Source organism: Altererythrobacter sp. Z27 (assembly GCF_052683155.1).
Map to the genome: position 1 here is coordinate 333,071 of NZ_JBQYMC010000001.1, position 112,512 is coordinate 445,582.

Annotated in this window: 112 protein-coding genes and 2 tRNA genes (2 of these 114 only partly in view); 73 read left to right on the forward strand and 41 right to left on the reverse strand. The window is 62.0% G+C overall.

The window, feature by feature from the left end; all coding sequences use genetic code 11:
- From tsf to rpmE, 13 genes are all read left to right on the forward strand, one after another.
- Positions 1-381, forward strand: the 3' portion of a protein-coding gene (gene tsf, locus ACUJ47_RS01685) for a translation elongation factor Ts (protein WP_445536734.1). The gene continues 546 nt to the left of window position 1, outside the view; the window shows 381 of its 927 coding nt (coding positions 547-927); its start codon lies off the left edge, out of view; it ends in the stop codon at positions 379-381.
- Between the two features lie 113 nt (positions 382-494).
- Positions 495-1,424, forward strand: coding sequence for an alpha/beta hydrolase (locus tag ACUJ47_RS01690; protein WP_445536735.1), 930 nt, complete (start codon positions 495-497; stop codon positions 1,422-1,424).
- A 94-nt stretch (positions 1,425-1,518) separates the two neighbouring features.
- A complete protein-coding gene (pyrH, locus tag ACUJ47_RS01695) occupies positions 1,519-2,238 on the forward strand; it encodes a UMP kinase (RefSeq protein WP_445536736.1) in 720 nt (239 codons plus the stop codon).
- A 27-nt stretch (positions 2,239-2,265) separates the two neighbouring features.
- Positions 2,266-2,823: a ribosome recycling factor gene (frr, locus tag ACUJ47_RS01700; protein WP_445536737.1), complete on the forward strand. Its 558-nt coding sequence runs from the start codon at positions 2,266-2,268 to the stop codon at positions 2,821-2,823.
- A 25-nt stretch (positions 2,824-2,848) separates the two neighbouring features.
- Positions 2,849-3,544 (forward strand): polyprenyl diphosphate synthase, encoded by a 696-nt coding sequence (gene uppS / locus ACUJ47_RS01705; protein WP_445536738.1) that lies wholly within the window; start codon positions 2,849-2,851, stop codon positions 3,542-3,544.
- Positions 3,531-4,211 (forward strand): phosphatidate cytidylyltransferase, encoded by a 681-nt coding sequence (locus tag ACUJ47_RS01710; protein ID WP_445536739.1) that lies wholly within the window; start codon positions 3,531-3,533, stop codon positions 4,209-4,211. The genes uppS and ACUJ47_RS01710 overlap by 14 nt, the downstream gene beginning before the upstream one ends.
- Positions 4,211-5,365, forward strand: a complete 1,155-nt coding sequence (gene dxr, locus ACUJ47_RS01715) for a 1-deoxy-D-xylulose-5-phosphate reductoisomerase (protein WP_445536740.1) — start codon at positions 4,211-4,213, stop codon at positions 5,363-5,365. The genes ACUJ47_RS01710 and dxr overlap by 1 nt, the downstream gene beginning before the upstream one ends.
- A gap of 24 nt (positions 5,366-5,389) precedes the next feature.
- On the forward strand, positions 5,390-6,466 hold the full coding sequence (gene rseP, locus ACUJ47_RS01720; RefSeq protein ID WP_445536741.1) for an RIP metalloprotease RseP: 1,077 nt from the start codon (positions 5,390-5,392) through the stop codon (positions 6,464-6,466).
- Between the two features lie 159 nt (positions 6,467-6,625).
- On the forward strand, positions 6,626-9,319 hold the full coding sequence (gene bamA, locus ACUJ47_RS01725; RefSeq protein WP_445536742.1) for an outer membrane protein assembly factor BamA: 2,694 nt from the start codon (positions 6,626-6,628) through the stop codon (positions 9,317-9,319).
- Positions 9,319-10,002, forward strand: coding sequence for an OmpH family outer membrane protein (locus tag ACUJ47_RS01730; protein WP_445536743.1), 684 nt, complete (start codon positions 9,319-9,321; stop codon positions 10,000-10,002). Before bamA ends, ACUJ47_RS01730 begins: the two co-directional genes overlap by 1 nt.
- Positions 10,003-10,026: 24 nt before the next feature.
- Positions 10,027-10,494: a 3-hydroxyacyl-ACP dehydratase FabZ gene (gene fabZ / locus ACUJ47_RS01735; protein ID WP_445536744.1), complete on the forward strand. Its 468-nt coding sequence runs from the start codon at positions 10,027-10,029 to the stop codon at positions 10,492-10,494.
- A 35-nt stretch (positions 10,495-10,529) separates the two neighbouring features.
- Complete coding sequence (locus ACUJ47_RS01740; protein WP_445536745.1) at positions 10,530-11,129, forward strand: hypothetical protein; 600 nt, start codon at positions 10,530-10,532, stop codon at positions 11,127-11,129.
- A 108-nt stretch (positions 11,130-11,237) separates the two neighbouring features.
- Entirely contained in the window at positions 11,238-11,462 is a 225-nt protein-coding gene (rpmE, locus tag ACUJ47_RS01745; RefSeq protein WP_354144613.1) for a 50S ribosomal protein L31, read from the forward strand.
- Between the two features lie 102 nt (positions 11,463-11,564).
- Here the strand turns inward: rpmE and ACUJ47_RS01750 are convergent, their stop codons facing one another.
- Positions 11,565-11,879 carry a TraR/DksA family transcriptional regulator gene (locus ACUJ47_RS01750; protein ID WP_445536746.1) on the reverse strand — a complete coding sequence of 105 codons (315 nt, stop codon included), beginning with the start codon at positions 11,877-11,879 and terminating at the stop codon, positions 11,565-11,567.
- Positions 11,876-12,514, reverse strand: a complete 639-nt coding sequence (locus ACUJ47_RS01755) for a prolyl hydroxylase family protein (protein WP_445536747.1) — start codon at positions 12,512-12,514, stop codon at positions 11,876-11,878. Before ACUJ47_RS01755 ends, ACUJ47_RS01750 begins: the two co-directional genes overlap by 4 nt.
- A gap of 205 nt (positions 12,515-12,719) precedes the next feature.
- On the opposite strand from ACUJ47_RS01755, the gene ACUJ47_RS01760 reads away from it, so the two are divergent.
- From ACUJ47_RS01760 to ACUJ47_RS01805, 10 genes are all read left to right on the forward strand, one after another.
- A tRNA-His gene (locus tag ACUJ47_RS01760) sits at positions 12,720-12,796 on the forward strand.
- Between the two features lie 50 nt (positions 12,797-12,846).
- Positions 12,847-13,881, forward strand: coding sequence for a Leu/Phe/Val dehydrogenase (locus tag ACUJ47_RS01765; RefSeq protein WP_445536748.1), 1,035 nt, complete (start codon positions 12,847-12,849; stop codon positions 13,879-13,881).
- 83 nt (positions 13,882-13,964) lie between these two features.
- On the forward strand, positions 13,965-14,687 hold the full coding sequence (gene ccmC / locus ACUJ47_RS01770; protein WP_445536749.1) for a heme ABC transporter permease CcmC: 723 nt from the start codon (positions 13,965-13,967) through the stop codon (positions 14,685-14,687).
- Positions 14,687-14,827, forward strand: a complete 141-nt coding sequence (locus ACUJ47_RS01775) for a hypothetical protein (RefSeq protein ID WP_445536750.1) — start codon at positions 14,687-14,689, stop codon at positions 14,825-14,827. Before ccmC ends, ACUJ47_RS01775 begins: the two co-directional genes overlap by 1 nt.
- Positions 14,824-15,294, forward strand: coding sequence for a cytochrome c maturation protein CcmE (gene ccmE, locus ACUJ47_RS01780; RefSeq protein WP_445536751.1), 471 nt, complete (start codon positions 14,824-14,826; stop codon positions 15,292-15,294). Before ACUJ47_RS01775 ends, ccmE begins: the two co-directional genes overlap by 4 nt.
- Entirely contained in the window at positions 15,291-17,285 is a 1,995-nt protein-coding gene (locus ACUJ47_RS01785; RefSeq protein WP_445536752.1) for a heme lyase CcmF/NrfE family subunit, read from the forward strand. The genes ccmE and ACUJ47_RS01785 overlap by 4 nt, the downstream gene beginning before the upstream one ends.
- Positions 17,285-17,812: a DsbE family thiol:disulfide interchange protein gene (locus ACUJ47_RS01790; protein ID WP_445536753.1), complete on the forward strand. Its 528-nt coding sequence runs from the start codon at positions 17,285-17,287 to the stop codon at positions 17,810-17,812. Before ACUJ47_RS01785 ends, ACUJ47_RS01790 begins: the two co-directional genes overlap by 1 nt.
- Positions 17,809-18,252: a cytochrome c-type biogenesis protein gene (locus tag ACUJ47_RS01795; protein ID WP_445536754.1), complete on the forward strand. Its 444-nt coding sequence runs from the start codon at positions 17,809-17,811 to the stop codon at positions 18,250-18,252. Before ACUJ47_RS01790 ends, ACUJ47_RS01795 begins: the two co-directional genes overlap by 4 nt.
- Positions 18,252-18,944 (forward strand): tetratricopeptide repeat protein, encoded by a 693-nt coding sequence (locus tag ACUJ47_RS01800; RefSeq protein ID WP_445536755.1) that lies wholly within the window; start codon positions 18,252-18,254, stop codon positions 18,942-18,944. The genes ACUJ47_RS01795 and ACUJ47_RS01800 overlap by 1 nt, the downstream gene beginning before the upstream one ends.
- 136 nt (positions 18,945-19,080) lie before the next feature.
- Entirely contained in the window at positions 19,081-21,006 is a 1,926-nt protein-coding gene (locus ACUJ47_RS01805; RefSeq protein WP_445536756.1) for a potassium transporter Kup, read from the forward strand.
- Positions 21,007-21,359: 353 nt separating this feature from the next.
- Here the strand turns inward: ACUJ47_RS01805 and ACUJ47_RS01810 are convergent, their stop codons facing one another.
- From ACUJ47_RS01810 to ACUJ47_RS01835, 6 genes are all read right to left on the reverse strand, one after another.
- Complete coding sequence (locus ACUJ47_RS01810; RefSeq protein WP_445536757.1) at positions 21,360-21,932, reverse strand: urate hydroxylase PuuD; 573 nt, start codon at positions 21,930-21,932, stop codon at positions 21,360-21,362.
- A 103-nt stretch (positions 21,933-22,035) separates the two neighbouring features.
- Entirely contained in the window at positions 22,036-22,680 is a 645-nt protein-coding gene (locus tag ACUJ47_RS01815; protein WP_445536758.1) for an inner membrane-spanning protein YciB, read from the reverse strand.
- 96 nt (positions 22,681-22,776) lie between these two features.
- Positions 22,777-23,715: a signal recognition particle-docking protein FtsY gene (ftsY, locus tag ACUJ47_RS01820; protein ID WP_445536759.1), complete on the reverse strand. Its 939-nt coding sequence runs from the start codon at positions 23,713-23,715 to the stop codon at positions 22,777-22,779.
- Positions 23,712-24,887, reverse strand: a complete 1,176-nt coding sequence (locus ACUJ47_RS01825; protein ID WP_445536760.1) for a MiaB/RimO family radical SAM methylthiotransferase — start codon at positions 24,885-24,887, stop codon at positions 23,712-23,714. The genes ftsY and ACUJ47_RS01825 overlap by 4 nt, the downstream gene beginning before the upstream one ends.
- Positions 24,884-25,714, reverse strand: a complete 831-nt coding sequence (gene dapF / locus ACUJ47_RS01830) for a diaminopimelate epimerase (RefSeq protein WP_445536761.1) — start codon at positions 25,712-25,714, stop codon at positions 24,884-24,886. Before dapF ends, ACUJ47_RS01825 begins: the two co-directional genes overlap by 4 nt.
- An 80-nt stretch (positions 25,715-25,794) precedes the next feature.
- Positions 25,795-27,438, reverse strand: coding sequence for a putative bifunctional diguanylate cyclase/phosphodiesterase (locus ACUJ47_RS01835; RefSeq protein WP_445536762.1), 1,644 nt, complete (start codon positions 27,436-27,438; stop codon positions 25,795-25,797).
- Positions 27,439-27,627: 189 nt separating this feature from the next.
- Here ACUJ47_RS01835 and ACUJ47_RS01840 point away from each other — a divergent pair, with 189 nt between their 5' ends.
- Positions 27,628-28,032 (forward strand): EVE domain-containing protein, encoded by a 405-nt coding sequence (locus tag ACUJ47_RS01840; protein ID WP_445536763.1) that lies wholly within the window; start codon positions 27,628-27,630, stop codon positions 28,030-28,032.
- On the opposite strand, the gene ACUJ47_RS01845 is transcribed toward ACUJ47_RS01840, so the two are convergent.
- The gene (locus tag ACUJ47_RS01845; RefSeq protein WP_445536764.1) at positions 28,033-29,694 is read right to left on the reverse strand and encodes a thiamine pyrophosphate-binding protein; all 1,662 of its coding nucleotides are present in this window, start codon (positions 29,692-29,694) and stop codon (positions 28,033-28,035) included.
- A gap of 137 nt (positions 29,695-29,831) precedes the next feature.
- Here ACUJ47_RS01845 and ACUJ47_RS01850 point away from each other — a divergent pair, with 137 nt between their 5' ends.
- Positions 29,832-30,023 (forward strand): hypothetical protein, encoded by a 192-nt coding sequence (locus tag ACUJ47_RS01850; protein ID WP_445536765.1) that lies wholly within the window; start codon positions 29,832-29,834, stop codon positions 30,021-30,023.
- Here the strand turns inward: ACUJ47_RS01850 and ACUJ47_RS01855 are convergent.
- Entirely contained in the window at positions 30,020-31,330 is a 1,311-nt protein-coding gene (locus tag ACUJ47_RS01855) for an MFS transporter (protein WP_445536766.1), read from the reverse strand. The two genes, ACUJ47_RS01850 and ACUJ47_RS01855, sit on opposite strands and share 4 nt — an antisense overlap.
- Positions 31,331-31,444: 114 nt before the next feature.
- On the opposite strand from ACUJ47_RS01855, the gene pgsA reads away from it, so the two are divergent.
- Both pgsA and ACUJ47_RS01865 read left to right on the forward strand, forming a co-directional pair.
- Positions 31,445-32,038, forward strand: coding sequence for a CDP-diacylglycerol--glycerol-3-phosphate 3-phosphatidyltransferase (gene pgsA / locus ACUJ47_RS01860; RefSeq protein ID WP_445536767.1), 594 nt, complete (start codon positions 31,445-31,447; stop codon positions 32,036-32,038).
- Positions 32,039-32,167: 129 nt separating this feature from the next.
- The gene (locus tag ACUJ47_RS01865) at positions 32,168-32,422 is read left to right on the forward strand and encodes a hypothetical protein (RefSeq protein WP_445536768.1); all 255 of its coding nucleotides are present in this window, start codon (positions 32,168-32,170) and stop codon (positions 32,420-32,422) included.
- Between the two features lie 35 nt (positions 32,423-32,457).
- Here ACUJ47_RS01865 and ACUJ47_RS01870 read toward each other — a convergent pair whose 3' ends face one another.
- Together ACUJ47_RS01870 and rnd are read right to left on the reverse strand one after the other, a co-directional pair.
- Positions 32,458-33,354, reverse strand: a complete 897-nt coding sequence (locus ACUJ47_RS01870) for a hydrogen peroxide-inducible genes activator (RefSeq protein WP_445536769.1) — start codon at positions 33,352-33,354, stop codon at positions 32,458-32,460.
- A gap of 10 nt (positions 33,355-33,364) precedes the next feature.
- Positions 33,365-34,567 (reverse strand): ribonuclease D, encoded by a 1,203-nt coding sequence (gene rnd / locus ACUJ47_RS01875; protein ID WP_445536770.1) that lies wholly within the window; start codon positions 34,565-34,567, stop codon positions 33,365-33,367.
- A 182-nt stretch (positions 34,568-34,749) separates the two neighbouring features.
- On the opposite strand from rnd, the gene aspS reads away from it, so the two are divergent.
- The 4 genes from aspS to mltG all read left to right on the forward strand — a co-directional run bounded on the left by aspS (position 34,750) and on the right by mltG (position 39,214).
- Positions 34,750-36,546, forward strand: a complete 1,797-nt coding sequence (aspS, locus tag ACUJ47_RS01880; protein WP_445536771.1) for an aspartate--tRNA ligase — start codon at positions 34,750-34,752, stop codon at positions 36,544-36,546.
- A gap of 106 nt (positions 36,547-36,652) precedes the next feature.
- Positions 36,653-36,889 (forward strand): acyl carrier protein, encoded by a 237-nt coding sequence (locus ACUJ47_RS01885; protein ID WP_354144587.1) that lies wholly within the window; start codon positions 36,653-36,655, stop codon positions 36,887-36,889.
- A 98-nt stretch (positions 36,890-36,987) separates the two neighbouring features.
- On the forward strand, positions 36,988-38,247 hold the full coding sequence (gene fabF, locus ACUJ47_RS01890; RefSeq protein WP_445536772.1) for a beta-ketoacyl-ACP synthase II: 1,260 nt from the start codon (positions 36,988-36,990) through the stop codon (positions 38,245-38,247).
- 1 nt (position 38,248) lies between these two features.
- Positions 38,249-39,214: an endolytic transglycosylase MltG gene (gene mltG / locus ACUJ47_RS01895; protein WP_445536773.1), complete on the forward strand. Its 966-nt coding sequence runs from the start codon at positions 38,249-38,251 to the stop codon at positions 39,212-39,214.
- A 15-nt stretch (positions 39,215-39,229) separates the two neighbouring features.
- On the opposite strand, the gene ACUJ47_RS01900 is transcribed toward mltG, so the two are convergent.
- Complete coding sequence (locus ACUJ47_RS01900) at positions 39,230-41,179, reverse strand: alkyl/aryl-sulfatase (protein ID WP_445536774.1); 1,950 nt, start codon at positions 41,177-41,179, stop codon at positions 39,230-39,232.
- 77 nt (positions 41,180-41,256) lie between these two features.
- On the opposite strand from ACUJ47_RS01900, the gene ACUJ47_RS01905 reads away from it, so the two are divergent.
- Both ACUJ47_RS01905 and ACUJ47_RS01910 read left to right on the forward strand, forming a co-directional pair.
- A complete protein-coding gene (locus tag ACUJ47_RS01905; RefSeq protein WP_445536775.1) occupies positions 41,257-41,769 on the forward strand; it encodes a 2'-5' RNA ligase family protein in 513 nt (170 codons plus the stop codon).
- 74 nt (positions 41,770-41,843) lie between these two features.
- Positions 41,844-41,920: transfer RNA gene (locus tag ACUJ47_RS01910), tRNA-Met, on the forward strand.
- Between the two features lie 58 nt (positions 41,921-41,978).
- On the opposite strand, the gene ACUJ47_RS01915 is transcribed toward ACUJ47_RS01910, so the two are convergent.
- The 3 genes from ACUJ47_RS01915 to ACUJ47_RS01925 form a co-directional block, all read right to left on the reverse strand.
- Complete coding sequence (locus tag ACUJ47_RS01915) at positions 41,979-42,491, reverse strand: VOC family protein (RefSeq protein WP_445536776.1); 513 nt, start codon at positions 42,489-42,491, stop codon at positions 41,979-41,981.
- A gap of 221 nt (positions 42,492-42,712) precedes the next feature.
- Positions 42,713-43,210, reverse strand: coding sequence for a Cu(I)-responsive transcriptional regulator (gene cueR, locus ACUJ47_RS01920; RefSeq protein WP_445536777.1), 498 nt, complete (start codon positions 43,208-43,210; stop codon positions 42,713-42,715).
- Positions 43,211-43,256: 46 nt separating this feature from the next.
- A complete protein-coding gene (locus ACUJ47_RS01925) occupies positions 43,257-45,602 on the reverse strand; it encodes a heavy metal translocating P-type ATPase (protein WP_445536778.1) in 2,346 nt (781 codons plus the stop codon).
- 274 nt (positions 45,603-45,876) lie between these two features.
- Between ACUJ47_RS01925 and ACUJ47_RS01930 the strand changes: the two genes are divergently transcribed.
- Positions 45,877-46,074 carry a heavy-metal-associated domain-containing protein gene (locus tag ACUJ47_RS01930; protein ID WP_445536779.1) on the forward strand — a complete coding sequence of 66 codons (198 nt, stop codon included), beginning with the start codon at positions 45,877-45,879 and terminating at the stop codon, positions 46,072-46,074.
- Between the two features lie 75 nt (positions 46,075-46,149).
- Here the strand turns inward: ACUJ47_RS01930 and ACUJ47_RS01935 are convergent, their stop codons facing one another.
- Complete coding sequence (locus ACUJ47_RS01935) at positions 46,150-46,455, reverse strand: hypothetical protein (protein ID WP_445536780.1); 306 nt, start codon at positions 46,453-46,455, stop codon at positions 46,150-46,152.
- A gap of 369 nt (positions 46,456-46,824) precedes the next feature.
- Between ACUJ47_RS01935 and ACUJ47_RS01940 the strand changes: the two genes are divergently transcribed.
- Both ACUJ47_RS01940 and ACUJ47_RS01945 read left to right on the forward strand, forming a co-directional pair.
- Positions 46,825-47,838, forward strand: a complete 1,014-nt coding sequence (locus ACUJ47_RS01940; RefSeq protein ID WP_445536781.1) for a DUF1176 domain-containing protein — start codon at positions 46,825-46,827, stop codon at positions 47,836-47,838.
- 538 nt (positions 47,839-48,376) lie between these two features.
- Positions 48,377-48,859, forward strand: coding sequence for a hypothetical protein (locus tag ACUJ47_RS01945; protein WP_445536782.1), 483 nt, complete (start codon positions 48,377-48,379; stop codon positions 48,857-48,859).
- Here the strand turns inward: ACUJ47_RS01945 and ACUJ47_RS01950 are convergent.
- Together ACUJ47_RS01950 and ACUJ47_RS01955 are read right to left on the reverse strand one after the other, a co-directional pair.
- A complete protein-coding gene (locus ACUJ47_RS01950; protein ID WP_445536783.1) occupies positions 48,835-49,506 on the reverse strand; it encodes a hypothetical protein in 672 nt (223 codons plus the stop codon). The genes ACUJ47_RS01945 and ACUJ47_RS01950 overlap by 25 nt on opposite strands.
- Before the next feature lie 162 nt (positions 49,507-49,668).
- A complete protein-coding gene (locus ACUJ47_RS01955) occupies positions 49,669-50,196 on the reverse strand; it encodes a hypothetical protein (RefSeq protein ID WP_445536784.1) in 528 nt (175 codons plus the stop codon).
- A gap of 402 nt (positions 50,197-50,598) precedes the next feature.
- On the opposite strand from ACUJ47_RS01955, the gene ACUJ47_RS01960 reads away from it, so the two are divergent.
- From ACUJ47_RS01960 to ACUJ47_RS01975, 4 genes are all read left to right on the forward strand, one after another.
- Positions 50,599-51,390 carry a hypothetical protein gene (locus tag ACUJ47_RS01960; RefSeq protein WP_445536785.1) on the forward strand — a complete coding sequence of 264 codons (792 nt, stop codon included), beginning with the start codon at positions 50,599-50,601 and terminating at the stop codon, positions 51,388-51,390.
- A 159-nt stretch (positions 51,391-51,549) separates the two neighbouring features.
- Positions 51,550-52,479 carry an NAD(P)-dependent alcohol dehydrogenase gene (locus tag ACUJ47_RS01965; RefSeq protein ID WP_445536786.1) on the forward strand — a complete coding sequence of 310 codons (930 nt, stop codon included), beginning with the start codon at positions 51,550-51,552 and terminating at the stop codon, positions 52,477-52,479.
- A 225-nt stretch (positions 52,480-52,704) separates the two neighbouring features.
- Positions 52,705-53,601, forward strand: coding sequence for a DUF4189 domain-containing protein (locus ACUJ47_RS01970; RefSeq protein ID WP_445536787.1), 897 nt, complete (start codon positions 52,705-52,707; stop codon positions 53,599-53,601).
- Positions 53,598-54,560 (forward strand): DUF4189 domain-containing protein, encoded by a 963-nt coding sequence (locus ACUJ47_RS01975; protein WP_445536788.1) that lies wholly within the window; start codon positions 53,598-53,600, stop codon positions 54,558-54,560. Before ACUJ47_RS01970 ends, ACUJ47_RS01975 begins: the two co-directional genes overlap by 4 nt.
- A 129-nt stretch (positions 54,561-54,689) precedes the next feature.
- Here ACUJ47_RS01975 and ACUJ47_RS01980 read toward each other — a convergent pair whose 3' ends face one another.
- Positions 54,690-55,646 carry a DUF4189 domain-containing protein gene (locus tag ACUJ47_RS01980; protein WP_445536789.1) on the reverse strand — a complete coding sequence of 319 codons (957 nt, stop codon included), beginning with the start codon at positions 55,644-55,646 and terminating at the stop codon, positions 54,690-54,692.
- 118 nt (positions 55,647-55,764) lie between these two features.
- A complete protein-coding gene (locus ACUJ47_RS01985) occupies positions 55,765-56,631 on the reverse strand; it encodes a hypothetical protein (protein WP_445536790.1) in 867 nt (288 codons plus the stop codon).
- Positions 56,632-57,124: 493 nt separating this feature from the next.
- On the opposite strand from ACUJ47_RS01985, the gene ACUJ47_RS01990 reads away from it, so the two are divergent.
- The 6 genes from ACUJ47_RS01990 to ACUJ47_RS02015 all read left to right on the forward strand — a co-directional run bounded on the left by ACUJ47_RS01990 (position 57,125) and on the right by ACUJ47_RS02015 (position 64,235).
- Entirely contained in the window at positions 57,125-58,639 is a 1,515-nt protein-coding gene (locus ACUJ47_RS01990; protein WP_445536791.1) for a M20/M25/M40 family metallo-hydrolase, read from the forward strand.
- Between the two features lie 74 nt (positions 58,640-58,713).
- Positions 58,714-59,838: a DUF3500 domain-containing protein gene (locus ACUJ47_RS01995; RefSeq protein ID WP_445536792.1), complete on the forward strand. Its 1,125-nt coding sequence runs from the start codon at positions 58,714-58,716 to the stop codon at positions 59,836-59,838.
- A gap of 131 nt (positions 59,839-59,969) precedes the next feature.
- Positions 59,970-61,772, forward strand: coding sequence for a flavin-containing monooxygenase (locus ACUJ47_RS02000; protein ID WP_445536793.1), 1,803 nt, complete (start codon positions 59,970-59,972; stop codon positions 61,770-61,772).
- Positions 61,773-61,851: 79 nt separating this feature from the next.
- Positions 61,852-62,631: a tyrosine-protein phosphatase gene (locus ACUJ47_RS02005; RefSeq protein ID WP_445536794.1), complete on the forward strand. Its 780-nt coding sequence runs from the start codon at positions 61,852-61,854 to the stop codon at positions 62,629-62,631.
- Between the two features lie 77 nt (positions 62,632-62,708).
- A complete protein-coding gene (trxB, locus tag ACUJ47_RS02010; protein ID WP_445536795.1) occupies positions 62,709-63,680 on the forward strand; it encodes a thioredoxin-disulfide reductase in 972 nt (323 codons plus the stop codon).
- 60 nt (positions 63,681-63,740) lie between these two features.
- On the forward strand, positions 63,741-64,235 hold the full coding sequence (locus ACUJ47_RS02015) for a YybH family protein (protein ID WP_445536796.1): 495 nt from the start codon (positions 63,741-63,743) through the stop codon (positions 64,233-64,235).
- A gap of 32 nt (positions 64,236-64,267) precedes the next feature.
- On the opposite strand, the gene ACUJ47_RS02020 is transcribed toward ACUJ47_RS02015, so the two are convergent.
- The 3 genes from ACUJ47_RS02020 to ACUJ47_RS02030 all read right to left on the reverse strand — a co-directional run bounded on the left by ACUJ47_RS02020 (position 64,268) and on the right by ACUJ47_RS02030 (position 66,194).
- Entirely contained in the window at positions 64,268-64,708 is a 441-nt protein-coding gene (locus ACUJ47_RS02020; RefSeq protein ID WP_445536797.1) for an MAPEG family protein, read from the reverse strand.
- Positions 64,705-65,154 (reverse strand): MAPEG family protein, encoded by a 450-nt coding sequence (locus tag ACUJ47_RS02025; protein WP_445536798.1) that lies wholly within the window; start codon positions 65,152-65,154, stop codon positions 64,705-64,707. Before ACUJ47_RS02025 ends, ACUJ47_RS02020 begins: the two co-directional genes overlap by 4 nt.
- 77 nt (positions 65,155-65,231) lie before the next feature.
- Positions 65,232-66,194 carry a threonine ammonia-lyase gene (locus ACUJ47_RS02030; RefSeq protein ID WP_445536799.1) on the reverse strand — a complete coding sequence of 321 codons (963 nt, stop codon included), beginning with the start codon at positions 66,192-66,194 and terminating at the stop codon, positions 65,232-65,234.
- Positions 66,195-66,257: 63 nt separating this feature from the next.
- On the opposite strand from ACUJ47_RS02030, the gene ACUJ47_RS02035 reads away from it, so the two are divergent.
- The 5 genes from ACUJ47_RS02035 (at position 66,258) to ACUJ47_RS02055 (ending at position 71,613) form a co-directional block, all read left to right on the forward strand.
- The gene (locus ACUJ47_RS02035) at positions 66,258-67,469 is read left to right on the forward strand and encodes a saccharopine dehydrogenase family protein (protein WP_445536800.1); all 1,212 of its coding nucleotides are present in this window, start codon (positions 66,258-66,260) and stop codon (positions 67,467-67,469) included.
- A 4-nt stretch (positions 67,470-67,473) separates the two neighbouring features.
- Positions 67,474-68,235, forward strand: coding sequence for an alpha/beta fold hydrolase (locus tag ACUJ47_RS02040; protein WP_445536801.1), 762 nt, complete (start codon positions 67,474-67,476; stop codon positions 68,233-68,235).
- A gap of 90 nt (positions 68,236-68,325) precedes the next feature.
- Positions 68,326-69,672 (forward strand): oxygenase MpaB family protein, encoded by a 1,347-nt coding sequence (locus tag ACUJ47_RS02045; RefSeq protein ID WP_445536802.1) that lies wholly within the window; start codon positions 68,326-68,328, stop codon positions 69,670-69,672.
- A 65-nt stretch (positions 69,673-69,737) separates the two neighbouring features.
- Positions 69,738-70,430, forward strand: coding sequence for a CerR family C-terminal domain-containing protein (locus tag ACUJ47_RS02050; protein ID WP_445536803.1), 693 nt, complete (start codon positions 69,738-69,740; stop codon positions 70,428-70,430).
- 4 nt (positions 70,431-70,434) lie between these two features.
- Positions 70,435-71,613 (forward strand): carboxynorspermidine decarboxylase, encoded by a 1,179-nt coding sequence (locus ACUJ47_RS02055; RefSeq protein ID WP_445536804.1) that lies wholly within the window; start codon positions 70,435-70,437, stop codon positions 71,611-71,613.
- On the opposite strand, the gene ACUJ47_RS02060 is transcribed toward ACUJ47_RS02055, so the two are convergent.
- Positions 71,610-72,215 (reverse strand): hypothetical protein, encoded by a 606-nt coding sequence (locus ACUJ47_RS02060; RefSeq protein WP_445536805.1) that lies wholly within the window; start codon positions 72,213-72,215, stop codon positions 71,610-71,612. The genes ACUJ47_RS02055 and ACUJ47_RS02060 overlap by 4 nt on opposite strands.
- Positions 72,216-72,363: 148 nt before the next feature.
- Here ACUJ47_RS02060 and ACUJ47_RS02065 point away from each other — a divergent pair, with 148 nt between their 5' ends.
- From ACUJ47_RS02065 to ACUJ47_RS02075, 3 genes are all read left to right on the forward strand, one after another.
- On the forward strand, positions 72,364-73,254 hold the full coding sequence (locus tag ACUJ47_RS02065) for a hypothetical protein (protein ID WP_445536806.1): 891 nt from the start codon (positions 72,364-72,366) through the stop codon (positions 73,252-73,254).
- A gap of 236 nt (positions 73,255-73,490) precedes the next feature.
- Entirely contained in the window at positions 73,491-74,696 is a 1,206-nt protein-coding gene (locus tag ACUJ47_RS02070; protein WP_354145290.1) for a type III PLP-dependent enzyme, read from the forward strand.
- A gap of 95 nt (positions 74,697-74,791) precedes the next feature.
- Positions 74,792-75,409: a 2-hydroxychromene-2-carboxylate isomerase gene (locus tag ACUJ47_RS02075; protein WP_445536807.1), complete on the forward strand. Its 618-nt coding sequence runs from the start codon at positions 74,792-74,794 to the stop codon at positions 75,407-75,409.
- On the opposite strand, the gene ACUJ47_RS02080 is transcribed toward ACUJ47_RS02075, so the two are convergent.
- The 5 genes from ACUJ47_RS02080 to murI all read right to left on the reverse strand — a co-directional run bounded on the left by ACUJ47_RS02080 (position 75,406) and on the right by murI (position 79,622).
- A complete protein-coding gene (locus ACUJ47_RS02080) occupies positions 75,406-76,083 on the reverse strand; it encodes a nitroreductase (protein ID WP_445536808.1) in 678 nt (225 codons plus the stop codon). The two genes, ACUJ47_RS02075 and ACUJ47_RS02080, sit on opposite strands and share 4 nt — an antisense overlap.
- 14 nt (positions 76,084-76,097) lie before the next feature.
- Entirely contained in the window at positions 76,098-76,955 is an 858-nt protein-coding gene (locus ACUJ47_RS02085) for a TauD/TfdA dioxygenase family protein (protein WP_445536809.1), read from the reverse strand.
- Between the two features lie 45 nt (positions 76,956-77,000).
- The gene (hemA, locus tag ACUJ47_RS02090) at positions 77,001-78,221 is read right to left on the reverse strand and encodes a 5-aminolevulinate synthase (protein ID WP_445536810.1); all 1,221 of its coding nucleotides are present in this window, start codon (positions 78,219-78,221) and stop codon (positions 77,001-77,003) included.
- Positions 78,222-78,344: 123 nt separating this feature from the next.
- The gene (locus ACUJ47_RS02095; RefSeq protein WP_445536811.1) at positions 78,345-78,827 is read right to left on the reverse strand and encodes a hypothetical protein; all 483 of its coding nucleotides are present in this window, start codon (positions 78,825-78,827) and stop codon (positions 78,345-78,347) included.
- Positions 78,828-79,622 carry a glutamate racemase gene (gene murI / locus ACUJ47_RS02100; protein ID WP_445536812.1) on the reverse strand — a complete coding sequence of 265 codons (795 nt, stop codon included), beginning with the start codon at positions 79,620-79,622 and terminating at the stop codon, positions 78,828-78,830.
- A 111-nt stretch (positions 79,623-79,733) separates the two neighbouring features.
- Here murI and plsY point away from each other — a divergent pair, with 111 nt between their 5' ends.
- The 6 genes from plsY (at position 79,734) to ACUJ47_RS02130 (ending at position 85,354) form a co-directional block, all read left to right on the forward strand.
- Entirely contained in the window at positions 79,734-80,321 is a 588-nt protein-coding gene (gene plsY / locus ACUJ47_RS02105; RefSeq protein WP_445536813.1) for a glycerol-3-phosphate 1-O-acyltransferase PlsY, read from the forward strand.
- Positions 80,322-80,337: 16 nt separating this feature from the next.
- A complete protein-coding gene (gene dprA / locus ACUJ47_RS02110; RefSeq protein ID WP_445536814.1) occupies positions 80,338-81,450 on the forward strand; it encodes a DNA-processing protein DprA in 1,113 nt (370 codons plus the stop codon).
- Entirely contained in the window at positions 81,440-81,799 is a 360-nt protein-coding gene (locus ACUJ47_RS02115; protein ID WP_445536815.1) for a hypothetical protein, read from the forward strand. The genes dprA and ACUJ47_RS02115 overlap by 11 nt, the downstream gene beginning before the upstream one ends.
- 71 nt (positions 81,800-81,870) lie before the next feature.
- Positions 81,871-84,408, forward strand: coding sequence for a type I DNA topoisomerase (gene topA / locus ACUJ47_RS02120; protein ID WP_445536816.1), 2,538 nt, complete (start codon positions 81,871-81,873; stop codon positions 84,406-84,408).
- Between the two features lie 98 nt (positions 84,409-84,506).
- Positions 84,507-84,779 carry a hypothetical protein gene (locus ACUJ47_RS02125; protein WP_445536817.1) on the forward strand — a complete coding sequence of 91 codons (273 nt, stop codon included), beginning with the start codon at positions 84,507-84,509 and terminating at the stop codon, positions 84,777-84,779.
- A 26-nt stretch (positions 84,780-84,805) separates the two neighbouring features.
- A complete protein-coding gene (locus ACUJ47_RS02130; RefSeq protein WP_445536818.1) occupies positions 84,806-85,354 on the forward strand; it encodes a response regulator in 549 nt (182 codons plus the stop codon).
- Between the two features lie 9 nt (positions 85,355-85,363).
- Here ACUJ47_RS02130 and ACUJ47_RS02135 read toward each other — a convergent pair whose 3' ends face one another.
- The 4 genes from ACUJ47_RS02135 to lepB are packed head-to-tail and all read right to left on the reverse strand — an operon-like array spanning position 85,364 to position 89,044.
- On the reverse strand, positions 85,364-86,617 hold the full coding sequence (locus ACUJ47_RS02135; protein ID WP_445536819.1) for an MgtC/SapB family protein: 1,254 nt from the start codon (positions 86,615-86,617) through the stop codon (positions 85,364-85,366).
- A 26-nt stretch (positions 86,618-86,643) separates the two neighbouring features.
- Entirely contained in the window at positions 86,644-87,549 is a 906-nt protein-coding gene (gene era, locus ACUJ47_RS02140) for a GTPase Era (protein ID WP_445536820.1), read from the reverse strand.
- Positions 87,546-88,217 (reverse strand): ribonuclease III, encoded by a 672-nt coding sequence (gene rnc, locus ACUJ47_RS02145; protein WP_445536821.1) that lies wholly within the window; start codon positions 88,215-88,217, stop codon positions 87,546-87,548. Before rnc ends, era begins: the two co-directional genes overlap by 4 nt.
- Positions 88,214-89,044 carry a signal peptidase I gene (gene lepB / locus ACUJ47_RS02150; protein ID WP_445536822.1) on the reverse strand — a complete coding sequence of 277 codons (831 nt, stop codon included), beginning with the start codon at positions 89,042-89,044 and terminating at the stop codon, positions 88,214-88,216. Before lepB ends, rnc begins: the two co-directional genes overlap by 4 nt.
- Before the next feature lie 48 nt (positions 89,045-89,092).
- Between lepB and pgi the strand changes: the two genes are divergently transcribed.
- The gene (pgi, locus tag ACUJ47_RS02155) at positions 89,093-90,634 is read left to right on the forward strand and encodes a glucose-6-phosphate isomerase (protein ID WP_445536823.1); all 1,542 of its coding nucleotides are present in this window, start codon (positions 89,093-89,095) and stop codon (positions 90,632-90,634) included.
- 256 nt (positions 90,635-90,890) lie between these two features.
- On the opposite strand, the gene ACUJ47_RS02160 is transcribed toward pgi, so the two are convergent.
- From ACUJ47_RS02160 to ACUJ47_RS02170, 3 genes are read right to left on the reverse strand one after another with little or no spacing between them, the layout of a single operon-like run.
- On the reverse strand, positions 90,891-91,763 hold the full coding sequence (locus ACUJ47_RS02160) for an aldo/keto reductase (protein WP_445536824.1): 873 nt from the start codon (positions 91,761-91,763) through the stop codon (positions 90,891-90,893).
- Positions 91,764-91,793: 30 nt separating this feature from the next.
- Positions 91,794-92,033, reverse strand: coding sequence for a tautomerase family protein (locus ACUJ47_RS02165; RefSeq protein WP_445536825.1), 240 nt, complete (start codon positions 92,031-92,033; stop codon positions 91,794-91,796).
- Between the two features lie 2 nt (positions 92,034-92,035).
- Positions 92,036-92,443, reverse strand: a complete 408-nt coding sequence (locus ACUJ47_RS02170) for a (R)-mandelonitrile lyase (RefSeq protein WP_445536826.1) — start codon at positions 92,441-92,443, stop codon at positions 92,036-92,038.
- A 229-nt stretch (positions 92,444-92,672) separates the two neighbouring features.
- Between ACUJ47_RS02170 and ACUJ47_RS02175 the strand changes: the two genes are divergently transcribed.
- The gene (locus tag ACUJ47_RS02175) at positions 92,673-93,581 is read left to right on the forward strand and encodes a LysR family transcriptional regulator (protein ID WP_445536827.1); all 909 of its coding nucleotides are present in this window, start codon (positions 92,673-92,675) and stop codon (positions 93,579-93,581) included.
- A gap of 47 nt (positions 93,582-93,628) precedes the next feature.
- On the opposite strand, the gene ygiD is transcribed toward ACUJ47_RS02175, so the two are convergent.
- Positions 93,629-94,432, reverse strand: a complete 804-nt coding sequence (gene ygiD / locus ACUJ47_RS02180; protein WP_445536828.1) for a 4,5-DOPA-extradiol-dioxygenase — start codon at positions 94,430-94,432, stop codon at positions 93,629-93,631.
- Between the two features lie 238 nt (positions 94,433-94,670).
- On the opposite strand from ygiD, the gene ACUJ47_RS02185 reads away from it, so the two are divergent.
- The 3 genes from ACUJ47_RS02185 to ACUJ47_RS02195 all read left to right on the forward strand — a co-directional run bounded on the left by ACUJ47_RS02185 (position 94,671) and on the right by ACUJ47_RS02195 (position 99,538).
- The gene (locus ACUJ47_RS02185; RefSeq protein ID WP_445536829.1) at positions 94,671-97,463 is read left to right on the forward strand and encodes a TonB-dependent receptor; all 2,793 of its coding nucleotides are present in this window, start codon (positions 94,671-94,673) and stop codon (positions 97,461-97,463) included.
- A gap of 234 nt (positions 97,464-97,697) precedes the next feature.
- Positions 97,698-98,516, forward strand: coding sequence for an amidohydrolase family protein (locus tag ACUJ47_RS02190; RefSeq protein ID WP_445536830.1), 819 nt, complete (start codon positions 97,698-97,700; stop codon positions 98,514-98,516).
- Positions 98,517-98,545: 29 nt separating this feature from the next.
- Positions 98,546-99,538, forward strand: coding sequence for an MBL fold metallo-hydrolase (locus tag ACUJ47_RS02195; protein WP_445536831.1), 993 nt, complete (start codon positions 98,546-98,548; stop codon positions 99,536-99,538).
- Positions 99,539-99,542: 4 nt separating this feature from the next.
- Here the strand turns inward: ACUJ47_RS02195 and ACUJ47_RS02200 are convergent, their stop codons facing one another.
- Positions 99,543-101,432 (reverse strand): MBL fold metallo-hydrolase, encoded by a 1,890-nt coding sequence (locus ACUJ47_RS02200; RefSeq protein ID WP_445536832.1) that lies wholly within the window; start codon positions 101,430-101,432, stop codon positions 99,543-99,545.
- Positions 101,433-101,784: 352 nt separating this feature from the next.
- Between ACUJ47_RS02200 and ACUJ47_RS02205 the strand changes: the two genes are divergently transcribed.
- Both ACUJ47_RS02205 and ACUJ47_RS02210 read left to right on the forward strand, forming a co-directional pair.
- Positions 101,785-102,474: an RraA family protein gene (locus ACUJ47_RS02205; protein ID WP_445536833.1), complete on the forward strand. Its 690-nt coding sequence runs from the start codon at positions 101,785-101,787 to the stop codon at positions 102,472-102,474.
- Positions 102,471-103,475 carry a hydroxyacid dehydrogenase gene (locus ACUJ47_RS02210; protein WP_445536834.1) on the forward strand — a complete coding sequence of 335 codons (1,005 nt, stop codon included), beginning with the start codon at positions 102,471-102,473 and terminating at the stop codon, positions 103,473-103,475. Before ACUJ47_RS02205 ends, ACUJ47_RS02210 begins: the two co-directional genes overlap by 4 nt.
- On the opposite strand, the gene ACUJ47_RS02215 is transcribed toward ACUJ47_RS02210, so the two are convergent.
- Positions 103,472-104,209, reverse strand: a complete 738-nt coding sequence (locus tag ACUJ47_RS02215) for an IclR family transcriptional regulator (protein WP_445536835.1) — start codon at positions 104,207-104,209, stop codon at positions 103,472-103,474. The genes ACUJ47_RS02210 and ACUJ47_RS02215 overlap by 4 nt on opposite strands.
- Positions 104,210-104,539: 330 nt before the next feature.
- Here ACUJ47_RS02215 and ACUJ47_RS02220 point away from each other — a divergent pair, with 330 nt between their 5' ends.
- The 5 genes from ACUJ47_RS02220 (at position 104,540) to gorA (ending at position 110,524) form a co-directional block, all read left to right on the forward strand.
- Positions 104,540-105,868: a TRAP transporter large permease subunit gene (locus ACUJ47_RS02220; protein ID WP_445536836.1), complete on the forward strand. Its 1,329-nt coding sequence runs from the start codon at positions 104,540-104,542 to the stop codon at positions 105,866-105,868.
- A gap of 79 nt (positions 105,869-105,947) precedes the next feature.
- The gene (locus ACUJ47_RS02225) at positions 105,948-106,127 is read left to right on the forward strand and encodes a hypothetical protein (RefSeq protein ID WP_445536837.1); all 180 of its coding nucleotides are present in this window, start codon (positions 105,948-105,950) and stop codon (positions 106,125-106,127) included.
- Between the two features lie 804 nt (positions 106,128-106,931).
- Complete coding sequence (locus ACUJ47_RS02230; protein WP_445536838.1) at positions 106,932-108,290, forward strand: DEAD/DEAH box helicase; 1,359 nt, start codon at positions 106,932-106,934, stop codon at positions 108,288-108,290.
- 106 nt (positions 108,291-108,396) lie between these two features.
- A complete protein-coding gene (locus tag ACUJ47_RS02235) occupies positions 108,397-109,104 on the forward strand; it encodes a hypothetical protein (protein WP_445536839.1) in 708 nt (235 codons plus the stop codon).
- A 73-nt stretch (positions 109,105-109,177) separates the two neighbouring features.
- Positions 109,178-110,524 (forward strand): glutathione-disulfide reductase, encoded by a 1,347-nt coding sequence (gene gorA / locus ACUJ47_RS02240; protein ID WP_445536840.1) that lies wholly within the window; start codon positions 109,178-109,180, stop codon positions 110,522-110,524.
- A gap of 9 nt (positions 110,525-110,533) precedes the next feature.
- Here the strand turns inward: gorA and ACUJ47_RS02245 are convergent, their stop codons facing one another.
- Complete coding sequence (locus tag ACUJ47_RS02245) at positions 110,534-111,643, reverse strand: NAD(P)/FAD-dependent oxidoreductase (protein WP_445536841.1); 1,110 nt, start codon at positions 111,641-111,643, stop codon at positions 110,534-110,536.
- Between the two features lie 73 nt (positions 111,644-111,716).
- Between ACUJ47_RS02245 and ACUJ47_RS02250 the strand changes: the two genes are divergently transcribed.
- Positions 111,717-112,512 carry the 5' portion of an NAD-dependent epimerase/dehydratase family protein gene (locus ACUJ47_RS02250; protein ID WP_445536842.1) on the forward strand. 224 nt of this gene lie beyond the right edge of the window, so only the first 796 of its 1,020 coding nucleotides appear in the window; the start codon lies at positions 111,717-111,719; its stop codon lies off the right edge, out of view.

The window sequence follows — 112,512 nt, forward strand, 5'->3', positions numbered from 1 at the left end:
GAGCCGCTTGGCAAGCAGCTGGCCATGCATATCGCTTCGATGTTCCCGCAAGCGCTCGACGCCGACGGCCTTGATCCCGAAGTGATCGATCGCGAGCGCAAGATCGCCGCCGAAAAGGCTGCCGAAAGCGGCAAGCCTGCCGACGTGCAGGAAAAGATGGTTGAAGGCGCGGTGAAGAAGTTCGCCAAAGAAAACGCGCTGCTCAGCCAGGCTTTCGTGATGGACAACAAGCTGACGGTTGCTGATGCGGTCGCCAAGGCGGGCAAGGATGCCGGTAGCGTGATCGTGCTGAAGGACTATGTCCGCTTCCAGCTCGGCGAAGGCATCGAAAAGGAAGTCAGCGACTTCGCGGCCGAAGTGGCTGCTGCCGTCGCCGGCTAAGCTTTTCGAATCATCGGAAAAACGGCACGGGCCGGGTGGCATTCGCCATCCGGCCCGTTGTTTTTCGTAGGTGCTTCGCGCATCGGCCGATCAAATCCGGGTCGGAGGAAATTATGCGTTTTTCAAAGGTGTTACTGGCTGGTGCCGTAATGTTAGCTGCCTGTTCGGCTGCACCATCGACACAGGCCGGCAGCAATCCGGCGGCCAATGTCGCCAACCAACGGGGCGAGGGTCAGCCCTATGAGATATTGGGGACGCAGGTGTTCGATCTGCCGGACCCCGCCAGCGACATTGTCTATCAGGTCTTTATAAACCTGCCGCCAAGCTATGGCACGGATACTGCTCGCACCTATCCAGTCGTCTATGTGACAGACGCCGATTACGGCTTCCCTATGCTGCGCCTGATTGGGCGACGGATGAACAATGCGACCCCCAAAGTCGAAGAGTTCATCCTGGTCGGCCTTTCATACGAAAAGGGGCAGGACTCGATGGTGAGCCGCCGACGCGATTACACCCCGACGCCCAACGGGGCCTCGGATGCCCCGAAGGATGCCCGCCATGGCGAATCCCTGCGCTATCGCGACTATCTGCGCGATACTGTGATGCCCTTTGTCGAGGCCCGCTTCCGTGCGGAACCGAGCCGGCGCGTCTATGTCGGCCATTCCTATGGCGGCCTGCTGGGTGCGCAAATCCTGATGACCGACCCCAAGATGTTCAGCGGATATGTGCTGGGAAGCCCGTCATTCTGGTTCGATAAGCAATATTTGCTGAAGCAGGCGCCGCAATTGCTTGATCGGCTCGGGAGGATCGATGCCGACGTTTACATGTATGTCGGCGAATACGAAGCGCTCCGCGTTGGCGATCGGCGATACATGCAGGAAGTGGACATGGTGGCTGACAACCGCGCCTTTGCCGAACTGCTTCGCTCCAAAGGCTATCCAGGCCTGAAGCTGCAATCGGATGTCCTCATGGATGAAGACCATATGTCGGTCGCGCCTCGCGGTTTCACCAAGGGCTTGCTGCATACCTTGCCGGCGCGATAGCCGCGCGGAAATCGCGGCCTTTCCCTTTGCGCGCAGCGGACTAGGTGGCTAAGGACTCAGCCCAGTTCCCAACCCGCAAGGATTCTGATCGCCAATGTCCGCTCCCCGTTACAAACGCATCCTGCTGAAGCTCTCGGGCGAGGTGCTGATGGGAGACCAGCAATTCGGCATCGATCCGGCTTTCGTGGCCGAACTGGCCAAGGAAGTGAAAGCGGCAAAGGATACCGGGCTCGAAATCTGCCTGGTGATCGGCGGCGGCAATATCTTCCGCGGCATGGCCGGTGCTGCGCAGGGCATGGACCGGGCGCAGGCCGATTACATGGGAATGCTCGCGACCGTGATGAACGCGCTGGCGATGCAGAACGCGCTCGAACAACTGGGCGTCCACACCCGCGTGCAGAGCGCGATCCAGATGGACCAGGTTTGCGAGCCGGTGATCCGCCGCCGGGCCGAACGCCACCTTGAAAAAGGGCGCGTGGTGATCTTCGCCGCCGGAGTCGGCAGCCCCTATTTCACTACCGACAGCGGAGCGGCGCTGCGCGCGGCGGAAATGAAGTGTGACGCGCTGCTCAAGGGTACCAGCGTCGATGGCGTCTATGATAGCGATCCCAAGCGCAATCCTGATGCAACACGTTTTGAAACAGTCACTTATGACAAGGTTCTCGCAGACAATCTGAAGATGATGGACGCTTCCGCCGTGGCGCTTTGCCGCGACAATGAGATCCCGATCGTGGTCTTCTCGATCCGCGAAAAGGGCAACCTTGCCCGCGTACTGTCGGGCGAAGGCGTCCAGACTATCGTGCAAGACAAGTAATTGAAGAGACAAGAGGAAGCCTGACCCATGGCCAAATACGACAAAGCCGATATCGAGCGCCGTATGAAGGGCGCCGTGGAGAGCCTGAAGGGCGATCTTTCGGGCTTGCGCACCGGCCGCGCCAACACCAGCCTGCTCGATCCCGTGGTGGTCGAGGTCTACGGCGCGATGATGCCGCTCAACCAGGTCGCAACCGTGTCCGCGCCCGAGCCGCGCATGCTCAGCGTGCAGGTGTGGGACAAGTCAAACCTGATCGCCGTGGAAAAGGGCATTGCCAAGGCCAACCTTGGCCTCAACCCGATGATCGACGGCCAGACCTTGCGCTTGCCCTTGCCGGACCTGACCGAAGAGCGCCGCAAGGATCTTGCCAAGCTGGCCGGCGAATATGGCGAGAAGGCAAAGATTGCGATCCGCAACGTGCGCCGCGACGGTATGGAAGCGCTGAAGGAAGACGAGAAGAAGAAGGAAATCTCCGAAGACGATCGCAAGCGGTCCGAGGATGAAGTCCAGAAACTGACCGATTCCCATGTCGCCGAAACGGACGCTGCAGTGGCGGCGAAGGTGAAGGAAATCCTGACCCAGTGATGGGCGGGGTCGCTGGAGAGGGCTGATGGGCGGCCAAAGCGCCAAGGATTCTGCGCGCGCCCGGCATGTCGCCATCATCATGGATGGCAACGGTCGTTGGGCCAAAAGGCGCGGCTTGCCGCGGTCGCTCGGTCACCAGCGCGGGGTCGAAGCGGTCCGGCGGCTGGTGCGCAGCCTTGAGCCGATGGGGCTCGAATGCCTGACGCTCTACGCCTTTTCGTCGGAGAACTGGAAACGGTCCGAGGATGAAGTCGATGATTTGATGAATTTGATGCGCAAGTTCATCAAGTCGGACCTGCCCGAATTCGTGGCGAACAACGTGCGCCTCAAGATCATCGGCGACTGGCAAGGGCTGGCGCCCGATATCGTCGGCATGCTCGAAGACGCGCTGGCGCAAACCGCCAATGGCAAGCAGACACTGGCCGTGGCGCTGAACTATGGCTCGCAGCAAGAGATTGCGCGCGCTGCCGCCAAGGCAGCGGCAATCGGTGAAATCACTACGGAGAGCATCGCCGCGCAGCTCGACACTGCCGACTTGCCACCGCTCGACCTGCTGATCCGCACCAGCGGCGAGATCCGCCTGTCGAATTTCCTGCTGTGGCAGTCGGCCTATGCGGAAATGCTATTCGTTGACACGCTGTGGCCCGATTTCACACCGGAGATGCTTGAGCAGGCGCTCGACGATTTTGCACAGAGGGAGCGGCGCTTTGGTGGACGGTGAGGCCCCGGTGAAGAAGAATTCCGACCTGCCGGTTCGGGTCGTTTCCGCAATCGTGATGCTGGCGATTGCCGGCACGGCGCTATGGCTGGGCGGCTGGTGGTGGCGCGGCTTTGCCATCCTGGTTGGGGCGCTGTGCCTGGCCGAATTCGTGCGGCTGGTGCTGCGCGCGACCGAGCAACCGCTCAACCGGATCGCCGGGACCGTTTTTGGCACCGCCTATGTAGCGATTGCAGTGATCTCGCTCGCGTCCCTGCCATTGGGAGTGGTGTTGGGGATCGTGGCCATCGTCGTCGCAACTGACACTGGAGCCTATTTCAGCGGGCGCGCGATTGGCGGGCCGAAGATCGCCCCGAAGATCAGCCCGTCCAAGACCTGGGCGGGGCTTGGCGGCGGCATGCTCGCTGCCGGAATCGTGTCTGCAGGGACGTTTGCCTGGAACACAGGCGAACTGGTGATGCGCCCAATGCTGTTCATCGCCTTTGCTATCGGGGCCATGTTGGCCGTGGTCGCGCAAACGGGCGATTTCTTCGAGAGCTGGCTTAAGCGCAGCGCAGGGATGAAGGACAGTTCGCAGCTCATCCCGGGCCATGGGGGCGTGTTCGACCGGGTTGACGGGTTGCTGCCTGTGGCGATCATCGGCGCATTGCTTTGGGGGATGCATCCCTGATGCCGCGCAGCATTTCGATTCTTGGCGCGACCGGATCGGTGGGCGAGCGCACGCTCGACCTGATCCGCCGCAACCGCGACGCATGGCGGGTCGAAGTGCTTACGGCAAACGGCAGCGCGGCGAAGCTGGCCGAGTTTGCGCGTGAATTCGATGCCAGACTTGCGGTCCTAAGCGACGAGAGCCGACTGCCTGAACTGCGTGAGGCGCTGGCAGGCAGCGGGGTCGAGGCCGCCGGTGGCCGCGCGGCCCTGTGCGAGGCTGCTGCGCGCCCTGTCGATATCACTGTGGCGGCTATCGTTGGCTGCGCCGGGCTTGCGCCCGTGATGGCGGCGATCGAGCGCGGCGGCACCGTCGCGCTCGCCAACAAGGAAGCGCTGGTTTCCGCTGGCGAAGTGATGACTGCGGCCGTCGCACGGCATGGTGCCACGCTGCTTCCGGTCGACAGCGAGCACAATGCCATCTTCCAATGCCTGCAAGGCAACAGGATCGAGGACGTGGCGCGGATCACGCTCACCGCGAGCGGCGGGCCGTTCCGCACATGGACGCAGGAACAGCTTGAGGCCGCAACCCCCGAGCAGGCTGTTGCGCATCCCAATTGGGATATGGGCGCCAAGATCAGCGTCGACAGCGCGACGATGATGAACAAGGGCCTCGAATATATCGAGGCGCATCATTTGTTCCCGGTCGGGCTGGATCGTCTGAAGATCGTGGTGCACCCGCAGAGCGTGATCCACTCGATGGTGGAATATCGCGACCGTTCGACCTTGGCGCAGTTGGGTCCCTCGGACATGCGCGTCCCTATTGCGTCGTGCCTTGCCTGGCCGCAGCGCATGGATACGCCGATGGCGCCGCTTGACCTCGCGGCCATCGGCGAGCTCAGCTTCTTCCCGCCGGACGAGCAGCGCTTTCCCGCGACGCGCTTGGCGCGCCAGGCGATCGAAGCCGGGGCAGGGGCGCCCGCGACGCTTAATGCCGCCAACGAGGTGGCCGTAGCGGCATTCCTGGCCGGTCAGATCGGGTTCACACGTATTGCGGCAGTGGTCGAAAGCACATTGAGCCGCTATAGCGCGCCGACACCTGCCAGCCTCGACGATGTCCTTGGCGTCGATCGCGAGGCGAGAGTATTTGCGAGCGAAATGCTGGAGCATGCATAATTGATTGAAACACCGCCTGTTTGGATGTGGATCGTCGGCTTCCTGCTGGTGCTGGGGCCGTTGGTGACGGTGCATGAGCTGGGGCATTACCTGGTCGGGCGCTGGTTCGGCGTGAAGGCCGATGCATTTTCGATCGGTTTCGGCAAGGAGCTGACCGGCTGGACCGACCGGCGCGGCACGCGCTGGAAGCTCGCCACCATTCCCCTCGGCGGCTACGTCCAGTTCAAGGGGGACATGAACCCCGCGAGCATGCCCAACCCCGATGCACCGATCGAATTCGACACGTTCCAGTGCAAGCCGTTGTGGCAGCGTGCGCTGATCGTCCTTGCCGGCCCGATGACCAATCTGCTGGTGGCTGTGGCGATTTTCGCGTCCTTCAATTTCGCATACGGCAAGGTTGAGGCGCATAACGAGATCGGCAGTTTCGCCGAAGTTTCTGCAGCACGCGATGCAGGCTTGCGCGAAGGCGATTTGATCAAGGCAATCGATAGCGAGAAGATCGAGGATTTTGCCGACATCGGCCCGATGGTGATGATGTATCCGGGGCGTGAGGTCGAAATCACCTTCGAGCGTGGCGGCGTTGAGCAAGTGCTCCCCGTGGTGATTGGCGAAAGCATCGAAAGCGACCGCTTCGGCAATGAATCGCGGATCGGGCGCCTCGGCGTCTATTCGCAGGAGCCCGAATTCGTTCCGGTCGGGCCGGTTGAATCGGTCACGCTGGCGTTCGACCAGAGTATCGGCCTGATGGAAATGATGGTCACCGGGATCAAGCAGATCATCATTGGCGACCGTTCGATCAAGGAGCTTGGCGGGCCGATCAAGATCGCGAAATATTCAGGCGAGCAGATGAGCCTGGGGCCGCTGGCGCTGGTCAGCTTCGCTGCGCTGATTTCAATTAACTTGGCATTCATCAACCTCTTGCCAATCCCCGCACTCGACGGCGGGCACCTGGCTTTCTACGCGGCAGAAGCAGTCCGCCGGAAGCCGGTCGGCCCGCGCGGCCAGGAATGGGCGTACCGTACCGGCGTGGCTCTCGTGCTGATGCTGATGGTCGTCGTTACGGTGAACGACATCGTCTCGCTGCCGATTTTCGGGAGTTAGTCGGGGAAAGCACACCGTTGGGCGGCGATTGGCGGCAGGCGCCGCTTGATTGCCAACCCGGCATCGGGCACAGGCGGCTGGAATGCTGCCAGTCCCGCGTCTTGCCGGGTCCCGGGGGCGGCACTTGAAGAGTTAAAGTTGGACGGGAAGCTTGCAAATATGAGTGGAAGTATCAGGGCGCGTGCTGGCGAAGCTGTTCCCGCCGGTCGACTGGCCGCATTGCTGCTGGGGACCACCATGCTGGCCGGCTTGCCCGCGCCCGTTTTCGCGCAGAGTGCCGAAGAAGGCGATGCGCAGCAGCAAGCGCAGCCTCAGCCGCCTGCCGCCGCCGAAACGATCCGCTCGATCACTGTGGTTGGTGCCGAGCGGCTCGAGGCGCAGACGATCCTCAGCTACATTCGCCTGCGCGTTGGCGAGGAATATACTTCGACCGCAGCGGACGCCGCGCTGAAGGACCTTGGCGCGACCGAGCTATTCTCCAACTTCTCGATCCGCAACGATGCCGGGAGCGTCGTGATCAATGTCACCGAGAATCCGGTGATCAACCGTATCATCCTGGAAGGCAACAAGCGGCTCAAGAACGACAAGATCGTGCCCGAAATCAAGCTTTCGGCGCGCCAGATCTTTACCCGTTCCAAGGTGCGCGCCGACGTTGCCCGCATCATCGAGCTCTACAAACGCCAGGGCCGTTTCGCCGCTACGGTTGAGCCCAAGATGGTGCAGCTGCCGCAGAACCGCGTCGATATCGTTTTCGAGATCAACGAAGGGCCCAAGTCCAAGGTCCGCCAGATCAATATCATCGGGAACGAAGAATTCTCCGATGGCGAACTGCGCAGCGAAATGGTGACCAAGCAGGCACGCTGGCACCGTTTCTTCAGCTCGAACACCAGCTACGATCCCGATCGCCTGGCCTTCGACCAGCAGAAGCTGCGCCAGTTCTACCTCACCGAGGGCTATGCCGACTTCCGCGTCGTTTCGGCGGTGGCCGAACTCACTCCGGACAAGCGCGACTTCATCATCACCTATGTGGTGGAAGAAGGCGATCGCTACAAATTTGGCGACGTGTCGGTCGAAAGCCAGCTGCGCGATTTCGACAGCGACCGGATGACCGCCAACCTGCCGATGAAGGCGGGCGACTGGTACGACGCCAAGATGGTCGAAGACACCGTCGAACAGATGACCGAGCTCGCGGGAACTTTCGGCTATGCCTTCGCAGAGGTGCAGCCGCGCTTCGATCGCAGCCGCGAAGACCTGACCATGAAGGTCAATTTCGTGATCCGCGATGCACCGCGCGTCTATGTCGAGCGCGTTGATGTCAACGGCAACACGCTGACACAGGACAAGGTGGTCCGCCGCGAATTCCGCATTGCAGAAGGCGACGCGTTCAACTCGCTGCAGGTCAAGCGCACCACGGCACGCATCAACTCGCTGGGTTACTTCCAGGAGAACTTCGAAGTTGCCCAGGCGGAAGGCAGCCAGCCTGACCGGATCGTTCTTGAAGCCAATGTGGAAGAACAGCCGACCGGCGAACTCCAGCTTTCGGCGGGCTTCTCGTCGCTCGAGCGGTTCATCCTTTCGGCCTCGATCCGCCAGCGCAACTTCCGCGGTCGCGGCCAAACGGTTGGCTTCAGCGTCAACTGGTCGCGCTACAGCCGCGCGGCGTCGGTCAGCTTCACCGAGCCATACCTGTTCGACAAGAACATTTCCGCGGGCGTCGACATTTACCGTCGCGACTTCAACAGCTTCAATTACTACAGCAGCAACCGCAACCGCACCTTCGAGCAATCGACAACCGGTTTCTCGCTGCGCGCAGGTGTGCCGCTCACCGAATATATCTCGCTGATCGGCAGCTACACGCTGAACTTCGACGACATTAGCCTCGATCCGAACGTCTATTTCTCGGATTTCGACGGCGACGGCATCCGCACTTGCGAACCGCTCTATGCCGGGCGCTATTTGTGCGAAGCAGTGGGCAAGCGTACGAGCTCGATCCTCGGGGTCAGCCTCGTGTACAACTCGCTCGACAGCCGCCTGCGCCCGACTCGCGGCAGCAATATGTCGCTGACCACCGAATTCGCCGGCCTGGGCGGTTCGGTGAAATATGCGCGTGTTCGCGGCAAGGCTGCCAGATATTGGCCGATGGGCAGCGGGTTCATCTTCTCGGTCGCCGCAGAAGGCGGCGCCATCCATTCGCTTGGCGGCAATGAGGAGCCCGGCACCGACGGTGTGATCCTGACCGATCGTTTCCAGCTTGGCGAGCCGCAGATTCGCGGCTTCGACATTCGCGGCGTGGGCCCGCGCGTGCTGCGCCAGCAGTATGTCGATGATGAGAATGGCGATCCCGTGTTGATCACCGATCGCAAGCGTGTGATCGACGATGCGCTGGGTGGCCGCATGTATTATCTCGGACGCGCAGAGCTCGAGATTCCGCTCGGCACCGGAGCCCGCGAAATGGGCCTGCGGCCGTCGATCTTCGTCGATGCCGGCGCGCTCTTCTCCGTCACCAGGCCTCAGTTGCAGGATAACCCCAATGGGCTCCAGCAGCGCGACACGGATGGAAACCTGCTGTATATCGAGCGGGTTGCGAATACCGATGGCACGTTCTCGAACGTCATCACAACCAATCCGCTGGCTGCCGATGGCATCACCGCCAATACGGCTTCGATCATCCCGAACAGCCGCTTCAAGGAAATCTTCCTGGGCGACTCGGCAATGCCGCGCGTTTCGATCGGCATCGGGGTCAACTGGAATTCGCCATTCGGTCCCTTCCGGATCGACTTCTCCCGCGTGCTCCGCAAGGAGCCGGGCGATGACACCAAAAGCTTCTCGTTCAACGTAGGAACTCAATTCTGATGAAACTTATCTCGTCCTTGCTCGCAGCAGCGAGCCTTTCGACGGCGGCTCTGGTTGCCGTTCCCGCAGCAGCCCAGGTGCAGGGCAACATTGCGACGGTGAATGCGCCGGCCGTAGTCATCAATTCGAATGCTTTCACCACCGCTTACCAGCAGATCGCGACGACCTATAAGCCGCAGCTCGACGCGATCCAGGCACGCCAGCAGGAAAGCCAGACGCTGCTGCAGCAGCTTGATACCAACAAGGACAACCAGCTTGACGAGGCCGAGCAGCAGGCCGCGCAGAATTCGCCGCAGGCGACGCGCCTGCAGGCGATCGAGCAGGAGGTCGCCCAGCTGACCGACCAGGTCGAAGCGGCCCGCGTCTATGCGATCGAACAGATCCTGGCGCAGTACCGCCCGGCGCTTGAGGAAGTGGTGCAGCAGCTGCGCATCCAGGTCGTGCTGACGCCCGACGTTGTGGTCTATGCGCCGCAGCAAGCCAATATCACGCAACAGGTTACCGCTGCGGTCAATGCGAAGGTGCCTTCGGTGGCGATCGTCCCGCCGCAGAACTGGCGCCCGACCCGCAATGCGGTCGCGATCTATCAGCAGATCCAGCAGACACTGATGGCGGCGCAGGCTATCCAGGCGCAGCAACAGGCGGCGCAGCAGCCGAACCCGCAGGCGCCGAGCGGCCGCTAAGAACGGAAAAAAGGAGGCAGGGCCATGAGTGAAGCGACGGGCGCAGGCGCCTATGACATCCAGCGAATCCTCAAAGCCCTGCCGCACCGCTATCCGTTGCTGCTGGTCGATCGGGTCAGGTCGATCGAACTGGGCGAACGTATCCATGCGGTGAAAGCGGTCTCCTTCAACGAAGACTTCTTCCAGGGGCATTTTCCCGGGGCACCGATCATGCCGGGTGTGCTGCAGATCGAGGCGCTGGCGCAGGCTGCGGCGATCCTGGGCATCGAGACGCTCGAACTCGCGGGCACCGGCAAGCTGGTGTTCTTCATGGGTATCGACGGCGCCAAGTTCCGCTCGCCCGTAACGCCGGGCTGCCTGCTCGATCTGGAAGTAGAATTCCTCCAGAAGCGCAGCCGGGTCTATAAATTCAAGGGCCGCGCCAGCGTGGATGGCAAGACGACCACCGAGTGCGAATTCACGGCGATGATCGCGGATCCGCCATCCGATTGAGCGCCTATCGGCTGTTTGAAAATTAGGGTCGCACTATGAAACGCCACTTTGGCTCTGTCATCGCGCTGGCATTGGCACTGGCACTGGCAATGGCTGCCCCTGCGACTGCGCAGGAAGTGCTGCAGGACAATGCCGAAGTGGCGGCCATGTTCGCGGCGGACCAGTCGCAGCGCATGGCAGATACCGATGATCACGAGGCAGCAGCGCGCGCCGACGAACAGCGGCGCATTCGTACGCGCGAGCTGTTCGAGGCAGGCGAGTTGAAGACCGGCACCGATTACTTCGGTGCTGCTTTTATCTTCCAGCACGGCAACGAACCGCGCGACTATCTGCTGGCGCATGTGCTGGCTGTGCGTGCTGCTGCCCTTGGGCATAAGGATGCGGAATGGATCGCGGCGGCCACGCTGGATCGCTATCTCCAGAGCATCGGCCAGCCCCAGATTTACGGCACGCAGTATCGCTTCCCGAATGAGGGTGGCGTAACCATGGAACCCTATGACCGGGCCTTGCTGGTTGATGCGCTGCGCAAGGCATCGAGCGCAGGCGACCTTGCCGTCCAGGAACGCAAGCTGGCCGAATATGCCAAGCTGGTGCCGCCGGCCGAGGCTGGCGGCGACGAGGCCGGGAGCAACTGAGCCACCGAGAGTGGTTGCATTGCCTGGCGTTTGCCGCTAGTGGCGCCGCTTTCCGAGATCACAGCACCGCCGGTCGGAACCGGCGCAACGCTACAAAGGATATTTGACATGAAAGCCGAAGGGCATCCCGACTACCACATGATCACGGTCAAGATGACCGATGGCACCGAATTCCAGACCCGCTCGACCTGGGGCAGCGAAGGCGACGTCCTGGCGCTCGAAATCGACCCCACCAGCCACCCGGCATGGACCGGCGGCCGTCAGCAGGTTTCCGAAGGTGGTCGCGTTGCCGCCTTCAACAAGCGCTTCGGCGGTCTTACGCTCAAGAAGTAAGCGCTTTTGCAAGCTAAGCGGTCGCAAGGCCGCGAAGGGAAGGGCGGTCCGACGGGGCCGCCTTTTTCGTTTCAGCCCCGTCTTCGCATCAGGCAGCGACGCTTATGCGCATTTGATGCAGCGCGTGGCGATCGGGCGCGCCTTGAGCCGTTCCAGCGAGATCGGCTCACCACAGATCGCGCAAGTGCCATAGGTTCCGTTCTCGATCCGCAGCAAGGCGAGCCTAATCTGCTGGATCTCCGAACGCAACACATCGTCTACGCCTTCGAGCGCCTCGTCATCGGCAAGATCGACCGCTTGTTCCTCCCAGTCGGCATCGAGCGGATGGCGCAAATCGTCCTCGATCACTTCGGTGCGCTCAAGCAAGTCCGCAAGCCGCACCTTGAGTTGGGTCGCGATGTCGCTGTAGTCGGTCATTCGTATCCCCATTCCTTTTCACGATACCATTTGGTTATCACATATTTCAGGCCTTTGCGCACCTTCATCCCGTGATGAAGCGTGCTCGGGTTGACGCTTCCGTCCGGCCGCCGGTTGTTCCAGCTAAGCAACTTGCCGGCTTCGGGTTGGAAGGTCTTTCCGATCACTTTGAACCTTGTCGCACCGCCTGCCTCGACGTCATTGAGATAGATCATGAAAGTCCAGGTCCGCTGGCCTGCGACAGAGCAGAACTTCGCGAAATCCGCCCCCTCGGGCGCGAAATAGTCAGTGTGCGGTTTGAACTCCTGCCCCATTTCGTATCGTTGGCCCTGGATCGGTTCGCCATATGCGGGATCGATGCCGGACAAATCGGCCAGCATCGCCTCCAGCCGCTGGACCGCAGGCTCGCCGGCATTGAGATCGCAGGTCTCGCTTGTGCGAAAATAGCGATCACCATTGTCATCAGCGATGGTGCTGGGGCGACGGTTGGTTTCGATCAGTGCGGTCAGTTCCTGCCGCAAATCGTCAGGCAGGAAATCGCGGCATTGGAACAATTCGAGCCGGGGACTCGGGACGCGTTGCATTCCAGCATGTCGGAGCAGACGTTCAGCCGAAGATTCGCCGGGTCGGGACATCGGGCTCACGATAAGCAGTCTGGTGCATTCGGCAAAGCGCGAAATAATCTTGCGTGGCGCTTGCGATTGCGAAGTTTTCGCTTCCAAAACGGGCCAAGCTATGCAACAGGCTCGCGCCCGTTGCGGCTGGCCTTGACCACGCCGCGGCAGCGCGTATCAGCCCCGCTTGCGCGGCTCGACTTGCGGATGCGGGACGGGGCATGTGGCGATCGTAGCTCAGTTGGTTAGAGCGCCGGTTTGTGGTACCGGAGGTCGCGGGTTCGAACCCCGTCGATCGCCCCATTTTCTCCCTGTCAGCGCTGTCGAAAAGGCCGCCCAACAAAGGATGGGCAATGACGGCTTTCTGGAACCAACCCGATTTTGACGATCACGAACAGGTGGTGTTCGTGCGCGACGCCGCCTCGGGGCTTTCCGCGATTATCGCCATTCATTCGACCCACCTTGGCCCGGCCGCGGGTGGCACCCGTTTCTGGCACTATGTCGAACCGTCGGCGGGCATGCGCGATGCGCTGCGCCTGAGCCGCGGAATGAGCTACAAGAACGCCATGGCCGGCCTCCCGGCTGGCGGCGGCAAGGCCGTGATCCTGGCCGATTCGAACCGCACCAAGACGCCCGAGATGCTGGCTGCTTTCGCGCGGGCCGTGGACGGGCTGGGCGGCAAATACATCACCGCGCAGGACGTGGGGATGAGCGAAGCCGACATGGTCAGCCTGTCGCAGCGCACCGCACACGTCGCAGGCCTGCCCGGGCAGGGCGGGGGTGACCCTGGGCCCTTCACCGCGCGCGGCGTCTATCTTGGCGTCAAGGCAGCGGCCAAGCGCGCGCTCGGCACCGATGACATGAAGGGCGTCCGTGTGGCGATCCAGGGCGTCGGCAGCGTCGGCGGCGGCCTTGCGCGTTATCTCGCTGAAGCGGGCGCCGAACTGATCCTGGCCGATATCGACGCAGCGCGCGCTGCGGCGCTGGCCGAAGAGCTGGGCGGTATCTCGGTCAGCACCGAAGCAGTCCTTTCCGCCGATGCCGATATCGTCAGCCCCTGCGCGCTGGGCGCGATCCTGACCGAGGAATCGATCGCTTCGATCAAGGCGAAGGCGGTGGCAGGCGGTGCCAACAACCAGCTCGCAACCGGCAGCGAAGGCCGCATGCTGGTCGATCGCGGCATTCTCTATGCGCCTGACTATGTCATCAACGCGGGCGGCATCATCAGTGTGCTGCGCCATATCGACAAAGCTGGCGATGACGAGATCAATGCACGGATCGATCGCATTCCCGACCGGCTCGAAGCGGTGTGGCAGGAAAGCGAAGCCAGCGGCGCAACTCCGGCCGAAGTTGCCGACCGCATGGCGCAGCGCCTGATCGGGCGTTGAACGCAACCGACGCTTGAGATTTTTGCAGTCTTGCAGGGAGCGGGGGGCGCTGTAATACCCTCCCGAAAAGGACCTGTTCTTTCATGCATGGCTTTGCCAATCCCACGCGTTTCCTGAAGCTTGCGAACTGGCTGACACCGCTGTTGCTGGTGTCGGGGCTGCTGCTGGTCGCCGGTAGCTTGTGGTGGGGCCTGTTCAAGGTTCCGCCCGACCGGTTGATGGGTGACACGGTACGCATCCTGTTCATCCATGTTCCCGCCGCATGGCTGGGCATGGGCGGGTGGAGCGCGATCGCGATTTCGAGCCTGGCATATCTCGTGTGGAAGCACCCTCTGGCGGCAATCGCTGCCCGCGCGGCGGCAGTGCCGGGAATGGTGTTCACCGCGATCTGCCTTGCCACAGGATCGATCTGGGGCCGCCCGACCTGGGGCACATGGTGGGAATGGGACGGACGCCTCACCAGCATGTTGGTGCTGCTGTTCCTCTATTTCGGCTATATCGCCTTGTCGCAGGCTGTGGCGCGCGAAGGTGTTTCGCCCCGCATCGCGGCCATTTTCGGGCTGGTTGGCGCGATCAACATCCCCATCATCAACCGTTCGGTCGTGTGGTGGAATTCGCTGCACCAGCCGCCCAGCATCACCATGGGCAAGAGTGCGATCGATCCGGCGTTCCTTGTCCCCTTGATGGTGGCCGTGCTCGGTTTCTCATTGCTGTTCGGCGGGGTGGTATTGGCGCGGATGCGCGCGTTACTGGCCGAAGTGCAGGCCGAGGCGCGCTTGCGCCGCATGGCGCTGGAGGCTGCGTGATGCGCGAAGCACTCGATCAGTGGGACTTCGTGGTCGCGGCCTATGCCGTGGGAATGTTCGGGACTATCGCGATGGTCGCATGGGCATGGTGGGACATGCGCCGGGCGGAAGCGCGCCGAGACAAGGTGAAAAGAAAATGAGTTCGATCAAGCCCAAGCACCAGCGACTGGTGCTGGTGAGCCTGGCGCTGGTGGCGATCATCGCTGCCGGGCTGCTGGCGGCATGGGCACTGCGCAACCAGGCGAACTATTTCTACCTGCCCGACCAGATGATGGCGGATCCGCCGGCTGTGGGGCAGGCAGTGCGGCTTGGCGGCATGGTCGCGGAGGGATCGATCGAGACGCTGGCAGACGGCGTGACGGTCGCTTTCGTCGTGACCGACAAGGCGGATGCCCGGGTACCCGTGCGCTATACCGGCATCCTGCCTGACCTGTTCGTCGAAGGCTCGGGTGTGGTTGCAGAGGGCAGTCTCGGCCCCGACGGGGTATTCATCGCCGATCACCTGCTCGCCAAGCATGACGAGAATTACGTGCCGCGCGAATTGCAGGATATGGCCGAGCATCAGGGTGAACCCGGCCCGCAGGACACCGTGGTCGATAGCGAATGAGCGCTGAACTAGGCCTTGCCGCGCTGTGGATGGCCGCAGCGCTCGCGGTGCTCCAGCTCGCAGGTGGCGCAATCGCCCAGCGCGATCCGGAAGCTCCTCTGGCTGCGCTGGTTCGACCTGCGGCGATGCTGCAAGGCTTCCTGGCGCTGTTCAGCTTCGGAATGCTGCTGTGGGTCTTCGCGATCACCGATCTTTCGGTGAAGCTGGTCGCTGCCAATTCGCATTCGATGAAGCCGATGATCTTCAAGCTCTCGGGTGCGTGGGGCAACCACGAAGGTTCGATGCTGCTGTGGGTCACGGTGATGGCGCTGGCGGGTGCCCTCATCGCCTGGATCGAGAAGCGCCTGCCCGAAAAGACCATGCAGGCGACATTGGCGGCGCAGGGCTTTGTCGCACTGGGCTTCTACGCCTTCCTGCTGCTCAGCTCGAACCCGTTCGAGCGGCTGCCTGTGCCCGTGCCGGAGGGCAACGGCCTCAACCCGCTGTTGCAGGACATCGGCTTGGCCTTCCACCCGCCCACGCTCTACATGGGATATGTCGGGCTGTCGGTCGCGTTCAGCTTTGCCGTGGGCGCGCTGGTGACACGGCAAGTGACGCCCGAATTCGCGCGCGTGATGCGTCCCTGGGTGCTGGGCGCCTGGGTGTTCCTGACGATGGGCATCACCGCCGGTTCCTATTGGGCCTATTACGAGCTCGGCTGGGGTGGCTGGTGGTTCTGGGACCCGGTCGAGAACGCATCGCTCATGCCGTGGCTGGCGGCGACCGCGCTGCTCCATTCGGCCAGCGTGCTGGCAGCGCGCGATGCCTTGCGCGCCTGGACAATCATGCTGGGTGTCGTGGCCTTCTCGATGAGCATGCTCGGCACCTTCCTGGTGCGTTCGGGCATCCTCACTAGCGTCCATGCCTTTGCGGTCGATCCCGAACGCGGTTCGTTCATCCTCGCGCTGCTGACAATCTACATCGGCGGTGCGCTTTTGCTCTTCGCCTTGCGCGCCAGCACGGTTTCGGAAGGACAGCGTTTCGCCGCGACGAGCCGCGAAGGCGCGCTGGTGTTCAACAATGTGATGCTCTCGGCCATTCTCGGAATCGTGCTGCTCGGCACGCTCTATCCCTTGCTGACCGAAGCGTTCGATGTGCGCGTTTCGGTCGGCCCGCCCTATTTCAACCCGGTCGGAGCGATCTTCACGATTCCCATGCTGCTGGTGATGGCGGTGGGGCCGCTGCTGCGCTGGCGCGAAGACAATATCGAGCGGGTGCGCGCGCCAATCGCGACCTTCATTGCGCTGATCGTCACTACGGCGCTGTTCACTGTGCTGGCGAAGAATGACATCGGCATATTGCCGCTGCTTGGCCTCGCCGTGGCGGTGGGGCTGGGCGTCGCGAGTTTCATGCCGCTGCGGGGGCGCAACATCCTGCGCGTTCCATTGGCGACATGGGGCATGGTGCTCGCCCATTTCGGCGTAGCTGTTTCGCTGTTGGGCATGGCGAGCGAAAGCGCCTTTACGCAGGAGAAGCTGGTCGCGGTTGCACCGGGCGGAATTACCGAGCTTGGCGGATTCCGGATCACGCTTGAAGGCGTGGAACCCGTTGCCGGGCCCAATTGGACTGCGATGGAAGCGCGCATCAGCGCCCAGCGCGGTGAGGGCAAGCTGCATGTGCTTACCCCGCAATCGCGCAGCTTCTGGGCACCAGCGCAGGAAACGACCGAGAGCGCCTTGCTCACTCGCTGGGACGGCCAGCTTTACGCTGTGGTGGGCAATCAGGCCGACGATGGCCGCTGGCAGCTGAGGCTGTGGTGGAAGCCGCTGGTCACACTGATCTGGTTCGGCGGTCTGTTGATCTGCCTTGGCGGCACATTGGCGATCATCGGGCGGCTGGTCGGCGACCTGCGCCGTCGCCACGCCGACCGGCGCGAAGCCGAGGAACGCGAAGAAATGGCGGCGCTTCGGGCTGATACCTCCACTCCAGCCGCAACCGGGGAGACCGCGTGATGCGCTGGACGCTGTGGGTTCCTCTGCTGTTGTTCGCTTTCTTCGTCGGGCTGGCCGGTTACCAGCTTAGCCAGCCGAAGGACGAGTTCATCCATTCGACGATGATCGGCAAGCCATTGCCCGAGTTCGAACTGAAACCGGCGAGCAGCGCGCTTCCGGGCGTGTCGACCGCCGACTTCCGTGACGGCAAGCCGAAGCTACTCAACATCTGGGCAAGCTGGTGCCTGCCTTGCATCGCCGAAGCGCCGCATCTCGAAGCGCTGCGCGAAGCCGGAGTCGAGATTGTCGGCGTCGCGATCCGCGACAAGCAGGAGGATGTCGACCGGTTCCTTGAAGCTCATGGCAATCCCTATTCGCGCATCGGGGCTGATGACATCTCCGCGATCCAGCTCGAGATCGGTTCGTCGGGCGTGCCCGAAACCTTCTTGATCGACGGGCAGGGGATCATCCGCCACCAGCATATCGGCGATGTGCGCGCGGAGAACGTGCCCGAACTGATCGAGAAGCTTCGCGAGGCGGGGCAATGAGAGTGCTGGCGCTGTTCCTGGCCGCCTTGCTGGCACTGCCGCTGGCGGCGCAGGATTCGCTCCCTCCCGCGCCCTATGCCTACCAACAACTCGAGGATCCGGCGCAGGAAGCCAAGGCGATGGCGCTGATGCACACGCTGCGTTGCCTCAAGTGCCAGAGCCAGTCGATTGCCGACAGCGATGCCCCGATGGCGGGTGACATGCGCCACCAGGTCCGCACCCGCATCGCCGCTGGCGAAGATCCGGAGGCGATCCGCCAGTGGCTGGTCGACCGCTATGGCGACTATGTCAGCTACGAGCCTCGCATGACTGCCTCGACCTGGCCGCTGTTTGCAATCCCGCTTTTGTTTCTGTTGGTCGCCGGAATAATCTTGTGGAGGCGCATCGGCCGGCGTCCGGAAGGCGGGTCTGGCGAAGTATACGATGAGGCGGACCTCTGATGGTGTGGGTGCCGATCCTGTTGTTGGGCCTGTTCGCCATGCTCACGGCGATCCTGGTGCTGCGCCTGCCGCGGCAGGGGTGGATGCTGTTCGGCGCGGTGCTGATGTTCGGCCTGGCGGGCTATGGGGTGCAAGGGTCCCCGGGCCTTCCGGCTGCTCCCAAGCAGGCCATCGAACGGGCAACCCAATCGGGCGAAGCGCTGGTCGCGGCGCGTCGCGGCCTGTTCGACGATGGAACGCCTCCGCCGCATTACCTTGTGATGTCCGACGGATTTGCGCGGCAGGGCCGCTATTCCGAAGCTACGGCGCTGCTGCGGCAGGGCGTCGATGCCAACCCTGGCGATGCCGAAGGGTGGCTGGCGCTGGCGATCGCGCTGGTAGAGCATGCCGACGGGCAACTCACACCACCCGCGCTCTATGCTTTCGAGCGGGCGCAAGAGGCGTTTCCGGCCCATCCGGGCGCGGGCTATTTTCTCGGCATGGCCTACCTTCGCGCGGGCAAGCCGGTTGAGGCGCGCAAGGTGTGGGCGGAGCTGCTTGAGCGCTCGCCTGCGGACGCGCCCTGGCGCGAGGATTTGGCGTTTCGCATTGCAGGGCTCGACGAATTGATTGCCCAGATGGAAGGCATGCGGCAAATGATGGAAACACAGCGCACTGCGCCCGCTTCACCCGCGATGGAGGAGCGCCCCTGAGGCGCGACTTGCAGCGGGCATATGGCGGTGCTAAGCGCGCCGGCGTTTTGCTGTCGGGACGTTTGCGGCAGCCATTTGGAGCAGCGCTTTTCGGGCGCTCGGGCAGTACCGGGGACAATCGGGAAATCCTTTGACTATGAGCGAAGCATCAACCCCAGTGCACCAGCCTCACGGCGTCCCCGGCAAGGGGCACAGCGCGTCGAAGGCTGCGTTGGCGGTCGGTGCGATCGGCATCGTTTTCGGCGATATCGGCACCAGCCCGCTCTATGCGTTCCGTGAAACCTTTCGCGGCGCGCACCACCTGCCGATCGACGATTTGCATGTGTTGGGCGTCGTCAGCCTGATCTTCTGGTCGATGACGCTGGTCGTCGCGATCCAGTATGTCACGATCCTGATGCGGGCCGACAACAAGGGGCAGGGCGGCAGCCTTGCCCTGGTGGCGCTGATTTCGCGCAGCATCGGCAAGACGAAATATAGTTGGGTGGCGGTGCTGCTCGGCGTGTTTGCGACATCGCTGTTCTATGGCGACAGCATGATCACGCCAGCGATCTCCGTGCTGTCCGCGGTCGAGGGCCTCACGGTGGTCGATCACCGGATGGATCCCTTCGTCATCCCGATCGCGCTGGGCCTGCTGGTATTCCTGTTCATCCTGCAGAAGCGCGGTACGGCCAAGGTCGGGGCGCTATTCGCTCCCGTGATGATCGTCTATTTCACCGTCATCGCGGGGATGGGCATTTGGCAGATCGTGCAGACGCCGGAAATCCTGTGGGCGCTCAACCCCTGGTACGCGATCAATTTCTTCATTCTCGACGGCTGGTTCGCCTTCCTCGCGCTCGGCTCGGTGGTGCTCGCGGTAACCGGTGCAGAGGCGCTCTATTCGGACATGGGGCACTTCGGGCGCGGACCGATGCGGCTTTCGTGGTTCGGCTTCGTCATGCCCTGCCTCCTGCTCAACTATTTCGGGCAAGGCGCGATGATCGTCGGCTTGCCCGAGGAAATCGCAGAAGAAGCTATTCGCAATCCGTTCTTCTTCCTCGCGGCCGAGGAATGGCGCCTGCCGCTGGTGTTCCTCGCCACGGCGGCCACTTTCATCGCCAGCCAGGCGGTGATCTCCGGCGCCTTCTCGATCACCCACCAGGCGATCCAGATGGGCTATATTCCGCGCCTTTCGATCCGCCATACCAGCGAGACCGAAGGCGGACAGATCTACATTCCGATCGTCAATTGGGCGCTGATGATCGCGGTCATCGTGCTGGTGCTGACGTTCCAGAACTCGTCCAACCTCGCTTCGGCCTATGGCATCGCGGTGACAGGCGCGGTCACGATCGACACGCTGCTGATGGCGGTGCTGCTCGTCGGCGTGTGGAAGTGGAAGTGGTGGTATGCCGCGCCGCTCGTGCTGCTGTTCCTGATCGTCGACGGCGCCTATTTCGCGGCCAACCTCACCAAGGTGCCCGATGGCGGCTGGTTCCCGCTGGTGGTGGGCCTCATCGCCTTCACGCTGCTCACCACATGGGCGCGCGGGCGCAAGCTGATGCGCGACCGGATGAGCGAAGTGGCGCTGCCGATGGAGATTTTCGCCAAGTCCGCGAAGAATTCGGCGCTGCGCGTGCCAGGCACGGCGATCTTCATGGCTTCGAGCACGGCCGGGGTGCCCTCGGCGCTGCTGCACAACATCAAGCACAACAAAGTGCTGCACGAACGCGTGGTGATCCTGACGGTCGACATCGCCGAAGTGCCCTATGTCGATCCGGGCGAGCGGTGCGAATATCACGATCTGGGTGACGGCTTCTATCGCGCGATCCTGCATTACGGCTTCATGGAAGCGACCGATGTGCCTGCGGGCCTCAAGCAGATGAGGAAATGCGGCGGCGAATTCGACATGATGCAGACCAGCTTCTTCTTGAGCCGACAGACGCTGCTGCCATCCGAAAAGCCCGGCATGGCGATCTGGCGCGAGAAGGTCTTCGCATGGATGCTGCGCAATTCGGCGACCGCGATGGACTTCTTCAAGCTGCCGACCAATCGCGTGGTCGAGCTGGGGAGCCAGGTCGAGATCTGACCTCTGCTTGCGGCGCAAAGCCGCGCATCCCTGCGCATCGCTTCGCTATCCGATGCGACACATGCGACACTGTCTAAGAAGAAAACTCTCGGCTCGTCATTGCGAGCGTAGCGAAGCAATCCATGCAAACGCGACCCAGCGTGGATTGCCACGTCGGCTGCGCCTCCTCGCAATGGCGATACGAGGGATGGAGCGTCGGGATGATACGACAATGGCAAAGAGCGGGATGCTGTTGCCAGAACGCGGCCATGTAGGAAAATCGGAATGGTTTCGGACCATCACGGCCCGCCAAAAAAAGGGCGCCCCGGTTGCCCGGAGCGCCCCTTTCTTTGGCGTAAGCCGATCCGGGCCGGTCAGCCCAAATTCGCGCTCACCATCGCATACATCATCGGGATCGAGAGCAGCGTGTTGAGGCGGCTCGCGATCAACGCGCGCGGTGCAGCGGCGGCCTTTTCCTCGGCGCTCGCTTCCACGATGCCCAGCACCTTCTTCTGCGCGGGCCAGATGATGAACCACACGTTGAAGGCCATCACCAGCGCCATCCACATGCCTGCGCCGATCAGATCGACCGCGCCTTCGCCGCGGAAGGTCAAGGCGTCGACCATGTAGCCGCTCACCATCGAGATCCACAGGCCGGTCACTACCGTGAGCAGCGCGGCCCAGCGGAAGAAGAACAGCACCTTGGGTGCGATATGCCCGGTGATCGCCCCTTTTTGCTCCGCCGGGATGGCGGGCATGGTGGGGACCTGGACGAAGTTCAGGTAATAGAGCAGGCCGATCCACAGCACCCCGAAGAAGAGGTGCAGCCAGCGTGCGACAGAGTTGGAATCGACCGACGCATAAGCGTCAAAGCCGAACATCAGCGCGAGCGCGGCGACCAGGCCGATCGCCAGCACGAGATGAAGGTTTCCGAAGAGTTTTGCCATCGTTATCCCCCTTTGAAGGCCCTGCGGAGCGCAAGGCGGTTCGCCCCCGTCCGCTCCGCGCGGACACTGGTCACAATTGAAGGGGTTGGCAAGCCCGGATTATTCAGGCCGGTGGAGGATTGCGCGTTTCCTCGTCCACGCCTTCGATGGTGAGGCCGTGCTTCAGCAGCATCGGAATCTGGCTGAAGGTGAACAGGAAAGTCAGCGGCAGGAAGACCCACAGCTTGGCCCACAGCCAGCCTTCGAAGGTCATGTTCGCGCGCATCCCCTCGTTGAGCAGCGCGAGCAGCAGGAAGAACACGCCCCAATTGCGCGAGAGCTTGAGCCAACCTTCCTGCGACAGCCCCTCGAATGCCGCTTCGAGCAGGATCTGCAGCAGCGCGCGCTTGCGCCATACGCCTGCCAGCAGGGCCACGCCGAACACGGTGTAAATGATGGTGGGCTTGAGCTGGACGAACACCGGGTCGCCGAAGAACACCGTCAGCGCGCCGAAGCCCACAATCAGCGCGGTCGAGAACCACAACATGGGCGAGACCTTGCCCAGCCGCCATTTGGATACCGCCAGCGCAACCACAGCGGCGACCATGAAGGCCATCGTGCCCTTGATCACTGCGGCGAGTTCGCCGATCGGTTCGGCCTGTTCGGGCGCGAACCAGCGATAGACGCCAAGGAACACCAGCAGCGGGCCGTAGTCGACCGCCACGTTGATCCAGCTGCTGCCGGCTTTCTTGGTTTCCTTTTCAGTCATTATCAATCCGTTCGTCCTGAGCCTGTCGAAGGGCGAAGCTTGCGCGACATTCGTGGTTCGACAGGCTCACCAAGAACGGAAATGCTGTGCAGGTGGTCAAGCCACACCTGCAATCACGCGCGCGACCAGATCCGGGTCAAACGGGCGCAAGTCGTCAATTTTCTCGCCCACGCCGATGGCGTGGATCGGAAGGCCATATTGCTCGGCGGCCGCCACTAGCGCGCCGCCGCGCGCCGTGCCGTCGAGCTTGGTCATGATCAGGCCGGTAACGCCCGCCACTTCCTTGAACACGTCGATCTGGCTCAGCGCGTTCTGGCCATTGGTGGCGTCGAGCACCAGCACCACGTCATGCGGCGCTTCCGGATTGAGGCGGCCCAGCACGCGGCGGATCTTGGCCAGCTCGTCCATCAGTTCGCGCTTGTTCTGGAGCCTGCCGGCGGTGTCGACGATCAGCGCGTCGATCCCCTTGTCGGTCGCCGCTTTCACTGCATCGAACACGATGCTGGCGGGATCGCCGCCTTCGGGGCCGCGCACGATCGGCACGTTGATGCGTTCGGCCCATGTCGCCAGCTGGCCGATAGCCGCAGCGCGGAAAGTGTCGCCCGCGGCCAGCATCACGCCGTAATCGTCTTCCTGGAACAGATGCGCGAGCTTGGCGATGGTGGTCGTCTTGCCGCTTCCATTGACGCCGATCACCAGGATCACTTGCGGGCGCGGGAAAGCGGTGATCTCGAGCGGTTTGGCCACTGGGCGCAGGATTTCGGCGATCTCTTCGGCGACGGCTTCCTTGAGCTCGCGCTCGCTGATTTCGAGCCCGAAGCGCTTTTCCTTCAGCCGCTCGCGAATGCGCGCGGCAGCCGATGGGCCGAGATCGGACATGATCAGCGCATCTTCGACGCCATCGAGCGTCGCATCGTCCAGCTTGGCCGTGCTGACCACGCTGGTGAGGTTCTCGCTCAACCGTTCGGAGGTCTTGCGGAACCCGCCGAACAGCCGATCGGCCCAGGATTTCTTGGGCGCATCCGCCTCGCTCATACGAGCAGTCCTTCCTTGATCTGCGTGGGCCGGACCCGAACGATTCGGCCGGCAGGCGTGCCTTCGGGCACCGCCACACGCGCGAAATCGGGTGCATAGCCGGTCCCGTCGGCTTCGGCGAGCACCGAAAGCTCCAATCCCACATGCGCCCGCACCCATGCGCGCCGCACTTCGCTCACCTTTTCGCGCAGTTCGGCGGCGCGCTGGCGGATTACTGCCGGGTCATGCTGCGGCATGCGCGCCGCGGGCGTGCCGGGGCGCGGCGAATAGGGGAAGACGTGGCCGTGGACGATATCGAGTTCGCGGATGATCGAAAGGTTCGCCTGATGGTTCTCGTCGCTCTCGGTCGGGAAGCCTGCGATGAGGTCAGCGCCGACCGCGAGATCGGGGCGAGTTTGCTTCAAGCGCGCGACCAGGTCGATCGCGTGATGGCGCAGGTGCCGCCGCTTCATGCGCTTGAGGATCAGGTCGTGGCCGTGCTGCAACGACAGGTGCAGATGCGGCATCAGGCGTTGTTCGCTCGCGAAGAGTTCGACCAATTCTTCATCGACTTCAATGCCATCGAGCGAAGACATGCGAAGTCGCGCGAGCTCGGGAAAGCGCCCCAATATGGCCGCGACGAGGCTGCCCAGCGGCGGCTTTTCGAGCAGGTCGTGGCCCCAGCTGGTGACATCGATCCCGGTCAGCACCACTTCGGATGCGCCCTGCGCCAGATGCGCCTCAACTTCGCGCAGCACCTGTTCGATGGTGAGCGAACGGCTCGGCCCGCGACCCTGCGGGATCACGCAGAAGGTGCAGGCATGGTCGCAGCCATTCTGCACCGCGATGAAGGCGCGAGTGCGGCTGCGGGCGACCGGCGGGGCTTCGGCCGGCAGGTTCCATGCGCGCGGATCGAGCTTGGCATGGTTGGCGATCAGCCCGTCCACTTCGGGCATTGCAGTGAGCTGGTCGCGCTCGACCTCGGCTGCGCAGCCGGTCACCAGCAAGCGCGCGTCAGGCCGCGCGCGGCGAGCCCGGCGGATCGCCTGCCGCGTCTGGCGGACGGCTTCGGCAGTTACCGCGCAGCTGTTGACCACGACGATTTCGTCGGAATCGCCCAGCATCCCGCGGATGCGTTCGCTTTCGGCAAGGTTGAGCCGACAGCCGAGCGATATCACTTCGGGCCCGCTCATGCGGCTTCGCCCCCGGCGTAGTCCTCCCACTCGAAGCTGCCGCGAAAGCTCTCGGTGGCGGGGCCGGTCATCACTAAGCTGCCGTCTTCGCGCCACGAGATATCGAGCGGGCCGCCGGGCAGGGTAACTGTCACATCGCGGCCGGTCAGGCCACGGCGGGCTGCGGCGACGGCGGTGGCGCAAGCGCCGGTGCCGCAAGCGCGGGTCAGCCCGGCGCCGCGTTCCCACACGCGCAGGCGAATGCGACCGGGCGCTTCGATCGTCGCGACGTTCACATTGACCCGCTGAGGGAACAGCGGGTCGCGCTCGATCTCGGGCCCGAGCCGGTCGAGTTCCACCGTGTCGCAATCTTCGACGAAGAAGACCACATGCGGATTGCCGACATTGACGGCGGAGGGGTTCTCAAGCTCTTCCCAGCCGACCGGCATGGCGAGCGTATCCATCGCATAGGCGAGCGGGATCTCGTCCCAGCCGAAGCGGGGCACGCCCATGTCGACGCGGGCACCGCCAGCGGTGGGTTCGAGCGCGATCACCCCGCCATCGGTAAGAACTCTGGCCGGCTTTCCATGGAGCAGCGCGACAGCGCGGCTGGCATTGCCGCAGGCTTCGACTTCGCCGCCGTCGGCATTGAAGATGCGCATGCGGAAATCGGCAGAGCTGTCGGGCGCGGGCTCGAGCAGGATCAACTGGTCGCAACCGATACCCTTGCGGCGATCGGCCAAGGCTGCGGCGACATGTCTTGAAATGGCGGGCAGGGAGGTTTCCCGTCCGTCGAGGACGATGAAATCATTGCCGAGGCCGTGCATCTTGGTGAAGGGGACGCGCATGTCGATGCGCGCTCTATTCGCGCGGGGCTTCGGCGTCCAGCATTTCGCGGTTTTTGAGGATGCAGGCGCGAGGCTACGGCCTAGGCCCGGCGCTGATCGGCAAGCTCGTCTGTGTGCGCCGCGCTGTCATTGCGGCATTCCCCGGCCTCGCTGAGCCGCCCCTGCTCGCGCAGGCGCTCGATCACCCGGTCGGCAGGCTCGGGATGGCCATAGAGATAGCCCTGGCCCTTGAGCTGCCCCATGCGGCGCAGCGTTTCGAGGATCGCCTCGTTCTCGATCCCTTCGGCTGTGATCGGCATTTCCAGCCCGTTGCCGAGCGATACGATCGCGTCGACGATCTTGCTGCTGTCCCTGTAGTTCAGTTCGCGAACGAAGCTGCGGTCGATCTTGATCCGGTCGAAGGGCAGGGTGCGCAGCTGCGACAGGCTGGCATAGCCCGTGCCGAAGTCATCCAGGCTCACCTTCACGCCCTGGTTGCGCAGGCTGGAAATCATCGAGCGCACCATGCCGATATTTTCGTGCAGGCAGGTTTCGGTGATCTCGATCTCAAGCCGCTGCGCGGGGAAATTGTGCTCGACCAGCAGCTTGAGCAGCCGCTGCGAGAACCAGCGATCGCGCATCTGGACGGGCGAGATGTTGACCGAAAGCGTCAGCTTCGGGTCCCATTCCTTTGCGTCGGCAAAGGCCTGCACCATCAGCTGCTCCGACAATTCGCCGATCACGCCGATTTCTTCGGCGATCGGGATGAATATCTCCGGATTGACGACGCCCATGTCGGGCGTGTTCCAGCGCGCCAGCATTTCGAAACCGACCAGCTCGCCGCTGTCGAGGTCGATCTGCTGTTCGTAATAGGGCACGAACTCGCCATTGCGGACGCCTTGGCGGATGCCGGCTTCAAGCTCGTTGCGGAAGCGCAGCTCGTTTTCCATGGTCGATTCGAACCAGAAATAGCGGTTCTTGCCGCTCTTCTTGGCCTGGTACATGGCGATGTCGGCGCGATGCATCAGCTTCTCGCCATCCGTGATCGCGTCGCTGCGGCCTTGGCTGGAATGGTCCGAAGCAATCCCGATCGACATGGTGCAGTGGATGGTGGTGCCGTCGAGGTCGATCCCGCTGCACACGCTTTCGAACAGCTTGCTGACGATATCGTCGACCCGCGCCGCGTTCGAAGGATCATAGGCGATGGCGAAAGCGAATTCGTCGCCGCCAAGCCGCGCCAGCGGCGTTCCTGCCGGCAGGCATTGGCGCAGCCGCTCCGCGAGTGAGGTAAGCACACGGTCGCCGATCCCGTGACCGTTCATGTCATTGACCTGCTTGAAATTGTCGAGGTCGATCATCACGAATGCGACGGCCTGGCCATAGGCATTGCTGACCCGGCGCAACTCATTGGTGGTGCGTTCCATGCTGCGGCGGTTCAGGCATTCGGTGAGCGGATCGGTTTCGGCGAGCTTGCGCGCGGTTTCTTCCGCCTTGCGCCGTTCCGCTATTTCATTGGTCAGGTCGCGATAGCGCCGCCAGCCGAAGATAATCAGCGCGATATTGAGCAGCATGGCGTTCACCAGCAAGTGGTCCGGGCCGGTGCCCGAGCCGAAGGTCGATCGCAGGATACTCTGCAGCACCTTTCCACCGGTGGCGACGAAGAGCAGAATCGCGGCTGCCGCGATCCCCAGCGCAACAAGGTCGCGCTCTGCCTTGCCCAGGGATTTCTGGTTTTCTGGTTCCACCACTTTGGCTTCGATTCAGGCGTTTACGGCCTGCCCCCTGATTTGCTCACACGCAGCCGCTATCGTCGATTGTGCTAAAGATCAGGTTAATTGCCGCCTAAGCAGGAGGTCTGGCGAAACCGGCAAGCGGACGTTAGGGAGGCCTTCCACCGAACCGCAGGGAGCAGGAAATTGCCGCGCTATTGGCTGATGAAATCGGAACCGTTCAAATACAGCTGGGACGATCTCGTCGCCGAAAAGGAAGGCACGTGGGACGGGGTGCGCAATTACCGCGCGAGAAACAACCTCGCAGCCATGAAAGTGGGCGAGGAGGCGTTCTTCTATCACTCGCGCGAAGGGCTGGAGATCGTGGGCGTGGTCACGATTTCGGTCGAAGGCATCACCGATCCGACCGATCCCGAAGGCAAATGGGCGGCGGTGAAGATCAAGCCCAAGGCGAAGCTCAAGCGGCCCGTCTCGCTCCAGCAGATCAAGGCCGATCCGCGCCTGGCAGAGTGCGAGCTGATCCGGCTGGGCCGCCTTTCAGTGGCCGAACTTACGCCCGAGGAATGGAAGGCGATCCTAGACCTCGGCGGCGGGTTGGCAAAGCGCTGATCAGCGCGACCTTAGCCCGCTGACGGTTGCGCCGCTGGCGGCAAGCTGTTCGACTTCGATCACGCAATGGATCAGGCGCAAGCCGCGCCGGCCCTGCGCTTCGGACAGGGCCTGCTTGAACTGATCCGTCGTCTCCGCCCGCGCGCTCCACGCGCCATAGGCCGCGCCCAGCGCCGCAAAGTCGGGATTGGCGAGCTCCGTGCCCGACACGCGGGCGGGGAATTCGCGCTCCTGATGCATCCGGATCGTGCCATAGGCGCCATTGTCGATCACCAGCACGATCATGTCGCAGCCATGCTGGACCGCGGTCGCCAGTTCCTGCCCGTTCATCAGGAAGTCGCCGTCGCCCGCCAGCGCCACCACGGTCCGTTCCGGAAAGCGTCGCGCCGCGGCCACTGCGGCGGGCATGCCATACCCCATCGCGCCCGAGGTAGGGGCGAGTTGGGTCGGGAAACCTTCGTATCGCCAATAGCGGTGCCACCAGCCCGAGAAATTGCCCGCGCCGTTGCAGATGATCGTATCGGCCGGGAACGTCTCGCGCATGAAGGCGACGCATTGGCCCAGGTCGAGCGCGAATTGCGAGGGCTTGGGCGTTGCCCAGGCTTCCCATTCGGCATGAGCTTCGGCGCCCGCATCGAAGGAAATGATCGACCGGTCTTCCCACAGCGCTGCCGCTTCGGCGAATTCGTCCATCGCGCAGCACATGGCGAAATCGGTGCGATAGACGCGGTGCAGCTCTTCCGGATCGGGGTGGATATGCACCAGCAACTGGTCCTCGCGGTCGAGCGCGGGGAAGCTGTAGCCATCGGTGGTCGCTTCGCCGAGCCGCGCGCCGATCGCCAGCACAAGGTCGGCCTGCTTGACGCGTTCGACCAGCTTAGGGTTGGGGCCATAGCCGAGATTGCCAGCATAGACCGGCGAAGAAGGCGATATGGCATCCTGCCTGCGGAAAGCGGTCGCCACCGGCAGCCCGATCCGTTCCGCGAAGCGCTGGAAGTTCTCGCGCGCCTTCGGGTTCCATCCGGCGCCGCCGATGATCGCAATCGGGCTGGCGGCATCGCCGATCATCGCCATCAGCGCCATCATCGCATCGGGGCAAGCAGCCTGCGCCGGGCGGCTGACGAAGGGGCGGGGCGTCGCTTGCGTCGCATCGCTGAGCATGTCTTCGGGAAGCGCCAACACCACCGGGCCGGGGCGGCCGGAAATCGCGGTGGCATAGGCCCGCGCGACGAATTCCGGGATGCGGTCGGCGCTGTCGATCCGCGCGGCCCATTTGCAGATCGGGCCGAAGAAAGCGGGGAAATCGATTTCCTGGAAGCCTTCGCGTTCGCGCATCGAGCGGTCGACATCGCCCACGAACAGGATCATCGGCTGCGAATCCTGGTGCGCGACATGCACGCCGATGCTGGCATTGGTCGCGCCCGGGCCGCGCGTGACGAAAGCGATGCCGGGGCGCCCGGTCATGGTGCCGTCGGCACAGGCCATGAAAGCGACGCCGCCTTCCTGTCGGCAAGTGACCAGTTCGATCTCGTCGCGGCCATGCAGCGCGTCGAGCACCTGCAGGAAGCTTTCGCCGGGAACGGTGAAGATGCGGTCCGCGCCCTGTTCGATCAGGCAGTCGACCAGCAGTTTCGCGGCATCGGGAGTGGGGCGTGCAGTCATGCAGATGCGCTTAGCTGGGCCGCCGAAGAGAGGCAATCTGTCCACAGCCCAGCATGAACAGTGATGCTTAATGTCCCGCGCTGCGACAGCGCGGATTTCTGCCGCGCACGATGGTTAGCATCGGGTTAAGAAGCAGCATGCGTAGAAACCTGGTCCTGACCGACGAGCGAGCACGGCACCCCTTCCGGGCGGTGCTGCCGGCACATGTCCGCAGCAACGAATATGAGGCTCCGGCCGAAGTGTTGTGGAAGCTGACGCGTGAGGACATGCGCGGCTTTGCCACGGCATACTTCGCCACTTTCGCAGCGGCGCTGGTCTTCTTTTCCTAAAGCGGCCCCGCTTCGAGCTCGGCGCGGTGGAGCTGCCGCCCGAGCCATGCCGAAAACAGGCACATCGCCGCGCTCAGCAGCAATTGCTCGACCACCGGCACGCCCAGCGCGCTCAGCGCCATGGCTGCGAGCGAACCCGCCACCATCGCACCCGAATTGATGATGTTGTTGGCAGCGATCGTGCGCGCGGCGGCATCGGGCGAGCAGCGCGTGGTGAGGAAGGCGTAAAGCGGCACCACGAACATGCCGCCAGCAACGGCTATGCCCAGCAGGCAAAGCATGATCACGCTGGCGAGCGGCCATGAGAGGAATTCGCTGACGGTGAGCAGTTCGGTCGGCTGGTCGGCCTGCCACAAGCGGCACACGACATAGAAGGCCACAACGAAGATCCCCATTGCGATCACAGAAGCGGGCGAATAGCGCGCCGAAACGGTGCCCTTGAGCAAGGCATTGACCGAGACCGATCCGATCGCGACGCCGACCGAGAAGATCACCAGGAACAGGCTGGCCACTTCCTTGCTCGCCATCAGCGTGTTCTTGGCGAGCGGCGGGAACTGGATGAACAGCACCGCGCCGATGGTCCAGAAGAAGCTGATCGACAGGATCGCGTAATAGATCTGGCGGTCGTGCATGGTGTTGCGCACCAATGCGATCGAAGCGCGGATGATGTGCCAGTCGAGCTTTTCCAACTTCGCGATCGGTGGTGCCGCGGGCACCTGGCGGCTGGTGAGGTAGCCGATCACCGATGTGACGATGATGCCGCCTGCCGCCCATTCGACCGGGATCCAGCCAGCGAGGATCGTTCCCGCCAGGATCGCGATATAGGTCCCCGCTTCGACCAGGCCGGTGCCTGCCAGCACTTCGCTCCGCTCGAGGTGCTGCGGCAGGATGGCGTATTTGATCGGGCCGAGGAAAGTCGACTGCACGCCTGTGAGGAACAGCGCCAAAAGCAGCAGCGGGATCGCCAGCGTGTCGACCGCGATGCCGCGCCATGCGAGGTAGAGCCCGCTGGCGCCGATCAGCATCAGGCCGATCTCGCACATTTTCACGATCCGGATGATCCGCGCCTTGTCGCGCATGTCGGCCAACTGCCCGGCCAGCGCCGAAAGCACGAAGAAGGGGAAAATGAACAGCGCCGATGCGACCGCGCTGAACATCCCTTCGGAGCTTTCGTCATTATAGACGCTGTAGACCACGAACAGCACCATCGAGGTCTTGTATAGATTGTCGTTAAAGGCGTTGAGCAACTGGGTGCAGAAGAGCGGGAGGAAGCGCCGCTGGCGCAGCAGTTGCGTTGAAGTGGTCATCCAATCGGCCCTGCTGCTGCTCCCGTTCTCCAACCCTAAGGCTGCGCGGCGTAGTGAACAAGACTGCGCGCCATCTTTTGCCCGGTGCGCCGAAGCGCTAGACAGGGTGACAAGATGCTGACTCTCCCCAATCTCCTCACCCTGTCGCGGATCGCCGCAGTGCCCTTGCTGGCTTTCCTGCTGTGGTGGCCCGATTGGCAGCTGGGCTATCTGCTCGCTTTTGGGCTCTACTGCCTGATGGGGATTACCGATTATTTCGACGGTTACCTCGCCCGTTCGAGCGGCGCGGTGTCGAAGCTCGGCATTTTCCTCGATCCGATCGCGGACAAGATCATGGTGGCGGCGGTGATCCTCGTGCTCACCGCGCAGGGCGTGCTGCGCGGCCCCTATGTCGGGGACATGCATGTGATTGCGGGCCTGATCATCCTCGTCCGCGAGATCGCGGTTTCGGGCCTGCGCGAATTCCTCGGCAGCCTGCAGGTCTCGGTTCCGGTGACCCAGCTGGCCAAGTGGAAAACGACCTTCCAGCTTGTGGCGCTGGGGGCCTTGATCCTTGGCGGCGGGCTCCCCAACTGGAATATGACCATCGGCGGCATCGTCGCCAATGTGCCGCACACCGTCGGCCTCACGACGTTGTGGGCGGCGGCGATCCTGACGCTGATGACGGGGTGGGATTACCTGCGCGTCGGCCTCAAACATATGGATTGAGGCGCCGCGCACAAACGGGCCAAGGCGCCCGGAAAGGATGGCATTATGTCGGTTTTTCCGATGCCTGCAGCAGCAGCCATCCTTGCGTACTTAAACCACTTCGAAAGTTTTGCGGGGTACTCAGGCCCCATGAGCGCAACACTTTCCACCTTGCTTGCTGCATTCCTGAAGATCGGCTGGGTAGCCCTGATCTTCAACGAAGTGCGCGGTGCCGTGATGGCGGTGCCGGTGCTTTACGCCATGTATATGGCGGGCGGTTCGTGGATGGCGCTGTGGATCGGCTTCTGTTCGCTAGTGGGCATCGCGCTGTCGGTGGTGGTGCCGCTGATCGCTGCGAAGAAGATCCAGAAATTCGCCGACGCGAAACTGCTCAAAGCCGCCTAAGGCGCGCTCTCGCAGCGCTCAAGCAAGCAGAGCCGCTAGCCCGCGCGCAATTCTTCCGCCAGCAATTTGAATTCCTCGGAACGCGGGCTGTTCTTGCGCCAGATCAGCGCGATCTCGCGCCTGGCGCTGGCTGACTTCAGCGGGCGCGCCACGACATCGGTGCCGTTGAGGATGCCCGCATCCAGCGCCATTTCGGGCAGCATCGTCAGCCCCAGGTCATTGTTCACCATCTGCACCAGCGTGTGCAGCGAAGTGCCGATCATGGTGGCCGAGGCGCGCAGTTCGGGCCGGTTGCAGGCGGCCAGCGCGTGTTCCTTCAGGCAATGCCCGTCTTCTAGCAGCAGCAACCGTCCCTCATCGATCATCGCCGGGGGAATGCTGGCGGGCGGATCGCGCGGATCGTCTTTGGGGAAAGCGACGAACAGCCGGTCGTCCGCAATATGCTCCATTTCCACTTCGCCGGTGGGGAAGGGTAGGGCGAGCAACACGCAATCGACCCGCCCATGCTGGAGCGATTCGACCGCATCGTGGCTGGTTTCCTCGCGCAGCAGCAGCTTCAGCTCCGGCCGCTCGCGGCGAAGGCGCGGCAAAATGCGCGGAAGCAGGAAGGGCGCGATCGTGGGGATCACGCTCATCTTGACCGTGCCAGCCAGCGGCTTGCCCGCGGCCTGCACCAGGTCGGACAGTTCCTCAGCCTCGCGCAACAATCGGTGCGCCTTTTCGACCACCTGCTCGCCCAGCGTAGTGAAGCGCACCACGCGGCGGCTCCGCTCTACCAAAGTCACGCCCAGCAGCGATTCGAGTTCGCGGATCCCCGCCGACAGCGTCGATTGCGATACGAAGCAGCTTTCCGCCGCGCGCCCGAAATGCCCGTGCTCGTGCAGCGCGACGAGATATTGCAGCTGCTTGATCGTGGGGAGGTAGGTGCTCACGGGGCGCAGCTTACTCCGCGGCCTGCGGTTGTTCCATGATTGCCTGCATCTCGTCGATATGCGTCATGGTTAGCTTGCCGTTCCTGACCGCGAAGGCCAGCTTTCCGTCAACCAGTTCGAGCGCCTCGCGGCCGAAAACCTCAAAGCGCCAGCCCTGCAGCACCGGCAGGTCGCGCACACCGGCGGCGAGCGCTTCCATTTCCTCGGCGCGGGTCAGCAGGCGCGCGGCTACGTCGATTTCGCGCGCGCGGATCTTGAGCAGCAGCTTGAGCAGATCGGCCACCAGTGCGCCTTCCTTGCCCAGCGGGGCGCCGCGCTTCATTTTCTCGGGGATGTCGTCCTTGTCGAGCGGCTCGGCCTTCTCCAGCACCTTCATCAGGCGCTTGCCGATGTCATTGTCGCGCCATGCGCTCGACAGGCCGCGCACCTTGGCAAGGTCGGCCTGCTGGCGCGGCGGGTGGCTGGCTATGTCGGCCAGCGTCTCGTCGCGCATGATGCGGCCGCGCGGGATATTCTTGTGCTGCGCTTCGCTTTCGCGCCATGCGGCGAGCGCTTTCAGCCGACCGAGCACTTGCGGGTTGCGGCCCGGCTGGCGGATCCGCCGCCAGGCTTCGCCCGGATCGGTCAGGTAATTGGACGGATCGCCGAGCTTTTCCATCTCGGCGTCGAGCCAAGCGCCGCGGCCGGTCTTGATCAGCCGCTTGAGGATCTTGGGGAAGATCTTCGACAGGTGCGTCACGTCGCCAATGGCATATTCGATCTGCCGGTCGGTCAGCGGGCGCCTGCTCCAGTCGGTGAAGCGCGCGCCCTTGTCGATGGTCAGGCCCAGCCAGCTTTCGACGAGGTTGGCATAGCCGATCTGTTCGGACTGGCTGATCGCCATCATCGCGATCTGCGTGTCGAAGATGGGGTAGGGCGTCTTGCCGGTCAGGTTGACGATGATCTCGACATCCTGCCCGCCGGCATGGAACACCTTGAGCACCTCTTCATTGGCGGTCAGCAGTTCGAGCAGCGGCGCAAGGTCGATCCCGTCGGCCAGCGGATCGATTGCCGCAGCCTCTTGCTCATTGGCGATCTGCACCAGGCACAGTTCGGGCCAATAGGTGTTCTCGCGCATGAATTCGGTGTCGACCACGACGAACTCTGAAGTGGCAAGGCGGGTGCACAGCTGTTCCAGCGCCTCGGTCGTGGTAATCAGATCGTGTATTTTCATTCGTCTTTTCTTCGTGTCGGGCGGAGTGCCGCCCTCGGGCCGTGAGGCCCAGATTGGTTCGGGAGCCTTGACAAAAGCACCCTCTTCCCCTGTTAGCGCGCGCTTGATACCGCACACGGGTTCGCGCGCCTTTTGTCGGGCGCGCCCATAGCGCCATACACCCGAAAATGGAAAGATTTTAGATGCACGCCTATCGTACCCACAATTGCGCACAGCTTGGTGAAGCCCAGGTCGGCGAAACCGTGCGCCTTTCGGGCTGGATTCACCGCAAGCGCGACCACGGCGGTGTGCTGTTCGTCGACCTGCGCGACCATTACGGCATCACCCAGATCGTGGCTGACGAGGATTCGCCCGCGCTGGCGGTGCTCGAAGCTACGCGGGTCGAATCGGTCGTGACGATCGACGGCGTGGTAAAGGCGCGCAGCGGCGAGACCGTGAACGCCAACCTTTCGACCGGCGCGATCGAAGTGTTCGCGCGCGGCGTGATCGTGCAGAGCGCGGCCGAGGAGCTGCCGCTGCCGGTTGCGGGCGAACAGGAATATCCTGAGGACATTCGCCTCAAATACCGCTTCCTCGACCTGCGGCGCGAGACGCTGCACAAGAACATCATGACCCGCGTCGCCGTAGTGGCCGATATGCGCGAGCGGATGAAAGTGGCTGGCTTCAACGAATTCTCGACCCCGATCCTCACCGCGTCATCACCCGAGGGCGCGCGCGACTTCCTGGTGCCGAGCCGCATCCACGCAGGCAAGTTCTATGCGTTGCCGCAGGCCCCGCAACAGTACAAGCAGCTGCTGATGGTGGCGGGCTTTGACCGCTATTTCCAGATCGCGCCGTGCTTCCGCGACGAAGACCCGCGCGCCGACCGCCTGCCGGGCGAATTCTACCAGCTCGACCTGGAGATGAGCTTCGTCACGCAGGAAGAGGTGTGGGACACGATGGAGCCGGTGATCGCCGGTACGTTCGAAGCTTTCGCCGAAGGGCGCCATGTCACACCTTCGGGCAGCTTCCCGCGCATTCCCTATGCCGAAGCGATGCTGAAATACGGCAGCGACAAGCCGGACCTGCGCAACCCGCTGGTCATCACCGACGTGTCGAAGCATTTCGAGCAGTCGGGCTTCGGCCTGTTCGAGAAGATCGTCGGTTCGGGCGGCGTCGTGCGCGCGATCCCGGCGCCGGGCACGCATGAGAAGAGCCGCAAGTTCTTCGACGACATGAACGATTGGGCGCGCAAGGAAGGCTTCGCCGGCCTTGGCTATGTCACCCGCAAGGGCGGCGAATTCGGCGGCCCGATCGCCAAGAACCACGGGCCCGAGCGCATGGAGGAAATCTATGCCGAGCTGGGGCTGGGCGAGAATGACGGCCTGTTCTTCGCGGCGGGCAAGGAAGCCGACGCGGCCAAGCTGGCCGGTGCGGCGCGCATTCGCGTGGGCGAACAGCTTGAACTGATCGACAAGGATCGCTTCGAACTGGCCTGGATCGTCGATTTCCCGTTCTACGAATATGACGAGACCGAGAAGAAGGTCGATTTCAGCCACAACCCCTTCTCGATGCCGCAGGGCGGGCTGGAAGCGCTGGAAACGCAGGATCCGCTGACGATCAACGCCTATCAGTACGACCTCGTCTGCAACGGCTATGAAATCGCATCAGGCTCGATACGTAACCACAAGCCCGAAACGATGGTGAAGGCGTTCGAAATCGTCGGCCTGTCGAAGGCCGATGTGGAAGAGCGATTCGGCGGCATGTACCGCGCGTTCCAATATGGCGCGCCGCCGCATGGCGGCATGGCCGCGGGCGTCGATCGCATCGTGATGCTGCTGTGCGGCGCGCAGAACCTGCGCGAAATCACGCTCTTCCCGATGAACCAGAAGGCGGAAGACCTGCTGATGGGCGCGCCGAGCAATCCCGAGCCCAGGCAGCTGCGCGAACTACATTTGCGCGTGGTCGAGCCGCAGAAAGCGCTCGGAAGCGCGAACTGAAACCGCGCTTGGCAGGGGGCTGGGTTGCCCATGCCTCTTGCGCTGCGCCAATCCGTTCATTAGGGCGAAAGCCGCAATTCAAAACCCCAGGAACAGAGGGATCATTATGAGCGATACTGCCGACCGCGTGCAGAAGATTGTTGTCGAGCACCTTGGTGTCGAAGCCGACAAGGTTACCCAGGAAGCCAGCTTCATCGACGATCTTGGCGCAGACAGCCTCGATATCGTCGAACTGGTGATGGCGTTCGAAGAAGAATTCGGCGTGGAAATCCCCGACGATGCGGCTGAGAAGATCACCACCGTCGGTGACGCCACCAAGTATATCGAAGAGAACAAGGGCTAACACCCTTGTGGCTAGGGACCGTCGCCCTGTGCGGCGGTAACTGAACAGGCCCGACCCGTCAGCGGGCCGGGCCTGTGTCATTTTTCGGAGAGTAGCGAATGCGTCGTGTTGTCGTAACCGGTCTTGGCCTCGTCACCCCGCTTGGCGGCGATGTGGAAACGACCTGGCAGAACCTGATCGCGGGAAAGAGCGGCGCGGGGCCGATCACGCGCTTCGACGCGTCGGACCAGAAGTGCCAGATTGCCTGCGAAGTGAAGCCGGCGGATCATGAGTATGGTTTCGACGCCAACAAGCGCGTCGACCACAAGGTCCAGCGCCAGGTCGATCCCTTCATCGTCTATGGCATCGATGCCGCCGGGCAGGCGCTTGAAGACGCCGGCCTCGTCGACATGGACGATGATCTGAAACTTCGTACCGGCTGCTCGATCGGTTCGGGCATCGGCGGCCTGCCGGGGATCGAACTCGAATCGGTCAATCTGCACGAGCGCGGCCCGGGCCGCGTGTCGCCGCACTTCGTCCACGGACGCCTGATCAACCTGATCAGCGGCCAGGTCTCGATCAAATACGGGCTGATGGGTCCGAACCATGCGGTGGTGACCGCCTGTTCGACCGGCGCGCACTCGATTGGCGATGCCGCGCGCATGATCAAGGACGGCGATGCCGACGTGATGCTGGCGGGCGGATCCGAATCGACGATCTGCCCGCTTGGCGTGGCAGGCTTCGCGCAGGCCAAGGCGCTCAACATGAGCATGAACGACCGCCCGACCGAAGCCAGCCGCCCCTATGACAAGGATCGCGACGGCTTCGTGATGGGCGAAGGCGCAGGTGTTGTCGTGCTCGAGGAATATGAGCATGCCAAGGCGCGCGGCGCGAAGATCTATGGCGAAGTGGTCGGCTATGGCCTGTCGGGCGACGCCTATCACGTCACTGCACCGCATCCCGAAGGCAAGGGCGCGCAGCTGGCCATGGAAATGGCGCTGCGCAAGGCAGGGCTTGGCCGCGGCGACATCGACTATGTCAACGCGCATGGCACTTCGACCATGGCTGACACGATCGAGCTCGCCGCGGTAAAACGCGTGCTGGGCGACGATCTCTCGGGTGCGTCGATGAGCAGCACCAAATCCGCGATCGGCCATTTGCTGGGCGGCGCCGGAGCGGTCGAGGCGATCTTCTGCATCCTTGCGATGCGCGACCAGATCGTCCCGCCGACGCTCAACCTGCACAATCCGGACGAAGGCACCGAAGGTGTCGATTTGGTTCCGCTGGTGGCGAAGAAGCGCCAGGTGCGCGCCGTGCTCAACAACAGCTTCGGCTTTGGCGGCACCAATGCCTCGCTGGTGATGAAGCAGGTCGACTGACGTGAAACGGCTCGGCTGCCTCGTTGCGGCCATTGCAGTTCTGTTGATCGCCGGTGCGTTGGCGGTTTCGGTCCTCTTCGGCTCCGCCAGCGTCGAAGAGGAAACCTCCTTCGTAATCCCCTCGGGTTCTTCGCTGACCGCGGTTGCGGAGAAGCTGGAGGACGAAGGGCTGATCAGCTCGGCCGACGGCTTCGTGCTACGCGCGAGGCTGCTGGGCGGGAGCACTCCGATCCAGGCGGGCGAATTCCAGCTTGAGCCGGGCATGAGCCAGGCCGACATGCTGCGCGCGTTCCAGCAAGGCGACGTGATCCGCCGCTTCGTTACGATCCCCGAGGGCATACCTTCGATCCTCGTGCACGAACGGCTCATGGCCGAGGATTTGCTGACCGGCGATGTTGCCGTGCCTGCTGAGGGCTCGGTGCTTCCCGACACCTATGATTTCGAGCGCGGCGAAAGCCGCCAGGCGGTGCTCGACCGGATGCAGGCGGCGATGACCGCCTATCTCGCCGAGGCATGGGAGAAGCGCCGGGCGGACATCGCCGTCAGCACCCCGCGCGAAGCCCTGATCCTGGCATCGGTGGTCGAAAAGGAGACCGGCGTCCCCTCCGAACGGCGCATGGTGGCGGGGCTCTATTCGAACCGGTTGAAGATCGGGATGCGGCTGCAGGCCGACCCGACGATCATTTACCCGATCACCAGGGGCAAGCCGCTCGGGCGACGCATCCGCCGCTCGGAAATCGATGCGGTCAATGACTACAACACCTATTCGATGGCGGGCCTGCCCAAGGGGCCGATCACCAATCCGGGGCGCGAAAGCATTGCGGCGGTGCTCGATCCGGAGGGGACCAGCGCGATCTACATGGTCGCCGACGGCAGCGGAGGCCACGCCTTCGCCGATACCTATGCCGAGCACGAAGCCAATGTCGCGAAATGGCGCCAGATCCGCCGCGCGCGCGGCGAGATCTAGCGCCGCTTCGTTGGCCTAGGGCTTCACGATATCGAAGCTCCCCGGAAGCGGATCGAGCGCATCGAGCATCGCTTGCAGCGCGGCTTCGTCGCCTTCCACCTTCAACCCCGCGGCCTGCAACTGCGCGAGCGGCAATTTCAGGAACAGCAGCCCCAGCATGAACTGGCGCGGGCCGGATATGGTGACATCGGGCGCGGAAGCCGCATCGCCAACGCGCCCGATCATCACATTGCCATTGGCTTCGATCACGGCGGTCTCGTCGCGGTCGAGCAGGTTGACTTGCAGCGTGGCGTGATTGCGACTGAACCTGGCCGGATCGAACCGTGTCGCGGCCGAATCGAGCAGCAGGCTGGTGGGCACGGCGGCGATCAAATCGGGGCTTTGCGCTGAAGGAGCGTTGGGCCTGCCGTTGCGCAGCTCGTTGGCGGCGACCAGGAACTGATTGCGCCAGATCGCGCTTTCGGACTGGTAGCCCTGCTGCTCATAGCTGTCGGCCAGCAGCGATGCGGCCTCGGCATTGTCGGGCGCAGAGAACACGAGTTGCTGCAGTAGGTCGGACGACCAGCGATAATCGCCGCTCGCCATGGCATTGCGCGCCAGCGCGATCACCCGGTCCGCGCCGCCCATCGCGTCAATCATGCGCTGCGCCCGCGCAATCGGCGGATGCGCATGGAGGTTGGCGGGCACGGCGTCGTACCAGCCGAGGTAATATTGGTAGATCGCCTTCGAATTGTGGCTGTAGGTGCCGTAATAGCCATGCGTCGACCATTCCTGCGCCAGCTGCGGGGGCTGGGCGACGGCCTCGGCGATTTCCGTCATGGTGGCGCCCTGATTCATCAGGCGCACCGTCTGGTCGTGCAGGAAGCGGTAATTGTCGCGCTGCGCGCTGAGCCAGCTTGTCCCTTCCTTGTTTCCGAAGTGCGGCCAGCAATGACTGGAAATGACGACATCGCTCTTCGGCGCGAAGCGTTGCACCGCTTCATCCAGGAATTGCGCCCAGGCGCGCGCATCGCGCACCTTTGCTCCGCGCGGAGTGAGGATATTGTGCAGCGTGCAGGTCGCGATCTCTGCGGTCAGGAAAGTACGCGCGGGCGCGACATAGACGTTGAGCTCAGACGGTGCCTCGCTGCCCGATACGATCTGGAATTCGAGGTCGACCCCATCGACCGTGCGCGTCTCGCCGGTGCGGGTGATCGTGTCGCTTGGCGCAAGCAAGGTTATCGTGCCGCGCGAGACTGCTGAGCCGATGCCGCTGCCCATCTGGCCGTTGTTCCCCGGCATCAGGCCCATGCCAAACTGGAAATTGGCGCGGCGCTGCATCGCGCCGCCCGCCATCACGTTTTCGGACGCGGCCTCTTCCATGAAATGTTCGGGCGCGATGATCGCGATTTTCCCGGCGGCCACATCCGCTGCGCTGGCGACGCCGCGCACGCCGCCGAAATGGTCGGCATGGCTGTGGCTGTAGATCACCGCGCTCACCGGCCGCTCGCCTAGCGTCTCATTGACCAGTTCCAGCGCCGCCGCGGCGACTTCCTGCGTCGTGAGTGGGTCTATCAGGATCCATCCGGTATTGCCGCGCACCACGGTCATGTTCGAAAGGTCGAACCCGCGCACCTGCCACACGCCGTCGGCAACTTCGAACAGGCCGTGCTGCTTGAGGTAGCGCATGTGGCGCCACAGGCTGGGGTGGACGGTAGGCGGGGCGTCGCCTTCGACGAAGGCATAGGCGTCGAGGTCCCACACCGGATCGCCCTTCGCATTGCGGATCACCGGATCGGCACGAGTGGCCAGGAAGCCGCGCGTGGCGAAATCGGCGTCGCGCGTGCCATCAGGCGGCAATTCGGCGGCAGCGGCGCGCAGGGTCTCGATCGTCGCGGGGGAGGCTGGCTTGGCCCCTTCCTGCGCGGTGGCCGAAGCTGCAAGCGACACCCCGGCCAGCAGGCCGCAAAGCATGGCGATTCTCATGTCCCTCTCCCTTGTCTCGCGCACAGACTGCTCGATAAGTGGGGCAACGACAAGTGAGCAGCCGGGAGTCGCGGGCAATGGGAAGTTCGCCCTTTATCGTTACAGCCGCATTGCCCGACGACATATTCGCCTGGGCCGATGCGCTGCGGCGCGCGCATTTCCCGCCCGAGCGCAACCATTTGCACGCTCATGTCACGCTGTTCCATGCCTTCGCGCCGACGCTGTTCGAGGAATTGCGCGACTTCCTGCCGCGCGTTGTCAAGGATTTTCCGCCGCCCGAAGGCCGGATCGCGGGCCTGATGGATTTGGGCAAAGGAACCGCCATCGCATTGCAAAGCCCGCAATTGCTCGAAGTGCGGGCAAGGATCGCCGAGCATTTCCATGGCTCGCTGACCGATCAGGACCTGCATGAGCCGCGGCTGCACATCACCATCCAGAACAAGGTGAGCAAGGACGAGGCGAGGGCGCTGCAGGCCGATCTGCGCGACAGGATCGAACCGCGCGGCTTCGCCTTTCCGGCGCTCGAACTGCACATCTATCGCGGCGGGCCGTGGGAGTTTGTGAAACGCTGCGCCTTTCGGCGGCAATAGCGGTTGACCGGGGCGAAGCTCGGCCCTAAATGCGCCGCCTGCCGAGCGGGCGTTTGCCCCGGCATGCCCTTTGGGGCGGAGTAGCTCAGGTGGTTAGAGCAGCGGAATCATAATCCGCGTGTCGGGGGTTCGAGTCCCTCCTCCGCTACCAATTTCAAACGCTTCTTGATTGCGGCGCTCGACGTTAAACAAATCCCGGAGCCGCTCATTCAGCTTGGGCTGAGCAGCGACTGCCAGCGATCCAAATGCACCTGTAACAGCTCGATCAATGTTCCATCGGGATCTTTGCAAACTGCAATTTCGGCCATGCCATCATGTGCCGACTGCGGGTCGGAGATAAACTCAACCTCTTGCGCTTTGAGTGCCGCAAAGTCGCTCGCCAAATCGTTCGTGGCCAAGCACAAGCGGACCAGGCCAAGGTCCGCATTCTGAGCGGGCACATCCTGCGAAGTGTTCTCCAGTTCCATCAAATCTATCTTCGGGAAACCGTCGTTCAGCTGCATGATACACGCGCGACCCCGTGTCCCTTGTGCGATCCCCAGGGCTCTTGCGGCATTTGCCGACAATGCGCTCGGCCTTGGCGACATGTCCAATCCAAGGTAGGGAATCCCTGGAATGAAGACTTCAAATCCAAGACAACGGTAGAACGCGATCGAGCGATCCAGGTCGCTGACGTTGATATTTATATGCCCCCATCCAAGCTGCAATTTCTGGTTTGCCATAGAACCGAACCTCCGCACGTTCCCACCCTATTACAAATTGCAGAATATTGGCCGCAAGCGCGGCTCCATTTGCAAGCATGCTCGACCGCTTAAGGGAAAAGGCGTGCCACGGTTAGGCGGTTGGCGAACAGCGTTTCCCAGTCGGTGCAGACGCAGACTAGCCCGATAGCCAACACCGTTTGAATAGCACACCGCATAGCGCGGGTTCGAGTCACTACTCCTCAGCCAGGCTTCAATGGGCTTATTCCGAGAGGCTTTTTACGGCTGGCTGGACGGCTGGTCACGCCGAAACGAGGCGCCTCTCGCGTGACAGTCGAGCAATGTATGCCTTCGCCCTCGGCCAGCCCTTCGATGATCGGACAGTCGGGCCGGGCGTCGCCATGGCAATCGCGGACGAGCGTTTCCAGCGTGTCTATCATCTGTTCCAGTTCCACCTGCTTCGCCCTCAGGCGTTCGACATGGCCGAGCGCCAATGACTTGACGTCGGCGCTTGATCGCTCCCGATCAGACCAGAGCATGAGCAGGTCGCCGATCTGCTCGACCGTGAAACCGAGGTCACGCGCGCGGCGAATGAAGCGTAGCCGGTGGACATCGCTTTTGTCATAGTCGCGATAGCCGCTGTCGCGCCGGGCAGCCCTGGGGATCAGGCCGGTCTGCTCGTAATAGCGGATCATCTTTGCGCTGACGCCGGACGCGCGCGATGCTTGCCCAATGTTCATTGCGGTTCTCCTGCCTTTGCCCTTTATCGGATCAGCCTGTGCGGCCTCAAGCCAGTTTCGGCTCGGGACCATCGATGCCCGGGCTCGCAGGCCCGATGACGCTGCGGAAACGCTTGAGCCGGAGCGCGTTGGACAGCACGAACACGCTTGAGAACGCCATCGCCCCTGCCGCGAAGACCGGCGAGAGGAGGATGGCGCTCGAGGGATAGAGTACGCCCGCAGCTACCGGGATCAGTGCTGCATTGTATCCGAAGGCCCAGAACAGGTTTTCCTTGATGTTGCGGATCGTCGCCTGCGACAGGGCGATTGCATTCACCACGCCGCGCAAGTCCCCGGACATCAGGACGACATCGGCGGTCTCGATCGCGATGTCCGTTCCCGTCCCGATTGCGAGCCCGACATCGGCTTCGGCCAGCGCGGGGGCATCGTTGATGCCGTCGCCGACGAAGGCGACCGTGCGACCTCCCTTGCGAAGCTGCTTCAAGGCATCGACCTTTCCGTCCGGCAGCACTTCGGCGATGACTTCGTCGATGCTGAGCTGGCGCGCCACGGCTTCGGCCGTCGCCCGGTTGTCGCCGGTTATCATCGCGATCTTCAGGCCCAATGCATGCAATGCCTCGATCGCCGCAGGGGTCGTTTCCTTGATCGGGTCGGCGACCGCGATGATTGCCGCGAGTTTGCCGTCGATCGCGGCGTAGAGCGGCGTCTTGCCTTCGGTGCCGAGCCGCCGGGCGTCATCGGCGAAGGCGCCCAGATCGATGCCGTGCTTTATCAGGTATCGATCGGCACCCACCATCACCTTTCGCGCATCGACCGTGGCCGAGATGCCGAAGCCGGCCGATGCCTCGAAATCGCTCACCTTATGGCCAGGCAGCCCGTGCTCCTTTGCGGCGGCCACGATAGCCTCGGCGATCGGGTGTTCGGATTGCGTTTCGACCGCCGCGACCAGCGCAAGCACCTCGTCCTGCTCGAAACCCGGCGACGTGTGGAAATCGGTCAGATAGGGGCGCCCCATCGTCAAGGTGCCGGTCTTGTCGAGTGCTACGACTTCGACTGAGCGCAGCGACTGCAGCGCTTCGCCCTTGCGGAAAAGGATGCCCAGTTCGGCCGCGCGCCCGGTCCCGACCATGATCGAAGTCGGGGTCGCAAGGCCCATGGCGCAGGGGCAAGCGATGATCAGCACCGCCACGGCATTGACCAGCGCGAAAGTCAGCGCGGGATCGGGGCCGAACAGGAACCATACGAGGAAAGTGAGGAATGCTACGGCCATGACGGCCGGCACGAACCATGCTGTTACCTTGTCGACCATGGCCTGGATCGGCAGCTTCGCGCCCTGTGCCTGCTCGACCATGCGGATGATCTGCGCGAGCATTGTTTCCGCACCGACTTTGGTCGCGCGGAACGAGAATGCGCCCGACTTGTTGATCGTGCCGCCAACCACTTCCGACCCGGTCTGTTTCGCGACCGGAAGCGGCTCGCCGGTGAGCATGCTTTCATCAACATAGGAATGGCCTTCGATCACTTCGCCATCGACGGGGATCTTCTCGCCCGGCCGCACAAGAACCGTGTCGCCCGGAAGCACGTCCGCAATTGACAGTTCCAGGGTTTCACCATTGCGCGAGACGCGTGCGGTCCTCGCCTGCAATCCGACAAGGTGTTTGATCGCTTCGGAAGTTCGCCCCTTGGCTTTTGCTTCAAGGAAGCGACCCAGCAGGATCAGCGCCACGATCACAGCTGCCGCCTCAAAGTACACATGTACCGTGCCCGCCGGGAGGACCGAGGGCATGAAGGTAGCCACCACCGAGTACGACCACGCGGCTCCCATGCCGACAGTCACCAGCGAATTCATGTCAGGCGTGCCGCGCAGGATAGCCGGAACGCCCTTTTGGAAGAACCGCAGGCCGGGGCCGAACAGGACGGCAGTCGTCAATGCGAACTGGATGATCCAGCTTGCCTTGAGCCCGATCGTCGACATCACCAAATGGTGGATCGACGGCACCAGATGCGATCCCATTTCGAGAACGAAGACGGGCAGGGCCAGTATCGCGGCTGTAATCAGGGCACGGCGGAGGCCCGCCATCTCCTTTTCGCGTGCGGCGCGCTCGCGGTCTTCACCAGGCTGCTCGGTCGCAACCCGCTTCGGCTCATAACCAGCCTTGCGGATGGCGCGCTCGATATCCTCCAGCGTTGCCTGTTTTTGATTGAAGCTGACGCTGGCCTTTTCGGTCGCGAGGTTCACGCTGGCTCCGGTCACGCCGGGAACGGCCCGGACTGCCTTTTCGACATGGGCGACGCATGAAGCGCAGGTCATGCCCTCGACCGGAATGCTTATGGCGCCGGTTTCGAGGTCGTCCGTTTCGACCTTCCGACTCGCTGCGACTTGTTCAAGCATTGAATTTACTCCAGAATCTCATTTCGTGGAGTGAATCTGCGGCTTCCAACGTTGGTAAGGTCAAGTGAGATTCGCAAGAGAGAAAAATTCTTCTCGCGCCGGTCCCTCGAACTTGAATTTGCCGAGGATCGGGGACGACTCGCCCTCCAGCTTCCGCTTATGCATCTTACATCAAACAGAAATTCGGCGTTCGATTTTTTATTCGATTCCGCTTGACCTTGCCACGATGGCAAACCGGAAAAGGGTGGTCCCTCCAAATGCAAGGTGAAATGAAGTGACCACTCTTACTGTAAGCGGAATGAACTGCGCCTCGTGCGTTCGCACGATAACCAACGCAGTCCAGGGACTCGATCCGGCTGCGATGGTTGCGGTCAATCTGGCCGACAAGAGCGTCCAGACCAATGCGAACGTCACGCTTGAAGCGCTGAAGGCAGCGGTCGAAGCAGCCGGATACAACGCAGATCCGGCCTGAACCCCATAGCGGGTTTCAAGCCCTGGAGAGGTCCGTGGGGAGCCGCATTCGGCGCTCCACGGACCGTTCACTTTTCTAAATCGCGGGAAGCGTGGATGCGGATACGCTCAGCGCCTTCCCGTCCCGGAACCAGACGTAGATCGTGAAAGACTGTTTCTTTTCGCAGTTCACTGCCTCTGATTGCAGGTAACTGGCAGCTTCATCGTCATAATCCGTCCAGTATTCCGACGACACGCCCACTATGTCCCTGATCTTGCGGGCGGCGGTTTCATGGCCGTCACCGCGGCGCAAACCGAATGGTGCAACCACCTTTGCGCTGGCGCCAAGCGTGACAGTCTTGTCCAGAATGATTGCATTTTCGATCAGGTAATCGATCGACATGCCTCCGCTGCGCAGAGTGAATCGGCATTCGCCCCGAAGCGGCGCTTTCTTGTTGCAGTCTTTCGCAACGTACCCTTTGGGCATGGCGGAGAGCGTTGAGCAAATGGAAGGGCCCGGAAGATCACCCCGCAAAGCCGCCGATGCCTGTGCGGGCAGCAGCGATGTTAAAGCACATAGGAATGCGATTTGTGAAACTTGCATGTTCCGTTCCGAGTAACCTGGTCTGACAGCAACTCGCGCCATCCCGTACACGATAGGAAGAAGGATTTCTGCGCGCCAACGTTCGCAATGTACTGGTGCAAGATTCAGGTGGCGTCCGCTACGGAAAGCTTCATCCCGTTCCGGAAACGCACTTTCTCAGGATCGGGAATGATTGCTGCCTTTGTCGCTACCGCGCTCGCTGCTGCAACTGGGGCGCCGCTTGCCGTCTATACCGATTGGATTGCGGGCTGTGACAAAGGCCCGAATTGTCGGACCGTTTCGCTTCAGCCCGAAGCCGGTTCCGGAAATTCTCCTGCGGCAGATGGCGCGCTGCTGATTTCAATTGCGCGCGGCCATTTGCCGGACGCGCCGTTCGTTGTCGTAATCAGGCCGCGAGAGCGGGAGCGCACGATTGCCGCTATGTCGTTGGATGGCATTCCCATCGATCTTGAAGGGCAGGCAGGGCATTTCATGATCGAATTTAGCAGTTCTCAAGCGCGCGGGATTATCGAAAAGTTTGTTGCGGGACAGGTCCTGTCGGCAGCGAGCAGCAATGGCGCCCCAATCGGGAGTGCATCCATGACCGGAATCGCGGCTGCGCTGGCGCATATCGAACGGGAGCAAAACCAGGACCGACAGGGGATTGGTTCTGCGCCTTTAGAGTTACCTCCGGCACCGAAAGCCAAGCCTGCCAGATTGCATGCGTCGGAACTTGCCCGTCGCCTGCGCCACGATCCCTGCTTGTCGGACACGGTCATGCTACAACACGCAGTGCCAAGGTATCAGCCGCCACCCCGCTATGTTCGGCTGGATCGCCATGCGACCATGCTCATCTTGCATGACAGCTGCACTGGCGACAATGCCGAGACCAGGTTGGTGCTGCTCGATAATCGTGGGCGGGCCCGTCAGCTGCCGTTCGAACCGGAGATAGCCGATCCGCAAATCGATTTGGGCCATGATGCCGAGATTTCCGTTCAAAATGCCTGGTGGGATGACGGCAATCGTTTGCTTTGGACCCACTCGCTCGACCGCCCGGCGGGAGACTGCGGAGATCAAAGCGCCTATGCTTGGGCGGGTGATCGGTTCGTCATGGTCTACCATGCCAAAATGACCGTTTGTCGGGGAACTCCCGATTTCATTGTTACCTATCGCAGGGATGTGGTTCGGCGCGCCGAGCCCTAATCCGTTGGGTGGCTGCAACCGGAGGCAGAAGGCGTACTGGTATGCCGTAACCTCACAAATCATCGGGAGGCCCTGCTATGGTCGCGCCATGTCGCCTGGCTTCCGTTGCGTATTTTTGCTTCCGATGTTGGTGGCTTGCTCACCAGGCAATGAGGGCCTTGCCGTGTCGGCGAATGCGGGGGCGGGGAAACGGCCGGAGATTCCCTCCCACTATCACGGCCTCTGGGTCAATCACATTGGCCTATGCGGACATGGGGGCGATCGTGGACAACGCATCCTGATCGGCCGTCACAGTGTCGATCACATGAGCGTCAGAACCGTCGACGTTCCTGAAGGCAATGGTCCGATCCTCGTTCATTTGAAGGACGACGAAGGGAATCTATGGATGCTGTCGCTTAATCTGGGATCAAAGGGCAGGGGTTTGCGCGCGCAGAGCGAGGCCACGGGATTCGATGTGGAATTGGTCCGTTGTCCTGAGTCAGGCTCAAGGCGGGCATCCCGAACGAGCGCGTCCGCAAGCGCGGATGGGCAAGACTGAATGGGTCGCGAAGCGGCAACGATCCACAATGCTTGTCGGTGGACTAGCAGCGTCGCATTCGGCCTGATCACTCTGATCTTCAGCGATGCACCGTTCGGTGTGTTGCTGCGGCTGTTGCGGCCAGGAAACCTGGTTGCAGGCGACGAATTTGCCGCCGCTCAAGGCCTGCTGGAGCTTGCGCAGGCTTGTTTGCAAGTAGTGGTGGCGATCCTAGTTGCTACTGCATTGATACGCGTCCCCGACCGGAGACGAAGAATGGGATGGGGGCTAGTCGCAATCGGGGTCCTGGCCGCTCTGTCCGCGGCGATATTCCTCACCGAGGTGGAGACGCTCGATGGCGAGATTCTGGGCCTTGTTTTCTATGTTCTCGTCCTTGGCGGAGTGCCCTGGCAGATTGTGCTGGCAGCGAGTCTGCTCGTGCCGCCGGTTCTTCTCGCCTGCGGGTGGCGCCTCATCCACTACGGTGCAGACGATGCGGCGTAGCGGATGTCTTCGATCAATCGCCAGCAACCCTTGGCGGGTTCGAAAAGCAGCATTCCATCGGAGTAAGGCCCCCCCGGCTGGTAGGGTTTGCCATCGAGAGTGAAGGGGGTGCCCAGGCCATCGCCTTCGCCGGCATGCCCATCGTAGCGAACCCTGGTCCATTCGATTGCGATCCGATCGTCCTGGCTCTGCTCCATGACGATCTCGACATATTCATCGGCACTGCGCGGTTGAACTGGCCGCCAGTAGTAGTCGAACATTTCGATCGGGAACCGGTCATAGTCCGCTGCCAGTAACCGAACCTGGCCGGATGCGCCCGGTCCGGAGTAAAGGACTTCAGGCGCCAAATACTGACGACGTACGGCAGCCGATGCGACGAAGGCATTTACAAACCTCTCGGCATTACCGATTTTGCACGCACTCTTTATCTGCTGAAGGATCAACCGGTCACTTTCAGTCGTGGGCGCCGAGTCTTGCGGGGTTCGCATCGGCGGAGCCGTCTTGGCCACAGTTGCATTGGGCTGTATCGACGCCGGTTGTGCTTTGTCGTCGCCTGCAAGTGGAGGCGCGCTGCTGCATCCCGCAGTCAAGAGCAGCAAGGCGGCAATTTTTGCGGGATGGGTGATCGATCTTGGCCGGTACCGCATAGCAAGTCCTTGAGTTCACGACTTTGGCGCTGCCAACATATGCGCTGCGTCGCACGGTCGACACCGGCAGATGTGTACCGGTTCATCACGTTTAGATCATGTTACGTCGCTCGCCGCGGCTTGTGGTCGAGCGGCGAGAAGAACTCAATCCGGGGACGAAATTCAATGCGGGGCGTCAGCCTCGTTCAGGCGGATACTGGCGATATACCGGTCGTAACGCTCGTTGAAATAGATCGTCACGTGAATGGGGCGGCCGCCGGCAAGCAGCGCTTTGCGAGCGTCATCCGTACCCGAAATTTGTACATCCTCCAGAATCGCCCACCGAACTGCAGGTGAAGGTGACGGCAAAGCGGCGCGATCTGGGCGATCCTGGCGGCTCATGCTGTCGCCAGGCTGGCGGATACCGCGAAGTTCAACATTCTCGCGGTCGCGGGCCAAAATCGCTTGGACTGAAGCCAATGCTTCGCCTCTATCGTCGACCATGTCTTCGGGGCCGATCTCCGCGTCATATTCCGTGACGTAGAATGGCGGCTCTTCCCCGATTTCGTGATACGGTCCGCTGAGAAGGTCTTGTGCAAACAGAACAATGCCGACACCGGTGATCACCACCAATCCGGCCATGACCGCAATCAACGCGATGCAGCCACCCGGTCTAGGTTCGCCCAGCCTGTCTTGGTGATCTTCCGTCACGCCTGCTTCAGCCTTTTCGAGAGTTCAGGGTCCTGATCACTTTCCCATCACAGGTTGAGGGGTTGCTTTCGAAGAAAAGGGGGCGGCGCGTAGCGCAGAGCTCGCGCACATCAGCAAGCGCTTGTTCGGGCGTGGCGTGCCCAAGCGAGATAACATAGTCATGCTTGTATCGGCCAGTGTCGGCGATGGGCTCGACCTCGATACTTCTCCAGGCGCCGAAAACCTGCTTCCAGCCGCGCGGCGTTGGAGTGCCTGGCGGGGGTAGATAAACAGTACGGTCGCTCCCGCCACAAAGGGCCATGCCCAGCGAGTTGAAGGAAGCGATGCGCGCACGATAAATCCTGCCATTGGTGAACTTTACGAGGGGATAAATGCTCGAACCGCACTGAGGAAAACACTATCTTGTACCGGTTCACCGGGCTGCTTGTGGCCGATCTGGTCGTGTGGCAGCGAAATCGCATGTATTGGCTGCATGCGCTTTCTGGAGACCTCGAATCACGCAAAAACCTGCTGGCGTTGCCGCTGGCGGTACTCGCGCTGTCGAGCGTTGGCAGCGGCGCCGCGTATGCGTCTGAAAAGGCAAAGCCTGATCGCGATCCCGGCTGCTTCGATGAAGTCTATGAGAATGTTCATCCCGAATGCACGCTTGAACAGCGGCGCCAGCAGCTTTCCCGGTTCGATCTTCCGGCGATCGAGGATTTTCCGCGCAAACACCGCTCGCAAGGTGACGTAATCGTTGCGAATTATTGGACAAAGAACGGTGGAGGAACTGCACTTGCCATGCATAGGAGCCGGAAGGGGCAGGCATGGCTGGAGCTCCGCCTTGTTCCCATCGGTAGCAAGCGGAAGCGGGTAGTTTCCCGTCGGATAAAAATCTCTCGCGCGACATGGCTCGATATTGTCGCAAAGTCGCATGCGCTGGATTTCTCTTACAGGTCCGACAGCATCTGTGTGGGCGGGGCCGCGATCCGGATTGAAGTCATTAGCGGTCCCGGCCGTGTCCGTACGAGAGTGCAGGATACCTGCTATCTTGCCGACGACGTTCGCCTTTTCTTTGAAGATCTTACGGACGCCGCATTCGCTGCTCTGCCGCAGTGCTCGCAGTTCGATCAGTTCAAGCGATATCGTGATGACACAACCGATACGGACGAAGCGCTGCATCGTTGCCTCACGCCGTCATCCTATTGGGATTGAGAGTGATGCACCTGCGCTCCCAGAGCCTGCAAAACACTGGCCCAACGAAAAATCTCTGCAGGATGTAGCAATGATTGACCTGTCGAGAAGTGGCGCGCGCCAGACATGGGTTGAACCGCAATGATGGCCGCCTGCGCTCAGTCCTACGGCGGCCCCGAGGTGATTGCACTTAAGCAAGTGCCGCTACCGGCTGCGAATCGGGGGCATGCGCGCATTTCGGTCAACGCAGCGGCGGTGACCAGCGGTGATGCGAGAATTCGTTCGGCCATGGCTCCTGCAGGAATGTCAGTGGGCCTGCGCCTCGCTTTTGGCATCCGGCGACCCAGACAACCTGTCCTTGGCATGTTTTTCAGCGGGACACTGGAAGAAGCGGTGGCGGGAATGGAGCCCGGCACTCGTGTTTTCGGCAACACCGGAATGGCGATGGGCGCCCATGCCCAGCACCTGACCATCGCATCCGATCGGATCGTTGCAATCCCCGACGATCTCGAACTCGACGATGCCGAAGCTGCTGCGTTGCCTTTCGGAGGCCTGACTGCGGCAGATTTTCTGATCGGCAAGGCAAGAATCGCGCAAGGGGCGAAAGTGCTGGTCAACGGCGCCACCGGTGAAGTCGGCTGCGCAGCTTTGCAAATTGCGAGCAACTTCGGCGCAATTGTCACGGCGGTCTGCCGAACGGAAAACCATGAATTCGCGCGCGAACTCGGTGCCAGCCGGGTGCATGACTATCGCGAAGGGATACCTCGCGGTCAGTGGGATATCGTCATGGACATTGCCGGGACTCTGCCCTGGAGACGGGCAAGCGAGCTGGTCGCGCCCGGGGGCGTGCACCTTCCGGTAACTGCTTCGTTGCACCAGATGTTGGGAGCCGCCCTTTTTCCTCGCCGGGCTGAAGGACGGCGTATCAGCGGCACAACCTCCAGCGACGGACCCGCCGCCTTGTTGCGCCTGCGTTCGCTATTTGCCGATGGTGTTCTGAAGCCAGTCGTTGGCGCGCGATTCCCGTTCTCGAGGATCGTAGATGCTCATGTTCTGGTCGACACCGGACATAAGCGAGGCGGGGTCGTGGTGACCATGCAAAGAGCCTGAGCCAGTGCGTAAGATCATTGTCCCGGCTTCGGCGATGTACTGCTATCTCGCGGCTACATTCAAGCCGGGCGGTACTCGCTAAAGAGATAGAAAGCGGTTTGCTTCGCCTGACGCGTCAGGGTGAGCAGGGCTGTCGCGCTAGCCAAGAGCCTGGCCTTTCGAAACCTGGCGCGTCGCAGCAGGGCAAGCCGCGTGCGAGCGAAGTCAAGACGGAGACTGATTTCAATGAAGGTTCACCGCCATGATCCGGCGCAGTCTCATGCTTCTCAAATCGGACGGAATGCCAGATTGGGCCTGCTTGTATTTGCCCTTTGCAACGCTGTTTCTGGACTAGAAGCGACGGAGCCCGATGCCACCGTTTCAGCAGCTTCGCCAGCTGCTTACCATGCGCTGGCCATCAATCAGGATTATGTCGGCATCTGGATGACGGCCGGTGAAGCCAATGAGGATGCGGCAAAGGCGCGGGCACTTGAATTATGCCGCCGAGACACGGGGAGCGAAACCTGCCAGATCGCCCACAGCGGTCAGCGGAATTATCTGGCCGTCGGATATGCGATCGATGGCGGATTGGAGCTTATGGCGCAGAATCAGGCCGCGGGCCTGATTGAATCGCTCGAGTCAAAATGCGTTGGCAGGTTCGGCTCAACCTGCATGGTGGCCGGAATGGTCGGTCCAATTGGCGCAAAGGATTTCCCCGCGGAACCCGGCCCGGCACCCCGCCGTCGCTTCGCGGCTGTTGCCGGCGATTTTTCAAATGTTGCGAAAGGCGCTCCCGCTGATTGGCGGGTCTGGGTTGTGACGGGCGCCGAAAGCCGTGACACCGCCATACGTGCCGCGTCTGATGCCTGCGAAGGCGAACTTGGCCGAACACGCTGCCAAATCGCCGAAGCAAATGGCGATACCCTGTTGCTATTCTATCAGGCAGGCGGGACCGATTTTGCTGGTTTCCTGAGCGAAAAATCACTCGCTCGCGCCCTTGCGGAAATGAACCGGCGCTGCCGCCTCGCCAATCGTAGTTGCGAAGTGATTGCGGTAGCCAATGCCCAGGGTGCCGGTCGGTACGTATTCGATCTTAGCGATTCTCCTGAATTCGAAGCAAATTCAATGAGTTTGGACCAATGATGTCAGTTCTTTTGAATCGGCGGCAGCACCTTCGGGCAATAGCCTTGATGTTGGCGGGGTTGCTGGGCGCAATGATGCTTCCGCAACCTGCCGCAGCGCAGCTGTTTCCCTGCAATGGCGATGGGCCGGGCCAACGGATGGTTGGCATGGATAATAGCACGACGCCGCCGACGCCGCTCTGCCAGGCGGTGGGCAGCGGACAAGCTCCTCAGCCTGCTGCACCGATAGTCTTGTATGGAAGCCTTGCCTGGCATCGTGATGCCGATGATGTGTGGGTGGCCACAGGGTACAGCACCAAAGGGCAGGACCAGGCCACGATCGACGCCTGCAACGCCGTGATGGGTGGAGGATGCACCGCAATTGGTGAATGGAGTAATTCCTATGTCTCAGTCGTTAGGGACCAAAATGGCGGGCTTTTTGCCGGCTGGGGCACCACTTCGCGCGGATCAAAGAAGGACGCTTCCCGGGAGTGCGACAAGGAGAATGTAATCCCCTGCCTTCCCATCGGCACTTACTGGACCGAGAAATACCGCGCGCGGGGGCCGAAGACAGCAGCGGAAACGCGCAAACGCTATGCCGCTCTGGCCTGGCTCAAGGAGGCAGAGGGCTATGATCGCCGTGCATGGATCGCATCGGGACATGTTGATGGGCCTGCAGCAAAGGCAAAAGCTGTCGCCGGATGCCAGGCCGCCAATGGCGGGCGTGAATGCATTGCAATGCCTGCCGTCGGCAATGGCTTCATCCAGACCTACAACTTGCCGTCCGCAGGGACGCATGGCGATGCGAATGCGTCCGAGACCACTCTCGAACGTGCACGCAAGGCGGCATTGACCCAGTGCGAGAAGAGCAAAGCCAAATGCACTCTGCAGCAGGCTTATGACAGCCGTGTCCCTGGCCTGTTTGTGCATGATTTCATCAGCGGCGCAGCAATCGCTGCAAGCGAAAGCGCACCACGATAGGCAAGCACCGTCGTGGTTGTCGCGATTTGCGCGCGTGCCGATCAACCGGTTGTATTGCGGGGCGATTGAGTTTGGCCCGCATTCCTTGATGGGGAAGCCGGGCGCTACACGTTGCACTTTGTCGGGCGATCAGGGCGTGTAGGACATTGTCACCACTTCGTCGCGCGGGGTCTGGAGGTCGAAGAACGCTGTGATGACGCAGCGTTTTCCTTTGGAATGGTTCTTGCAGCGCTTCGGCATGCTTGCCTCTGCGTCCTGACGGGTGAGTTCAACGCCCCAGAAGAAGTAGTCATCTTGCGAGGTGTATAGGAAGATATTGCTGTTCACGCCGTGAGCGTCGATCCCGCAATCCATTCCGGTGGCTACCTTGCAGCGCATAATCGCTTTATCGGTCGCCGCGGCATAGGTTGGGGCGCCAGTCACCAGCCATGCGTGGCCTTGCCATTTGGTGCCGACCGGGTCGGTTTTCGGAGAGGCGACCGCGCCGTAGGCCGCTGCACCACGAGTATTGGGAAGGTAGGAGCGAGTTCGCAAGATCGGGACCATCACCGGCCGTTTGATATGCGTGGATGTAATTGTTTCCGCCAAGCGGCAATTGCCAGCTGTCAAAGCACATTGCTCGTTGAATTTCTTCACCGCATCCCGCTTCTTGTTGCCCCAAACTGCGCGGGCATAGCCGTCGGGGCCGAAGCCGAAGGCGATTGTTCCGCCTGTCGAGGACACAGCAACCACGCAGCCATCGCCCATTACCTTGTTGCAGGCATCGAGCGCTTTCCCGGTCGCTTCCGAAAGGTCGGCGGCGTTCCAGACTGCCCAGACCTCTGTTGCATCAGGGTGCCAAACCAAAGCGGAATGGCCCGCTTGCCATGAAAGGTGCAGCGGAGCGCTGTCATCCACCTGGCTGGAATGATTCTGGCCGCCCTGATTGCCAGCGTAGACATCGGGAGGAATGCAGCCGGGATTGCCTTGCCCCGGGATTCCCGCAGGGCAACGTTGTGCCGCCGCATCCTTCGGCCACAGCGCCATTGCCGCAGTTGTTACGAGACAGGCTGAGATAAGTCTTAGGCCGAAGGTCCAGGATGTCATCTTGATGTATTCTTCCGCGCGATCGTTTGTGTGCAATTATCGCCTGCAACCATCAGACGAGGAATAGCCTTCGGCCTACCAGTACATTTTCGGCTTCAGCGCACGGAAAGCAACGCGATCAACATGTGGGGATCAAACTCTCGTTCATCTCTTCATTCGACGCCGGAACCCGGAGGAATTCTGCACCGTTTCGAACGTAGTGCTCGATGATCGAGTTTGTTCCGGTGTAGCCGACATCGAACGAGCGATTGCGGATGGCATTGGCGATCGTCCCTTCGTAGCGCTCGCCACTCTCGCCTTGCGCTCCGGTGCTGTCATAACCCGAATTGAATGTAATGAGCGAAACTGGGCCGCTGTCCGCCAGTTCTGTCAAGGTTGTGGAATGGCACGCGTAACCTTGCCACACTCCGCCTGATGTCGATTCGACAACCGGCCCGTTGGCTATGTCGTGCCTGACCGTCCAACGCGGCGGATTGCCCATGATACTGCCTGGCACGGCATCGGGCCAGCGGCGTACTTCTTCGAATGCCGGTCCTGGTACCTCGCGCAGATAGAAAATGCCCAATGTTCCGATGGCGGACGGATAGGAATCGCCATTGCCCTCCGCGATCAGGACCGGTCCGAATTCTGTCCAGACCAACTTGCCCTTGGCAAATGACAAGGCTTCGTCTTCACCGACGTGGATCTCGCGCTTGCCGTCCCCAAAGACAGCCGCAAAGGCCAGCTCGAGCTGGCGTTCAGCAGAGAGTTTACGGATCGCCGAAGTCATGGAAGCAGATGCGAGACTGTCTGCGCCTCCACCTCCGACTTCTGTCTCGTTCATGCCTTGGGAATATGCGTCCGCTGTTTGCAGTGCTTCGCCCCATCCAGCCAGCGCCCACCCGGCGCCTCCGCAAAGCAAAAGTCCGGTGGCCAGCAATACCGGCCATCGCCGCTTTTTAGCGCAGGTATGGGGGAATGCATTCTTGTCGTCGGGGGCTGACATTGATTACGGCGGTCCTCGAAATTTTTGCGCCTCTGCGGTGTCCACTTGCACGCGCACTGTGACATAAAGGTAGTGCGCCCGGAATTCCCGCCCAAGCCTTTCGGTATACCAGTACATTGCGCCCGAGGCTCCCGGCTGCGCGTGTTCTTGTTGAACGGCTGCGGCAATGGCTCTGGTGGGTCGGTACCGTAGGTGTGCAGTCATAGACAGAAATCCGGATTCAGCGGCTTGCCAACCCCACTTGCTCATGGCGTCCTAGTTCCGATATCAGGTGTGGGATTTCGGCAATGTTCCAGTGCCTGGACCAGTATTGCAGGGCTTCGAACCACATGTGGTGGCAATGTTCGCCATGATCAGCGGGGTTCACGGATCCATCAGCCATTTCAACGTCGATATCCGGGCCGGCTGGCTGTTCCCTTGGTTTGTTCGAAACCCGTTGCGAAACGTCGATCCGCTGTTAGCTTCGCCGCGCTTGATCATCTGGAGGGAAATTATGGCCGGTCGTTTTCTTGACGTGAGCGCGGTGGCGCTACTTGCATTTGCGGTGATTCCGGCGGCAGCCGAAACGCCCGAACGTGCGCAGGTTGTGGGTGCCGTGGAGACGCAGCACGATGCCACGGTGAAGGCATTGCAGGACTGGATCGCCTTGCCGACCATCGCTGCCGAGAAGCGCAACACACCGGCCGGCGCCGAATATATGCGGCAACTGGCGCTCGATGCGGGCTTCCAGCAGGCCAAGATCATCCCCACCGATGGCGTGCCCGCGGTTTTCGCGACGCTGGATGCAGGAGCCAAGACCACCGTCGGCATTTATTTCATGTATGACGTGAAGCAGTTCGAACCTTCGGAATGGAGTTCGCCGCCGCTTGAGGGCAGGCTGGTCGAACGCCCGGGCGAAGGGATGGTGATGATCGGGCGCGGTGCGGTCAACCAGAAGGGCCCGCAAATGGCGTTCCTCGCCGCGATCAAGGCGATCCAGGCCAGCGGCCGCAAGCTGCCGGTCAATCTCGTGCTGGTGGCCGAGGGCGAGGAGGAGGTCGCCTCGACCCATTTCGATCAGGTCGTTGCAGTGGCCGAAGTGCGCGACGCTCTGGCCAAAAGCATCGGCGTGTTCATCCCATCGGCGGCGCAGAGCAAGGACGGCAGCGCCAATATCACGCTTGGGGCCAAGGGCGCGGTCGAATTCCAACTGGTCGTTGGCGGTGAGACGTCTGACAAATACCCGAAAACTGACATCCACTCGTCGAACCACGCGCGGATCGAGAACCCCGCATGGCGGCTGGTCAAGGCGCTCGACACGCTGGTTGCCGACGACGGCCATACCCCTGCGATCGACGGCTGGTTCGAGAACGTCCGGCCCCTGACCGAGCGACAGAAGCAGCTGATCGCCGAGAGTGCCGAGCTCAATCCCGAAGCGCAAGAAAAGGCACTCTTGGGGGTCGGCCGATGGATCGACGACGAGACTTACATCACGAGCCTCGAGCGGTTTTACTCCCAGCCCACAGTCAACATCCAGGGCTTGATCGCGGGCTATACCGGCCCGGGTGGCAAGACCGTCTTGCCGGGGCGGGCTGAAGCCAAGCTCGAGTTCCGTCTTGTTCCGGCGATGACCAAGGACGAGGCCGTGACCAAGCTCAAGGCGCATCTCGCCAAGCGCGGCTTCGACGATGTGCAGGTCACTGTTTCAGGGGGCTATGGCCCGAACGAAACCGAAGAGGACAGCATCCTGATCGAAGCCCAGAAGAAGCTGTTCGAACAGACCGGCATCGCTTACTCGATCAGGCCGCGCAACGCGGGCAGCTGGCCGGGTGTGATCTTCAACGGGCCGCCGCTCAATCTTCCCGCTTCGCAATTCGGCCTCAGCCGTGGCGGCGGTGCGCATGCGCCCAACGAATGGTTCCTGATCGAGAGCAGCGACCCCAAGGTCAACGGGCTCGACGAAGCGACGATGGCCTATGTCGATTATCTCTATGTGATCGAGCAGGAGGCCGCGAAAGGCTCCGATTGACGGGCTTCAACATTCCCGGTTTGCAGGCATAGCGATCCTGTCATAGGCTTCACCCGGGTCGGGGGGAGAATTCTATGAAGGCTTTCGTGCGCTCGGTGACCATTGCCGCCATGGCAGTCGTGGTTCCGGTTTCCCAGCTTGCGGCCCATGAATCGGCCGAGCATGCGCTCGACGAGGCTCGGGTCGAGGCGATGAGGGCAGCGACCGTCGCTTTCCTCGAGAGCCTTGATGATGCACAGCACAGCCAGGTGATGGCATCGCTCGACGACAACCACGCGAGGACCAACTGGTCAAACCTTCCGGCCAGCATGGCCCCGCGTTCGGGGCTCGCGGTCGCCGATATGGCCCCCGACCAAAGGATTGCCCTGCACGCGATGATCGCTGCGGCCCTGTCCAGCCAAGGCTATCTCAAGACAACCACGATCATGTGGCATGAGGATGTGCTGCACGATATTGCGGCGGGCGCGATCGCCGCAATGCCCGACAGCGATCCGAGCAAGGCACAGGCCCAAGCCTTCATTGCCAATTATGACACGGAGAAGTTCTTCGTCACTGTATTCGGCGACCCGCATGGAAAGGATTGGGGCTGGATGGTCACGGGCCACCATTTTGCCGCCAACATCACTGTTTCGGACAACAGGATCGCCTTCACTCCGCTGTTCCTCGGTGCAAATCCGCAAATCGTGAAGCAGGGGCGCTACGCCGGATGGAGGATACTGCAGCATGAGGCGGATCGTGCCTTTGCGCTGCTTGCCTCGCTGAAACCCGAACAGGTCAGCCAGGCGGTGGTTGCCGACGCCGTCGATGGAGAGGTTTTCCTTGGCAAAGGGCGGGAGAGCCGCCTGGGCGCGCCAGCCGGAATCGCGGCCTCGGCACTCGATCCGGTCCAGCTAAAGCTGCTTCACGGCCTGATCGACGAGTATCTCGGTGATGCATCGGACGAGGCCGCCGCCCGGCAACGCGCGGTGATCAAGAGCGATGGAATGGACAGCCTGTATTTCGCCTGGTGGGGGCCGACCGACGATCCTGCCACGCGCTATATGTTCCGGGTCCAGGGGCCTTCGATCGTGATCGATTTCGTCCGCGAACGATCCGGCGAGAACGAATTCAACCATGTCCATTCGATCGCTCGCGATCCGTCGAACGATTACGGTGCGGAATGGCTTGAGCGCCATTACAAGGAAGCGCATCAGGACTAGGAGCGAACGAATGCATGTGGCAGGGGTGGGCCGTCCCTCTGCAGCTACCAGTTTCCATAGGGCGCGCCAGCTTGCCAGCGCGGCGAAGTTGACGCACCTTCCCGGCGAGGAATCGAATTGGGAGAGAGCAATTGGCAAGCACGCAAGCGGCACCGGCGATCGATCGGGATGCGATCAGGCGCAAATATGCTGCGGAGCGCGACAAGCGCCTGCGCTCCGATGGCTCAGCCCAGTACAGGCGGCTTGAGAGCGAGTTTTCGGACCTCGCGACCGATCCCTACAACCCCGTCGTCCCGCGCGATCCGGTGACCGACCATGTGACCTTCGCCTTCATCGGCGGGGGCTTTGCGGGGCTGGTGGTTGGCGCGCGGCTGAAGGAAGCGGGGATCGAGGATTACCGCATCATCGAGAAGGGCGGCGACTTCGGCGGGACCTGGTACTGGAACCGCTATCCCGGCGCGCAATGCGATACCGCATCGATGATCTATATGCCGCTGCTCGAAGAAACCGGGCACATGCCGAGCGAGAAATACGCCCATGCCCCGGAAATCCGCGATCATTGCTCGCGCATCGGGGAGCATTACGGCCTCTATGAAAACGCGCTGTTCCACACCAGCGTCACCAGCCTTGAGTGGGACGATGCGAAAAAGGTCTGGCTGATCCGCACCGATCGCGGCGATGCCTTCACCGCGAATTACATCGGCATGGGCACCGGCCCGCTGCATGTCGCCAAGCTGCCGGGCCTGCCGGGGATCGAGGACTTCAAGGGCAAGAGCTTCCACACCAGCCGCTGGGACTATGCCTATACCGGCGGCACGCCCGAAGGCGCGCCGATGAGCAGGCTGGCGGACAAGCGCGTGGCGATCATCGGAACGGGCGCGACTGCTGTGCAATGCGTGCCGCATCTCGCGCGCGATGCGAAGGAACTCTTCGTGTTCCAGCGTACGCCGTCATCGGTTGATGAGCGCAACAATGCGCCGATCGATCCGGGCTGGTTCTCGGGCGTGAACGAGCCCGGCTGGCAGAAAAAGTGGCAGGAGAATTTCGTCGCCAACCTGGGCATCGGTTTTCCCGCGGAAGACCTAGTCGACGATGGCTGGACCGATCTCGGCAAGCGTATCCGCGCGCAAGTGATCGGCATGCCGCCCGAAGAGCGCACGCCGGAAAACATCATGGCTGCCTTCGAGGACGCCGATAACCAGAAGATGAGCGAAATCCGCGCCCGCGCCGAGGAGATTGTGGGCGGCGAAGCGGGAGAGAAGCTCAAGGCTTGGTATCGCCAGCTGTGCAAGCGCCCGTGCTTCCACGACGAATACCTCCAGGCCTTCAACCGCCCCTCGACCCATCTGATCGACACCGATGGCCAGGGCGTGGAGCGGATCACTGAAAAGGGCGTGATCGCGGGCGGCGTGGAATATGAGGTCGATTGCATCATCTATGCATCGGGATTCGAGGTGGGCACCGATTTCGTCTCGCGCTCGGGCTATGATGTGACCGGTCGCGACGGGGTGAAGCTGTCCGATTACTGGAAGGACGGGATGCGGACTTTCCATGGGCTGCATGTCCATGGCTTCCCGAACCTGTTTTTCGTCCAGCAGAACCAGGCGGCTGCCTTCATCGCCAACTATCCGCACAATCTGGTCGACCATGCAGATACGGTGGCGACTGTAGTCAGCCATGCGCAGCGGGAAGGCTTTTCGGAGGTCGAGCCGAGCGCCGAGGCGCAGCAGAAGTGGATCGAATTCCTGATGACCGGGCCGGGCGCGCGGATCGGGAGCACCGAATGCACGCCGGGTTATTACAACAATGAAGGGCAGGGATATGGCGAGCAGGAACGTTTCGCGCTGGGCCACCCGGCCGGCGCGCAAGGCTATTTCACCTACATAGACGGCTGGCGAAAGAGCGGCACCTTCGAAGGGCTCGAATTCCGCTAGGCGGGCAGGGCGCGGGCTCTCTTTTTTGCCGGGGCGGCGCACCTTGAAGTGTGCGCCCCGCGCTGCCACCTCAGGGAACATGATTCGCAACCGCTTCCTCACCACCACGGCCATCCACAATTTCCGCGATTATGGCGGCTATTCGGTTGCGGGAGGAGGCAAGGTGAAGACCGGCCTGTTGTTCCGTTCGGGCCACCACGCCGATGCGGGCGAGGACGATCTTTCGACTGTCTCCAAGCTCGACCTGCAGCATGTCATCGACCTGCGCGGCCATAGCGAACGGGCCCAGAAGACTTGCCGCCGGCCTGAGGGGTTCTCGGGCAAAGTGCTCTTCTTCGATGGCGAGACCGCGGGCCTTGCCCCGCATCTGCAGGCCGCCGAAGGCAGCGTCGACGCCAAGAGCGCATATAAGGCGATGGTCGACCTCTATGGCGCATTGCCCGATCGCGTGGGCCTCAATGACATATTACGGCGCTATTTCGCGGCGCTGGCGCAAGGCAAGGGCTCGAGCCTTGTTCATTGCGCAGCGGGGAAGGACCGCACCGGCATGGCCGTGGATTTGCTGCACCATTTGCTGGGCGTACACCCAGATGATGCCATGGCGGATTACCTCCTAACCAATGACGCGCCCAACAATGAGGAGCGCATTGCGCACGGCATGGAGCTGATGGGCGACAAATACGGCGGGATCGACGAAGCGACCGTGCGCGTGATCATGGGCGTGGATGCGGCCTATCTGAATGCGGCGCGCAATTCGCTGACCGATCGCTTCGGTTCAGCCGATGCCTATCTCGAGCAGGTGCTGGGGGTCGACGCCGCAATGCGCGACGCGCTGAAAGCGCAACTTGTGGATGCCTGAGGCATTCCATGCCCGCGCGAATTGAAGCGCAGGGGCGCACGCCCTAAGTCAGTCGGCCACTCGAACAGGAATTCATCATGGCTACCCATCGCACCAAAATGCTCATCATCGGATCGGGCCCGGCTGGCTACAGCGCGGCGATCTATGGCGCGCGCGCCATGCTCGAACCGATCGTGGTGCAGGGCATCCAGCCGGGCGGCCAGCTGACCATCACCACTGATGTAGAGAACTATCCGGGCTTCGCCGACGTGATCCAGGGCCCGTGGCTGATGGAGCAGATGCAGAAGCAGGCCGAGCATGTCGGCACGCGGATGATGTGGGATACGGTCGTCGAGGTCGACCTGGCGGGCGGGTCGCCTTTTCGCGCGGTGGGCGACAGCGGCGACGAGTATATCGCTGACTGTCTCGTGATCGCCACCGGTGCGCAGGCCAAGTGGCTCGGCGTGCCGGGCGAGCAGGAACTGGGCGGCAAGGGCGTTTCCGCCTGTGCCACCTGCGACGGGTTTTTCTTCCGCGGCAAGAAGGTGGCGGTGATCGGCGGCGGCAATACCGCGGTCGAGGAAGCACTCTATCTCACCAACCACTCGGACGACGTGACGCTGATCCACCGCCGCGACGAGCTGCGCGCGGAGAAGATCCTGCAGGAGCGGCTGTTCAAGAGCCCCAAGATCAGCACGCTGTGGAACAAGGCGGTAAAGCGTTTCGTGGCGGGCGAAAACGGCGCGCTGCACCATCTCGAGCTGGAAGACACGCAGACGGGTGAAATCTCGACGCTGGAAGTCGATGGGGCCTTCGTGGCGATCGGCCATGCGCCCGCGACCGAACTGTTCAAGGGCAAGCTGCCGCTCGATGGTAGCGGCTATCTGCTGACCGAGCCGGGCACGCCCAAGACCGAGATACCCGGTGTGTTCGCTGCTGGCGATGTGACCGACCACACCTATCGCCAGGCGGTGACGGCCGCCGGGATGGGCTGCATGGCCGCGCTCGATGCCGAGCGCTTCCTCGCCACGCTCGATTTCGCCGCGGAAACGACCGAAGCAGCCGAATAGATCGATTGAGCCGAACGCGGTTCCATGCCACCCTTGGCGCTTGCTGAGGGGAGTGAAATCATGTTGCGTGCCACCAACAAGTTGATCTTGATCGCTTCGCTTGCATCGCTGGCCGCTTGCGGTGCGCCTGTTTCGAACGAGGTCGATCGCGATGCGATTGCCAAGGAAGTCGAAGCCAAGGTCGGTGCGATCGTCGAAGCGGTGAACAATCACGATCCGGAGGCCACATCGCAGTTCAACGCGCCCGACTATGAGTTCTACAGCCATGGCTTTCCCAATGTTGTGGGTGCCAAGGCAGCGCTGGCGAACAACCAGTCATTGCTGTCCGACACAGGCGTGAGCCTGCAAGCCAGGAATGTTCGCGTCGAAGTGGCGGAGGCTGGCGATCTGGCGATCTACTCGGCGGATTACAGCTGGTCGTTCACCGATCCGGCGACGGGCGAAGTCGTGCCGGAAGCAGGCAACTGGATCCTGATATTCAAGCGCCAGGACGACGGGTCGCTCAAGGTTTTCCGCGAGATTGCCTCGGACACGCCGATGCCCGCGACGGAATAGAGGGCCCCCGCTTTCGCGGGAGCCCCATTGCCTCACATGTGGAGGTCGAACACGCTGATCGAAGCGTGGAAGATCAGCGCTATCAGCACGAGGCTGGACAACGCGAACAGAACGAAGCGCACCAGCACCACATTGGCCGTGGCCTGCACCAGCGAGTGCACCACGCGCAGCGCGACATAGATCCACGCCAGCAGCGCGTTCATCCCGTCACCCTGGCCGATGATCGCCAGCACGATCGCGATGGCGTAGAACACGGTCGGCGCTTCATGCAGGTGGTTGTAGTTGTCGGCCTTCCAGCTCACCTTGTCGGGCAGCTTCTCGCGCAGGCTGGCGCCGGTGCTGCCGACCAGCTTGGTGCCGTCGATCCCGGCTTTGCTCATCGCCGGGATGCGTGTGGCGTACATCCACAGCCACATCACCATGGTCCATGCCGCGAGCGCGACGACCGGCTGAAGAATGTCCATCCCGATCATGCGACCACTCCCGGATTTGCAAGCAGCGTGACCGACAGTGCACGCACCGCCAGCGCAGTAAGCGCAAGGGTAGACAGGATGAACAGCAGAAAGCGGATCGAGACGACGTTGACGGTCGACTGCCAGAGCGAATGGACGATCCGCAACGCGACATAGGCCCAGGCGAGCAGCACATCGATCGCCCCTGCGCCCATCATCGCCAGGATGATGACCGTGGGATAGAAGATCGTCGGCTGTTCCATCAGGTGCGCGTAGTTGTGCGACTTCCACTGCACCTTGTCGGGAAGCACCCCTTCAAGATCCTGTCCGCGTCCGCCGGGCTTGGCGCTCTTGAGGTCCATTCCGGACTTGGCCATGGCCGGAAAACGGGTTCCGGCAGTCCACAACAGCATGATTATCGACCACGCCACGAGTACGGCGGCGGGTGCCAGCATTTGAGCTTGCATGATATTTCTCCCCTCTATGCGGAGAGACTGCGCAGCTGATATTAAATTGTCAAATGCAACTTAAACTTGTTGGGCGCCTAGACCTGTCCCGCGATCGTTGCGGCATAGGCCTTGGGGTCGACATTTCCGCCCGTCAGCATGATTACCGTGCCTTCGTCGAGCGGAACCTTGCCCGCGAGTGCCGCCGCCAGCGCCGCCGAGCCGCCCGGTTCGACCACGAGGTGCAGGCGGGAGAATGCGAAGCGCTGGGCCGCGCGCACCTCGTCATCGGTCACCGCGACACCCGGCGAGCTGCGTCCACCCAGAACATCGAGGTTGATCTGCTTGGTGGCGATCGGCTGCAATGCGTCGCAGATGGTCTTGGGCGCATCCGGCGCAGCGTGGACGATTTCGCCCGCTGCGAGCGATTGGCCGACCATGTCCCAACCCACCGGTTCGACCGGGTAGATTTCGGCACCGGGGCAGGCGAGGGCAAGTCCCGCTGCCAGCCCGCCGCCGCCGCAACAAGCGAGGATGCGGCTGGGCTCGCGCCCCAGTTGCGCGGCGATCTCGATACCAGCGCTGCCCTGGCCTTCGATCACCCAGGGGTCGCCAAAGGCATGGACCAGCGTGCCGCCATGTTCCTCGATCAGCCGCGCGGCAACCGCATCGCGATCCTCGCCGGGGCGCTGGTACAGCACCACTTCGGCGCCCAGCGCGCGCGTGGCGTCGATCTTCACTTGCGGGGCATCGTGCGGCATCACTATCGTTGCCGAAATGCCGAGTCGCTTGGCAGCCCAGGCAACGCCCTGCGCGTGGTTGCCTGAGGATACCGCTACGACACCTGCTGCGCGCTCCGCTTCGCTGAGCGCAGTCAGCCTGTGCCAGGCGCCGCGAATCTTGAACGCGCCGATCGGCTGGAGGTTTTCGGCCTTCACCCAGCACTGCACGCCGTCGATCTCGACCGGCAGCAGCGGCGTAGGTGGCAGGATCGCCGCGATTTTTTCGGCTGCTTCGAGCACGCCGTCGCGGCTGGGCTGGCGGGAAGTTTGAAGGATCATTTTGCGCTCTTAGCGCATTCGACTAGAGAGCGCGCAAGATTCGAATTCGAAAGGTTGTCCATTATGTCCACTGTCCTCGTTATCGGAGCCGGCGGCGTCAGCTCGGTCTGCGTCCACAAGATGGCGATGAACAAGGATATTTTCTCCGATATCCATCTCGCCAGCCGCACCAGGCGCAAGTGCGATGCCATCGCCGCTTCGGTGAAGGAACGCACCGGCGTCGACATCGCGACCTATGAGATCGATGCCGAGGAAGTGCCGGCGATGGTCAACCTCATCCGCCAGGTGAAGCCTTCGCTGGTGGTGAATCTGGCGCTGCCGTATCAGGACCTGCCGATCATGGACGCCTGCCTTGAAGCGGGCGTGAACTATCTCGACACGGCGAATTACGAGCCGAAGGACGAGGCCAAGTTCGAGTATAGCTGGCAGTGGGCCTATCACGACCGCTTCAAGCAGGCGGGGATCATGGCGCTGCTCGGTTCGGGCTTCGATCCGGGCGTGACCAGCGTGTTCACCATGTGGCTCAAGAAGCACAAGCTCAAGGCCATCCGTACGCTCGACATCCTCGACTGCAACGGCGGCGACCACGGCCAGCATTTCGCCACCAACTTCAACCCGGAAATCAACATTCGCGAAGTGACCGCGCCCGCGCGGCATTGGGAGAATGGCGAATTCGTCGAAACCCCGGCGATGGCGAAGAAGGTCGAGTTCGATTTCGAGGCCGTTGGCCCCAAGAACATGTACATGATGTATCACGAGGAGCTGGAAAGCCTCGCGAAGTTCAATCCGGAGATGGAGCGCGCGCGTTTCTGGATGACCTTTGGCGACCAGTACATCACCCACCTCACCGTGCTGCAGAACGTCGGCATGACTTCGATCGAGCCGATCAAGTACAAGGGCGTGGAGATCATCCCGCTGCAGTTCCTCGCCGCCGTGCTGCCCAAGCCGGAGACGCTGGGCGAAACGACCAAGGGCAACACCAATATCGGCTGCATCGCCACCGGCGAAGCGCTCGACGGGTCGGGCGAGAAGACGTTCTACATCAAGAACATCTGCAGCCACGAAGCCGCCTATGAGGAAACCGGCAACCAAGCGGTGAGCTACACCACCGGCGTTCCCGCGATGATCGGCAGCGCGATGGTGGTGCAGGGCATCTGGACGGGGCAGGGCGTGTTCAACATGGAAGAAATGGACCCTGATCCCTTCATGGACATGCTCAACAAGCACGGCCTGCCGTGGACGGTCGAGGAATTGCCGGGGCCGGTCGAGTTCTGATCCCATGAGGCCGCTGCTGTTTGTCCACGGCGCACCGGGTGACGCCCGCATGTGGACGCCTGTGATCGATCGGCTCGCTACCAGGCTGGATGCGCGCGCGATTACCTTGTCGTTCTTCGGATCGCGCGAAATGCCTGAGGGCGGGGAGGCCTTTGGCACCGAGCAACATGCGCAGGACATCCTCGATTATGTCGAGACCATGCTTGAAACCCCTGTCGATGTCGTGGCCTGGTCTTACGGCGTCCATCCGGTGCTGCTGGCGGCCCTGCGTCGGCCCGAATTGTTCGGACGGCTTTTCCTCTACGAACCCGGCTTGCCTACCTATGTCAGCGATCCCGATGCGCTGGCCGAATTCGAGGCGGACGCGGGTCAGGCGTTTGGCCCGATTTTCGCGGCCTTGCAGGCCAAGGGTCCGGAGGCTGCGATAAAGGTCCTGATCGATGGCTCGGGCGGTCAGGGTTGCTTCGACGGCATGAGCGAGGAACGGCGGGATCTCTATCTCGACAGCGCCGGGATGATGCCCCTCTTGTTGGGCGGGGGACAGCCCCCTGCGCCGATCACGTCAGAGCAACTCGCCGGGCTCGATATGCCTGTCATTGTTGCGACGGGCGCCGACACGCGGCCGATCTTTGCCGTGCCCTCGCGCGCGCTGGCGAAAGCCTTGCCCAAGGGCGAGCTGCTGACGATCCCTGCTGCGAACCACATGTTGCCTGAAGCCAACCCGGCCAGCTTTGCGATGTACCTGCGAGAGTGGCTAGAGCAGTAGCCGGAAAGTTCGCGAATTTGTGGCGGCCATTAAGGGCGGTTGTTGACAATTATATCACGTGATATAAATTCATGGGCGAAAGGAACGCCCATGGCCACTGCTGCGCTCGATCCCGTACCTCAAACGCAGGCTCCGTTCCTGCCCGATCACGTGATCGCTCAGAAGGAAGCGATCCCTTCGATCTACGGCGCGATCGATTTCACGCGCATGCCTGAGCGATTTTCGACCGACCTTTCTGACAAGGTCGAGATGCCGGAGCGTTTCCTCGATCGCCGCGCCGAATTGCTGTCCGACCGGGAGAAGTTCGAAACGATCCGTGCCTATACGATGACCGGGGATCGCGTGGCGGATGCCTATGCCGCGCTTATGCCGCAATACGGCTTTCGCGCTCTGGTCGACATGCTCGAACTGGCTTGCGAGAAGGGCATCGAAGCGGTCGAAAATGCTCCGCCCGAACTGGTGGCCTTCATCGCCGCGATGGAAGCCAATCCCGCATGGCTCGACATGGAGATGGTGGAAGAGGGCGCCCGGCAGGAGCGCAACGGGCATGTCCATTTGACGCCCTTCGTGCTGCGCGGCGCGTTCATCGCGACCTTCATGAACAAATATTCGGCGCTGCCGATGGCGCTGACCGGCACCTTGTCCAACGGCACCGCCGCAAGGCGCGCCTATGAGACGGGCAGCTTCTTCACTTCGACACTGATGCCGGGGGCGCTCGGCCGCTTCGGCGCCGGTTTCAAGGCGGCCGCCAAGGTTCGCCTGATGCATTCGATGGTGCGCGCCAACATCGCGCGCAGCGGCAAGTGGGACGCATCGGTCTACGGCGTGCCGATCCCGCAGGTGGATCAGATGCCGGCGGGGTTGATCGGCACCTATCTGATGGCGCGCGAAGTTCTGGACAGCGGACGCGAGGAGTTCACTCCGCAGGAACGCGCGCGGGTCGAGCTGGCGCGCTATCGCTGCTTCCTGCTTGGCCTTCCCGAAGACCTTCTGGGCGAGACGCCGCGCGAGATCGAACGGCTATGGCTGCTCCGCCAGGCCACTTTGCGCGCCGAGTTCGAGCCGGAAACCTGCGGCGCCCTGCTGCGCGCGACGATGGCTGCCGACATGTCTCAGGGCGACGGGCTGAGCGGCAAGATCGGGGACTGGATGGAAAGCGGCTTTTCCAAGCTGTTCTTCATCAATCACTTCATGGCCGGAAACCGCGAGCGCGCAGCCAGCGTTGGCGTGACGATGAACGCATCGGACAAGCTTGCGGGCATCTGCGCGCTGCTGTTCGTGCAGGGCCAGATCAAATTCTACAAGATTCTCGACGCAATTCCCGGAGTGCGGGGCTGGGCCGGGCGGAGGCTCGTCAACAAGCTGGCCCGTATGCTCGAGTCCTATGGCCACGCGGATTTCATCACCGACGCCAGCCAGTATCGCCCTGCCGTCTGACTGAGGCAAATGCCGGATAAGCCAGGCCTATGGAGCTTGGTGAGGCATTCGACTATGGCGCGGGCATGACTGCTTCCTCAGCCTCCCGTGCTGCGCCACATGCGAAATATGCCAAGAGCGCGGAAACCCAACGCGCCATACTTGATGCCGCGATCCACGCGTTTGGCAAGGACGGGTTCGAAGCCACGAGCACGCGCGCCATCGCGGCAATCGCCGGGGTGAACCAGCCGGCAATCAACTACCATTTCGGCTCCAAGGACGCGCTCTATCTCGCATGCGCCCATGCGATCGTGGAAGATTTTGCGCGCGGGACAGGCAAGAGCTCGCTGGCCGCAGCGCAATATCTTTCCAGCATGCGCGATCCCGCGGCAGCGGTTTCGCATCTGAAGGCAGTGATGCACGAGCTGGTCGAACTTCTCGCCGGATCGCGCGAGGCATCCGTCCGCAGCGCTTTCGTCCTGCGCGAAATGCACAGCCCGGGCGAGGCCTATACTATCCTTTACGAGAGCATCTGGGCTCCGGGGATCAAGCTGGTCGCTGATTTGCTCGATGCCGCGCGCGGCAATGCGCAACCAAGCGATGAAGCCAAATTGCAGGCGATCATGCTTATCTCGAGCCTCGTCGCCTTCACCAGCGGACGGCAGGTATCGAAAGCCGTCATGCAATGGGACGAGATTGGAGATACCGAGCGGGCGCAGGTCCACAAGCTGACCGAACAACAGATCGATGCCCTGGTCGCATCGGGACAACAGGGCTGAATCAATGGAAACCAAAGCAGGCGATCCGGGCGCCTTCGCTCATTTCGATCTCTCCCGCGTCGAAAGCCCCGCTTTCGTGGTCGACGCGGCGAAGCTGCGTGCCAATTGCCAGGTGCTGGCCGATATCCGCGATGCCGCCGACATCAAGGTGCTGGCCGCGCTCAAGGCGTTCAGCATGTGGTCGACCGCGCCGATCATCGGCGAATTTCTCGACGGCGTGTGCACTTCGGGCCTGTGGGAAGCGCGGCTGGCGAGCGAGTTCTACGATGGCGAGATCGCGACCTATTCGGCTGCCTACAAGCCCGAGGAACTCGAAGAGATTTGCCGCCTGTCCGACCATGTGATCTTCAATTCACCCGGCCAGTTGCAGCGCGCCGCGCTGATCCTGGAGAATGCGCGCGCTTCGGGGCAGGATTTCGACATTGGCCTGCGCATCAATCCGCAGGTTCCGACTGGCGAAGTGGCAAAATACGATCCCTCCTCGCCCGGATCGCGGCTCGGCTTCCCGCTCGACCAGCTGACCGAAGAGCATCTGGAAGGCGTTGACGGCATCCACTTCCACAATCTCTGCGAGCAGGACCTCGAACCGCTCAAGCGCACTTGGGATGCGGTGTTCGACGTGATCGAGCCCTATTTCGGGCAGCTCAAGTGGATCAACATGGGCGGCGGGCACCACATTACCCGCGCCGATTACCAGTGCGAAGAGCTGGTCGAATTCCTCAAGGATGTGAAGGAAGACACCGGGGCCGAGCTTTACCTCGAGCCTGGGGAAGCGGTCGCGCTCGATGCCGGGATCCTCGTCGGGACTTTGCTCGACACGGGCTGGAACGGAATGCCGGTCGGCATCACCGATATTTCAGCCACCTGCCACATGCCCGATGTGATCGAAGCGCCCTATCGCCCGGCGATGTTGGGTGAACTGACCGATGAGGAACTGATCCCGATCCGGCTTGGCGGCCCCTCCTGCCTCGCAGGCGACGTGATCGGCGATTATCGCCTGCCGGTACCCGCCGAGCCCGGCGCGCGCTTCGCTTTCCTCGATCAGGCGCATTATTCGATGGTCAAAACCAACACCTTCAACGGCGTGCAATTGCCATCGATCTACCTGTGGGACAGCGAAACCGACGCGCTCGAGCTCGTGAAATCCTTCGATTACGAGGATTTCCGGGACCGTTTGAGTTAGCCCTCGGGCGTCACCAGTGCGAGGGGTTGAGCCGGAACTTCGGCTGCCTGCGGTTTTTCGGTCACGATAACCGCGTCGATCAGCACAGGTTCGTCCCGCTTCGGCTCTGCAACCGCTACCTGGCGCGAGGCAAAGGCCGCGGCATCGTCGCGCTTCTTGAGCTTTTCCCAGTCGGCCACTTCATAGCCATATTCACTGAGGCATGCGCTCATGTTGCGCTTGAACCTGCGCTCCTTTCCGCCGCGGATTGCGCGTGACATTCCAACGGCGGCGAGGATTCCAACCCCCGGTATTGCGAGCGATGCGGCAGTACTTGCCCCGCCAATACCAATGCCACCGGCGGAGGCAAAAGCAGCGGTCGTCCCAAATGTTCCAGCGGCGCCTGCAAAGCCTGAAGCTGCTGCGCCCTTAAAGTTCGAGCTGTGCCCGGATTTCACCAGCGCGGCGCAGGTGCGATAATCCTGCTCGAACGCCACACGGTCAGGCACCGGAGTGCTTACGGACGCTGCAAAATTGCGCGGCTTGGTCGAGCAACCCGCCAGCGCCGTCGCCATCGCAGCCACGGCCAATGCGGCCTTTCCTGTTCTCTTGATTCCCACCATTTTCCTTCTCCCACCCAGAGTTTGCCGCGGCCCTGTGGCAAGCAATGCGATGGAAGAGGGGATGCGGTGAGATGCAGGGCGCTGCGCATCGCGATGAACCTGCGATGCATGCTGTTGCATGGCGCGAATCCTGATATATTCCTGTGTCATGAACCACGTCGCCGATTTGCCGCTCAAGCTCGGTATGCTGATGAAAGCGACGTCGCTTAGCCGCGTGGCGCTGGCGCAGCAGCTGGCAGTCGACAAATCGCTGGTGGGACGCTGGCTTTCGGGCGCGGTTCACCCCACCGATCACAACCTTGCGCGGCTGAGTTCGCTGATCGGCGATTATCTGCCCGGTTTCCGCTTGGCCGACTGGTTCGAGGATTCAGCTACTTTGGCCCAGCGTTACGGGATCGCGCAGGAATCTGCTCCGGGTGAGGTTACCTTTCCGGGCGTCATAGGAGAGTTCCTTTCCTCCGTGAGCGAGGAAAGCGCCATGCGCGGTTCCGCCTATGAAGGCTTCTGGCGGACATCAAGGCCATCGCTCCTCATGCCTGGCGAACTGTTCCATGACTACGGGCTGATAAGGCGTGGGCCGAGCGGATTGATGGAAGTGCGCATGGGCGGCTCGGGCCTCGAATTCGAAGGCTATCTGATCCCCTTCGCGGGCAATCTTGCGGTCTATCTGTTCGACCGGATCGGGCGCTCGCCGGTTACTGTGATGTTCAAGGGAGTCACCCTGCCGCGCGCCATGGTGTTCGACGGGATCTTGTTGCTCGCCGCACTCGATTCGGCCCGCACGCCGGTCGCATTTCCGATCCTGGTGGAGCGGGTTGGGGACCTTTCGGGCGACGCTGAAGCAGACGACCAGCGCTATGCCGAAATCATCGAAACCATGCCGCAGCCGCTCGAGCCATTGCCCGATGATGTGCTCAAGGCACGAATTTACCGGGACAGCGGGCCAAGCAGTGCCGCGCAGGGGGGCGACGCCTTCCTAAGTGTCTCAATATCCAGCGCACTTTCGCGCGGTACAACGGGTCGCGGGCTCCACGGCTGAAGCCTGTCGCGCAGGCATGAATCGGCCAGCTGAGCCAGCTGTGCGGTGCATGGCGGAACATGCAACAGGTTCAATCGCTTGAATCGACGTGGCCGGCGCGAAAACACCCCTTTTTTCATTTGCGATTCATCGCGGAGGGCCTATATGCGCCGCTCCGCTGCCCCAAGGGGACTTCCTAACCGCAAGGCAGCTTGTCGTTTCATGGTTCAACAGAGCCGTTTTGGGGGTCCCTTGAGTTGCACATCTATCCCGATGCCAAGGCTGTAGTCCGCGACCTCGCTCCGGACGAACCCGTCATCCTCAACCGCCCGCACGCTGCGCTGCGCGCCGCCCGTTTCTTCATCGAGAAGTTTCCGGGCAAGCCGCTCTATGCCGTAAAGGCGAACCCCACGCCGGACCTGATCCAGACGCTGTGGAGCGCTGGAATCACGCATTACGACGTCGCCTCGATCGCCGAAGTGCGGTTGGTGCGCGGCCTGCTGCCCGAAGCGGTGCTGTGCTTCATGCATCCGGTGAAGACCCCCAGCGCGATTCGCGAAGCTTACTTCCAGCATGGCGTGAAGACCTTCAGCCTCGATTCGGTCGAAGAACTTGCCAAGATCGTCGACGCCTGCCGCAATCCCGAAACCGGGGAGCCTGCCACCGATTTGCGGCTGGCGGTGCGCCTGCGTGTGTCGAGCGAATTCTCCGAACTGTCGCTGGCCAGCAAGTTCGGCTGCGACCTGATCGAAGCGCCACAGTTGCTGCAGCAGGCGCGCCAGCATTGCGACTGGCTGGGCGTGTGCTTCCACGTCGGCAGCCAGGCGATGACGCCGTTCGCTTTCGTGCAGGCGCTCGACCGCACCCGCGCGGCGATTGCCGAGGCTTCGGTGGTGATCGACATGATCGACGTGGGCGGAGGGTTCCCGAGCTCGTACCCCGGGCTCGAGCCGCCACCGCTCGAAGACTATTTCGCGATGATTGCGCGGCACTTCGAAGCGCTGCCGATCGCCTACAACGCCGAGCTGTGGTGCGAGCCCGGGCGCGCGCTGTGCGCCGAATATTCGAGCATGATCGTAAAGGTCGAAAAGCGCCGCGGCGAAGAACTCTACATCAATGATGGCGCCTATGGCGCGCTTTACGATGCGGCGCATGTCGACTGGCGTTTCCCGGTCGTGGCGCTGGAAGACGATTTGCGCGACGCAGCGCAGGATTTCGCCTTCTACGGGCCGACCTGCGACGATGCCGACTATATGCAGGGACCCTTCGCGCTTCCGGGTGACATCCAGGCCGGCGACTATGTCGAAATCGGCATGCTGGGCGCCTATGGCACTGCGATGAAGACTGGCTTCAACGGCTTCGGCAATGCCGCGCAGGTGCTGGTGGCCGACGAACCCATGATGAGCCTCTATCGCGGCGATCGCGTGCGCCCCGATGCGGACAATGTGGTGAGCCTGCGCTGAGGCTTTTAACCGCTCCCGCCCGGCGCATTTGATAGACAGGCCGGGTGGATTGACCCTACCGTCGCATTCTGGCCGATGCTTGGGAGGAATCGCGCGTGACGGTAGCCATCGAGTTCTTCTTCGATCTTTCCAGCCCTTGGACGCGGCTGGCGTTCCGCAACATCCGTCCGCGGCTCGATGGCCTCGATTATGCCATCCGGTGGCGACCCATTCTGGTCGGCGGCGTGTTCAACGCGGTCAATCCGGCGGTCTATGAATCGCGCAAGCCCGAGAATTCGGCGCGGCTCGACCGCAGTTTCGGCTGGCTGATGGAATGGGCCGAACTGGCGGGGGTGGAGATGAACTTCCCTTCGCAGCACCACCCGCTGAAGTCGGTCAACGCGATGCGGATGTGCTGCGCGCTGGAAGATCGGCAGGATGAAACGGAACGCTTCGCCGAAGCCGCGTTCGAGGCCTATTTTGCGGGCCAGCGCAATCTCGACGACATGGCCGAGCTTGTCGCGGTGGCGGAGGAGATCGGGCTCGACGGAGCGGCGCTGGCCGAACGGGCTGTCACTCCCGAAAACAAGGAGCGGCTGCGCGCGAACACCGAAGAAGCGATCGCGCGCGGCGCTTTCGGCTCGCCCACGATCTTCGTCGCGGGAGAGCACATGTATTTCGGGAACGACCAGCTGCCGCTGGTGCGCCAGCGCGTGGAAAAGGCAGGCGGCTAGTCCTCGAACCCCACGAAGCGCGCAGCCTCTTCGAGCGGCTTGCGCGTGATATAGACCTCGTTCGCAGGGAAGTCCGGATCGGGCCAGCCCAGGGCCACGGCCTTCAGGATTACCTGATCGTCGGGGATACCCGCATGTTCGCGCACGACGGGCGATTGCATGATCCCTTGCGAATTGATCACACAACCGAGGCCACGGCTCCACGCGGCGTTGACCAGCGCGGTCGTGGCCGCTCCGCAATCGAAGGCGGTGTCGTCGCTGTCCGCCAGTTCGCGGTCATAGGTGATGATGACACAGACCGGCGCATCGAACTGGCGGAAGCCGCGTAGCACCCAATCCTGCCGCCGCTCCTTGTCGTCGCGCGCGATGCCCATCGCTTCGAACAGCTGGATCGCGCAGCCGACCTGCCGTTCGCGGTGGACGCCCTCGAAGGGATGGCCGCGGCGGAATTCGCGGCTATCGGGCACTCCCGCCAGAATATTCTCCGTGTTTCCCTTGCGGATTCGGTCGAGCGGCTCGCCGGTGATGACATGGAAATGCCACGGCTGGGTGTTCATCGAACTGGGCGAACGCATCGCGAGCGTTAGAATTTCCTCGATCAATTCGCGTGGAACCGGCTTGTCCAGATAGCCGCGGATGCTGCGCCGTCCGAGGACGACCTCGTCATAATTCATGCTGGATGATTCCTTCAGGCTTTGAAGTAGGGCTTGTCGCCGGCCACGGTGACGCGTTCCATCACGCGGCGGGCGGGGAAATAGTCGGATACCGCGAGGTGCTGGCACACGCGGTTGTCCCAGAAAGCCACCGAGCCCGCGCGCCAGCGGAAGCGGCACTGGATCTCTACATCGGCGGCAGTCGCATAGAGATGGTCGAGCAGCCAGCGGCTTTCCTTGTCCGACAGGCCCTCGATATGGCTGGTGAAGCCGGTGTTGACGTAGATCGCGCGCTCGCCGGTTTCGGGGTGGGTGCGGATCACCGGATGCCGCATCGGCGGATATTTGTCGTGCAAGTCCTGCGGCGCCTTGTTGAGCCGCTTCGCGAAGACGCGCGCGATGTCATGCACCGCAGTCAGCCCTTCGCAGAACCGCTTCATCTGTTCGGAAAGCCGTTCGTAGGCGAGGTGCATGTTGGCGAACAGCGTGTCGCCGCCGCATTCGGGCACTTCGCGCGCCAGCAGGATCGAGCCGAGCGAGGGGCATTCGCGCCAGGTCACGTCAGAGTGCCAGTTGTTCTCGCTTCCGCGGCTGTCGGGCCCGTGGGCAATGCGCAGCACTTCGGGATTGGGCTGGTCCTTCGGCGTCGCGGGATGGATCTCCAGTTCGCCGAACTGGCGTGCGAAGGCGATGTGCTGTTCCTGCGTAAGCTGCTGGTCGCGGAAGAAGATCACGCCATATTTGAGTAGCGCGGCTCGGATCTGGGGCACAAGCGCGCCAATGTCGGACGCGCCAAGGTCGATATTCAGGATTTCCGCACCGATCGCAGGCGTCATCGGGCGCACGTCGAGCGTGCCCGTGTCCAGCGTCGTCTTGTCTGCAATAGTCGCCATCGCCTCTCCCCTTTGCAGGGAGAATGCGCGATCAGGCGGCGGTGTTCAAGCGGCCTTGCGCAGTTCCAGCTCGAGCCGGTCCCAGATTTCGACCAGGGCGCTGGTCAGCTCGTCCATCATTTCCTCCGTATGCGCCGGGCCTGGGGTGAAGCGCAGGCGCTCGGTCCCGCGCGGCACGGTGGGGAAATTGATTGGCTGCACATAGGCGCCGTATTCGGCGAGCAGGATGTCGCTGATTTTCTTGGCGCGGACCGGATCGCCCACCATCAGCGGCACGATATGGGTGACGCTATCCATCACGGGCAGGCCGACTTCGCGGAACTTGGCCTTGAGCAGCGCGGCATTGGCTTGCTGCGCTTCGCGTTCTTCCGAGCTTTCCTTGAGGTGGCGCACTGCGGCAAGAACGCCTGCAACCAGAACCGGCGAAAGCGAAGTGGTGAAGATGAAGCCCGGGGCATAGCTGCGGATGCAGTCGATGATGCGCTGGTCGGCCGCGATATAGCCGCCCATCACGCCGAACGCCTTGCCCAGCGTGCCTTCGATGATGTCGATCCGGTGTGCGGCCTCGTCACGTTCCGAAATGCCGCCGCCGTGATCGCCATACATGCCCACGGCGTGGACCTCGTCGATATAGGTCAGCGCGTTGTATTTCTCGGCAAGGTCGCAGATCTCGTGGATCGGGGCTACGTCGCCATCCATCGAATAGACGCTTTCGAAAGCGATCACCTTGGGCGTGGCCGGATCTTCCGCAGCGAGCAATTCCTCGAGATGCGCGAGATCGTTGTGGCGGAACACGCGCTTGTCGCAGCCCGAATTGCGGATGCCCGCGATCATGCTGGCGTGGTTCAGCTCATCGGAGAAGATCACGCAGCCCGGCAGCAGCTTGCCCAGCGTCGAGAGCGTCGCATCGTTCGAAACATAGCCGCTGGTGAACAGCAGCGCCGCTTCCTTGCCGTGCAGCCCGGCCAGTTCCTGCTCAAGCTCGATATGCAAGTGCGTGTTGCCGCCGATATTGCGCGTGCCGCCGCTGCCCGCGCCGACATCGTGCAGCGCATCTTCCATCGCACAGATCACCTTGGGGTGCTGGCCCATCGCGAGATAGTCGTTCGAGCACCACACCGTGATTGGCTTGGGCCCGTTATGGCCATGGAAACACCGCGCGTTGGGGAACGCGCCCTTGTTGCGCATGATGTCGATGAAGACGCGATAGCGCCCTTCCTCGTGCAAGCGATCGATCGCCTTGTCGAAGATCTGGTCGTAGTTCACGCACAAGTTCCGCTGTTTCGCGCCGCTTTGGCGGCTGCCATCAGGGCGCAGGATTTAGTGGCAAAAGTATCTTTTTGCCACCCATGATCTTTGAGAACGACTCGCAGCTCTACGAATGACCGATCAGGCCGGGTTTGCCTGTTGCGGTTCGAATGCGGGGAGTGGGCCGTCATCGTCCCTGCGGAAGAATTCGCCGCGCATCCGCTCGACGAATTGGGCGATCTCGCCGCGCGCCGTGATCCACATTTCGCGCTCGTCCGCATTTTCGGCAGGGATGGTTTCCAGGAGGACTTCCAGCACCGTGTCGATCAGGCCCATGTACCATTGCGGCCCGACCTGTAGCGTATCGTGGTGGTGCGGAATGGTGGTCCCCTGCTCGATCAGCGTGGAAGCGCGATTCTCGATCCATTGGAACAGGAAGAAGGCGGTGGTGTTGACCATCCTGCCTTCGAGCTCTTCGCGATAGCCGCAACCGTGATGTTCGAAGGAGGCGCGCGCTTCGGGGAAGCGAGCATAGTAACGCGCGATCACTTCGCCGGTGATGTCGCCCCTCTGCTCGACCAGCCGCTCCACGCTTGCCGTGGCGAGGTTGGCTGCGGGCTCCATTCAGAAGGCTTCCAGTCGCGTAATGCCGTGTCTGGCGAAGGCCGGGGCCAGCGCCTCGAATTCGGCGAGATCGCCGGTGGTGATCGCCCGGCTTTCGAACCCGTCGTCGAATTGCTGGCCGCTGGTCAGGTCCTGGATCCGGCGCGCGATCCCTTCCGCGCCGTCGACGAAGCGCACGCCGGGGCCGAAGGCTTGGGCCAGCTCGTCTTTCAGCAGCGGGAAATGGGTGCAGGCGAGCACGACGGTGTCGATCGCTTCGCCGCCCTGCATCGCGCGCAAGGCGTTCGCCGCGGCTTCGATCACCGCCATGTCGACCACTTCGCCGCGCAGCTTGGCTTCGGCTGCCTCGACGAGTCCGGGCGCGGCATGGCGCAGCAGGCGTTTGCCCTCTGCGAATTCCGCCTCAAGCTTGTCGACATAGGCTTGCCGCACGGTGGCGGCGGTGCCGAGCAGGCCGATCACGCCGGTCTGGGTCATGGCGGCGGCAGGCTTGATCGCTGGCACGGTGCCGACAACGGGAATTTCGAGGACTTCGCGCACCATGCCGAGCGCGATGGTGCTGGCGGTGTTGCAGGCGATGCAGGCCAGGCGCGGGTGGTATCGTTCGCACATGCGGCCCAGCAAGCCGGCGACGCGCGCCGCGATCTGTGCTTCGGATTTCTCGCCATAGGGTAGGCCGGCGAGGTCGGCGGCATAGATCACCGGAGCTTGCGGCAGCACGCGGCGCAGCTCTTCCAGCACGGTGAGCCCGCCAACACCGGAATCGAACAGCAGGATTGGGGAAGTTGCTTCCAAAATGAATGTTTCCGTTCGCCCTGAGCTTGTCGAAGGGCCGTACTTACTTTTACAACAAGTTCAAACAAGAAGGACGGGGCTTGGACAGGCTCAGCCCGAACGGAGTTGCTTATGGAAGCGATTTACGCGGCATTGCTGGGATACTTGCTCGGATCGATCCCGTTCGGCCTCTTGCTGACCAAGGCTGCGGGCATGGGCGACGTTCGCCAGATCGGCAGCGGCAATATCGGCGCGACCAACGTCCTGCGCACCGGCAAGAAAGGGCTGGCGGCGGCCACGCTGCTGCTCGATCTTGTCAAGGGCTTCGCAGCCGTCTGGATCGCGGGGCAGCTTTGGGGCGGGCCGGCCATGGCCTTTGCCGCGGGCGCTGCCGTGATCGGCCATTGCTTCCCGGTGTGGCTCGGCTTCAAGGGCGGCAAGGGCGTGGCCACCAATGCCGGCGTATGCTTCGGCCTCGCCCTGCCGATCGGGCTTTCCTACGCGCTTGTATGGCTCAGCATTCTCGCGATCTTCCGTATCTCCTCGCTCGCGGGGATGAGCGCGGTGGTGGCCGCCGCGGCTGCTGCGCCGCTGTTCGGCTATCCCGAATATTTCCCCGTGCTGGCTGCGATTGCGGGCCTGATCATCTATCTCCACCGTGCCAATATCGCGCGGCTGATGAAGGGCGAAGAGCCCAGGATAGGCGGCAACAAGACGTGATGGCGGCCACCGGATAATGGAGAGCAAGGGGTCGCAACCGGTGCTCTCGCAGATCGAAGCATTCTCGCGCATCCGCCTGTTGCGCTCGCCCAATATCGGGCCGGTGAGCTATCGCCAGTTGCTCGCGCGTTTCGGCAGTGCGCAGGCCGCGCTTGAGGCTCTGCCCGATCTCGGCAAGCGGGGAGGGCGCACCTATCGCGAAGCCGCGACCGGATCGATCGAACGCGAAGTGGAGGCGCTGCGCCGTGCCGGGGCGAAATACCTCTTCCACGACCAGCCCGACTATCCTTCGCTGCTCGGCCAGATCGACAGCGCGCCGCCGATCCTGACCTGGCGCGGCGATTGGCCGCTGGCGGAGCGGCCCTGCGTGGCGATGGTCGGCGCGCGCAATGCCAGTGCGGCGGCGGTCAAGCTGGCGCGCGAGTTCGCAGGCGCGCTCGCAAGCGAGGGTTTCACAATCGTCTCCGGCCTCGCGCGCGGGATCGACGGCGCCGCGCATCTGGGTGCGCTACCCGCTACCGTGGGCGTGATCGCAAGCGGGATCGACATTGCCTATCCGCCGCAACATGCCGATTTGCAGGAACGGATCGCGCAGGAGGGGCTGCTGATCGCCGAGCAACCGCCCGGCACCGAACCCAAGGGCAGCCATTTTCCCAGCCGCAACCGCATCATCGCGGGGATGGCGGCGGGAACTCTGGTTGTAGAGGCCGCGCCGAAGAGCGGATCGCTCATCACGGCGCGACTGGCGGGCGAGGCGGGCAGGGAAGTCATGGCGATTCCCGGCAGCCCTCTCGACGCTCGCTCGCAAGGCTGCAACCAGCTTATCCGCGAGGGCGCGGTGCTGGTGCAATCGCCGGAGGAAGTGATCGAACTACTGAGCGGCTTCCAAGGCGCGCCGCGCTCGAGTTTCCGTGTGGAATCGCCGAGCTTCGATTTCGAGCCGGAGGAATGGGCCGATGCCGAACCGGCCGATATCGCCAGCCTGCTCACCACCGCGCCGGTCGCGGTGGATGAACTTATCCGGCAATCTGGCGAAAGCGCGGCATCTGTGCAGATGGCGTTGCTGGAACTAGAGATCGGCGGTCGCCTTCGGCGGCATGCAGGGGGGAGAGTCAGCCTTGTCGAGTGAAACCGTCTTCGCATCGCGCGTATTCCGCTGGTCGGCGATCTATGGCGTGATCGCGCTCGTGCCAGCCTATTTCATGCCCGTGCCCGATCCGTGGCACCTGCCCTATCTCGGCTTCGTCGGGCTGGCGCTGGTGTTCCAGGGCGTGTTCTGGGTGATCGCTAGCGATCCGCAGCGCTTCATGCCGCTGATGCCGGTCTGCATCTGGGAGAAGCTGTGTTTCGGTATACCCGCGCTGGCGTTCTTCGCACGGGGACAGGCCGATGCGGCCAGCGCGGCGTTCGGCGCGATCGACCTTTTCCTGGGTGCGCTGTTCTTCCTCGCTTGGCGAAGGATGCGCGCGGCCACTTGACTTGGCCCGAAACCCGCCGCCACCCTCGCGCGTACGTACACGTATACGCGTAGGGGCATCAAAACACCGCAATGCAGCTTGTTATCGTTGAATCGCCGGCCAAGGCGAAGACCATCGAGAAATACCTCGGCAAGGACTTCAAGGTCCTCGCCAGCTACGGCCACGTCCGCGACCTGCCACCGAAGGATGGCAGCGTGCGCCCGGACGAGGATTTCGCGATGGATTGGGAACTCTATCGCGACAAGCAGAGCCGCTTCAAGGAAATCGCTGACGCCGCGAAGAAGGCCGACCGGCTCGTGCTCGCGACCGACCCCGACCGCGAAGGCGAAGCGATCAGCTGGCACGTCCAGGAGCTTCTGGCGAAGCGCAAGGCGCTGCCCAAGAGCGTCGACCGCGTAACCTTCAACGCGATCACCAAGAGCGCCGTCACCGAAGCGATGGCGCATCCGCGTGCGCTCGATACCGATCTGATCGACGCCTATCTGGCGCGCCGCGCGCTCGACTATCTGTTCGGCTTCACGCTCAGCCCGGTGCTGTGGCGCAAGCTGCCCGGCGCCAAGAGCGCGGGCCGTGTCCAGTCGGTCGCATTGCGGCTGATCGTCGACCGCGAGCGCGAGATCGAGGCCTTCCGCGCAGATGAATACTGGTCGGTTATCGCCAGGCTCGAACATGACGGCACGCAGTTCGATGCGCGGCTGGTGCGCTTCAAGGGCGAGAAGCTCGACAAGCTCACTCTCGGCAACGAGGGCAGCGCGATGGAGGCCAAGGCCGCGGTCGAAGGCGCGCGCTTCACGGTCGAGGATATCGAGACCAAGCCGCTGAAGCGCAGCCCCGCGCCGCCGTTCACCACTTCGACGCTGCAGCAAGAGGCCGCGCGCAAGCTCGGCTTCTCCGCTAGCCATACAATGCGGTGCGCGCAGTCGCTCTATGAAGCGGGCGCGATCACCTACATGCGTACCGACGGCGTGCAGATGGATCCGGGCGCGATCATGGCTCTGCGCGATGCCATCGCCGAGCGTTACGATTCCTCTTACCTGCCCGAAAAGCCGCGCTTCTATTCCACCAAGGCCAAGAACGCTCAGGAAGCGCACGAGGCGATCCGGCCGACCGATTTCCGCCGCGAACATGCCGGTTCGGGTGACGAAGCCAAGCTCTATGCGCTGATCTTCAAGCGCGCCATGGCGAGCCAGATGTCCGCCGCGCAGCTCGAGCGCACCACGGTGACTTTGCGCGACCCGACCGGCGCCCATGAATTGCGCGCCACCGGCCAGGTCGTGAAGTTCCCCGGCTTCTTCGCTGTCTATCAGGAAGGGATCGACGATACCGAGGATGATGAGGACGGCCTGCTTCCCATAATCCGCAAGGGCGATTGCCCGCTCAAGAAAGCGGTCGAAGCGAACCAGCACTTCACGCAGCCGCCGCCGCGCTTTTCCGAGGCTTCGCTGGTCAAGCGGCTCGAGGAACTCGGCATCGGGCGCCCTTCAACCTATGCCTCGACCATCCAGACCCTGCGCGACCGCGACTATGTGCGGATGGAGAAGAACCGCTTCTTCGCCGAGGAATCGGGGCGACTGCTGACCGCTTTCCTCGAACGCTTCTTCCCGAACTACGTGGCTTATGACTTCACCGCCGGGATGGAGGACGAGCTCGACGAAGTGTCGGGCGGCCGCGAGGCGTGGAAGGCGCTGCTCGCCAAGTTCTGGCAGGACTTCAAGCCCAAGGCCGACGAGGTGATGGACAAGCTGCCTTCGGAAGTGACCGAAGCGCTCGACGATTACCTTTCGAACTATCTTTTCCCTCCGCGCGAGGATGGCGGCGACCCGCGCGCCTGCCCGATGTGCCAGGCGGAAGGGCGCAGCGGCGGACGGCTGTCGCTGCGCGGCGGGCGCTTCGGAGCGTTCGTCGCCTGCGCCAACTATCCCGAATGCAAATATACGCGCCGTTTCGCGCAGCCGGGCGGCAATGGCGAGGAAGCGGGCGAAGACGGGGTGATGGGCACCCATCCCGAAACCGGCCTGCCGATCCACCGCAAGACCGGGCGCTTCGGTCCCTATATCGAGATGGGCGAGGGCAAGGAGGCGAAGCGCGCTTCGATTCCCAAGGACCTCGACGATTTCGAACTTGACTGGGCGGTGCAGCTGCTGGGCCTGCCGAGGATCATCGGCGAGCATCCCGACACTGGGCTGGAAATCGAAGCGAATATAGGGCGTTACGGCCCCTATCTCAGGCATGACGGCAAATACGGCAAGCTGTCCAACACGCGCGAAGTGTTCGAAGTGGGCATGAACCGTGCGGTCGATATTCTGGCGCAGGCCGCCAATCGCGGCGCCGGGGGAGGGCGCGGCAAGGCCGAGCCGATCAAGACATTGGGTGCGCACCCGACCAGCGGGGGCGAGATCAAGGTCATGCCGGGCCGCTATGGTCCCTATGTCACCGACGGCACCACCAATGCGACCATCCCCAAGGATGTGAAGCCCGAGGATATCACCGAAGCGCAGGCAGTCGAACTGATCGATGCGCGTGCGGCGAAGGGACCGGCCAAGAAAAAGGGGCGCAAGAAGGCGGCACCGAAGAAAAAGGCAGCGCCGAAGAAAAAGGCGGCAAGCTGACGGTAACCCTCTTTGGCGGAGCCATTTTCACTCCGCCCCGTTCGTAAATCATCAAGACTTACACGCTAGTAAGAAGCCTGAATGAGGGTGTCGCCAGCGTGATCGAGATAGAAGTCCAGAACGAAACCCACCAGACCCAGGTGCGGCTGCGTTTTGCTGCCGTTCCTCGCATCGGGGAGGGGCTGCGCCTGCGCGAGCCGGACGGCATGTGGGTGAGCTATGACGTGCTCGACGTATGGTACCAGAAGGCCGAGTATGGCGATGTCTGGATACCCTTTCTGCATGTGCGGATGACGCCGGGCGAAGTGTGCGATCCTCATGCCAAGGAAGGCTTCGAGGTCGAAAGGGAGTTCGCGCCATTCAGAATCTGATCAAGCGCACCGGCCAGAAGGCAGGGATGGAACGCAGCGCGCTGGAAGGCAAGACGCTGGCGGAGCGGCTCGCCGAGTCGCGCGCCGAAGCGTCTGCGACGCCGAGTGCCGAACCGACCGAAAACGCCGCGCCGCAGGAAATCGATACCGATGCGATCGTGCGTGCGGCCAAGGCCATGCGCGACGTCAACGAGACGCGCGCCGCGCGCTCGCGCACTTGCCTTGTCGTCGACGACAGCCGCGTGATCCGCAAAGTGGCGAGCAAGGTCGTTGCAAGCCTCGGCTATCGCGTGATCGAGGCCGAGAATGGCGAGGAAGCGCTGGCGCGCTGCAAGCAGTCGATGCCGGACCTCGTGCTGACCGACTGGCAGATGCCCGTGATGAGCGGCCCCGAATTCGTCGCAGCGCTGCGCGCTATTCCCACTCCGCACCGGCCCACGGTGGTGTTCTGCACGTCGAAGGGCGCGGCGACCGACATCCATGAAGGGATCGCGGCGGGTGCGGACGACTATGTGCTCAAGCCCTTCGAGGAAGGCGCGCTGGCGGCAAAGCTCGAGAAGCTCGGCGTGCGCTGAGCGCGCCGGCTAGAGCCGCCAATATCCGACGATCAGGCTGGCAACCAGCGCCGCCATGCTGGCCGCCAGCGCCCAGCTGGCAGGGCGCGAATTCGACCTGCCATAGGCGATGCAGACGCCCAGCTTCACCGTCATATTGGCAAGGATCGTTCCGGCGATGGCGAGCGCTGCAAGCTGCGGGCTGATCGTTCCCGGTTCCAGCCCGCCCGCAGTCACGATCGATGCATCGACATCCATGCTGCCCATCAGGAACAGCAGAACCGCGATACCCTGTTCGCCGAAGGTTCCTTCGGCCCAGCGCGCCGCCACGGCCGCCGCCGCGACAAAGGCCACGAAGCTGAGCGCAGGAAGCAACGCAATGGGGTTGCCCGGCGGGGCGGGTCCGGTGCTGTGTTCGGCTTGCCGATAGAGCCAGTAACTGACGATGAATCCGACCGCGAGCGGCGGGACTATCAGGACAAGGAACGGCTTGAGCAGCGAAGTCGCCAGCACGGTTACCAGCACGACCACACGCAAATACATGACCGCCGTGGCCAGCGCGATTCCCGCATTCTCGGCGCTGCCGCCTTGCCCCGCGCCGAGCCGCTGCGAGAAGGATTGCGTGACTGCGGTGGAACTGTAGGCGCCGCCGATCACCGCGGTGGCGATGGTGCCGCGTTTGGCGCCGAACAGGCGATTGGCGACATAGCCGAGGAATGAGAAGCCGGTGACGATCACCACCACCAGCCACAGCGTTTGCGGCTCCCACGCGTCGTATGGGCCGAACCTGCCCTTGGGCAGGAAAGGGAACACCGCGAGTGCGATCACGGCATAGCGGGCAAAGGCTTTCACATCGGCTTCGTCGAGCGCGCCGACCATGCGGTGTAGTTCTTCACGCAGCGCCAGCAGCATGGTGGTGACCGCGCCCCCCGCGACGGCGAGGCCGGGTTCGCCGCTACCGCCCAGGAAGCCCAGCGCCAGTGTCACGATGGCTGCCACTGCCGAAGTTGCATCGGGCTTCCCATCGATTCGAATCGCCCGGGCATAGCCGATCGCGATGATAGCGGCAGCGCCGACGGTGATGGCCCCAGCGGTGATCTGATATCCCGAAGCGCCCAGCAGCCCGGCGATCCCCGCGACAAAACCAAGCAGGCTGAAGGTGCGCAGGCCCGCCACCCGCATTCCCTCCTTCTCGCCGCGCAGCTTCCAGCCGCGTTCGATCCCGACCAGCAGGCCCACCGCGAGGGCGGAAATCAGCGCGAGGATCTGGTCGCTTTCGGGCATGGACGGATTATCTCATAATTGTCCGGTCAGCGCACCCAGTCGAGCCCAATTTCCTCGAAGATCTCGCGATCCTCGGCCCAGTTCTCGCTCACCTTCACATGCAGGAACAAGTGCACCTTGGCGCCCAGCATTTCGCTCAACTCCTTGCGCGCCGCTTCGCCGATCGCCTTGATCTTCGCGCCGCCCTTGCCGAGCACGATCGGGCGCTGGCTTTCGCGGCCGACCACGATCTGCTGGTGGATCTCGATGCTGCCGTCGGGCCGGTGCTGGTAGCTTTCGGGCCGAACCGCGCTGTCATAGGGCAGTTCCTCGTGCAGCTGGCGATAGAGTTGCTCGCGCGTGACCTCCGCTGCGAGCAGGCGCTCGCTGGCGTCCGACACCTGGTCTTCGGGATAGTGCCACGGCCCCTCAGGCATCATCGCCGCGAGCGCTTCCTTCATTTCGGGCACTCCGTCGCCGGTCAGCGCTGAGATGAAGAACACCTCGGCGAAATCGACCTTGCCGGTCAGTTCCTGCGCCAGCGTGAGCAGCGCTTCCTTCTTCGCCGCATCGACCTTGTTGATCACCAGTATCTTGCGCTCGGGCCGGTTCGCCAGCGCTTCGAGCAGCGGTTCGAGCTCGTGCCGGCGCTGCTTGATCGGATCGACCAGCAGCAGCACCGCATCGGCCGCCTCTGCGCCTTCCCAGGCGGCGCTCACCATCGCGCGGTCGAGCTTGCGCTTGGGCGCGAAAATGCCGGGCGTGTCGACCAGAATCATCTGCACCGGCCCCTGCAGCGCAATGCCCAGCATGCGCGCGCGGGTAGTCTGCGCCTTGGGGCTGGTAATGGCGACTTTCTGCCCCACCAGCTGGTTCACCAGCGTGCTCTTGCCCGCATTGGGCGCACCGATCACGGCGACGACGCCGCAGCGGGTTGCCTCGTTCTCACTCATCCGAATTGCTCCATGAAGGCTGCGGCTGCCAGCCGTTCCGCCTCTTGCTTGCTTTGGGCGGTGGCTTGCGCCTCGCCGACATTCTTGACGCTGACCCGCACGGTGAAGCGCGCGGCATGATCTGGCCCTTCACGCGCGACCAGCTCGTATTCGGGCGGCTTGCGGCGATTGCCTGCCGCCCATTCCTGCAGCGCGCTCTTGGGGTGCTTGCTCTTGCCCGCGCCGCCTGCAAACTCGCGTTCCCAGATGGTGCGGATCAGGTCGCGAGTTGGCACGAAGCCGAAATCGAGGAAATGCGCGCCAAGCAGCGCTTCCATCACATCGCCCAGGATGTTGGTGCTTTCGCGTGCGCCGTCGTCATGCGCTTGCTTGCCCAGCCTGATGTGTTGCGGCAGGCCCACCTGCATCGCCACGCGGGCGCAGGTCTGGCGGCTGACCAGCGCGTTGAGCCGCTGCGACAGCTTGCCTTCGGCGGCCTCGCTCGCTTCGAACAGCCATTCGGCCATGGCCAGTCCCAGCACGCGATCGCCGAGGAATTCGAGCCGCTCGTAATTCGCTTCGGAACCCAGGCTGCCATGCGTCAGCGCGGCGAGCCAGCGGGTCTCGTCCGCCGGCACGATGCCAAGCTCTGCCAGCCATTCGCTTGTTTCGGGGGCAAGCACGCTCACAGAGTGTCCCCGATGCGGCTCCAGCGCGCGGCGCTGAACCAGGTCCACGGCTTGATCCATTCGGCACTACCGTCGGTCGACCACATGATTACCGTGGCACGGCCGACCAGCAGCCCTTGCGGCACCAGCCCCACTCCGCCGCCGGGCGTCGCCATGAAGCGGCTGTCTTGCGAATTGTCGCGATTGTCGCCCATCACGAACAACCGCCCTTCAGGCACGATCACCGGGCGGGTGGTGTCGATCGGGCGATCGCCGAAATCGAGCACTTCGTAGCTCTTCCCCGAAGGCAGCGTCTCGCGATAGCGCGCATAGCGGCACACTTCGGTGCCATCGGCGTCGGTCTCGCGCGCGGCGGAGAGAGCGCAGCCGGTGTTGGCCGAAACGGGGATGATGAAATCATCGAGCCGTTCTTTCGGAACCGGCGTACCGTTGAGCACCAGTTGGCCGTCTTCCATGGCGACGGTGTCGCCCGGCAGGCCGATCACGCGCTTGATGTAATCTGTGCCGTCGATCGGATGCTTGAAGATCGCGATGTCGCCGCGTTCGGGCTGGCTCGCGAGAATTCTTCCAGGAACCACCGGCAGTTCGAACGGCAGAGAATATTTCGAAATGCCATAGGGCCATTTGGCGGCCAGCAGGTAGTCGCCGTTCCACAGCCGCGGCAGCATGCTTTCGGAGGGAATCGAGAAGGGCGAGAACACGAAGGTGCGGAACACCAGCACCACCAGCACCAGCTTGAGCAGGAAAGCGAAGAAACTTCCCCAGCTTTCACCCTCGCGGCCTGCATCTGCAGCCGACGCATTCGTATCTACGGGGTTCCCATCCATCGTTCCCGTCCCTAATCGCGTGAGCCGAAGTTGTGAAAGGCTTTTCGCATGTCAGACCCGATCACCACCGCATGGAACCGCCTTGAGGCGCTGCCGCAGCGCAGCCTGCAGCAATTGTTCGCCGCCGACGGTGCGCGTGTTGCCGCGCTTTCGGGCAGGATCGAATGGCCGGGCGAGGGCGGTGAGACAGGAATCCTGTTCGACTGGTCGAAGACACATCTCGACAACGAATTGCTCGCGGCGTTCGAAGAACTGGCGCAAGCCTGCGATTTCGGGGGGCAGCGTGCGAAGCTGCTCGGCGGCGAGATCGTAAACGTAACCGAAGGGCGCGCCGCCACGCACACCGCCATGCGCGGCGTGGGCGACGAAGCCGATGTCGAGGAAGGCGAGGCGCTGCTCGCGCGCATGGGGATGCTGGTCGAGGCGATCCACGGCGGCGCGTTCGGCGAGATCAACCATCTGATCCATATCGGCATCGGCGGAAGCGCGCTGGGCCCCGCGCTGGCGGTCGATGCGCTCACCCGCGACCTCGCGCTGGTCGATGTCCACGTCGTGTCGAATATCGACGGGGTGGCGCTCGAGGCGGCTTTTGCGGCGTGTAATCCGGCGACGACGATGGTCGCGGTGGCGAGCAAGACCTTCACTACGATCGAAACCATGACCAATGCGGCATCGGCGCTCAAATGGCTGGCGGAAAACGGCGTGCCTGACCCGTCGGGTCGGGTCGTGGCGCTCACTGCCTCGCCCGAGAAGGCGGTCGAATGGGGCGTCGACGAAACGCGCGTTCTGCCTTTCCCCGAAAGCGTGGGCGGGCGCTATTCGCTGTGGTCCTCGATCGGCTTCCCGGTCGCCCTGGCGGTGGGGATGGAGGATTTCGTCGCCATGCTCGCCGGTGCGCGCGCGGTGGACGAGCATTTCCGCGACAATGACGGCGCGGCGAATCTGTGCCTGCGCGCTGCCTTTGCCGACCAGTATTACGCGCGGCTGCGTGGCTGCCAGACGCGCGCCTGCTTTGCCTATGACGAGCGGCTGGGCCTGTTGCCCGACTATCTCCAGCAGCTTGAGATGGAGAGCAATGGCAAGCGGGTGAAGGCGGACGGATCGCCGGTCGACGGGCCGACCGCGCCGATCACCTGGGGCGGGGTGGGCACCGACGCGCAGCATGCGGTGTTCCAGCTGCTCCATCAGGGCACGCATCTGGTGCCGGTCGACTTCATCGCCAGCATCGCGCCCGGCGACGGGCTGGACCCGGCGCATCACGCGATCCTGCTCACCAATTGCTTCGCGCAGGGTGCGGCGCTGATGGCGGGCGGTAACATGGCCAAGGATGGGAGAGACCCGGCTCGCGCCTTTCCCGGCGACCGGCCGAGCGCGACTATGCTGTGTGACGATCTCGACGCGGCGACGCTGGGTGCGCTGATCGCTTTCCACGAGCACCGCACTTTCGCCAATGCGGTGCTGATGCGGATCAATCCGTTCGACCAGTTCGGCGTGGAACTGGGCAAGAAGATGGCGAGGGATATCGAAGCCGGCGGCGGCGATTTCGACCCGAGCACTCAGGCACTGCTGGCGAGGGTCGGGCTGGCCTGAGGCAGTTTCGGCAAAGTTTCGGAACCCCTCGTACCCGCGGAAGCGGGGGTCCGACGCGACACATGCGACATAGCCCTGAAGAAGAAGAACCTTCTCCCTGATTTGAGCGGGCCTTTGGGCGATACGACGATGGCAAAGAGCGCCGTGCTCTTGCCAGATTGCGACCATGTAGGAAAATTGGAACGTCGGCTTGCGACCCATCTGCGGACATTGACTCGTTGACGGCCAATGTCCGCATTTGCGCATTTCCAAATTTCTAGCTGGAGCGAGCGTTCTTGCCATAGACAGGAAAGGCGCTCGCTTCGCCGTAATTGTCGATCGGCGTGATGGATTTCAGGAGTTCCATATCCGCGGTGCTGATCTCGAATTCGACCTCAGCGTTGGAGCGCATGTGTGCCTTAGTGGCCGTCTTGGGCAAAGTGATAAGCCCCAATTGGAGGCAATAGCGGATGGCTAGCTGCGGCACGCCGACGCCATATCGGTTTGCCATATCAGCAATAACCGGATTGCCGAGGATCTCGCCGTGGCCAAGCGGGCTGTAGGCTTCAACCTCAATTCCCTTGCTCTTCGTGTAATCGATCAGCTCGAATGGGGTGTTGCTGATATGCGCCAGGAACTGGTTTACCGCCGGCGGTACTTTGCCGTTGTCGAGAATGTTGTCGAGATCGACCTTCTCGAAGTTCGAAACGCCGATCGCGCGGAGCTTACCTGCCTGCATAGCTTCTTCGAGCGCCCGCCATGCTTCAAGATTGCCTTCGAAGAAGTGTTCGCCCTTGCGAAATTCTGCCCATGGCTGCGGGCTGTGTATGATCATCAGGTCGATGTAATCGAGGCCCATCAGTTCCAATGAACCGTCGATCGCCGTGCGCGCCTCGGCAAGCGACTTGATCTCTGCCGCCAATTTGGTGGTGACGAACAGCTCGTCTCGACCGGTGCCCGAAGTGCGGACCCCTTCGCCCACGCCGCGTTCATTGCCATAGGCCTGTGCAGTATCGAAGTGACGGTATCCGACTTCTACTGCGTCACGTACGACCTGAGCGGCCTTCGCATCATCGATCATCCAGGTACCGAGCCCGAGGATCGGAATTTCGACGCCATTGTAGAGGGTGCGGGTTTGATTCAAGACCATGAGGTCTTCCTTTCGAAAATGTTGGGGAACCTAGTGGCTCGACCCCGTGCCATAGCCAGGAGTTTTGGTGAGTTGTGTCCATCGGCTGGTAATGTCCGGCTCGTAGACCTGTGACATCCAGTCGGCGGGGGACACTTCTTCGAAACCGACCGAGACTGAATCTGCGCCATAGCCAAGGATATCTGTCACGCTTGCGACGATCGCGTCGCTCAGCTGCTGCTTGCTGGCCGCGGGTTGGCCCGGCCAGAGTTTCACAATCACATGCGGCATGATCAGTCCTCGGACCCGGCGAGGTATTCCTCGTCGGTTACCTTCCCCATCCAGGTGACGTTCTTTCCATCAAGGGCCTCCTGCAAGGCGATGTGGGTCATGCCCTCATGCGGAGTGGCGCCATGCCAGTGCTTCTTGTCGGCCGGACACCACATGATGTCGCCTTCGTGGAACTCATATTTCTGACCACCTTCGACCTGCGTCCAGCCGACACCCTCTGTCACGATCAGCGTCTGGCCGAGAGGGTGGGAATGCCACGCCGTTCGCGCTCCGGGCTCGAAGTGAACGATTGCGCCAGTAAGGCGCGACGGTGCCTCGCGGGCAAACATTCCCGTAATCGTGGCCTTGCCGGTGAAATACTCTTCTGGCCCATCAACTGTTTGCTGTTGTTCCTTGCGCACGATCTCCATCTGGCTAGCTCCTTCATTAGCCTGCAGCGGGGAGCCGGAGGCCACAATCGCCAGGGATGCGCCCCAAGATCGGTGGAAATTCCTCAACATTTGCTCTGCCTTCGCTTGGGCGCGACATCTCCTTGATGCCGCTTGCAAGCCAGAATTAGGCCTCGATAGACGATCAGATAAGATAGCTCACAGGCAATGAGCCGATGAACTCAGCTCATTAATCAGCTATAGGCCGAGGATGCGATTGAACCGTGCCGACCTGTCCGATTTCGCCTACTTCATGGCGATCGCCCGCCACCGCAGCTTCCGCAAGGCGGCGCAAGAGATGGGCGTTACGCCGTCCGCCTTGAGCCATGCCATGACCGCGCTGGAGGAACGGCGCGGCGTACGGTTGCTGAACAGGACAACCAGAAGCGTAACGCTGACTGCTGCGGGGGAAGACCTTTTTCAGACTATCGAAGTGCCTCTTCAAACCATTGCAGATGCGTCGGCCAATCTGGACAGGCTGCGCGACAGGCCGGCAGGGCATATTAGGATCAACGTACTCGAGGATGCGGTACCTCTCTTGCTCACGCCGATCATGCAGGAATTCGTGGGCCGCTACCCGGACGTCTCGCTCGACATCAGCGTCAACAACCGGATGGTTGATGTGATCGACAGGGGCTTCGACGCGGGTATCCGTTATGGCGGGACGGTCCCCGAAGACATGGTAGCCCAGCGCTTATCGCCCGGACTGCGCTGGATAGCGGCGGCGTCTCCCGCATATATCGAACGCTTTGGTTTGCTTTCGCATCCGAATGAGTTGCGGGACCACCGTTGCGTAGGGATTAGGCTCGGCAATCAGCAGGTCTATCGCTGGGAACTCGAGCGTGGCGCGGAGCAAGTAGAGATCGAGGCGTCGTGGCCGGTGACAGTGGATGCAAGTCACGCGGTGCTTGAGTTCGGACGCGCAGGTGTCGGGATCATCTATGGCGCGGAGCCGGTAATTCGGCCGCACCTGGAAAGCGGTACACTCAGGCGCGTCCTCGATGAGTGGAGTTCTCCCGGCGAAGGCTTTTACATATACTATCCGAGCCGCCGTCAGGTGCCGACTGCCCTCAGCCTGTTGGTTGAATTGATCCGCGAGCTCCGCCCGCTCGGGCTCTGATGCGATCCCAATCAAAGGGAGCGATGTGAATTGAAATCTACGTAGCATCACGACGCGTCGCTGCGTCTCTCCGTGCCTGTGCTGTAGCTGGTCATCGAAATCGATCCGAGTGTTGTACCCTCTACGAAGGTCTCCAGCGAGCCGCCTTCCGCTGCAAGGCCAGCGGTGTAAACAAGCGGGATGAAATGGTCTGGCGTGGGGACTGACCGGTCAAAATCTGCGTGTTCGAGCAATCTCAGAACATCGCCAGGATTGGTCGTCAGCAGTTCTTTCGCAGCTTCGTCGAAACGAAGTGCCCAGTCGAAGCCGCCCCTGCGATTGCGCCAATCGACAGCTCTCAGATTGTGCACGACATTGCCGCTAGCCACAATCAAGACGCCCCTCTTCCTTAGTTCCGCGAGGCGGGCGCCCAGCCGCAGATGATATTCCATCGGCTTAAGGGCGTTGATTGACAGTTGAACCACTGGGATGTCGGCCTTTGGATACATGTGCGCAAGGACGCTCCAGGTGCCATGATCGAGGCCCCATTGGTCGATATCGGCGCCGACCCATTCTGGCTTGACCAGTTCAGCGATTTCTCCAGCAAGTTCAGGGAGCCCAGGTGCCGGGTAGTTCACGGCGAAGAGCTCGGCCGGAAAACCATCGAAGTCATGGATTGTGCGCGGACGCGACATGGCCGTCAGGATGGTGGAGCCAATGAACCAGTGAGCCGAAATCGCAAGAATCGCGCGTGGCGAAGCGATCGCTTCGCCCATCTTGCGCCAGGCGTCAGTATATGAGTTGCGCTCAAGCGCGTTCATCGGACTGCCATGCCCCACGAAGAGCGTCGGCATATCGGAAATGCAGTTCACTCGTGCTTCTCCTCCTTCAATCAGTCCATTTTCCCCGATCCGCTAGCGTTAGCCGGACGCTGCCGCGCACCAAACCCGCAGTCGACAAGTTGCAGCATTGCCCGCGAAAAACTAGTCAAAATGCAACAGAGTTGCATTTTAGCTTGCCAAAATACCGCAATGGGCTAAACGCCATTCCAGAAAACAAGGCGAACGTTCCAATTTATCGTTCGCATGGGGTATAAAGAGGAGGGTGCCGATGAGCGCGACTAATTTCCCATTGTCAGGACGTATGCTGCAAGCGCTGCTGGTCGGTGCAAGCTTCGTGTCACTTAGCAGCACGGCACATGCGCAGGCGGATGTGTCCGACCAAACCGCGCAGGATCAAGAAGAGGATTCTTCTGCTGAGGACTCGGGGATTGTCGTTACCGGCTCGCGAATCGCGAGCAGTGGTTTCAACGCGCCCACTCCGGTGACCGCACTAAACGACCAGCAGCTTACCGCCACCGCCCCATCTACCATTGCAGACGCGTTGCGCTCTTTGCCGTCGTTGACCAATACCACGGGCCCTCAACGCAACTCGGGAACGACCAACGGCGGTCAGAGCTTCCTCAATCTGCGCTCGCTAGGATCGGGCCGCACCCTGACCCTTCTTGATGGCCGTAGATTCCCGGTTAGCGCACTTACCGGCAGCGTCGATGTCAACCTGATTCCCTCGGCGCTGATCAAGCGCGTCGAGATCGTCACAGGTGGTGCCTCGGCGGCCTACGGTTCGGACGCAGTGGCCGGTGTGGTCAACTTTATCCTCGACAAGGAGTTCGAAGGCGTTCGCCTGGATACTCACTTCGGCATCACTGAGCATGGTGATAACGAGGAATACAAGGTCAGCGGTGCATTCGGCAAAAGTTTTGCCGACGGTCGCGGCCGCTTTATCGCTGCCGGCGAGTACTTCGATACCGAGGGCGTTGAGCCGATTAACCGCGATTGGTCGAGCCAGGGCAACTTCTTCATTAATGGCCCGGCTGGCGGACCGACCCGCATACTTTCCTCAAACGTGCTGACGGTTGGCACGTACGGCGGTATGATCCTCAATGGTAATGGCGGTAGTGCCGCCGCTAATGCTGCGTTTGCCGGGATACAGTTCCTGCCCGACGGCACGATGGCGCCCTACAGCTTCGGCTCCTATCGCGCAGGCAGCCAACAGATCGGCGGTGACGGCGTTAACACGGAACTCTACCAGTCGATCGCCCGCCCGCTAACACGCCACAATATCTTCGGTCGCGTCGACTTCGAGCTCACTCCTGACATAACGATCTATGCTGAGGGCCAGTACGGCCAGAGCGAGACGACCTACGTCAACGGTGCCAACCGTAACCAGATTGGCAATGCACTCACCATCCGACCGGACAACGCCTTCCTACCGCAGTCGCTGCGCGACCAAATGGCGGCAACCGGCGTCACGTCGCTCACCTTCCTGCGTCACTCGCGCGACCGTGGATTAGTGACGACGAACAACAAAGCCAGCACCTATCGATACGTGCTGGGTCTCGAGGGCGAGTTTTCCGGCTGGAAATGGGAGGCCTACTACCAGCACGGCCGCAGCAAGCAGGACAACGACATCCTGAATATGATGATCGTATCGCGCATGACTCAAGCGGTCGATGCGATCCTGGTTAATGGACAGATTGTTTGTCGCAACCAGGCCAATGGATGCGTCCCGTTCAATCCGTTCGGCGAAAATGCACCGTCTGACGCTGCGCTCGATTGGACTCGCGGTACCAGCACGTCCGTCTCGACGCTGGATTTGGACAACGTCGCCGCCAACATTTCAGGTGAGCTGTTCGAAGGCTGGGCCGGGCCGATCTCGGTTGCGCTGGGTGCGGAGTACCGCCGCGAAGATGCCCTGGTGACCGCTGACCCGCTTTCTCAGAGCTTCTCGTTCATCTTCGGCAACCCGCAACCATGGTCCGGCGATGTTTCGGTCAAGGAAGGCTTTGTCGAAGCGAATGTACCTTTGCTGACCGACACACCCGGTTTCGAGGAACTCGATTTCAATGGTGCGGTCCGCCTGACGGACTATTCCACGAGCGGATCGATCTGGTCGTGGAAACTGGGTCTTAGCTGGGTGCCATTCGACGGTTTGCGCCTTCGCGGTACTCGTTCGCGCGACATCCGCGCGCCCAACGTGAACGAACTTTTTAGCGGCGGTCGCCAGTTCACCGGCACGATCACCGATCCCTTCAATGGCAATATAGTCGTCAACGGAATTCCGGTGATCGCTGGTGGCAACCCTGGCCTGGTTCCGGAAGTTGCCAACACCCTAACGCTTGGCGCTGTCATCCAGCCGGCAGCGGTAACGGGCCTGTCGTTTTCAATCGACTATTACGACATCAAGGTGAGCGACGCGATCGCCACAATCGCGCCGCAGCAGCTGATGGACCAGTGCTTTGCTGGCAACAACTTTGCGTGCAGCTTGATCATTAGGAACGGCACCACGATAACCCGCATAAACCAGTCGCCGGTCAACCTGGACTCGCAACGCGCTCGCGGCGTGGACTTCGAACTCGCCTACCGTAGCGACGTAGGTGACCTGATCGGCCCGGACACACAGTTCTCGTTGCGGGCGATTGCAGGTTACCTGGACAAATTGGAAAGCCAGACCCCAGGATCGCCACCTATCGACCGCGCAGGCGAGGTCGGTATTAGTCCGACGCCGCACTGGTCGGGCACCACACAGCTACGCCTTAGCAGCGAGACATTGGGCCTTTTCCTGCAGGGTCGTTACATCGGCGGTGGAGCTTGGGACATAACCAAGGGGCCGAACGATGTGGATTTGCAGCATATCCCGGCGCGCTTCTACGTCGACGCGCAGGTCAGCTACAAGCTGCCTGTCCTCGATCGAGGAGTCGAACTTTTCGTCGATGTCCGCAACCTGTTTGACAAGGATCCGCCGATCTCACCGGCAAATGCCAATATTGCTTTTGCGACCAACACTGCTCTGTACGAAATGATCGGACGCAATTTCAGGGTTGGTGCTCGCGTTCGATTTTAGGGCCTAAGAAATGGTCGAGATTCCTCCTCCTCGACCGCGTTCGCCGCAGCCTTTGCACAGCATTGGCTGCGGCGATCCATTTCTGGATATGACGTTTTTTGCTTGTGAGGGCGCCGATATATCATGAACAGGCGAGGCTTCGTTGCTTCCACTTTCTCCGCCTTGCTCGGAGCCTGCGTCGGCTTTGCGGCGACCTCTCCCTTCTCGAGTGGGGCCGGAAGGCCGCGCCTGAAAATGCCTCCAAATGCCTGCGATAGTCACATTCACATTCTAGATCCGCGTTTTCCGGCGCGCCCCGGATGGCCTGGCTCTCCGGTCAACGATGCCACGGTCGCCGCCTATCGAGAATTCCAGCAGCGCATTGGAACAAGCCGAACAGTTGTTGTTACACCCTCGACTTACGGCATCGATAATGGCGCTACGCTAAATGCATTGCGTAAGTTTGCTGGATCGGCCCGCGGGATCGCAGTTATCGACTGCGACGCGCCGCCGTCCAATTTGGCGGAGCTGGCCGAAGCGGGTGTTGTCGGCCTGCGCGTAAATTTCGTGTCTCCGCAGTCCTGGGGAAAGACCGATGTCCGCCGCTTACACAGAACAGCGAGGATAGCCGCCGACATGGGCTGGCAAATACAAGTCTATGCGCGTGGCGCGGACATTGCGGAGATGGAAAGCGAGTTGGCATCGCTGCCAGTACCGCTAGTGATCGATCACCTTGGCTACGTCACCCCAGGCGATTTGGCTGTGCCAGCGGGTTTGGATAGCGTGATAAGACTGCTGAAAAACGGGCGGACTTGGGTGAAGCTGTCAGGACCTTATATTTCCAGCGTGACTGGGCTGCAGGATTACGCTGACCTGATGCCAATCGCCCGCAGCTATGTCGATGCGGCATCCGAACGGTTGGTTTGGGGTAGTGACTGGCCGCATCGGGGCCAATCTGCGAACTGGCCCGATGACGCGCGATTGGCGGATCTGCTGCTCGAATGGGTGCCGGACGAAAGTCAGCGGCAGGCTGTCCTAGTTGATAACCCCGCGCGGCTCTATGGCTTCACTTGAACGACTATGGCGCAAGGAATGCTCTGACAATGACGAAACGACATCTTGCACGGAGTGTTCCTTTGTTGCTGTGCGCGCTTGGACTTTCAGTCCCGCTCGGCGTGCCGCTTCACGCGCAGGACAGGGACCTCCCGGAACATGTTCGCATGCAATTGAATGAAGCTGATGCCATCGCCGGCGATGATCGTCTGTTACACGTCTTGCGCAATTATCACTGCTACTATGTCGATCCTGCCCCTGCGCCCTTCCGGCCCACGGTGATGGACGAAACAGATTTTCTGTTCGGTACGCCGATCCTCGATAACGTCACTTACCTCGGCTACTTCAACCTCGCCGTCTATGCGATTGAAACTTCTGCCGGGCTAGTCCTGATCGATGCTGGAGGGACGGTCCAACAGGGCGAGCGGATACTGGGCTGGTTGGCCGAAGCGGGCTTTGCGCCAGCGGATGTCAAATGGATCATTCTCACGCACGAGCATGTCGATCACGTTGCTGGAGCCGAAGTCCTGCGCGAGGCAACAGGAGCACGCATCATCGCGAGTAGCGCCGCCTTGGATAGTGCCAGCGGGGGCATTCCCGAAAGCCTACAGCCGGTGGATCTGGTGATTGCCGACCGCACGGCCATCACACTGGGAGACAGCGAATTCGTGCTGCTGCCGACGCCAGGACATTCTCCTGGCACGCTGTCGGTCTTCGCGACGGTGCTTGTCGACGGCAAGCGCCATATGGCCTCGTTCTGGGGCGGCAAGGGCATGCGCCCTCATATTGCCAACCTGCGTCAAATGCTGGATTCGGTTGGGCTTTTTTCCCGCGAGTCCGAAGCTCTCGGAGTGGATGTGCCGCTGAATACACACAGCTGGGGCGATGGCACGGTGGCGCGCCTTGTCGAGGAGATCTTGGCACCCGAACTGCCCAATCCTTTCGTGCTTTCACCGGAGCAGAACGCCGCTAACCTGGAACTGCTGCGCCTGTGTACGTCAGCATATCTTGATGCCGTCACGTTGGAGCAGGCTAGGCCCTAGCGCATCAGAAGGTCGCGATTGGATTGACTGTTACACCAGTGCCTGTCGTGACCCGTATTGGGGCGACAGTGAACAGGAAGGTGTAGCGTCCGAGTTCCCGAGCCTTGCGAGAAAGCGCATCGAGATCCGCATTATCGATCAGCGGCATCCCTAGCGATACGAGCGCGAAATTGTGCGCAGGAAGGTAATCGTCGGGATTGGTGATCTGGGTAGTGTCGGGAAAGGGCTTCACGCTCATCGCGGACTCCGTGCCGATCAGTGCGATGCCCCGTTCGTGCATCCATGGGATCACAGACGCATCCAGGCCGGCAGCTAGATTGGCGATGTCCCATGCACCTCGTTCCGCTTCGGCCTGCCAGCGGCCGGTGCGCACGAACACCGCATCGCCGGGGCCGATCTTAACTCCTGCAAAATTTTCCCATGCTTCGAGATCCTCGACGTAGATTGGCGTCCCTGGCTCGAGGTAAGAAACGCCTCGCATGGCTGGTATGTCTACCAGTACGCCGCGCGTGAACACGCCGTCGCCAAAGGCGGCAATGCTGCCCCGCGAGAGGCCTTCGGTCATCGAAACGTGATCATTGACGCTAAAACCGTTGTACATTCGTCCATCATGGAAGTGGTGGCCGAAGGCGTCGAGATGCGTTTCGGTATAGCCATGGGCAACGATTGACAGCTTGTCGGTCGAACCGGTCGTGCGGGTAGGCGGACCGGACAACATGCGCTGGGTCACTGCGGCGCGCGGTTCGGGCCCTTGATAGTCGGGCGCAATGTGCACCGGATTGATTTCTCGCTCGAGTGACACCGACTGACCTTGCTGCACCAGCGTGGCAGCCTTGCGACGCACTTCGGGGGTTATGAGGTTGAGTGTGCCCAACTCGTCTTCCGCGCCCCAGCGCCCCCAGTTGGAAAGCGACTGTTTCCATGCGTCCATCTGTTCCTGCGTGACAATACGATTGCTGCCGGAAGGTGGACGAGCGGGAGTTGGAGCGACTGCCGAAGCTTGCGCAGCCTCCCAGCTCATCTGGTCGATATCAGCACTGAGGCAGGCGCGAAACAGGGCGTCATAGCGGATCACACCCTCGCGTCCGACAACATAAGGGTTGGGATCGCCGGGCTTCCTTTGCGCCAGTTGCGCAATTCTCGTCAGCCCGTCGTCGCCGACCGTGTGGTTGGACAGGATCACATCGGCCTGCATCTGGTCAGTGTAATCGGCGAAGTGATCGAGCCCGCGGCGGAATTCCATGTAATCTGCGATCTCCCGTGGCTTGCCTTGTCCTCCAAAGAGTGCAGCAACATGTGGTGTGCCATCATCGCTCACAGGAAAGATCAGCGAAACAGTGCCAGGAGTGTGGCCGGGAGTCTCGACAACCGTGATTGTGCGACCCCCAAGGCTTATCTCCTGACCGTCGACTAAAAGCAGGTCGCCGGGGCCGCGAACTGGCATGGGCGGCCCGAAGACGGGTGTGGAGTTCCATGCCTTCTGCGTGGCCGCCATTGGCGCCCCGGAAAGCGACTGCATGTAGGGTGCACCACCATAGTGGTCGGCGTGCTCATGAGTGAGGATGATGAGGCGGATGCGTGCCGGGTCGAGCCCCACCTGCTCCATGTGCCGGACTATGATGTTGCGCGCATCTTCCTCGGTCGTAAGCGCGTCGATCAGAATTATGCCTTCGTCAGTATCGATCGCCCAGATATTGTTGGCATCGTCGCCGATCGAATAGACCCCGTCGAATACTTCCATCGGCTGCGGCACAGAGGCGTTGATCGAAGTTCCACCACGGGGATACTTACAGCGATAGTAGAGTGTCACCGGCCATTGTTCATCGCTCGCTTCGACTGCCAGCCGTGCATAGGCACGAGCCCCGGGCGCGGTGTATGGGGCCAATTCTTCCATCTGCGCGGAAGTATGGATTTCTGGACGGCCGCCATTGGGATTTTCGGATCTCGATGGATCAACTTCGCCTTGACGTGACGGCGGTATGACCCGGGGCGACTGTTCTTGAGCCGAAGCGACACAGGTAGCTAGCAAGGCCGTACCTAGGAAATACGCAAAGCCAGCCTGCCTTCCAATTCGCTTCATCACAAATCTCCTCTCTCCATGCTGCGCTTTGACGCAACACCGTTCCGACTTTTGTATTGTTATGCCGAGCTTTCAGATTCCGAGTCAAACATAATTATCGATATTGCAATAGCGTTTCATTTTAGGTATCGATCTGTTCAAGCAAACGCAGGTGGGCAGGGTGAGGATGGTTGGCTTCTCGGTAAAACGGCGCGAACGCTGCGCGAGCCTAGATGAGGTTGAACGGTACCGCCAATTGCCTGTGGCGGTCATAAGCGACGTCATGAACCGTATGGCGGCCGGTGGAGCCGCGCTGCGACCCATGCACAAAGGCGGTGTCCTGGTGGGTCCCGCACTGACCGTGCGGACGCGACCCGGCGACAATCTAATGGTCCACAAAGCGCTCGACATGGCTGGTGCAGGTGATGTTGTCGTGGTTGATGCCGGTGGCGATCTGACCAACGCAATCATTGGCGAGCTAATGGTCGCCTATGCGAAGAAGAAGGAACTTGCAGGCATCGTCATAAATGGAGCGATAAGGGACTCAGCAGAAATCGCGTCAGGCGAATTCCCTGTATTCGCAGCGGGGGTCACCCACAGGGGGCCGTACAAGGATGGCCCTGGCGAAGTAAATTGCACACTTTCCTTGAATGGCATGATCATTCGCCCTGGCGACCTAGTGATGGGAGACTCAGACGGCGTTGTCGCGGTACCTTTTGAAGAGCTCGATTCCGTATTCCGTGCCGCACAAGCCAAGCATAATGCTGAACTTGACCAAATGGACAAGATTGTGCGCGGCCTGAATGACCGCAGCTGGGTGGATCGGGAACTGTGCGCCCGCGGCTGCACTGGCCTTGATGTCGAGGAAGGCCTGTGAGCGCGGGTTCACCTCAGCGCATCGCAATCCTAGGCAAGGCCATTGCGCCGCAAGCGATGGCAATGGCTCAAGAGGCCGGTGTCGAAGTGATTACGACTGACGCTTACCTTAATGCCGAGGAGCTTGAGGCATTCGTTTCACGACACCAGCCCGATGGCATTATCCTACGGCTGGGAAGGATTCATGATGCGGCCATGGCCGCCGCCCCTGGCTTGAAGATCATCGCAAAGCACGGCGTGGGTTTTGATACGATCGATTTGGATGCAGCGACAGCGCGCGGTATTACAGTTTCCGTTGCGACTGGGGCCAACGCCATTTCGGTGGCCGAACATGCTCTCGCGCTGATTTTCGGCGTGGCACGAGGCATAGCCTATCTCGATCGAAGGATGAGGGAGGGCCATTGGGACAAAGCGGACGTTCTGGGAACGGAATTGTGCGGGAAGACGCTCGGCATTGTCGGCATCGGAGCGATCGGGCTACACCTTGCCAAGATCTGTCGAGGCCTTGGCATGGATATCCGAGTATTCGACCCTGCTCCGGTTAGCGCCGCCGATCAGGAATTTGCGCGGGTCGCATCAGTGGATGACCTGCTGCAAGAATGTGATGTGGTTAGCCTGCATTGCCCGCTGACGCCTGCCACCAGAAACCTGATTTCCGAGCCGCAATTCAAGCAGATGAAGCTGGGCGCGATCCTGATCAACACGGCGCGTGGTGGACTAATTGACCTTGATGCGCTGGTGGATGCGCTTGAGACCGGCCGGATTGCAGGTGCCGGTCTAGATACATTCCCTGAAGAACCGCCGACCTTGGCTGATGACTTGCGAAGGCAGGGAAGGCTGGTGATCAGCCCGCACGTCGGTGCTAGCACCCGAGAGGCTGGCGTGCGCGTCGGGACGCTGGTCATGCAGCAAGTACTCGATTGCATTGCCGGACGTGAAATCGACAGCCGCTATGTTGTGAATCCGGTGGCTGCTCAGTCCCCCTTAGCTGCAACTAGCTAGGCATCCGCTTCCCGGCTGGCTTTCAGCGCCTCTTCGTAAGCAACTTCGCCGCCAAGTTGTCGACTCAGGAGCCTCGCGGAGGCACGCATCGGATCAGCAAGTTGGTCGGCGCGTTCCTGCGTCAGGCGATTGCACGGTCCAGCAAGAACAAGTGCGCCGAATAAGACACCGCCATTCTGAAAAACCGGTATCGAAAGCGATGCGGCATATGGGTCGGACGCTCCGGAAGAATAGAGCGGTAACGCAAAACCCGGCTGATCCTTCCCGCTACCACCGTAGCGGCGCAATACTTTGGCCGAAGACGCATCATCCATTGGTCGGATTTCTCCGGGCTGCTTGTGGACGCCTAGCTGATGAGGCGAGTTCACGCGGTATTGGCACAAGCGGTAGCTGCCATGGCGAATATATATCGAGGCGGTCTCGCCAGAAATATCGACCAGCGATTGCAGAACGGGGATGACATAGTGCTCTGCGCGCATGGCTTCGGTGTAAATCAGGTTCAGCCGAGCGACTTCAGGTCCAAGTCGATAGTCTCCATGCAGATCTTTGATCAGGAAGTTATGGTCGATGAGCGAGGCCGAAAGCCGTAGGGCCGTACTTTTTACAAGCCCCGTTCGTGCAGCGATTTCCGCCAGCGAAAGAGACTCGTCACCCCGCTGAAAACAGCTGAGGATCGTAAGAAATCTGTCTGCACTTGCACGACCGGGCGTTGCTTTGGACTTTTTCAATGCCATGCCCTCCATCTAATCGGGCAACGCTTGATTGTATAGCGTTGCCTTAGGGTGGATTTTGCCACTAGCGCCGCATCTTGGCATCCATTTGGCCCCGATGCACGCGCTTATATGGAACGTCGTTGCATTTTCCTCTCCCGTGAGTACAAGGGGCGTAGAGACTGGTGAAGAGGATTGTCTGGTGCACATTGAACCGAGGCTAATTGCTTCGGACCTGTCGCATTGGGCTGCAATTCCAAACCGCCGCTCGGACCTGGCCAGGCAGACACGGGAAGCCGTCCTGCCGAGCAACGAAGTGGAACATCTGTGTCAATCCCCACCGCGCTAGCTGCCTTGATCGCGTTCATTCTCGTTATCATCGCATGGAACGTCCTACTCAAACGCAACATGGGTGAGGCGATGGGCTTAGGAATGCTGGTAACGGCAGCCTTCGCTGGAACGCAGGCCCCCAGCTATCTCCTTGACGGGCTGATTGGAGCGCTAAATCATGAAGTTCTATTCGCGGCACTGGCCTTCGTGTTCATGGCCTTCCTAATCGACGAAACCGGCCTAATTGGGAAGATCATCGATATCCTGAATTCAGCTTTCGGCCGAATTCGCGGAGGACCCGCCTATGTGGCTACGGTTGCTTCAGCAATATTCGGTGCCTTGTCTGGCTCCAACTCGGCAAACACTGCTGCGGGCGGTTCCTTCACTGGCCCGTGGATGGTGCGCACAGGCTGGACGCCCGCGCGCGCCGCCACCGTTCTGGCAGGTAATGGCGGGCTTGGTGCAGCGCTGCCGCCCAGCGCTTCCATGCTCATAATGATCGGCTTCGCGGGGGAGTTGGTGACCACCGGCCAAGTCTATCTCGCATTGCTTACTGCCGGCGCCTACCAAGTGCTGCATCGCATTGTCGTCGTCCGCATGTTCATAGCCTTGGATGGAATTCCATCCACCAAACATAGCGCGGACATTCTTCCCCTGAAAACGACAATGAAAGCAGGTGTCGGCGCGCTTTCCATCTTCATGGGTGCAATCATTCCGATTGCTGTCACGATCGGCCCACTCGCTGAATATTTCGGACGCACGACAGCCATGGCGGACGCGCTAGGGTCAATCTCGATCCTGATCTGGATACCGGTCATGATCACGACCTTCGCCTTGATTGCCGGTCGCAAGAGCTTGCCGAGCAGCCTTGGCGGCTGGGCATCGATGTTCGAGCGATCCATGCCGCGTTTCGCGACGATCGGGGCACTGCTCTATTTCGCCATCGCGGCGAGCGAGATTCTCGGCAACCTCGGTCTAGCGAGGGATGTGGAGGCGATCACTCAGACCATGCCTTTTTCCGCTCTTGGTATGCTTGTCGCGGTCGGTCTATTAATTGTTATTGTCGCCGGGCCGTTGTCCTCGACAGCTACGCTGACTGCAGTCGGTCAGATTTCGTTGCTGACGCTTGTCGGAATCGGCCTCGATCCTCTGGCTGCCGTGACGGCTATTCTGGTCTTTGCTTCGACCGAAGGCGCATCGCCTCCGGCTTCGGGTTCCATCTTCATCGCCGCAGGTCTGACTGGCGCGAAGCCTGAAGCGACCTTTATTCCGCTAATAATCTATTACGTACTGCCGATCTTCGCACTCGCTTGCCTGATAGGCATCGGCATCCTGCCGCTTTGGGGAGGTTGACATGAAAAACCGGATTTTCACCAGGCTGCGGGCCCTTTTCGTAGTTTCGCTGTGCATTTGCTTATTGTTGGGCGGCACCTTGACGCTTGTCCAGTTCATCGGAGCCGTGCTGCAAATACCTGCACTGGTGGTGATGGGTGAGGAACTGTTGCTCAAGCCGGCGATCGCTGCCGCGGCTGCTTTCGGACTGTTTTCCTTCTTCGCTTCCTATTTCCAGCCCGGCGGGCAGGAAAACGATGAGGAGCGGGAGGAAATCTAGGAAAAGTAAGGACGCAGAGTCACAAACTGGCCTGGCTGACCCGATTTGCTTTCTCGTGATCGCGTAGGATTTGCAGCCATAGTTATCCAAGAAGCAGACGTTCCGCAATCCGCGCAAGTAAGGGTCTTTAGGCCAAACCTCTTGGATGACTGCTCTCCACCCAATACCTGCCGCTAGGGGCTCACCTCCAAATGCAGGTCGAGGTGGACCAAGCAATACCCAAGCAATCGCCTGCCGGGCGCGCCGGTTACAAGATCGGCATGATGTTCGCGCGCCTGAACGCGCCTCAATCCGAGTAAGCCCCGGAAGCGAATTAATCGACTGCGGCGATGAAAAGCGTGAAACCGACCGCTCGCGCCGACGTGCCCCTGATCTGCCGAAGATGCCTCTTCAGCGCATTGACATGACGAAAATAGCGAGCTGGACTCAATAGATAATCCATAACTGCGACCTCTCCCCCGCGTCCAATTTTCTGGCTCGCTGCCGCGTAAAAGCAATTGTCCGGCCATTTGTCGAGTCGGAATGCGTTTTCACGGGGTTAGGCGGTTTGTCGCAACATCGGTGCAAAGCATCGCCATTTCCCGTTTTCGATTGACTTTTTGCACTGCAGCATCCACATGGCCGCGCATCGAAGCGCGCTAGCCAGCGTGAAGCGGCGGAACCAGAAAATATCCGCCCCGGCCGCGCCTCGGGTATTTTTCCAAGAGACTTCCCTTTTCACGCGGGTCGTTTTGACACCCGCGTCGCGCGACGATTCCGCCCGGAATCCGTCAGCGCGCCGCATGAAATGCGAGTTTGAAACACATGAAATTCGAAAACCTCGGGCTGTCGCAGCCCGTGCTCCAGGCCCTCGACATGAAGGGCTATGACACTCCCACCCCGATCCAGGAACAGGCCATCCCGGCCGTCCTGAGCGGGCGCGACCTGCTGGGCATCGCCCAGACCGGCACCGGCAAGACCGCCGCCTTCATGCTTCCGAGCATCGACCGGCTGCGCGAGGCCGGCAACCGCATCCCGTTCAAGAGCTGCCGCATGCTGGTGCTCGCGCCGACGCGCGAACTGGCCGGGCAGATCGCCCAGAGCGCCAAGGATTACGGCGCGCTGGCGGGCCTCAAGGTCGACTCGATCGTGGGCGGCACTTCGGTAGGCAAGGATCGCAACAAGCTGCACCGCGGCACCGATATCCTCGTCGCGACGCCGGGCCGCCTGCTCGACCTGATCGACCAGAAGGCGTTCAACCTTTCGGGTGTCGAAATCCTGGTGCTCGACGAAGCCGACCAGATGCTCGACCTCGGCTTCATCCACGCGCTGCGCCGCATCCACCAGCTTGCCCCCGCCGAGCGGCAGACGCTGTTCTTCAGCGCCACCATGCCCAAGGCGATCAAGGAGCTGGTCGGCCAGTATTGCAACAGCCCCGTGCAGGTCAGCGTCACTCCGGCGGCGACCACTGCCGAGCGCATCGACCAGTACCTTTTCATGGTGCAGCAGGACGAAAAGCAGTCCCTACTCGAAATGATCCTGTCGGAACGCCACCGCGTGCCCGGCAAGTTCGAGCGCGTACTTATCTTCACCCGCACCAAGCACGGTGCCGATCGCGTGGTGAAGAAGCTGGCGCAGGTTGGGATCCCGTCGAACGCGATCCACGGCAACAAGAGCCAGCCGCAGCGCCAGCGCGCGCTCGACGAGTTTAAGCGCGCCAAGACGCCGATCCTGATCGCGACCGATGTGGCCGCGCGCGGGATCGACATCCCGGGCGTAAGCCACGTGATCAATTACGAGCTGCCCAACGTGCCTGAGCAATACGTCCACCGCATTGGCCGCACCGCGCGCGCCGGGGCTGACGGGATCGCGATCGCTTTCTGTGCGGAAGACGAACGCGCCTATCTCAAGGACATCCAGCGCAATACCGACGCGACTTTCGAGCGTCTGCCGCTGCCGGACAATTTCCGCGCGGTGGTGGAAGGCGTGGGGCCGACCAAGCCTGCGGCGCGCACCCCGCTTAAGCGGGTGCAGCCCAAGCCCAAGCATGGCGCTCGCCCCACGGGTGACGGCCAGCAGCGCAAGGACCGCCCAAACCGCAAGCACCCGGGCCGCGCAGGCAAGCCGCATGGCGGCAAGCGTCGCGGCGGCGGTGGCGGGCAAAGGCGCCACTCGAACGGCTAAGCGGCCTGTCACTTCAAAATTTGCAATCTTTCGTTCATAAATGAACCTATAAAGCTGAACCATTCACAGCTTCCCCATCGGGGCTCAACCAGAAAGATTACGCAAGATGCGTCGTTTCATCCCACTCGCCGGTGCATGGGCTTTGGCCGCATGCGCCGGTTTACCGCCTGCGCAAATGCGCCTTCCCGCCGATTTGGCCGACAATACCCGCGTTGAATTCCAAGGCGTGTCGGGCTGGACCCATGGCCGCTTTACCGTTGGCGAATATTCGGGCGGATACCAACGCTCCGAAGAGCGGCTGGCCTTCTTCGATACCTGGATCAAGAATTCGGGGCACACCGAGTTCGTAGTCGAAGGGCCCGCGATCTCGACCACTATCGAGGCCCGTTGCCGGGTGCAGGAGAAAATTCTCGATCTGGGCAGCTTGGAGTTCAAGACCAAGCCGATGTCATATTCCTGCGAATTCACTGCCAACGGGCGGCCGTTCCCGGCCCGCTTCGAGTTGCAGGAAGTTCGCGAGGGACTAAGTGGCGCGCTTTCGAAGGAGGCGCGGCGCGGTGAGATATTGCTGGGGGGCGAGGCCGTTCAAATCCGTTCGGTGCATCGTATCGAAGGGTCGCCTTTCGCCATGGCCAGCCCCATCGGCTATGTTTTCGAGCAGGACGGGCGCCCGGTTGGCGCGGTCGAACTCAACGGTAGGCCGGTGCTGATCCTGCCGCGCGGCACAGATCAAGGCCTTGCGCGCACGCTGACAATCGCGGCGCTTGCGCTGGGCCTGTTCTGGGATCCGGCAGACAGCCAGCTTGGCGATTAACTCCTGAACCGGCATCGGCGGTTGGCAATCGGCCTGCCAGCCGCCATATCGCCGGCAAGAGGAGCTGCTGCGCATGGCCGAATACGATTACGACCTCTTCACCATCGGCGCCGGTTCAGGCGGGGTCCGTGCGAGCCGCGTTGCTGCCGCGCATGGCGCGAAGGTAGCGGTTGCCGAGGAATATCGCGTCGGCGGAACCTGTGTGATCCGCGGCTGCGTGCCCAAGAAAATGCTCGTCTACGGATCGATGTTCGCCGAGGAGCTGGCCCATGCGGGCAATTTCGGCTGGACTATCGAAGGCACCAGCTTCGACTGGGCGAGCTTGCGCGATTTCGTCAATCGCGACGTTGACCGGCTGGAGGGCCTCTACGGCCAGACGCTGTCGAACCACCATGTCGAAATCTTTGCCGAGCGCGCCACCATCACCGGGCCGCATTCGGTGCGGCTGGCGAGCGGGCGCGAAGTCACCGCGAAGCATATCCTGATCGCGACCGGCGCATGGCCGGCGACGCCCGAATTCCCCGGCGTCGAGCATTGCATCAGCTCGAACGAAATGTTCCATCTGGATGAGCAACCGCACTGCCTGATGGTGGTCGGCGGGGGCTATATCGCGATGGAATTTGCGGGCATCTTCAACGCGCTCGGCAGCGAAGTCACCGTGGTCAACCGCACCGACCGCATCCTGCGTTCCTATGACGAGCAGATCGTCGACCGCATGCTCCACATCGCGATGGGGCGCGGGATCGATTTTCGCATGCACAGCCAGATCAAGCGGGTCGACAAGGCGGATGACGGCTGCCTGCTGGTCGATCTCGGCGGCACCTATCCGGTCAAGGTCGACCAGGTGCTGATTGCCACCGGCCGCACTCCCAACACCGAGGGACTGGGGCTGGAGAATGCGGGCGTCGAACTGGGCGAGGGCGGTGCGATCAAGGTCGACGAATACAACCGCACCAGCTGCGCCAGCATCTATGCGGTGGGCGATGTGACCGACCGTGTGCAGCTGACCCCGGTCGCGATCCGCGAAGGCCATGCCTTTGCCGACACGGTGTTTGGCGGCAAGCCGCGCACGATCGACTATTCCTCCATTCCCAGCGCGGTGTTCAGCCAGCCGCCGCTAGCGGGTGTGGGCCTGACCGAGCGCGAGGCGCGCAAGACCTATGGCGATGTGAAGGTCTACACATCGGATTTCCGCCCGATGAAGAACATCTTCTCGTCCCACCCCGAGCGCGGGCTCTACAAGATGATCGTCGAGGCGACGTCCGAGAAGATTTTGGGCATCCACATGATCGGGCCCGAAGCGCCGGAAATCCTGCAAGTGGCGGCAGTTGCGGTGAAGGCTGGCCTCACCAAGCAGGCCTTCGACGACACGGTCGCGCTGCATCCCTCGATGGCCGAGGAACTCGTCCTGCTCAAATAGCGCGCTGCGTCAGGCGAAGCGTGCGGGCGAAAGCGCCGCGTGCTCGACGTCTGCCGCGCGCAATTCTTCGGGCCAGTCGAGCCCGCAGGCCAGCGCTTCGGCAGCCATCGCCATGGCGGGCGAGGTTTGCAGTCCAAAGCCGCCTTGCCCGGCCAGCCAGAAGAAGCCGCGGGCGGTGCGATCGAAACCCGCCACGGGGCGCCGGTCGGGCGCGAAGCTGCGCAGGCCCGCCCATTTGCTGGCGATGCGGCGGATTTCCAGCGTGGTGGCTTCCTCGACGCGCCAGGCGGCGAGGGCAACATCCTCTTCCTCGGGCTGCGCATCGCAGGGATCGGAGAGATGCTCGTCCATCGGCGAGGCGAGCAGCCGCCCGCGGCCTTCCGGCTCGATGTAGAAACCGGGATCGACCGTCTTGGTGAAGGGCCAGCCCGAAACGTCGAGTTCCGGCGGCATGTCGAAGGTGATCACCGTGCGGCGCAGCGGCCGGATGCCGAGCGGTGCGACGCCGCCGAGCGTCGCGACAGGATCGGCCCAGGCACCTGCCGCATTGAGCACCACGCGCGCGGAATAGCTTTGCCCCGGCGTGTCGGCGATCCAGCGCTCGCCATCGCGGCGCAAAGCCGTGACCGGGGCGTCGAGCGCCACTTCGCCGCCAGCCTCGCGCAGCGTGCGGCGATGTCCCTCCAGCATGGCATGCGCGTCGAGCTTGCGGCCGTTTTCATCGAGCAATGCGCCGATCACGCCGCCGCTGCCTTCCTTGAGGATCGGCACCAGTTCGCGCGCCTGCTGCGGATCGAGCCGCCTGATCCCCGGCGCCCAGACGCGATAATTCGCCTCGACCCGGTCGAGTGCGGCTTCCTGCCCTTCGAGCGCGAGGAACAGCGCCGGATGACGCCGCGCCGCAGGCTCTTCGAGCAGCGGCATGCTGACCGCTGTGAGCGCGCGCACGATCGGATCGTCCATGTCGAAATGGGCGAATGCGGCACTGCGGCCCGAAGCATGGACGCCGGGCGCGCTTTCGGCTTCGCAGACCGCCACTTTGCCATGGCGCGCCAACCGCGCCGCAGCCGAAAGGCCCGCGATCCCTGCGCCAATCACGAGGAAATCAACTTGCCGCACTCACAAATCCTTCAACGCGTTGCCAAACTTCATCCGCTCGCATAGCCTGCACCGATTGGGGGAGGTGAGCGAGATGGCGAACACCGTACTCGTAACTGGCGGCACCGGCTATATCGGCGGCGAGGTAATCGACCAGCTTTTATTGAATGGATACAGTGTTCATACGACGGTTAGGGACCGCGCCAAGAGCGAGCTCCGGCTGCGCTCGCGATGGCCCGATGCGGGCGATCGGCTCAAGGTGTTCCAGGCCGATCTGATGGGCGATGCCGGCTGGGCCGAAGCCAATGAGGGATGCGACGCGGTGGCGCATGTCGCCTCACCATTCCCGCTCGATGTACCCCGGCACAAGGACGAACTCGTCATCCCTGCGCGCGAAGGGACGCTGCGCGCTCTGCGCTTTGCCACTGCGGCGGGCGTGACGCGCTTCGTGCAGACCAGTTCGGCGGCGGCGATCGCATATGGGCATCCCGAAAAGGACCATTTCGACCATACCGACTGGACCAATCTCGCGGCTGGCGTGCCGCCCTATATCGAATCGAAGACCGTGGCCGAGCGTGCCGCACGCGCATGGGTGGAGGCGAACGCGCCCGAACTGGTGTTCTGTTCGGTCAATCCGGTGGCGGTGTTCGGCCCGGTCTATGACAACGATCTTTCGACCAGCGTCGAACTGGTGAAGAAAGTGGTCGACGGATCGATCCCGCTCGCGCCCAACATGGGCATTTGCGTGACCGACGTGCGCGACGTGGCCAGGGCGCATGTGCTCGCGATCGAAGCCCCGGCGGAGGATGTACGGGGCGAGCGTTTCCCCACGTCGCAGAAATTCATGTGGATCCGCGAGATGGCCGATGCGGTGCGCGCGCGCGTGCCCG

Excerpts from the sequence above, each read along its gene's own strand:
- dapF (WP_445536761.1), bottom strand. The coding sequence starts at position 25,714 with ATGCGCGTCCCCTTCACCAAGATGCACGGCCTCGGCAATGATTTCATC.
- ACUJ47_RS02215 (WP_445536835.1), bottom strand. The coding sequence starts at position 104,209 with ATGGCATTGAAAAAGTCCAAAGCAACGCCCGGTCGTGCAAGTGCAGAC.
- ACUJ47_RS01935 (WP_445536780.1), bottom strand. The coding sequence starts at position 46,455 with ATGTCGATCGATTACCTGATCGAAAATGCAATCATTCTGGACAAGACT.
- ACUJ47_RS01995 (WP_445536792.1), top strand. The coding sequence starts at position 58,714 with ATGAAGGCTTTCGTGCGCTCGGTGACCATTGCCGCCATGGCAGTCGTG.
- ACUJ47_RS02130 (WP_445536818.1), top strand. The coding sequence starts at position 84,806 with ATGGAACGCAGCGCGCTGGAAGGCAAGACGCTGGCGGAGCGGCTCGCC.
- ACUJ47_RS01940 (WP_445536781.1), top strand. The coding sequence starts at position 46,825 with ATGATTGCTGCCTTTGTCGCTACCGCGCTCGCTGCTGCAACTGGGGCG.
- ACUJ47_RS01950 (WP_445536783.1), bottom strand. The coding sequence starts at position 49,506 with ATGCGGTACCGGCCAAGATCGATCACCCATCCCGCAAAAATTGCCGCC.
- ACUJ47_RS01740 (WP_445536745.1), top strand. The coding sequence starts at position 10,530 with ATGAAACGCCACTTTGGCTCTGTCATCGCGCTGGCATTGGCACTGGCA.
- ACUJ47_RS01755 (WP_445536747.1), bottom strand. The coding sequence starts at position 12,514 with ATGTCCCGACCCGGCGAATCTTCGGCTGAACGTCTGCTCCGACATGCT.
- ACUJ47_RS02160 (WP_445536824.1), bottom strand. The coding sequence starts at position 91,763 with ATGGTCTTGAATCAAACCCGCACCCTCTACAATGGCGTCGAAATTCCG.
- dprA (WP_445536814.1), top strand. The coding sequence starts at position 80,338 with ATGGAGAGCAAGGGGTCGCAACCGGTGCTCTCGCAGATCGAAGCATTC.
- ACUJ47_RS01800 (WP_445536755.1), top strand. The coding sequence starts at position 18,252 with ATGGTGTGGGTGCCGATCCTGTTGTTGGGCCTGTTCGCCATGCTCACG.
- rnd (WP_445536770.1), bottom strand. The coding sequence starts at position 34,567 with ATGAAAATACACGATCTGATTACCACGACCGAGGCGCTGGAACAGCTG.
- ACUJ47_RS01885 (WP_354144587.1), top strand. The coding sequence starts at position 36,653 with ATGAGCGATACTGCCGACCGCGTGCAGAAGATTGTTGTCGAGCACCTT.
- ACUJ47_RS01765 (WP_445536748.1), top strand. The coding sequence starts at position 12,847 with ATGACGGCTTTCTGGAACCAACCCGATTTTGACGATCACGAACAGGTG.
- ACUJ47_RS02060 (WP_445536805.1), bottom strand. The coding sequence starts at position 72,215 with ATGGTGGGAATCAAGAGAACAGGAAAGGCCGCATTGGCCGTGGCTGCG.
- ACUJ47_RS02065 (WP_445536806.1), top strand. The coding sequence starts at position 72,364 with ATGAACCACGTCGCCGATTTGCCGCTCAAGCTCGGTATGCTGATGAAA.
- pgi (WP_445536823.1), top strand. The coding sequence starts at position 89,093 with ATGTCAGACCCGATCACCACCGCATGGAACCGCCTTGAGGCGCTGCCG.
- ACUJ47_RS02050 (WP_445536803.1), top strand. The coding sequence starts at position 69,738 with ATGACTGCTTCCTCAGCCTCCCGTGCTGCGCCACATGCGAAATATGCC.
- ACUJ47_RS01790 (WP_445536753.1), top strand. The coding sequence starts at position 17,285 with ATGCGCTGGACGCTGTGGGTTCCTCTGCTGTTGTTCGCTTTCTTCGTC.
- dxr (WP_445536740.1), top strand. The coding sequence starts at position 4,211 with ATGCCGCGCAGCATTTCGATTCTTGGCGCGACCGGATCGGTGGGCGAG.
- pgsA (WP_445536767.1), top strand. The coding sequence starts at position 31,445 with ATGCTGACTCTCCCCAATCTCCTCACCCTGTCGCGGATCGCCGCAGTG.
- ACUJ47_RS02200 (WP_445536832.1), bottom strand. The coding sequence starts at position 101,432 with ATGGAAGAATTGGCCCCATACACCGCGCCCGGGGCTCGTGCCTATGCA.
- ACUJ47_RS02230 (WP_445536838.1), top strand. The coding sequence starts at position 106,932 with ATGAAATTCGAAAACCTCGGGCTGTCGCAGCCCGTGCTCCAGGCCCTC.
- ACUJ47_RS01750 (WP_445536746.1), bottom strand. The coding sequence starts at position 11,879 with ATGACCGACTACAGCGACATCGCGACCCAACTCAAGGTGCGGCTTGCG.
- ACUJ47_RS01730 (WP_445536743.1), top strand. The coding sequence starts at position 9,319 with ATGAAACTTATCTCGTCCTTGCTCGCAGCAGCGAGCCTTTCGACGGCG.
- gorA (WP_445536840.1), top strand. The coding sequence starts at position 109,178 with ATGGCCGAATACGATTACGACCTCTTCACCATCGGCGCCGGTTCAGGC.
- ACUJ47_RS02175 (WP_445536827.1), top strand. The coding sequence starts at position 92,673 with ATGCGATTGAACCGTGCCGACCTGTCCGATTTCGCCTACTTCATGGCG.
- ACUJ47_RS02235 (WP_445536839.1), top strand. The coding sequence starts at position 108,397 with ATGCGTCGTTTCATCCCACTCGCCGGTGCATGGGCTTTGGCCGCATGC.
- plsY (WP_445536813.1), top strand. The coding sequence starts at position 79,734 with ATGGAAGCGATTTACGCGGCATTGCTGGGATACTTGCTCGGATCGATC.
- topA (WP_445536816.1), top strand. The coding sequence starts at position 81,871 with ATGCAGCTTGTTATCGTTGAATCGCCGGCCAAGGCGAAGACCATCGAG.
- ccmE (WP_445536751.1), top strand. The coding sequence starts at position 14,824 with ATGAGTTCGATCAAGCCCAAGCACCAGCGACTGGTGCTGGTGAGCCTG.
- fabZ (WP_445536744.1), top strand. The coding sequence starts at position 10,027 with ATGAGTGAAGCGACGGGCGCAGGCGCCTATGACATCCAGCGAATCCTC.
- ACUJ47_RS01975 (WP_445536788.1), top strand. The coding sequence starts at position 53,598 with ATGATGTCAGTTCTTTTGAATCGGCGGCAGCACCTTCGGGCAATAGCC.
- ACUJ47_RS02025 (WP_445536798.1), bottom strand. The coding sequence starts at position 65,154 with ATGCAAGCTCAAATGCTGGCACCCGCCGCCGTACTCGTGGCGTGGTCG.
- ccmC (WP_445536749.1), top strand. The coding sequence starts at position 13,965 with ATGCATGGCTTTGCCAATCCCACGCGTTTCCTGAAGCTTGCGAACTGG.
- ACUJ47_RS01865 (WP_445536768.1), top strand. The coding sequence starts at position 32,168 with ATGAGCGCAACACTTTCCACCTTGCTTGCTGCATTCCTGAAGATCGGC.
- era (WP_445536820.1), bottom strand. The coding sequence starts at position 87,549 with ATGAGTGAGAACGAGGCAACCCGCTGCGGCGTCGTCGCCGTGATCGGT.
- ACUJ47_RS01785 (WP_445536752.1), top strand. The coding sequence starts at position 15,291 with ATGAGCGCTGAACTAGGCCTTGCCGCGCTGTGGATGGCCGCAGCGCTC.
- ACUJ47_RS01945 (WP_445536782.1), top strand. The coding sequence starts at position 48,377 with ATGGGTCGCGAAGCGGCAACGATCCACAATGCTTGTCGGTGGACTAGC.
- ACUJ47_RS01900 (WP_445536774.1), bottom strand. The coding sequence starts at position 41,179 with ATGAGAATCGCCATGCTTTGCGGCCTGCTGGCCGGGGTGTCGCTTGCA.
- bamA (WP_445536742.1), top strand. The coding sequence starts at position 6,626 with ATGAGTGGAAGTATCAGGGCGCGTGCTGGCGAAGCTGTTCCCGCCGGT.
- ACUJ47_RS02055 (WP_445536804.1), top strand. The coding sequence starts at position 70,435 with ATGGAAACCAAAGCAGGCGATCCGGGCGCCTTCGCTCATTTCGATCTC.
- ACUJ47_RS01990 (WP_445536791.1), top strand. The coding sequence starts at position 57,125 with ATGGCCGGTCGTTTTCTTGACGTGAGCGCGGTGGCGCTACTTGCATTT.
- ACUJ47_RS02185 (WP_445536829.1), top strand. The coding sequence starts at position 94,671 with ATGAGCGCGACTAATTTCCCATTGTCAGGACGTATGCTGCAAGCGCTG.
- lepB (WP_445536822.1), bottom strand. The coding sequence starts at position 89,044 with ATGGATGGGAACCCCGTAGATACGAATGCGTCGGCTGCAGATGCAGGC.
- ACUJ47_RS02035 (WP_445536800.1), top strand. The coding sequence starts at position 66,258 with ATGTCCACTGTCCTCGTTATCGGAGCCGGCGGCGTCAGCTCGGTCTGC.
- ACUJ47_RS01840 (WP_445536763.1), top strand. The coding sequence starts at position 27,628 with ATGAAATCGGAACCGTTCAAATACAGCTGGGACGATCTCGTCGCCGAA.
- ACUJ47_RS02045 (WP_445536802.1), top strand. The coding sequence starts at position 68,326 with ATGGCCACTGCTGCGCTCGATCCCGTACCTCAAACGCAGGCTCCGTTC.
- aspS (WP_445536771.1), top strand. The coding sequence starts at position 34,750 with ATGCACGCCTATCGTACCCACAATTGCGCACAGCTTGGTGAAGCCCAG.
- ACUJ47_RS01845 (WP_445536764.1), bottom strand. The coding sequence starts at position 29,694 with ATGACTGCACGCCCCACTCCCGATGCCGCGAAACTGCTGGTCGACTGC.
- ACUJ47_RS01970 (WP_445536787.1), top strand. The coding sequence starts at position 52,705 with ATGAAGGTTCACCGCCATGATCCGGCGCAGTCTCATGCTTCTCAAATC.
- ACUJ47_RS01775 (WP_445536750.1), top strand. The coding sequence starts at position 14,687 with ATGCGCGAAGCACTCGATCAGTGGGACTTCGTGGTCGCGGCCTATGCC.
- cueR (WP_445536777.1), bottom strand. The coding sequence starts at position 43,210 with ATGAACATTGGGCAAGCATCGCGCGCGTCCGGCGTCAGCGCAAAGATG.
- ACUJ47_RS02020 (WP_445536797.1), bottom strand. The coding sequence starts at position 64,708 with ATGATCGGGATGGACATTCTTCAGCCGGTCGTCGCGCTCGCGGCATGG.
- ACUJ47_RS01815 (WP_445536758.1), bottom strand. The coding sequence starts at position 22,680 with ATGACTGAAAAGGAAACCAAGAAAGCCGGCAGCAGCTGGATCAACGTG.
- ACUJ47_RS02170 (WP_445536826.1), bottom strand. The coding sequence starts at position 92,443 with ATGGAGATCGTGCGCAAGGAACAACAGCAAACAGTTGATGGGCCAGAA.
- ACUJ47_RS02085 (WP_445536809.1), bottom strand. The coding sequence starts at position 76,955 with ATGGCGACTATTGCAGACAAGACGACGCTGGACACGGGCACGCTCGAC.
- ACUJ47_RS02040 (WP_445536801.1), top strand. The coding sequence starts at position 67,474 with ATGAGGCCGCTGCTGTTTGTCCACGGCGCACCGGGTGACGCCCGCATG.
- ACUJ47_RS02095 (WP_445536811.1), bottom strand. The coding sequence starts at position 78,827 with ATGGAGCCCGCAGCCAACCTCGCCACGGCAAGCGTGGAGCGGCTGGTC.
- uppS (WP_445536738.1), top strand. The coding sequence starts at position 2,849 with ATGGGCGGCCAAAGCGCCAAGGATTCTGCGCGCGCCCGGCATGTCGCC.
- ACUJ47_RS01850 (WP_445536765.1), top strand. The coding sequence starts at position 29,832 with ATGCGTAGAAACCTGGTCCTGACCGACGAGCGAGCACGGCACCCCTTC.
- ACUJ47_RS02195 (WP_445536831.1), top strand. The coding sequence starts at position 98,546 with ATGACGAAACGACATCTTGCACGGAGTGTTCCTTTGTTGCTGTGCGCG.
- frr (WP_445536737.1), top strand. The coding sequence starts at position 2,266 with ATGGCCAAATACGACAAAGCCGATATCGAGCGCCGTATGAAGGGCGCC.
- pyrH (WP_445536736.1), top strand. The coding sequence starts at position 1,519 with ATGTCCGCTCCCCGTTACAAACGCATCCTGCTGAAGCTCTCGGGCGAG.
- rpmE (WP_354144613.1), top strand. The coding sequence starts at position 11,238 with ATGAAAGCCGAAGGGCATCCCGACTACCACATGATCACGGTCAAGATG.
- ACUJ47_RS01905 (WP_445536775.1), top strand. The coding sequence starts at position 41,257 with ATGGGAAGTTCGCCCTTTATCGTTACAGCCGCATTGCCCGACGACATA.
- ACUJ47_RS02190 (WP_445536830.1), top strand. The coding sequence starts at position 97,698 with ATGCCTCCAAATGCCTGCGATAGTCACATTCACATTCTAGATCCGCGT.
- ACUJ47_RS01795 (WP_445536754.1), top strand. The coding sequence starts at position 17,809 with ATGAGAGTGCTGGCGCTGTTCCTGGCCGCCTTGCTGGCACTGCCGCTG.
- ACUJ47_RS01805 (WP_445536756.1), top strand. The coding sequence starts at position 19,081 with ATGAGCGAAGCATCAACCCCAGTGCACCAGCCTCACGGCGTCCCCGGC.
- ACUJ47_RS02205 (WP_445536833.1), top strand. The coding sequence starts at position 101,785 with ATGGTTGGCTTCTCGGTAAAACGGCGCGAACGCTGCGCGAGCCTAGAT.
- ftsY (WP_445536759.1), bottom strand. The coding sequence starts at position 23,715 with ATGAGCGAGGCGGATGCGCCCAAGAAATCCTGGGCCGATCGGCTGTTC.
- trxB (WP_445536795.1), top strand. The coding sequence starts at position 62,709 with ATGGCTACCCATCGCACCAAAATGCTCATCATCGGATCGGGCCCGGCT.
- rseP (WP_445536741.1), top strand. The coding sequence starts at position 5,390 with ATGTGGATCGTCGGCTTCCTGCTGGTGCTGGGGCCGTTGGTGACGGTG.
- ACUJ47_RS02015 (WP_445536796.1), top strand. The coding sequence starts at position 63,741 with ATGTTGCGTGCCACCAACAAGTTGATCTTGATCGCTTCGCTTGCATCG.
- ACUJ47_RS01825 (WP_445536760.1), bottom strand. The coding sequence starts at position 24,887 with ATGAGCGGGCCCGAAGTGATATCGCTCGGCTGTCGGCTCAACCTTGCC.
- ACUJ47_RS01690 (WP_445536735.1), top strand. The coding sequence starts at position 495 with ATGCGTTTTTCAAAGGTGTTACTGGCTGGTGCCGTAATGTTAGCTGCC.
- ACUJ47_RS01925 (WP_445536778.1), bottom strand. The coding sequence starts at position 45,602 with ATGCTTGAACAAGTCGCAGCGAGTCGGAAGGTCGAAACGGACGACCTC.
- ACUJ47_RS02165 (WP_445536825.1), bottom strand. The coding sequence starts at position 92,033 with ATGCCGCATGTGATTGTGAAACTCTGGCCGGGCCAACCCGCGGCCAGC.
- fabF (WP_445536772.1), top strand. The coding sequence starts at position 36,988 with ATGCGTCGTGTTGTCGTAACCGGTCTTGGCCTCGTCACCCCGCTTGGC.
- ACUJ47_RS01985 (WP_445536790.1), bottom strand. The coding sequence starts at position 56,631 with ATGTCAGCCCCCGACGACAAGAATGCATTCCCCCATACCTGCGCTAAA.
- ACUJ47_RS01810 (WP_445536757.1), bottom strand. The coding sequence starts at position 21,932 with ATGGCAAAACTCTTCGGAAACCTTCATCTCGTGCTGGCGATCGGCCTG.
- ACUJ47_RS01915 (WP_445536776.1), bottom strand. The coding sequence starts at position 42,491 with ATGGCAAACCAGAAATTGCAGCTTGGATGGGGGCATATAAATATCAAC.
- ACUJ47_RS01980 (WP_445536789.1), bottom strand. The coding sequence starts at position 55,646 with ATGACATCCTGGACCTTCGGCCTAAGACTTATCTCAGCCTGTCTCGTA.
- ACUJ47_RS02080 (WP_445536808.1), bottom strand. The coding sequence starts at position 76,083 with ATGAATTATGACGAGGTCGTCCTCGGACGGCGCAGCATCCGCGGCTAT.
- ACUJ47_RS02005 (WP_445536794.1), top strand. The coding sequence starts at position 61,852 with ATGATTCGCAACCGCTTCCTCACCACCACGGCCATCCACAATTTCCGC.
- ACUJ47_RS02135 (WP_445536819.1), bottom strand. The coding sequence starts at position 86,617 with ATGCCCGAAAGCGACCAGATCCTCGCGCTGATTTCCGCCCTCGCGGTG.
- ACUJ47_RS02030 (WP_445536799.1), bottom strand. The coding sequence starts at position 66,194 with ATGATCCTTCAAACTTCCCGCCAGCCCAGCCGCGACGGCGTGCTCGAA.
- ACUJ47_RS01855 (WP_445536766.1), bottom strand. The coding sequence starts at position 31,330 with ATGACCACTTCAACGCAACTGCTGCGCCAGCGGCGCTTCCTCCCGCTC.